Genomic DNA, 114,530 nt, shown 5'->3' with positions numbered 1-114,530 from the left:
GGCCGGCTGAGCCGATGGGTGCCGATCGCAGCTTCGCGTACGGCGCCGCCGCCGGCCTCCTGGGCGACCTGCTCCTCGGCGATCCCCGCCGCCGCCACCCCGTGGCCGCGTTCGGACGCGCCGCCGGGGCCGTCGAGCACGCGCTGTGGCACGACCACCGCGGCTGGGGCGCCCTGCACACGCTGGTGTGCGCCGGGGGCGCCGCCACGGCGGGCGCGCTGGCCGAACGCGCCGTCCGCCGCTCCCCCGCCGCGACCCTCGCGCTGACCGCGGCCGCCACCTGGGCCGTCGTCGGCGGCACCTCGCTGGCCCGGGAGGCGCGCGCCGTCGGCCGCGCCCTGGCCGACGGGGACGTGCCCGCCGCCCGCGCCCGCCTTCCGCACCTGTGCGGCCGCGACCCACAGGCGCTGGACGCCGACGGGATCGCCCGCGCCGTGGTGGAGTCGGTCGCCGAGAACACCTCCGACGCGGTCGTGGGCGCCCTGCTGTGGGGCGCGGTGGCCGGGGTCCCCGGGCTGCTCGGCTTCCGGGCCGTCAACACGCTGGACGCCATGGTGGGCCACAAGTCGCCCCGGCTGCGCCGCTTCGGCTGGGCGTCCGCCCGCCTGGACGACGTCATGGGCTGGCCGGGGGCCCGGCTGACCGCTGCCCTCGCGACGCTGGCCGGACCCGACCCGCGCGGCGCCGTCCGCGCCTGGCGCGCCGACGCCCACCGGCACCCGAGCCCCAACGCGGGACCGGTGGAGGCATCCTTCGCGGGCGCCCTCGGCCTGCGCCTCGGCGGCACGCTGTCCTACGGCGGCCGGATCGAGCACCGGCCCGTGCTCAACGGCTCCGGGCGCCCGGTCCGGGTCACCGACATCGACCGGGCGGTACGGCTCTCCCGCCGCGTCGGTCTGCTCGCGCTCGGCGTGAGCGCCGGGGCGAGCCTGATCCTGAAGGGACGCGGGAAGTGAACGGTGGTCTCCTCGTCGCGGGTACGACCTCCGACGCGGGCAAGAGCGTCGTGACGGCCGGGATCTGCCGCTGGTTGGTGCGCCAGGGCGTGAAGGTGGCGCCCTTCAAGGCGCAGAACATGTCCCTCAACTCCTTCGTCACCCGCGAGGGCGCCGAGATCGGGCGCGCGCAGGCCATGCAGGCCCAGGCGTGCCGCGTCGAGCCGACCGCGCTGATGAATCCCGTGCTGCTCAAGCCCGGTGGCGAGCAGAGCAGCCAAGTGGTGCTGCTGGGAAAGCCGGTGGGCGAGATGAGCGCGCGCGGCTATCACGGCGGGCGCCAACAAAGGTTGCTCGGCACGGTGTTGGACTGTCTTGCCGAGTTGCGGGGCACGTATGACGCGGTGATCTGTGAGGGGGCCGGTTCGCCCGCGGAGATCAATCTGCGGCGCACCGACATCGTGAACATGGGGATCGCGCGCGGCGCGCGGCTGCCCGTCCTCGTCGTCGGCGACATCGACCGCGGCGGCATCTTCGCCTCCTTCTACGGCACGCTCGCGCTGCTCTCCCCCGAGGACCAGGAGCTGGTCGCCGGGTTCCTGGTGAACAAGTTCCGCGGCGATGTCTCCCTGCTGGAACCGGGGTTGGGCATGCTGCGCGGCCTGACGGGACGCGACACCTACGGCGTGCTGCCCTTCCAACACGGCCTCGGCATCGACGAGGAGGACGGACTCCGGGTCTCCCTGCGGGGCACCGTCCGCGAGTCCACCGTCGCCCCGCCGGTCGGCGAGGACGTGCTGCGGGTCGCCGTGTGCGCGGTCCCGCTGATGTCCAACTTCACCGACGTGGACGCGCTGGCCGCCGAACCCGGCGTCATCGTGCGGTTCGTGGACCGCCCCGAGGAACTGGCCGACGCCGACCTGGTGGTGGTGCCGGGCACGCGCGGGACCGTACGGGCGCTGGCCTGGCTGCGCGAGCGGGGTCTCGCCGACGCGCTGGTCCGCCGGGCCGCCGAGGGGCGCCCGGTGCTCGGCATCTGCGGCGGCTTCCAGGTGCTCGGCGAGCGCATCGAGGACGAGGTGGAGTCGCGCGCCGGGACGGTCGAGGGGCTCGGCCTGCTGCCGGTGCGGGTGCGCTTCGCCCGCGAGAAGACCCTCACCCGGCCGGCCGGCGAGGCCCTCGGCGAGCGGGTCGAGGGGTACGAGATCCATCACGGCGTCGCCCAAGTCCTGGGCGGCGAAGCCTTCCTGGGCGGCTGCCGGGCCGGCCAGGTCTGGGGCACCCACTGGCACGGCTCGCTGGAGTCGGACGGCTTCCGGCGCGCCTTCCTGCGCGAGGTCGCCGCCGCCACCGGGCGCCGCTTCGTCCCGGCCCCCGACACCTCCTTCGCCGCGCTGCGCGAGGAGCAGCTCGACCGGCTCGGCGACCTCATCGAACAGCACGCGGACACGGACGCGCTCTGGCGGCTCATCGAGTCGGGCGCGCCACGAGGACTGCCTTTCATCCCCCCGGGAGCGCCCGCATGAGCACAGTGTTGTTGTTGTCGACCGCCGACACCGATCTGCTGGCCGCCCGCGCCAGCGGTGCCGACTACCGGATCGGCAACCCCGTCCGCGTGGACGTCACCGGCGAGCTGCCGGGGCTCCTGGAGGGCGCCGACCTCGCGGTCGTACGGCTCCTGGGCGGCAAGCGCGCCTGGGAGGACGGGCTCGCCGCGCTGAAGGCGTCCGGGGTGCCGACCGTGCTCCTTGGCGGCGAGAGCGTGCCGGACGCCGAGCTGATGGCCGAGTCCTCGGTCCCGGCCGGGGTCGTGGCGGAGGCGCTGCGCTATCTGGTCGAGGGCGGACCGGAGAACCTCCTGGAGCTGTCCCGGTTCCTCTCCGACACCGTGCTGCTGACCGGCGAGGGCTTCGAACTTCCCCGTTCCATGCCGGAGTTCGGGGTGCACGGCTCCTACGCGCTGCGGGACGGCCGCCTGACGGTGGGCGTGCTCTTCTACCGCGCCCATGAACTCAGCGGCAACACCGGCTTCGTGGACACCCTGTGCGAGGCGATCGAGGCGCGTGGCGCCAACGCCCTTCCGGTGTACTGCGGTTCCCTGCGCGGCGCGGACCCGGCGCTGTACGAACTGCTAGGGCGGGCTGACGCCCTGATCGCCACCGTCCTCGCGGCGGGAGGCACGCACGCCTCGTCCGCGTCGGCGGGCGGCGACGAATCGTGGGACATCGGAGCGCTGGCCGACCTCAACGTCCCCGTGCTGCAAGGGTTGTGCCTCACCTCCTCGCGCGCCGCCTGGGACGCCTCCGACGCCGCCCTCTCCCCCATGGACGCGGCGATGCAGGTCGCCATCCCGGAGTTCGACGGCCGCCTGATCACCGTGCCGTTCTCCTTCAAGGAGCAGGGCCCCGACGAGGTCCCGGTCTACGTCGCCGACCCCGAGCGCGCCGCGCGGGTGGCCGGAATCGCCGTACGCCACGCGGCACTTGGGCACAAGCCGAACGCCGAGAAGCGGATCGCGCTCGTCTTCACCGCCTACCCGACCAAGCACTCCCGTGTCGGCAACGCGGTCGGCCTGGACACCCCCGCCTCGGCGGTCCGCGTCCTGGACGCGCTGCGGGACGCCGGGTACGGGGTGAGCGGATACCCGTCCGGGGGCGACGAGTTGATCCACCGGCTCATCGAGGCCGGCGGGCACGATGTGGAGTGGCTGACCGAGGACCAGCTCGCCGCCGCCCCCGCCCGGGTGCCGCTCGCGGACTACCGGGCGTGGTTCGCCACGCTCGAACCGTCGTTGCGTGACGCCATGGTGGAGGCGTGGGGCGAGCCGCCGGGGAACCTGTACGTGGACGGCGACGACATCGTGCTCGCCTCCCTGCGGTTCGGGAACGTCGTCGTGATGATCCAGCCGCCGCGCGGCTTCGGGGAGAACCCGATCGCGATCTACCACGACCCCGACATGCCGCCCTCGCACCACTATCTGGCCGCCTACCGCTGGCTGGAGAACAGCTTCGGCGCGGACGCCGTCGTCCACATGGGCAAGCACGGCACGCTGGAATGGCTGCCGGGCAAGGGACTTGGGCTCTCCGGGGGCTGTGCTCCGGACGCGGTGCTCGGTGAACTCCCGCTGGTCTACCCGTTCATCGTCAACGACCCCGGCGAGGGCACCCAGGCCAAGCGGCGCGGCCACGCCACGGTGGTCGACCATCTGGTCCCGCCGATGGCCCGCGCCGACACCTACGGTGACCTCGCCAAGCTGGAGCAACTCCTCGACGAGTACGCCCTCGTGTCCGACCTGGACCCGACGAAGGCGCCGGCCGTGCGCGCCCAGATCTGGACCCTGGTCAAGGCGGCCGAGCTGCATCACGACCTGCACGTGGACGAGCAGCCGGAGGACGACGACTTCGACTCGTTCGTCATGCACATCGACGGCTATCTGTGCGAGATCAAGGACGTGCAGATCCGCGACGGGCTGCACATCCTCGGCGGCGGCCCGCTCGGCGAGCCGCGCGTGAACCTCGTCCTGGCCGTGCTGCGCGCGTCCCAGGTCTGGGGCGGCCAGGCGAACGCCCTGCCCGGCCTGCGGGCCTCTCTGGCGGCCCATTTCGGGCTGGTGGAGAAGGAGTTGCTCGCCGAGCCGGGGGCGGCGGTGAAGGTGCCGGTGGAGCTGACGGCCCTGGTCGAGGGTCCGGCGCGGACCGGTGCGGACGCGATCGACCTGCTGGAGCAGCTGTGCCGCCGGATCGCGGAGGGGATGGAGGCGCGGGGCTGGGACGGGACGGCCGTGCCGGGGGTCCTCGAAGAAGTGCTGGGCTTTGAACTCGCCGAGGCGTCGGCGGTGTTGGACTTCGCCTGCACGGAGGTCGTGCCCCGGCTGGCGCGCACGAGTGACGAGATCGGGCACATTCTCCGCGCGCTGGACGGCGGTTACGTCCCGGCGGGACCCTCGGGCTCTCCCACCCGCGGTCTGGTCAACGTCCTTCCGACCGGCCGGAACTTCTACTCCGTCGACCCCAAGGCGATTCCTTCCCGGCTGAGTTGGGAGGTCGGGCAGTCGCTGGCGGACTCGCTGGTGCAGCGGTACCTCACCGACACCGGGGGCTACCCGAAGTCCGTCGGCCTCACGGTCTGGGGCACCTCAGCCATGCGCACCCAGGGCGACGACATCGCGGAGATCCTCGCGCTGCTCGGCTGCCGCCCGGTGTGGGACGACGCCTCGCGCCGGGTCACCGGCTTCGAGATCGTGCCGCTCTCGGAGCTGGGGCGCCCGCGCATCGACGTCACCGTCCGCATCTCCGGCTTCTTCCGCGACGCGTTCCCGCACGTGGTCGGGCTGATCGACGACGCGGTCCGGGCGGTGGCCGAGCTGGAGGAGCCGGCCGATGGCAACTACGTGCGGGCGCACGTGGACGAGGACACGGCCGAACACGGTGACCGGCGGCGCGCGACGGCCCGCATCTTCGGCTCCAAGCCGGGGGCGTACGGCGCGGGCCTGCTGCCGCTGATCGACGCGCGGAACTGGCGGTCGGACGCGGACCTCGCCGAGGTGTACGCCGTGTGGGGCGGTTACGCGTACGGGCGTGGGCTCGATGGGCGGGCGGCGCGCGGGGACATGGAGACGGCGTTCCGGCGGATCGCGGTGGCGGCGAAGAACGTCGATACCCGCGAGCACGACCTTGTCGACGCGGACGACTATTTCCAGTACCACGGCGGCATGGTCGCCATGGTGCGGCACCTCACGGGCGACAACCCCGAGGCGTATGTGGGGGATTCGGCGGTGCCGGATCAGGTGAAGACGCGCACGTTGGGTGAGGAGACGCACCGGGTCTTCCGGGCGCGTGTGGTCAACCCGCGCTGGATGGCGGCCATGCGGAGGCACGGGTACAAGGGCGCCTTTGAGATGGCGGCGACCGTGGATTACCTCTTCGGGTACGACGCCACGGCGGGCGTGGTGGACGACTGGATGTACGAGAAGCTCAGCGCGGAGTACGTCTTCGACGCGGAGAACCAGGACTTCATGAAGCGCTCGAATCCCTGGGCATTGCGCGGCATCACTGAGCGGCTGCTGGAGGCGGCGGACCGGGGGTTGTGGGCGGAGCCGGACCAGGAGACCCTGGACCGGCTCCGGGCGACCTACCTCGAACTTGAGGGAGATCTGGAGGGAGACGAGTGATCTCCCTGAGAACCCTCGCCTCTGCGGGGACAACGGCAACTGCGGCCGGAGCTCGCCTTCATCGGGAGGGCCACCCCCGCGTCTGTGGGGAGCAGGTTTCCAGCATGCCGGGCTCACAGATCGGACCCGCATCGTCCTGCTACACGTCATCCGAAGGAGTGATCAGCACGTGAGCGCGCCCTATCCCTTTACCGCCGTCGTCGGACAGGACGACCTGCGGTTGGCTTTGCTGCTGAACGCGGTGTCGCCCCAGGTGGGTGGCGTTCTCGTGCAAGGAGAGAAGGGGACCGCGAAGTCGACCACCGTCCGGGCATTGGCCACGCTGATGCCGGAGGTCGAGGTTGTGCCCGGTTGCCGCTTTTCCTGCGACCCCGCAGCCCCGGACCCGTCATGCCCTGATGGGCCGCATGTGCTGGGCTCCGGAGTGCAGCGCGCCACTGCCCTGGTAGAGCTTCCGGTCGGCGCCTCGGAGGACCGGCTGGTCGGCGCCCTCGATATCGAGCGAGCACTCGCAGAGGGAGTGAAGTCCTTCGAGCCGGGGCTGCTCGCCTCGGCGAACCGGGGGATTCTGTACGTCGACGAGGTCAATCTTCTCCCTGACCATCTCGTCGACGTGCTGTTGGACGCGGCGGCGATGGGCGCCTCGTACGTCGAACGTGAGGGTGTCTCCATCCGACACGCAGCACGCTTCCTTCTCGTCGGGAGCATGAATGCCGAAGAAGGCCAGCTGCGACCCCAACTGCTTGACCGATTCGGGCTGAGCGTGGAGGTCGCCGCCTCGCGGGAGACGGATCAGCGGGTGGAGGTCGTGCGGCGTCGGCTGGCGTACGACGACGATCCGGCCGGGTTCGCGGCGCAGTGGGCCGGCGAGGAGGCCGGCGTACGGCAACGGGTCGTCGCGGCACGTGAGTTGCTGCCCAAGGTGCGGCTCGGGGACGGGGCGCTCAGGCAGATCGCGGCGACGTGTGCCGCGTTCGAGGTGGACGGGATGCGGGCCGACATCGTGATGGCGCGTACCGCGACCGCGCTGGCCGCGTGGGCGGGGCGTACGGATGTGCTCGCGGAGGATGTGCGGCAGGCGGCGCTGCTGGCGCTGCCGCACCGCAGGCGGCGTAATCCCTTTGACGCGCCGGGACTTGACGAGGACAAGCTGGATCAGACCCTGGAGGAGTCCGCAGAGTCATCGGAGCCTTCCGGGGACGACGATCCCGATCCGGACGGGCCCGGTGGGGGCGGCCAGCCCTCTCCCGACGCGGGGCCGCAGGACGGTGACGGAGGTGCCGCCGCTTCCGAGAGCGGGGAGTCCGAGGCGGCCGGTGCTGGTGCGGGCGAGCAGGCTCCCGTACGGGCCGCCGAGCCGTTCCGTACCAAGGCGTTGAACGTGCCCGGGATCGGTGAGGGTGCGGCCGGGCGGCGTTCGCGGGCGCGGACGGAGCATGGGCGGACCACCGGGGCCCGGCGCCCTCAAGGCGCCCTGACCAAGCTGCACTTGGCGGCGACCGTGCAGGCGGCGGCGCCTCATCAGCGGGTGCGGGGGCGTTCCGGTGCGGGGCTTGTGCTGCGGCGGGACGATCTGCGGCAGGCGGTGCGGGAGGGGCGGGAGTCGAATCTCGTGCTGTTCGTGGTGGACGCCTCCGGTTCGATGGCGGCGCGGCAGCGGATGAGCGCGGTGAAGGGTGCCGTGCTGTCGTTGCTGCTCGACGCGTATCAACGGCGGGACAAGGTGGGCCTTGTGACCTTCCGGGGTGCGGCCGCCGAGGTCGCGCTGCCGCCGACCTCGTCCGTGGATGCCGCCGCCGCGCGGCTGGAGTCGCTGCCCACCGGCGGTCGTACGCCACTCGCGGCCGGGCTGCTGCGGGCGCACGAGGTGTTGCGGGTGGAGCGGTTGCGCGATCCGGCGCGGCGGGCGCTGCTCGTAGTCGTGACGGACGGGCGGGCGACGGGTGGTCCGGAGCCGGTGGCCCTGGCCGGGCGGGCGGCGCGGCTGTTCGCGGCCGAGGGGGTCGCGTCGGTGGTCGTGGACTGCGAGTCGGGCCCGGTGCGGTTGGGGCTCGCGGGGCGTCTCGCGGGTGAACTGGGCGGTACGGCGGTGACGTTGGACGAGCTGCGGGCGGACTCCATCGCCGGGCTCGTGCGGGATGTTCGGGGTATGCCGAGGAGGGCCGCGTAGTGCCGCAGGGACAGCCGAGTGTCGTACCGGACGACGGGATGACGACGCGTCAGCGGCGTAACCGGCCGCTGGTCGTCGTGCACACGGGCATCGGGAAGGGCAAGTCGACGGCCGCGTTCGGGCTGGCGTTGCGGGCCTGGAATCAGGGGTGGCCGATCGGGGTGTTCCAGTTCGTCAAGTCGGCGAAGTGGAAGGTCGGCGAGGAGAACGCGCTGCGGGTGCTGGGTGCTTCCGGGCAGGGCGGGTCCGTGGACTGGCACAAGATGGGCGAGGGCTGGTCCTGGGTGCAGCGGGACGCGCAGCTCGACAACGAGGAGAAGGCGCGGGAGGGGTGGGCGCAGGTCAAGCGGGATCTGGCCGCCGAGACGTACCGGCTGTACGTGCTGGACGAGTTCGCGTACCCGATGCACTGGGGGTGGGTGGACACGGAGGAGGTCGTCGAGGTGCTGCGGGGCCGGCCGGGCAACCAGCACGTGGTGATCACCGGGCGTAACGCGCCTGCTCCGCTGGTGGAGTTCGCGGATCTGGTGACCGACATGTCCAAGGTCAAGCATCCGATGGACGCGGGGCAGAAGGGGCAGAGGGGCATCGAGTGGTGATGTCCGTACCCCGGCTGGTCATCGCGGCGCCGTCCTCCGGCAGTGGGAAGACCACGGTCGCCACGGGGCTGATGGCCGCGTTCGCCGCGCGCGGGCTTGCCGTGTCTCCGCACAAGGTGGGGCCGGACTATATCGACCCCGGGTATCACGCGCTTGCCACCGGGCGGGTGGGGCGGAATCTCGACGCGTACCTGTGTGGGGCGGAGTTGGTGGCTCCGCTGTTTCTGCATGGGGCGCGGGGGTGTGATGTCGCCGTTGTCGAGGGGGTGATGGGGCTTTTCGACGGGGCGGCCGGGCAGGGGGAGCTTGCGTCCACCGCGCAGGTGGCGAAGTTGTTGCGGGCGCCGGTGGTTTTGGTGGTCGACGCGTCTTCGCAGTCGCGGTCGGTTGCCGCGCTGGTGCATGGGTTCGTCTCCTGGGACACGGGGGTGCGGATCGGGGGCGTGATCCTCAACAAGGTCGGGTCGGACCGGCATGAGGAGTTGTTGCGGGAGGCGCTGGAGTCTGTGGGGGTGCCGGTGTTGGGGGTGTTGCGGCGGGGGGCCGCCGTGGAGACGCCTTCTCGGCATCTTGGGCTGGTGCCGGTCGCCGAGCGGGGTGCTGCCGCGGTGTCGGCGGTGGGGGCGATGGCGGCTTGGGTTGCCGAGGGGTGCGATCTTGATGCGCTGATGGCGCTGGCTCGGGGGGCCGGGGCGTTGTCCGGTGCGGCCTGGTGTGCGGCTGAGGTCACAGAATTGCCCACCCACGACCACCCGTCTCGGTTGGTTGAAAAGGGGACGTCCGGTGCGGACGGGTCGGCTGAGAACAGCGCGGGCGGTCCGACTCGCCCGGCCGGGCAGGCGGCGGTCGGGTCGTCTCGGTCGGCTGACCTGGGTGCGGCCGGATCGTCTCGGTTGGCTGACCCCGGCACCGTGGGGTCCCCTTCGGCAGTCGAGAAGCGGGCCTCCTGCAAGACCCGCCCCCGTATCGCCGTCGCCGGTGGAGCCGCTTTCTCCTTTTCCTACGCCGAGCACACCGAGTTGCTGGCCGCCGCCGGGGCGGAGGTCGTCACGTTCGACCCGTTGCGGGACGAGGAACTGCCCGAGGGGTGCGCGGGGTTGGTGATCGGGGGCGGGTTTCCCGAGGTGTACGCGGGCGAGTTGTCGGCCAACGAGCGGCTGCGGAAGTCCGTCGCGGAGTTCGCGGAGCGCGGGGCGCCCATTGCCGCCGAGTGTGCCGGACTGCTGTATCTGTGCCGGGAGTTGGACGGGGCGCCGATGTGCGGGGTGCTGGACGCGGCCGCGCGGATGGGGGAGCGGCTGACGCTGGGGTACCGGGACGCGGTGGCCGTGGGAGACAGTTCGCTGGCTGCGGCCGGGACGCGGATGCGGGGGCACGAGTTTCATCGCACCGTCGTCGAGCCCGGGGCGGGGGCCGCGCCCGCCTGGGGGGTGCTCTCGCCCGCCCGGAGGGTCGAGGGCTTCGTACAGCGGGGCGTGCACGCGAGTTATCTGCACACCCACTGGGCGGCCGAGCCGTCGGTGGCCCGTCGGTTCACGGAGAGGTGCCGTACGTCATGAGCAGCAGGCTGATCGGGGTCGGGGTGGGTCCGGGCGACCCGGAACTGGTGACGGTGAAGGGGGTCAACGCGCTGCGGGCCGCCGATGTGGTCGTCGTACCGGTGATGGACACCGGGGAGCGGGGGCGCGCCGAGGCGACGGTGCTGCACTACGTGGACGCCGCGAAGGTGGTCCGGGTGGTGTTCGCGCTGAACGAGCGGACCGACCGGGCGCGCCGGGAGGCGGCGTGGGACGCGGCGGGCGCGCGGGTCGCCGGGCTGCTCCGGAAGCACGGGTGCGTGGCGTTCGCGACCATCGGCGACCCCAATGTGTACTCGACGTACACCTACCTCGCGCAGACCGTCGCCCAGCTGGTGCCGGGGGTCGTGGTGGAGACGGTGCCGGGGATCACCGCGATGCAGGATCTGGCGGCGCGGTCGGGTGCCGTGCTGACGGAGGGCACCGAGCCGCTGACCCTCGTACCGGTGACGGCGGGCGAGTCCGCGCTGAAGGAGGCGCTGGCCGGTCCCGGCACGGTGGTGGCGTACAAGTTCGGGCGCCGGGCCGCCGAGGTGGCCGAGGCGCTGCGGGAGTCGGGGCGGCTCGACGACGCGGTGTGGGGCTCGGCCCTCGGTCTGCCGGAGGAGTCGATACGCCCGGCCGCCGAGCTGGACGGCGCCGCGCTGCCGTATCTGTCGACCCTGATCGCGCCGCCGCGCCGGGACGGCGGCAGGGGCGGGAAGTTGTGAGGCGGCCGCACACGGCGGCGGCGGTCTCAGCCGCCCGACAGACCCACCACCAGCCAGATGAACGCCGCTCCCGCCACCGTGCACAGCAGGGTCGAGCGCGCGGGGTGGTCGTGGTGGGCCTCCGGGAGGATCTCCGCGGCGGCGAGGTAGAGCAGGGCGCCGCTGAAGAGGCCGAGATAGCCGCCGAGCAGGGGCTCGGGGATGTGCACGAAGACCGTGGAGAGGGCGCCCAGTATGGGGGCGCAGGCGTCGGCGACGAGCATGGCGACGGCGCGGCGGCGGGCGTTGCCGTAGAGGCTCGTGATGGTGAAGGTGTTGAAGCCGTCGGCGAAGTCGTGCGCGATGACGGCGAGGGCGACGGAGAGGCCCATGCCGCCGCCGACCTGGAAGGCCGCGCCGATCGCCACGCCGTCCATGACGCTGTGGCCGACCATCGCGGCGGCGGCCGTGAGGCCGACCTCGGGGGCCCGGTGATGGTCGTGCTCCTCCCCGCCGTGCGCGGCCTGGCGTCCGGCGAGGAGACGTTCCACCAGATGGGCCAGCAGGAAGCCGCCGACGAAGAGCAGCAGGGCGGCGGGTACGCCGAAGACCTCGCGGCCGGCCGCGTGCAGCGCCTCCGGCAGCAGGTCGAGGCCGACCACGCCCAGCATCAGGCCGCCCGCCAGGCCCAGCACCAGGTGGCGACGGTCGGTCACACGCTGTGCCGTCCAGCCGCCGGCCAGCGTCATCAAAAACGCGCCGAGCGCGACGAGGACCGCCATAACGACCTTCGTATCCGATGAAGGGGCTTCCGCGCACATCCGACGCCTGTGAAACCCCTACAGACCCTGACATTTCCCTCACTTCTTTTCGTACGAGAGGACCTCTCCCCATGGCCGAGCCGCAGACCGACCGCGTGGCCGGGTCGCCGACGGGCCGGCCGGCCGAGCGCCGCGCCGAGTCCCCGGCCGGCACCTCCCCCGCCGGCAGGGTGACCTTCGTCGGTGCCGGGCCCGGTGCCGCCGATCTGCTGACCTTCCGGGCCGCCCGCGCCATCGCCGAGGCGGACGTGGTGATCTGGGCGGCGAGCCTGGTCCGGGCGGAGGTCCTGGAGCACGCGCGCGCGGACGCGGAGATCCTGGACTCGGCCGCGCTGTCCCTGGAGGACGTGGTGGCCGTCTACCGGCGCGCCCTGGCCGAGGGGCTGAAGGTGGCCCGCGTCCATTCGGGTGATCCGTCGCTGTGGGGCGGCACCCAGGAGCAGCTGGACCGGTGCGCGGAGATCGGGATCGAGACGGAGATCGTGCCGGGGGTGTCGTCGTTCTCGGCGGTGGCCGCGCTCGCGGGGCGCGAGCTGACGATCCCCGAGGTGGCGCAGTCAGTGATCCTGACCCGGCTGGGCGGCGGCAAGACGCCGATGCCACCGGGCGAGGAGATACGGGAGTTCGCCCGGCACGGTACGACCATGGCGGTGTTCCTGTCGGCGGCGCGCAGCGGTCAGCTGGTGCGCGAGCTGCTGGAGGGCGGTTATCCGACGACCACACCGGTGGTGGTCGCCCATCAGGTGACCTGGCCGGAGGAGCTGGTGGTGCGCTGCACGATCGGCACGCTGGAGGAGACGGTCAAGGAGCACCGGCTGTGGAAGCACACGCTGTTCCTGATCGGTCCGGCCCTGGAGGCCCACGGCACCCGCTCGCACCTCTACCACCCCGGTCACTTCCACGGCTTCCGCAAGGCGGACCCTCAGGCGCGGCGGGCGCTGCGCGAGCGGGGGGCGAGCAGTTGACGACGGATGCGGGCACACCGCTGATCACCGTCGTCGGCACCGGCACCGGCGCCCCCCTCTCCGCCGACGTCCTCGCCAAGGCCGCCCTGGTCGTCGGCGGCCAACGCCACCTGGACGCCGCCGGCCTCCCCGAGGACGTACGCCGCATCGCGCTCGGCCCCCTCTCCCCCGCCCTCGACGCGATCGCCGAGACCCTGGCCAAGGACCTCCCGGTGGTCGTGCTGGCCTCCGGCGACCCCGGGTTCTTCGGGATCGTGCGGGTGCTGGCCGAGCGGTTCGGCGCGGAGCGCCTTGACGTGCGGCCCGGGGTGTCCTCGGTGGCCGGGGCGTTCGCGCGGCTCGGGCTGACCTGGGACGACGCGGTGGTGGTGAGCGCGCACGGACGTGATCCGCGTACGGCGGTGCAGCTGTGCCGGGCGTATCCGAAGGTGGCCGTGCTGACCGGGCCGGGGTCGGGTCCCGCCGAGCTGGGCGCCCGCCTGGCCGGCAGTGGCCGGACGCTGGTCGTGGTGAGCGCGCTCGGTGAGCCGGAGGACGAGCGGGTGGAGCGGGTGACGCCCGCCGAGGCCGCCCGGCGGGACTGGGGCACGGCGGTGAACGTCGTGCTGTGCCTGGACGAGTCCCGGGCGCCCCGGGGTCCGCGCACGATGGCGGGTCCGGCCCCGGGACCCGGCCGCTGGGCCCTGGAGGAGGACGCGTTCGCACACCGGGACTCGATGATCACCAAGTTCGAGGTACGGGCGCTGGCGCTGGCCCGGCTGGGTCCGCGCCCCGGTGACCTGGTGTGGGACGTGGGCGCGGGGTCGGGCTCGGTGGCGGTGGAGTGCGCGCGCCTGGGCGCGGCCGTGGTCGCGGTGGAGAAGACCGAGGACGGCTGCGCGCGGGTCCGCGCCAACGCGCGCGCCCATGACGTGGACGTGTCCGTGGTGCACGGTACGGCGCCCGGCGCGCTGGCCGGTCTGGACGACGACCCCGACGCCGTGTTCGTCGGCGGCGGGGGGCGTGAGCTGGGCGCGGTGGTCGAGGCGTGTGCCCGGCGGGCGCGGCGCACGGTGGTGGTCGCGATGGCCGCGCTGGACCGGGTGCCCGAGGCCCGCGCGGCCCTCGCGCGGGCCGGGTTCGGCTGTGACGGCGTGCTGTTGCAGTCCTCGCGGCTGGCACCCCTGCCGGGTGACGTGACCCGGCTCGCGGCCACCAACCCCGTTTTCCTGCTGTGGGGCGAGCGCGCCCCGCGGCCGAACGAAGGAGCAGTTCAGTGATCGGCCTGATTTCCGCCACCTCGGCGGGGGCGGCGGCGCGGGACCGCCTTGCGGCGGCGTGGCCGGACCGTACCCGGGTGTACGAGGGCCCGGTGGGGGACGCGGTACGGGCCGCGTTCGCGGAGTGCGAGCAGCTCGTGTGCTTCCTGGCGACGGGTGCGGTGGTACGGCTCGTCGCGCCGCTGCTCGGGGACAAGGCGGCCGATCCGGGTGTGGTGTGCGTGGACGAGGGCGGCCGGTTCGCGGTGTCGCTGCTCGGCGGGCACGCGGGGGGCGCCAATGAACTCGCCGGTGAAGTAGGTGGGTTGCTGGGTGCGGAGCCGGTGGTGACGACCGCGACGGACGCGGTGGGCGTGGCCGGGCTCGACACGCTCGGCCTGCCCGTCGAGGGTGCGGTCGCGGCGGTGTCGCGGGCCCTGCTGGACGGTGAACCGGTGTCTCTGGAAGCCGAGTTGGCGTGGCCGCTGCCTCCGCTGCCGGTCTCGGAAGGCGGGGCGTACACGGTACGGCTCACCGACCGCGCGCTCGAACCGGGCCCGCGCGAGGTGCTGTTGCGGCCGCCGTCGCTGGTGGTCGGGGTGGGGGCCTCGCGGGGCGCTCCCGTGGACGAGGTGCTGGAGCTGATCGGGTCGGCGCTCGCCGAGGCGGGGCTCTCGGCGCGGTCGGTGGCCGAACTCGCCACGGTGGACGCCAAGTCGGAGGAGCCGGGGCTCGTGGGCGCCGCCGAGCGGCTGGGCGTGCCGCTGATCATCCACCCGGCCTCGGAGTTGGCGTCCGTCGTCGTACCGAACCCGTCCGACGCGCCCCTCGCTGCGGTCGGCACACCGTCCGTGGCGGAGGCGGCGGCGCTGCTCGGTGGGGGTGAACTCCTCGTACCCAAGCGGAAGTCGGCGGGCCGTCCGGCGATGGCGACCTGTGCCGTCGTACGGCGTCCCGCGCGCGGGCGGCTCGCGGTGGTGGGGCTCGGGCCGGGCGCCCGGGACCTGGTCACGCCGCGCGCGGTGGCCGAACTGCGGCGCGCCTCGGTGCTGGTGGGGCTCGACCAGTACGTGGACCAGATCCGGGATCTGCTGCGTCCGGGCACGCGGGTGCTGGAGTCGGGGCTCGGCGCGGAGGAGGAGCGGGCGCGTACGGCCGTCGCGGAGGCCCGCGCGGGGCACGCGGTGGCGCTGATCGGCAGCGGGGACGCGGGGGTGTACGCGATGGCGTCGCCGGCGCTCGCGGAGGCGTCCGACGACATCGACGTGGTGGGCGTGCCGGGGGTGACGGCGGCGCTTGCGGCCGGGGCGCTGCTGGGCGCGCCGCTGGGCCACGACCATGTGTCGATCAGCCTGTCCGACCTGCACACGCCGTGGGAGGTCATCGAGCGGCGGGTGCGCGCGGCGGCCGAGTCGGACCTCGTGGTGACGTTCTACAACCCGCGCTCGCGCGGCCGTGACTGGCAACTCCCCAAGGCGCTGGCGGCGTTGGCCGAGCACCGGGCGCCGACGACACCGGTCGGGGTGGTCCGCAACGCCTCCCGTCCCGACGAGTCGAGCCGGGTGACCACGCTGGCCGCCCTGGACCCGGCGTCGGTGGACATGATGACCGTGGTGACCGTGGGCAACACCGCCACCCGGGAGATCGCCGGGCGCATGGTGACCCCGCGCGGCTACCGCTGGCAGGCGAGCACCGAGGAGGGTGCCCGGTGAACCGTGTGGTCCATCCCATCGAGCAGGAGTCCTTCCGGCGGCTGCGCGCCCGCCTGGACACCTCCGGACTCCCGTTGCTGACCCGGGCGGTGGTGGAGCGGGTGATCCACTCCGCCGCCGATCTCGACTACGCGAGCGATCTGGTCCTGGCCGAGGCCGACCTCGTACGCGGGCATGCCGCACTGCACGCGGGGGCGCCCGTCGTGGTGGACGTGGAGATGGTCGCGGCGGGGATCACCCGGCGCGAGACCGTCTGCCGCCTGAAGGACGCCAAGTCCGGCCCGGGGCTCACCCGTTCGGCGCATGCCGTGCGGCTCGCGTACGAGGAGGTCGGGCCGGGCGCCCTGTGGGTGATCGGCTGTGCGCCGACCGCCCTGGAGGAGCTGCTGACCCTGGACGCCGACCCGGCGCTCGTCATCGGTCTGCCCGTCGGCTTCGTCGGCGCGGCCGAGTCCAAGGAGGCGCTGCGCGCGAGCGGGCTGCCCGCCGTGAGCAACGTCTCCGAGAAGGGCGGTTCGGCGGTGGCCGCCGCCGCGCTCAACGCCCTGCTGTACCAACCGATTTCCCCCGAGGAGAAACAGTGACCACCCAGCCGCCCGCCCTGCTCGTCGCCGGACACGGCACCCGGGACGAGGCCGGAGCCGAGGCCTTCCGCGACTTCGTACGGGAGTTGGGCCGCCGGCGCCCCGAACTGCCCGTCGCCGGCGGCTTCATCGAGCTGTCCCCGCCCCCGCTCGGCGAGGCCGTCGCCGAACTGGTCGAGCGGGGCGTGCGGAAGTTCGCGGCCGTACCGCTGATGCTGGTCTCCGCCGGGCACGCCAAGGGCGACATCCCCGCCGCGCTGGCCCGCGAGAAGGAACGGCACCCGGGCCTCTCGTACACCTACGGCCGTCCCCTCGGCCCGCACCCGGCCCTGCTGCGCGTGCTGGAACGGCGCCTGGACGACACGCTCGCGGGCACCGACCGCGGTGACGTGACCGTGCTGCTCGTGGGGCGCGGCTCGACCGACCCGGATGCCAACGCCGAGGTGTGCAAGGCGGCGCGGCTGCTGTGGGAGGGGCGCGGATTCGCCGCCGTGGAGACGGCGTTCGTGTCGCTCGCGGCGCCGGACGTGCCGAGCGGGCTCGACCGGTGTGCCCGGCTGGGGGCGCGGCGGATCGTCGTCCTGCCGTACTTCCTGTTCACCGGCATCCTCCCGGACCGGGTACGCCGCCAGACCGGGGAGTGGGCCGCCGCGCACCCGGAGACCGAGGTGCGCTCGGCCGACGTCATCGGGCCGGAGCCGGAGCTGCTCGACCTGGTGCTGGAGCGGTACGAGGAGGCGGTGCGCGGGGATCTGCGGATGAACTGCGACTCCTGCGTGTACCGGATCGCGCTGCCGGGGTTCGAGGACAAGGTGGGGCTGCCGCAGCAGCCGCACTTCCATCCGGACGACGACGGACACAATGGGTCCGACGGACATGGTCACGGGCACGGACATGGGCATCACCACCATGGTGGACACACCCACAGCCATGCGCACTGAGGAGGACGGGGGCGGTCCGGACCTGCGGCACCACGGTGACGCCGAGGTCCGCGACGACGGGGCGGCCCTGGTCGACCTCGCGGTCAACGTCCGCGCGGGGACGCCCCCGTCCTGGCTCCGCGAGGAGATCGCCGCGTCGCTGTCCTCCCTCGCGGCCTACCCGGACGGGCGGGCCGCGCGGGCGGCCGTCGCCGCGCGGCACGGGCTGCCGGTGGAGCGGGTGCTGCTGACGGCAGGGGCGGCGGAGGCGTTCGTCCTGCTGGCGCGGGCGCTGAAGGTACGGCGCCCGGTGGTCGTGCACCCCCAGTTCACCGAGCCGGAGGCGGCGCTGCGGGACGCGGGGCACACCGTGGACCGGGTGCTGCTGCGCGAGCGGGACGGCTTCCGGCTGGACCCGGCGCTCGTCCCCGAGGACGCGGACCTGGTGGTCGTCGGCAACCCCACCAACCCGACGTCCGTCCTGCACCCGGCGTCCACGCTGCTGCGGCTCGCCCGGCCGGGGCGGACCCTCGTCGTGGACGAGGCGTTCATGGACGCGGTGCCGGGTGAACGGGAGTCGCTGGCCGGGCGGTGCGATGTGCCCGGGCTCGTGGTGCTGCGGAGCCTCACCAAGACGTGGGGGCTCGCGGGGCTGCGGATCGGCTATGTGCTCGCGGATCCGGAGGTCGTCTCGCGGCTGGAGCGCGCCCAGCCCTTGTGGGCGGTGTCCACACCGGCGCTGGTGGCGGCGCGGGCGTGCGTCTCGCCCCGTGCTGTCGCCGAGGCGGAGGCGGCCGCGCGGCAGATCGCCGTGGACCGGGAGTTCCTGGCCAGGGGGCTGGCGGAACGGGGCGTACAGGTCGCCGGTCCCGCCGAGGGCCCCTTCGTCCTGGCCCGGATTCCCGGCGCGGCCGAAGTACGGTCACGGCTGCGGGACTTGGGCTACGCGGTCCGCCGGGGCGACACCTTCCCCGGTCTCGGGCCGGAGTGGATACGGGTGGCGGTACGCGACGCGGCCACGACGACGGGGTTCCTGACCGCGCTCGGGACCGCTCTGGGCCGAGCCGCCTACTGAGCGGCGGCGAAGGCACCCGCATCGGCCGCCCCGGGCAGCAACTGGACCAGGCCGACCCAGGTCCCCCCGGCCGCCTCGGTGTGGGTGGCGCGCACCCGCCGGCGGCCGGCCGGCAGCGGGACCGGCGCCTGGGCGGGTACCCCGCCGCCGGGGTACCCGGTGCCCGGTTCGGAACCCGGTCGGGAGCCCGGTTCGGCGGAGTCCATGAGCACGGCCGGGCCGTCCGACACCCAGGTGCCGCACTCCTCCCACCGGGTGGCCGGGACCGCGAGCACGGTCTCGGCAGCGGCCCTCAGCCCGGCCTCCGAGTCGGCGGCCAGCCAGCGCAGAAAGGCTCGGTGTTCGGGCAGATAACAGCTGGTGGCCGGCTCGTCCGCCAGCACCAGCGCCTGCGCGCCGGCCTCGCCGACGGCGATCACACCGGCCAGGCCGTCCACCGCGCAGGCCCGGTCGTAGTCGTCCGGAGCGGTGGCGTCTCCCGCCATGGCCCCGGTCTCCGTACATCCCTGCCATGCGGCCAGCGCGGAGACGGGGACGACGATCAGCGGCCCGCCCATGGACTCCACCCAGACGGGGGCGGTACGGGGGCCATCGGCGGTGGTGGACGAAGCGGCGCTCATGCCGTCAGTGTGCCGTCGCCCACTGACAACGCCCTCGGCCACGCCCTGGCGTCCAGTACCTGGAAGCCGCCCGGTCCCGGCCAGACGGACGTGTGGCCCGGGTCCGCCCGATTCGTTCGGCGTCCCCGGGCCAACTCGCTCAGAGAGCGCGGCCGTTCCTCAGCTGCGCCGGCGTCGCGCCACGACCGCCGCTCCCCCGCCGAGCAGGAGCAGCGCCAGCGCGCCGCCCGCCAGGTACGGCGTGGACGAGCTCGCGCCCGTCTCCGCGAGGTCGCTCTTCGTGCCGCCCTGGGGCTTCACGTCGGTGGCGGGCTTGGCGGGTGCGGCGGAGCCGGAGCCGTTGGACGGCGCGGGCTTGGCGCTCGGGGCGGTGCCGTCCTCGCTCGGGGGCGTGCTGTCGGTCGGCTCGGGGCCGTCGTCGTCGCCGCCCGGCTCGTCCGTCTGCGGCGGGGGCGGGACCTGGCCGCCGTCGCCGCCGTCGTGGCCGCCGCCGTCATGCCCGCCGCCTCCGTGGCCACCGCCACCGTGACCACCGCCGCCCCAGCCGCCGCCGCGAGGCGTCTCGCAGGTCGCCTCGGCCAGCGTCACCGTGCCCTCGACCTCCGCGACGTTCAGCCTCAACGGGTTGACGGAGACCTTGAGTTCGAGCGCGGTGGCGGCGGCCGTGCGGGAGGTGGTGTGGCGCTGGGAGAGGTCGAGGCGGACCTCGCCGACGCCGGGGACCTTGACCACGGACGGGCCGCCCGCCGTGAGGTTCACGTGCTTGCCGAGGACGGTGACGCCGCCGAGGACGTTCGCCTTGGCCTCCGGCCGCTCCCCCGCCTCGCAGGTGGCGCGGGCGGTGACCGTGCCGACCTCGATGAGGGAGAGCAGCGGCAGGCCGGGGACGTGCACGCGGGCGTGGACCAGCCGTACGGAGCCCTCGGCGCCCTCGGCCGTGGCGGTGGCGTGGGCTCTGGCCACCTCGGCGCCGAGCACGGAGAAGGGCCGGCCGTCGTTCACCCCGTCCAGCCGGGCCGTGAGGGCCGTGCGGTCGGCGTCGCCGGGCGCCTCGACCTCGTTGAGGGTGACCGCGAGCGGGACGTCCACGGTCTTGTGGAGCAGGGACACATCGAGCCCGGTGCGCAGGACGACGGCGGTGGCGTGGCCGTGCCGGTCGGTGGCGTGCGCGGTGCTCGCGCCCAGGACCGCGGGACCTGCGGTGAGGGCGGTGACGGTCGCGACGGCGGCCAGACGGCGTGCGGGCATGCGGAAGTTGAGGCTGTTCAAGGCGGTGGGCTCCCGAGAAGGAACTTGCTTGGGACGCGTCAACTTTTACGCACTGTGGGTGAACGGTCAGCAATCCTGGGTTACTTCACTCGATAGTGGAGTTCCCGCACCTCTCTTCGATTCCCGTGGCACAGGAGTTCTCCCACGCCCCGGCAGGTCACTGCATGACTCGCCCGTTGAGCACCACGCGACGCGGGGCGGCCAGGACTCGTACATCGGCACGGGGATCGGACTCGTAGACGACGAGGTCGGCCGGCGCGCCCTCCTCCAGGCCGGGGCGGCCGAGCCAGGCGCGGGCACCCCAGCTGGTCGCGGAGAGCGCGTCCAGGGGCGGGATGCCGGCGGCGACCAGTTCCTCGACCTCCGCCGCGACCAGGCCGTGGGGCAGCGAGCCGCCCGCGTCGGTGCCGACGTACACCGCGATCCCGGCGTCATAGGCGTCGCGCACCGTGTCGTAGCGGCGTTCATGGAGGCGGCGCATATGTGCGGACCACCGGGGGAACTTGGTGTCGCCGCCCGCCGCCAGGCGCGGGAAGGTGGCGATGTTGACCAGGGTCGGGACGATCGCCACGCCGTGCTCGACGAAGAGCGGGATCAGGTCGGGGGTCAGGCCCGTGGCGTGCTCGACGCAGTCGATGCCGGACTCCACCAGGTCGCGCAGCGAACTCTCCGCGAAGCAGTGCGCGGTGACGCGGGCGCCCTGCCGGTGGGCCTCGGCGATGCCCGCCGCGACCGCCTCCCGGGGCCAGCAGGGGGCCAGGTCACCGAGGTCGCGGTCGATCCAGTCCCCGACCAGCTTGACCCAGCCGTCCCCGCGCCGGGCCTCCTGACGGACGTAGGCGACGAGGTCGTCCGGCTCGATCTCGTGGGCGTAGCCCCGGATGTAGCGGCGGGTACGGGCGATGTGCCGGCCGGCGCGGATGATCTTCGGCAGGTCGTCGCGGTCGTCGGTCCAGCGGGTGTCCGAGGGCGAACCGGCGTCCCGGATCAGCAGCGTCCCGGTCTCCCGGTCGGTCAGCGCCTGCTTCTCGGCGGTCTCCGCGTCCACGGGTCCCTCCGCGCCGAGCCCCACATGGCAGTGCGCGTCGACCAGCCCGGGCAGCGCCCACCCCGTGACGGTCGTCACGTCCCCCGCGCCCACGGGACGGTCGTACGTGACCCGTCCCCCGACCACCCACAGCTCGTCCCGGACGTCCTCGGGCCCGACGAGCACCCGCCCCTTGACGTGCAGCACCGCCTGATCGCTCATGTACGGCACCTTAAACCGCCTTCCCGGCGGCGCGGCAGGTCCGGTAACGTCCTCCGGCGTGAACACCGGACCGGCCCTCGCGGGCCACTCACGGACAGGCGACCCGGTGGGTAGCTGATCGCCACATGGGCGCGCCCCACACGGGTGCGCCCCACATCGGCGCGCCCCACACGGGTGCGCCCCACATCGGCGCGCCCCACACGGGTGCGCCCCACATCGGCGCGCCCCACATGTGTCCCCGCCACATGTGTCCCCGCCACACGTGTCGCCGCCACACGTGTCGCCGCCACACGTACCCCCGCCGGGCATCCCCGCCACCCGGCCCGCGCACCTCCCCGTGCCCGAGCACCGAGCGATCCCCCTACTCCGTGCCGGACCACAGCGAGGTCAGCCGTATGACAGTCACGTTCAACCACACCATCATCGCCGCCAAGGACAGAGACGAGTCCGCGCGGTTCTTCCGGGAGCTGCTGGAGCTTTCCGAAGCGCCGTCCTGGGGGCCGTTCCGCAACATCCAGCTCACCGACGGGGTGCTGCTCCAGTTCGCGGAACCGCCGGTGGAGATCCAGATGCAGCACTACGCGTTCCTGGTCGACGACGAGCTGTTCGACCGGGCGTACAAGCGCCTGTGCGAGCGGGGGGTGACGCACTGGGCCGATCCGCGGATGCGGCGCCCCGGCGAGATCAACCACGAGCACGGCGGCCGGGGCGTCTACTTCAAGGACCCCGCCGGGCACGCCATCGAGCTGATCACGCGGCCGTATCTGTAGGCGGACACCGCGGGCGGACATGGAACGGCCGGGCACCCCGCACAGGGGGTGCCCGGCCGGGCCGGTGTCACATCGCGGCCGTCAGGCGCCGGTCTTCTCCGGCCCCGCCCCCACCGGTCCGTCCGTCTCCTCCACCTCGGCCATCGCCGGGTCGAGGACGCGGGAGAGGAAGTGGCGGGTGCGCTCGTTGCGGGGGTTGCCGATGACCTGCTCGGGGGTGCCGTCCTCGACGATGACGCCGCCGTCCATGAAGACGACGCGGTCGGCGACCTCGCGGGCGAAGGTCATCTCGTGGGTGACGACCATCATCGTCATGCCCTCCTGGGCGAGCCCGCGCATGACCGCGAGCACGTCGCCGACCAGCTCGGGGTCGAGCGCGGAGGTCGGCTCGTCGAAGAGCATCACCTCGGGGCCCATGGCGAGCGCGCGGGCGATGGCCACACGCTGCTGCTGGCCGCCGGAGAGGGCGGCCGGGTGGGCGTCCGCCTTCTCCGCGAGCCCCACGCGGGCGAGGTTCTCGGCGGCGATCCGCGCCGCCGTCGCCTTGTCCCGGCCGAGGACCCGGCGCTGGGGCAGCGTGAGGTTCTCGGTGACGTTCAGGTGCGGGAAGAGGTTGAACTGCTGGAAGACCATGCCGATGCGGCGGCGCACGGCGTCGAGGTCGACGTCCGGGTCGGTCAGCTCGGTGCCGCCGACGAAGACCTTGCCCTCGCTGGGTTCTTCGAGCAGGTTGACGCAGCGCAGCAGGGTGGACTTGCCGGAGCCGGAGGGGCCGATGACGCAGACCACCTCGCCCTGGCCGATCTCCAGGTCGACGCCGCGCAGGACGTGGTTGTCGCCGAAGGACTTGTGCAGTCCCTCGATACGGATCTCGGGGGTGCTCACCGGATCGCCTCCTGGGACCTCGACTCCATGCGCCGCACGACGAAGCCGAGCGGGACGGTGACCAGCAGATAGCACAGGCCGGCCACCAGGATCGGCGTGGAGTTGGCGGTGGTGCTGGCCAAGTCGTTGCCGAACTTGGACAGTTCGCGCTCCTCCAGGGTGACGCCGAGGAACAGCACCAGCGAGGAGTCCTTGAAGAGCAGGACGAGTTCGTTGGTCAGCGGCGGCAGGATGATGCGGAACGCCTGCGGGATGATGATCGAGATCATGGCCCGCGCGGGCGAGAAGCCCAGCGAACGGGCCGCCTCCATCTGCCCCTTGGGCACCGCCTGGATGCCCGCGCGGATCGTCTCGGCCATGTAGGCGGCGGAGACGAGTCCGAGCGCGACGGCGACCTTGCCGTAAGTACCGCCGGGATACTGCACGTTCGGGAACGCCAGCGGCACGCCGACGCCGACGAAGATGAAGATCAGCAGGGCGGGCAGGCCACGGAAGATCTCGATGTAGATCCCGGCGACCCAGCGGTAGGGCGCCACCGAGGACAGCCGCATCAGGGCGATGACGATGCCGAGACCGAGTCCGACGACGAAGCCGGACAGGGTGTAGAGCACGGTGTTCTTCAGCGCCAGGGTGATGACGTCGGGGAACATCTGCGCGGCGATGGGCAGTTGCAGGAACTGGTTCTGCAGCCGCCCCCAGTCGGCCGAGAACGCGAAGGCGAGTACGGCGGCGACGAAGACGGCGTACTGCGCGCCGCGCGAGACCCGCCGGCGCTGGCGGCGGGTCAGGCCCTGCTTCTTCGGTTGGCTACGGGTGTCCGTGTCGGTCATGGAGTCAGCGGATTCAGGAGGAGGGCGTCGCGGCCGGGGAGGCGGCCGAGGCGTCGTACGGGCCGATCCACTTCTCGTAGATCTTCTTGTAGGTGCCGTCGGACTTGGCCTTGGCGAGCTGCTTGTCGACGGCGTCGAGCAGGGCGGTGTTGCCCTTCTTCACCGTGAAGCCGTACTGCTCGCCGGTGCGCAGGTTGCCGACGACCTTGAAGGCGTCGGCGTTGGCCTTGTTCTTCAGCCAGCTCTGGACCACCGGGTAGTCGACGATGATCGCCTGGACCTGGTTGGTGCGCAGGCCGTTGAGGAGCGCGTCGGAGGAGTGGAAGGAGACCGGGTCGAGGCCCTTGCTCTTCGCGTAGTCCTCGCCGGTGGTCTGCGCCTGGGCGCCGAGCGACTTGTGCTGCGCCTTGATGTCCTGGAAGGACTTCAGGCCGCTGTTCTTGCCGACCAGGACGGCCTGGGTGGCCTCGAAGTACGGGTCGGAGAAGTCGACGTTCTTCTTGCGCTCGGCGGTGATCGTCATGCCCGCCGCGGCCAGGTCGCACTGGCCGGAGTTCAGGAACGCGCCCGTCTTGAAGTTCTCGAAGGGCGTGTCGAGGATCTCCTGCTTGACGCCCAGGTCCTTGGCGACCAGGTCGACCAGGGAGACGTCGAAGCCCTGCACCTTGCCGTCGATCACCGACTGGAACGGCGGGTAGGGCAGATGGGTGCAGACGGTCAGCTGACCGGCCTTGACGAGGTGGACCCCCTTGGCGGTGGCGTTGCCGCTGCCGCTGCCGTCCGACGAGGAACAGCCCGCGACGAGCGCGACCGCGCCCGCCGCGGTGGCGGCTGCCAGAAGACGGGTCCGGCGCCCGAGGAGCGTATTCATGGGGGATCTCCCTGTGGGGGGGGACGGTGGGTTCCGATTATAAGGAGAGGTTTGGGTCTCTCAAATCAAACCGATGGCCTGGAGGCCGTCCGGCCTGAGAACTCGCCGGTCAAAGCGGCGCGGAGGCCGCGAGTTACCCTCGTCACCGTCGGCCTCCGGCCGGTTCCGTGTACCCGTGTAAGCGAAGAGAGCACCCTGTGACCCACCCCTTCCTCGACCTGCCCCCGCTGACCGCCGCACGGTTCGCCGCCATCGAGGACCAGGTGGCCGCCCTGCTGGAGACCCGGCGGGACGTGCTGATCACCCAGGGCGAGGCGCTGCTGCCGCTGGAGGGCGCGATCCGCGCGGCCGCGGGTCCCGGCACGGTCGCCCTGAACGTGATCACGGGGCCGTACGGCCAGACCTTCGGCAACTGGCTGCGCGACAGCGGGGCCACCGTGCACGACCTCGCGGTCCCCTTCCACGCGGCCGTCACCGCCGGGCAGATCCGGGAGGCGTTCGCCGAGCACCCGGAGATCGACTTCGTGTCGCTGGTGCACGCCGAGGCGGCGACCGGCAACACCAACCCGGTCGCGGAGATCGGTGAGGTGGTGCGCGAGCACGGCGCCCTCTTCTACCTGGACGCGGTCGCCTCGGTCGGCGCGGAGCCGGTGCTGCCGGACGCGTGGGGCGTGGACCTGTGCGTGATCGGGGCGCAGAAGGCGATGGGCGGCCCGGCCGGGGTGTCCGCGATCTCGGTGAGCGAGCGCGCCTGGGCCCGGATGGCGGCCAACCCGCAGGCGCCGCGCCGCTCCTACCTCTCCCTGCTGGACTGGAAGGACCGCTGGACCGACGCCGGCCGCGCGGTGCTGCCGCACGCCCCGGCCCAGCTGGAGATGCTGGCCCTGGAGGCGTGCCTGGAGCGGATCGAGGCGGACGGCCTCGACGCCGTGATGGCCCGGCACCGGGCGGCCGCGCGGGCGACGCGCGCGGGTGTGGTCGCGCTGCGCGGCGGTCTGGAGCCGTACGTCCGCGAGGCGCGCGACGCGGCGCCGGTGGCGACGACGCTGCGGGTGCCGGAGCGGGTGGTGGCCTCCGAGCTGGTGGCCGAGGCGCTGCGCACGGACCCGGGGCTGCCGCTGGCGGCCGGGGGCGGCGCGCTGGCCAAGGAGATGATCCGGGTCAACCACTACGGGCCCGACGCGACCCTGGACGCGGTGCGCCGCTCGCTGACGGCGCTGGGCGCGGCCCTCGCCGCGCAGGGGCTCGCGGTGGACCCGGAGGGCGCGCTGCGGGCGGCGGGGGAAGCCTGGAACTGACCGGCGTTCCCTTTCATCGGCGGCCTGCGCGAATTCGCGCAGGCCGCCTTTTTCATGACCGCCCAATTGTCTCTCATACTCCCCGAATTGAATGGGACAGACTCCGGTCTTTCGTCTTCCCGCTTTTTGCAAGGCTAAACAAGATGAAACACGGGTGGATTTTCGCGCTGTGACACACCACACAGCGAGCCCCGTTTTGCACCGTTTTACCCCAGGTCAAACCCGGCATATGGTCGACCCAGTCGTACACAACCGATTCCGCGCCCGTGCATTTACGCATTCGCCTCGCTAAATTCGTGCCGCATGACCGCAGCACCCGCAGACCTGATCGTCGACAGACCGGCGGTGACCGACGGAGCCGCTCTCTGGCGTCTCGCCAAGGAATCGAAAACCCTCGACCTGAACTCCTCGTACAGCTATCTGCTGTGGTGCCGGGACTTCGCCGGCACCTCGGCGGTGGCGCGCGGCGCGGACGGCGAGCCGGTCGGTTTCGTGACCGGTTATGTACGGCCCGACCGTCCGCACACCCTGCTCGTCTGGCAGGTGGCCGTCGGCGACGCCCACCGGGGGCGCGGGATCGCCGCCGCGCTGCTGGACGGGCTGACCGCCCGGCTGGCAGCCGAGCGGGGGATCACCGGCCTGGAGACCACGATCACCCCCGGGAACACCGCCTCCGAGCGGCTGTTCACCTCGTTCGCCGCCCGGCACGGGGTGGAGCCGGAGCGTGCGGTCCTCTTCCCCGCCGAGCTGTTCCCGGACGGTCCGCACGACCCCGAAGTCCTGTACCGCATAGGCCCGTTGACGCACACCCCGGCCCACTGAACGCCGTACCGAGGAGCGAATCACCGTGACCATCACCCAGCCCGACCTGAGCGTGTTCGAGACCGTCGAGTCCGAGGTGCGCAGCTACTGCCGCGGCTGGCCCACCGTGTTCGACACCGCGCGGGGCAGCCGGATGTACGACGAGGACGGACGCGCCTGGCTCGACTTCTTCGCCGGGGCGGGATCACTCAACTACGGCCACAACAACCCCGTCCTCAAACGGGCGTTGATCGACTATCTGGCCCGGGACGGTGTGACCCACGGACTGGACATGTCGACCACGGCCAAGCGGTCGTTCCTGCGGACCTTCCAGGAACTGGTGCTGGCCCCGCGCGAGTTGCCGTACAAGGTCATGTTCCCGGGGCCGACCGGCACCAACGCGGTGGAGTCGGCGCTGAAGCTGGCCCGGAAGGTGAAGGGGCGCGAGGCGATCGTGTCGTTCACCAACGCCTTCCACGGCATGTCGCTCGGCTCGCTCGCGGTGACCGGCAACGCCTTCAAGCGGGCCGGGGCGGGCATCCCGCTGGTGCACGGCACGCCGATGCCGTTCGACAACTACTTCGACGGGCAGGTCCCGGACTTCCTGTGGTTCGAACGGCTCCTGGAGGACCAGGGGTCGGGGCTGAACAAGCCCGCCGCCGTGATCGTGGAGACCGTGCAGGGCGAGGGCGGCATCAACGTCGCCCGGCCCGAATGGCTGCGCGCGCTCAAGGAGTTGTGCGAGCGGCAGGACATGCTGCTCATCGTCGACGACATCCAGATGGGCTGCGGGCGCACGGGCGCGTTCTTCTCCTTCGAGGAGGCGGGCATCGTCCCCGACATCGTCACCGTCTCCAAGTCGATCAGCGGTTACGGGCTGCCGATGTCGCTGTGCCTGTTCCGGCCGGAGCTGGACATCTGGGAGCCGGGCGAGCACAACGGCACCTTCCGCGGCAACAACCCGGCGTTCGTCACCGCGACCGCCGCGCTGGAGACGTACTGGGCCGACGGCGCCGCCATGGAGAAGCAGACCCGCGCCCGGGGCGAGCGGATCGAGCGGGAGCTGGTCTCCATAGCCGAGGAGAACCCCGCCGCCGTGAAGGACTACCGGGGGCGCGGTCTGGTGTGGGGCCTGGAGTTCCACGACAAGGCACGGGCCGGCCGCATCGCCGCCCGCGCCTTCGAACTCGGGCTGCTCATCGAGACGTCGGGCCCCGAGAGCGAGGTCGTCAAGCTGCTGCCCGCGCTCACGATCACCGCGGAGGAGCTGGACGAGGGCATGAGCATCCTCGCCCGGGCCGTACGCGAGACCGCCTGAGCACAAGACCACGAGACCGTCGCCGACAAGGATCGACAGGAGGCAACCACCCGTGATCGTCCGATCGTTCAAGGACATCGAGGACACCGACCGCCATGTCCGGGCGAAGTCCGGCACCTGGGAGAGCAAGCGGATCGTGCTCGCCAAGGAGCGCGTCGGCTTCTCCCTGCACGAGACGGTCCTGTACGCCGGGACCGAGACGTCGATGTGGTACGCGAACCACATCGAGGCCGTCGTCTGCACCGAGGGCGAGGCCGAACTGACCGACCACGAGACCGGGGAGAGCCACACGATCACCCCCGGCACGATGTACCTCCTCGACGGCCACGAGCGGCACACGCTGCGCGTCAAGGAGGACTTCCGCTGCCTCTGCGTGTTCAACCCGCCGGTGACCGGACGGGAGGACCACGACGAGAACGGCGTCTACCCCCTGCTCACCGAACCCGAGGAGGTGTGATCCCCATGACCCAGGCCCCCATCGCCCCCGTCACCGATCTCTACCCCAGCCGCGGCACCGCCGAGGTGGCCGTCCCGCGCAAGGACCCGGTCGTCTGGAGCGCCCCCGGCGCGTACGGCCCGATCCCCACGGCCGAGCTGGAGGGGTACGAGCGCGACGGCTTCCTGAGCGTGGAGCAGCTGATCACCCCGGCCGAGGTCGAGGTGTACCGGCGTGAGCTGGAGCGGCTGGTCGCCGACCCGGTGATCCGGGCCGACGGCCGGGCGATCGTGGAGCCCCGCTCCCAGGAGATCCGCTCGGTTTTCGAGGTCCACCGGCTCAGCGAGCTGTTCGCGAACCTGGTGAGCGACGAGCGCGTGGCCGGCCGGGCCCGGCAGATCCTCGGCTCGGACGTGTACGTCCACCAGTCCCGGATCAACGTCAAGCCCGGGTTCGGCGCGAGCGGCTTCTACTGGCACTCGGACTTCGAGACCTGGCACGCCGAGGACGGGCTGCCCCGGATGCGCACGGTGTCCGTCTCGATCGCGCTGACCGAGAACCACGACACCAACGGCGGCCTGATGATCATGCCGGGCTCGCACCGGACGTTCCTGGGCTGCGCGGGCGCGACGCCCGAGGACAACTACAAGAAGTCGCTCCAGATGCAGGACGCGGGCACCCCGTCCGACGAGGCGCTCACCCGGATGGCGGGCGAGCACGGTATCCGGCTGTTCACCGGCAGGCCCGGCTCGGCCACCTGGTTCGACTGCAACTGCATGCACGGCTCCGGCGACAACATCACGCCGTTCCCGCGCAGCAACGTCTTCATCGTGTTCAACAGCGTGGAGAACACGGCGGTGGAGCCGTTCGCGGCGCCGGTGCGCAGGCCGGAGTACATCGGGGCGCGGGACTTCACTCCGGTGCGGTAGTCCGCGCACCCCCTTCATCCCCGGGCCGGGGCCTCCTTGTTGTGGGACGGGAGGCCCTGGCCCGGTCATGTCCCGTACCGGTCAGCGGACTTGACCAGGCGGCCGGTCAGCCGGACAGCACGTCCAGCAGCCGGTCCACGTCCGCCTCGGTGTTGTACAGATGGAAGGCGGCGCGCAGGTTGCCCGCCCGGTCGGAGACCTCGATGCCCGCGCGGCTCAACTCCGGCTGCCGGGCGCCGAGTCCGGGCACCGAGACGATCGCGGAGCCGGAGGAGGGCAGCGGCTCGTGGCCGAGGGAGGCGAGGCCCGCGCGGTAGCGGTCGGCGAGCGCGGTGTTGTGGGCGTGGATCGCGGACACGCCCAGTTCCTCGATGAGTTCGAAGGAGCGCCGCAGTCCCGCGTAGCCGAGCAGCGCGTGGGTGAGGTCGAACCGCCGCGCGGAGTGGGCGAGTTCGGTGACCGGTCCGTAGCAGCTGTCCCAGGGGCGCTCGCCCGCGACCCAGCCGGCGAGCAGCGGGGTGAGGCCGCCGAAGTCCTCGGGCAGGACGAGGAAGGCGATGCCGTTCGGGCCGAGCAGCCACTTGTAGGCCACGGAGGCGCTGAAGTCCCACTCCCCCGCGTCCAGCGGGAGCCAGCCCGCGCCCTGGGAGAAGTCGACGTAGGTACGGGCGCCGTGCTCGCGGGCGGCCTCGCGCAGCGCGGGCAGGTCGGCGATCCGGCCGTCGGCGGACTGGACGGCGCTGACCGCGACGAGGTCGGTCTCCGGGCGGACGGAATCCGCGATCCGCTCCACCGGCACCGCGCGCACCTTGAGGTCGCCCCGGACGTGGAACGGGTTGAGCACGGAGGTGAAGTCGTCCTCGGCGGTGAGGACTTCGGCGCCCGGCGGCAGGGAGGCGGCGATCACACCGGTGTGCGCGGCGACCGAGGCGCCCGCCGCGACGCGTTCGACGGGCACCTGGACGAGCCTCGCGTAGGCGGCCCGGCATGCCTCCACGTCCTCGAAGAGCGAGTTCAGCGGGCGCCCCTGGGCCCGCAGCAGCGCCGCCTCGTTCAGGGCGGTGACGGTACGGGTGGGCAGCAGCGAGTTGCTCGCCGTGTTGAGGTAGGTGCCGGCGGGGGTGAACTCGGTGCGGACGAGGCGGTCGAACGTCTCCGTGGTCTCCATGGGTCCACTGTGCGTCCCCATGGAGTCACCGTCCATCGCTTGTTTTTACGCAGTGTCTCTCAGCAATCCTTATGGATGGCCTCCCACCTGCGGTTTCCTACTTCTGCGGCACCGCACACCCGTCCGGACCGCAGGTGTCGGCGTCGTCCTGGCCGACCAGGGTGAGCGGGGAGCGGGCGTCCCACGCCTGGGTGAGCGCCTGGGTGAAGACCTCGGCGGGCTGGGCGCCGGAGACGCCGTAGGCGCGGTCGAGGACGAAGAAGGGGACGCCGTTGGCGCCGAGCTGGGCGGCCTCGCGCTCGTCGGCGCGGACCTCGTCGGCGTAGGCGGTGGGGTCGGCGAGGACCTCGCGGGCGGCCTCGGGGTCCAGGCCCGCCTGTCCGGCCAGCTCCACCAGGCGCTCGTCGCCCTCGGTGAAGACGGAGCGCTCCTCGGCGAAGTTGGCCTGGTACAGCAGCCCGATCAGCTCGTCCTGCCTGCCCTGCTCCTTGGCGAAGTGCAGCAGGCGGTGCATGTCGAAGGTGTTGCCGTGGTCGCGGCCCCGGGTGCGGTAGGGCAGGCCCTCGGCGGCGGCCTGGGCGCCGAGGTTGTCCTCGCCGGCCTCGGCCTGGGCCTCGCTCATGCCGTACTTCTTGGTGAGCATGGTGAGCACGGGCTGGACGTCGCCCTTGGCGCGGCCGGGGTCCAGCTCGAAGGAGCGGTGCACCACCTCGACGTCGTCGCGGTGCGGGAAGGCCGCGAGCGCCTTCTCGAAGCGTGCCTTTCCTACGTAGCACCAGGGGCAGGCGATGTCGCTCCAGATCTCGACGCGCATTCTTCGGGCTCTCTTCGGCTCGTACCGGGCGGGGGCTCTCCCCACCCGATACGTGAACCTTCAAGCAGCCGGGTTCATTCCCCGGGCGGGGTCCAGCGCAGGAAGAGGTGGTGGTCGTCCTCGGCGGGCGGGTTCTCGGGGTCGGGCACCCAGCCCTGGCGGGCGTAGAAGGCCTGGGCGCGCCGGTTGTCCATGTGCACGTCCAGTACGGCGGTCCGCCTGCCGTCGGCGAGCCAGCGCTCCACGCAGGCGGCGTGCAGTTCCGTGCCGAGGCCCGCGCGCCAGTGGCCGGGGTCGACGTGGAACTGGAACAGCTTCACCTTCTCCGGGGGCGCGCCCTCGGGGGTGCGGAAGGAGGCGACGGCGACGATGCGGCCGTCCTGGAGCCCGCAGAGCACCTGTCCGTCAGGGCGTTCGATGGAGGTGCGCCAGGCCTCGGTCCAGTCGAAGTCGGAGGGCGGCAGGCCGTCCGGGTAGTAGGTGGAGCGGGCGCGTTCGTGCAACGCGGCGACGGTCTCGGCCTCGGCGGGCTCGGCCGGGCGGATCACCAGGGCACTGTTCGCTCGGTCACTGATCATGCCGGGGAGGACGTGGCCGCGGCGGGCGCGGTTGCGTACCGGCGGAACTGGGCGCGGTAGGCGCTCGGGGTCAGTCCGGTGCGGCGGACGACGTGGGCGCGCAGCGAGTCGGCGGTGCCGAGGCCGCAGGCGGTGGCGACCTGGTCCATGGGCAGGGTGGTGGTCTCCAGGAGTTCCCTGGCGCGTTCGACGCGCTGGTGCAGCAGCCATTGGAGGGGGCTGACCCCGCTCTCGGCGTGGAAGCGGCGGGTGAGGGTGCGCACGCTGACGCCGGAGTGGCGGGCGAGGTCGGTGAGGGTGAGCGGCTTGTCGAGGTTGCGCATGGCCCAGCCGCGTACGTCGGCGCAGGCGGTGCCGCGCTCGGGCGGGAGCGGGGTGTGCGTGAACTGGGTCTGCCCGCCCGGCCGTACAGGGGCGACGAGGGCGAGCCGGGCGACCTCGTTGGCGACGGCGGCGCCGTAGTCGGTGCGGACGATGTGCAGGCACAGGTCGATTCCGGCGGCGTAGCCGCTGGAGGTGAGGAACTGGCCGTCCTCGGTGTAGAGGACGTCGCCCTCGAAGGCGATGGCGGGGTGGCGGCGGCGCATCTCGTCGGCGTGCGCCCAGTAGGTGGTGGCGCGGCGGCCGTCCAGGAGTCCGGCCTTGGCGAGGGAGAAGGCGCCGGTGCAGATGGAGGCGATACGGGTGCCCGCGCCGGCGGCCTCGCGCAGCGCGGCGACCACGCGCGCATCGGGCTCGTAGGTCTCGCCGGTGCCCGCGACGAGCACGGTGTGCGCCTCGCGCAGCGCCTCCAGGCCGTGCGGCACGGTGAGTTCGAGTCCGCCGGTGGTGGCCACCGGGCCCGGGTCGGGCGCGCAGACGACGACCTCGTAGCCGCGCCGGCCCGCCACCTCGGCCTTGCCGAAGAGCAGGTCGGGGATGGCCAGGTTGAACATCGACACGGGCGGGGCGGCGATGACGACGACACGGATCATGGCCAGAACCTCCGGACGTATGGCAATCAGGCCACTACTGTACGCGCCGCGCGATCCGCAAGCTGGAGCCATGTCCCTGAACAAGACCCTCAGCCCTCCCCAACCCGCCCTCTCCGCAGGCCCGTTGGAGCAGAAGACGGCACCGGGCCTCGCCCTGGCCGCCGCCCTCCTCGGTTCCGCGCTGATCACCCTCGACGCCTCGATCGTGAACGTCGCCCTCCCCGCCATCGGCTCGGGGCTCGGCGGCGGACTGCGCGGCCTGCAGTGGGTGGTGGACGCCTACACGCTGCCCTTCGCGGCCCTGATGCTCTCCACCGGCGCCTTCGCCGACCGGGCCGGGGCGAGCCGGGCGTACGGCATCGGCATCGCGGTGTTCACCCTTGCGTCGGCGGCGTGCGGGTTCGCGCCGAACCTCGCGGTCCTGACCGCCGCCCGGGTGGCGCAGGGCGCGGCCGCCGCCGTGGTGCTGCCCGCCTCGCTGTCCCTGGTGCGGGAGGCGTACGCGGACGCGGCGCGCCGGGCCCGTGCGGTGGCCGTGTGGGCGGCCGGGGGCTCGACCGCGCTGGCCCTGGGCCCGGTGGCGGGCGGCGCGCTGACCACGGCCTGGGGCTGGCGGGGCATCTTCTTCGTCAACCTGCCGGTGGGCGCGGTGGCGCTGGTGCTGCTGCTGCGGGTGGCGCGGTCCGAGCGGCGGCCCGCACCCCTGGACCTGCCCGGACAGGCCGCGGCGGCGCTCGCCTTGACGGGCGTGACCTTCGCGGTGATCGAGGGCGGTACGACCGGCCTGGTGGCGCTCGTGGTGGCGGTGGTCGCGGCGGCGGTGTTCGTCCGGGTGGAGACGCGGCGGGCGCATCCGGTGGTCCCGCTGGGGATGTTCCGCGACCGGGCGGTGCGCGCGGCGGTCGCGGCGGGGGCGGCGTGCAGCGTGGCGTTCTACGGCGTCCTGTTCGTCTTCTCGCTCTTCTTCCAGCAGGTGCAGGGCCGTTCGGCGCTGTACGCGGGGCTGATGTTCCTGCCGATGACGGGGGTGATCGCGGTGACGAACCTGGTCTCGGGGAAGCTGACCGGGCGCTACGGCCCCCGGGTGCCGATGATCGCAGGGCTTGCGCTCTCCGTGCTGGGCCTGCTGGGGCTGCTCGGGGTCGGCACGGCGACGCCCACCGTCGCGGCCGCGCTGCTGCTGGTGCCGCTGGCCCTTGGCTGCGCGCTGGCCATCCCGGCGCTGACGGCCGTGATGCTGGACGCGGTGCCCGCCGGACGGTCCGGGCTCGCGGCGGGGGTGCTCAACGCGGCTCGGCAGGTGTCCGGCGGGCTCGGGATCGCGGTGTTCGGGGCGCTGATGGCGGGCGGCTTCGTGACCGGGCTGCGGATGGGCCTGGCCGTCTGCGTGGCCGCGCTGCTCGTGGCCCTCGCGCTCAGCTTCCGTCTCGCAGGTCGTCCGGCCACTGAGGTCTGAACTCCAGGTGGTCGTAGGTGACCACGCAGCCCGCGCCGAGCGGCGACTGGGTCATGAAGCCGACCAGGGCGTTGTCGGTCTCCTTCTCGTCGCCCAGGGTGAACAGGCGGACGAAGGTCCAGCGTTCACCGTCGCGGGAGGCGTGGAAGGCGAGGGCGCGGCCGGTGCGGCTCAGCCGGAGCCAGACGGAACTGCCGGGCACGGTGAAGGAGTTGGCGTCATCGGAGTGGCCCCGGGTGACCACCGTGCAGACGGTGGCCACGTCCGGGGAGTACTCCAGGCAGAGCTTGGCCCAGGCGCGGTCGCCGACGTGGACGTAGAGCGCCCCGGCGTCGAAGGAGGCGTTGAAGCCGACGGTGACGCGGGCGATCAGCTGGAAGTCGCCCTCGGGCGACCCGAGCAGGCGGGGCGCGTCGGAGGCGGGGTCCAGGGCCTCCCCGGTCGGGGTGACGAACCGGTCCTGGCGGGGTCCGGCCCAGCCGGTGAGCACGCCGTCCTCGTGGGACCAGTCGCCGTCCGGGCCGTACGTCCGCAAGGGGAAAGGGAGTTCGGGAAGGGCTATGTCCATCCGGGGATTCTCGCAGGGCAGCGGGGCGGGGCCGGGGGCGTTCCGGGACTCCGTTCGTGAAGAACCGGGCCGGTCCTCACTGCTCCCGCACCCCGTCGCAACGGCGGGGCAGACTCAGCGGGTTGCCGTCCCGCAGCTCCAACGGCAGCAGCGGCTCGGGGGTGTTCTGGTAGGCCACCGGGCGCAGCCATCGCTCGATCGCCGTGCCGCCGACCGAGGTCGAGGTGGAGGTGGTCGCCGGGTAGGGGCCGCCGTGATGCTGGGCCGGGGCGACCGCGACACCGGTCGGCCAGCCGTCCACCACCAGCCGGCCCGCCAGCGGGGCGAGTCGGGCGAGGAGTTCCGCGGCGTCCCCCTCGCCCGCGGCCTCGGCCGGGGACAGGTGCAGGGTCGCGGTGAGGCTGCCGGGCAACCGGGCGAGCACGGAGGCGAGTTGATCCTCGTCGTCGTAGCGCGCGACCACGGTGACCGGGCCGAAGCACTCCTCAAGCAGCAACTCGTAGGAAGGGTCGGCCAGTTCGGCCGCCGGGACGGTGAGGAAACCCGCGCTGACCGTGTGCGGGCCGCCGGCGCCCGGGGTGACCGGGGACTCGACGCCGGGCAGCGCCGCACGCTCGGCGACGCCCGCGACGAAGGCCTCCCGCATCCGGGGGTCGAGCATCACCCCGGACTCGGTGTCGCTCACCGCGTCCACGAGCGCCTTGACCACGCCGTCGCCGGAGACGCCCGAAGGCACCAGCACCAGACCGGGCTTGACGCAGAACTGGCCGACGCCGAGCGTCATGGACCCGGCCAGGCCGAGGCCGATCTCGCCGCCGCGCCCGGCGGCGGCCGCCTCGGTCACCACGACCGGGTTCAGCGAGCCGAGTTCGCCGTGGAAGGGGATCGGCACCGGGCGGGCGGCGGCCGCGTCGAACAGGGCCCGGCCGCCGCGCACCGAGCCGGTGAACCCGGCGGCGGCGAGCAGCGGATGCCGGATCAGCTCCACGCCCGCGTCGAAGCCGTGCACCAGTCCGACGACGGCCTCGGGCAGCCCGTGCGCGGCGGCGGCCCGGCGCAGCACCTTGGCGACCAGCTCGGACAGGGCCGGGTGGTCGGGGTGGGCCTTGACGACGACCGGGCAGCCCGCCGCCAGCGCGCTCGCGGTGTCGCCGCCCGCGGCGGAGAAGGCGAAGGGGAAGTTGGAGGCCGCGTAGACGGCCACGACTCCGAGCGGGATCTTCATGCGGCGCAGGTCCGGGACGGGCGGGACGGCGGCGGGGTCGGGGTGGTCGATCACCACGTCCAGGAAGGCGCCCTCGTCGACGACGCCCGCGAAGGCGCGCAACTGGTAGGCGGTGCGTGCGAGTTCGCCGGTGAGCCGGACCGGTCCGAGGGCGCTCTCGGCGTCGGCGACCTCGATGAGCAGGTCCCGTACCGTCTCCAGGCCGTCCGCCGCCGTGCGCAGGAAGGCGGCGCGGACCGCGCGGTCGGCGAGGCTCGCGCGCGCGGCGTGCGCGGCCCGGACGGCCGCGTCGACCTCCTCGGGCGTGGCCTCCACCGCCACTTGCTCCCGCCGCTTCCCGGTGCGCGGGTCGACGCTCCACACTGGTGCTGCTGCCACCGCGGATACCTCCAGACAACGCCGTACGGTCGAGGTCGCTCATCAGCCGTGTTCGCTATATTGAACGCCGTCTTCGATGGTGAACCGGCAGTCCGGAGTCTAGGACTCCAAGTCCCCGTACTTCCAGGTCACCGTCGGACGAAGTCGAACGAGATCGAACGACGCCGAACCGGACCCGGCGCGAGCACGCGGGACCGGATCAGGGCGAGCGAAGGAGCCGGGGGCGATGTCGGCAGCGGAGGCGGGCGGCGGGGCGCAGGTGAAGTCCGCGGTGCGGACGGTGGAACTCCTCGAGTACTTCGCCGGGCGCCCCGGGATGCACTCCCTCGCGGACGTCCAGGAGTCGGTCGGCTACCCCAAGTCCAGCCTGTACATGCTGCTGCGCACACTGGTGGAGCTGGGCTGGGTGGAGACGGACGCGACCGGCACCCGGTACGGCATCGGGGTGCGCGCGCTGCTGGTCGGCACCGCGTACATCGACGGCGACGAGGTGGTCGCGGCGGCCCGGCCCACCCTGGACCGCCTCGCGGACGACACCACGGAGACCATCCACCTGGCCCGGCTCGACGGCACCGACGTGGTCTACCTCGCCACCCGCCAGTCGCAGCACTATCTGCGCCCCTTCACCCGGGTCGGCCGCCGGCTGCCCGCGCACGCCACCTCGCTCGGCAAGGCGCTGCTCGCCACGCACACCGACGACCAGGTGCGGGCCTTGCTGCCCGGGGAGCTGCCCGCGCTCACCGAGCACACGCTCACCGACCGCGAGAAGCTGATCGAGGAGCTGCACCGCATCCGCGAGCAGGGCTTCGCCGTGGACCGCGAGGAGAACACGCTCGGGCTGCGCTGCTTCGGGGTCGCGGTGCCGTACCGCACCCCGGCGCGTGACGCCGTGAGCTGCTCGGTGCCGGTGGCGCGGCTGACGGACGCCCACGAGCAGACGATCAGGGACGCGCTGTTCGACGCGCGGGACCGGCTGACGCTGGCGACGCGGCGGCTGTGAGCGCGGTCACCGGCAGGGCGGGGCGCGCCTGAGCATTCCGTGAGAAACACAAACGGAAGGGAACGTTCCGCTCGGGCCGGTCGTCTGTTCGGTCGGGATGAACAAGACGATCAGACACGCCTCCGTCTTCGCACTGCTGCTCGTCCTGGGGCTGCTGCTCCGGGCGACCTGGGTGCAGTTCTACGAGGGCAAGGCGCTCGCGGACGACAACTCCAACCGCCGCAACGCGATCGCGACGTACTCGCGCCCGCTCGGCGACATCATCGTGGCCGGTAAGGCGGTCACAGGCTCGGCGCGCACCAAGGGCGACCTCGCCTACAAGCGCGTGTACAAGGACGGCGAGCTCTACGCCTCGGTGACCGGCTACGCCTCGCAGGCCTACGCCCCGACCCAGCTGGAGGGCGTCTACGCCGACCTGCTCAACGGCACCGACAAGCGGCTGACCACGATGATGGACACGGTCACCAACCGGCGTGCCGACCCCGGTGACGTGGTCACCACCATCGACCCGGCGGTGCAGAAGGCGGGGTACGCGGCGCTCGGCGGCAAGACGGGCGGTGCCGTCGCGATCGACCCGAAGACCGGCAGAATCCTGGCGATGGTCTCCACCCCGGCCTACGACCCGGGGCAGCTGACCGACGCCAACACCGCCGGACCGGCCTGGACGCGGCTCACCAAGGACAAGGCCAAGCCGCTGACCAACCGCGCGATGCGCCAGCCGCTGCCGCCGGGCTCGACCTTCAAGCTGGTCGTGGCGGCGGCCGCGCTGGAGGACGGGCTGTACTCGGACGTGGACCAGCGCACCACGAGCCCCACGCCGTACATCATGCCCGGGACGAGCCGGCCGCTGCCGAACGAGAGCGCCTCGGCACCCTGCGAGAACGCCTCGATCCGGGTCGCGCTCCAGTACTCCTGCAACAACGTCTTCGGCAAGCTGGCCGTGGACCTCGGGCAGGACAAGGTGCGGGCGATGGCCGAGAAGTTCGGCTTCAACGACGAGAAGCTGGACGTGCCGGCGCGGGCGTACACCAGCGTGTACCCGTCGAAGATGGACCCGGCGCAGACCGCGCTCTCCGGCATCGGCCAGTTCGACGTGACCGCCACCCCGCTCCAGATGGCCATGGTGTCGGCCGCCATGGCCAACAACGGCGAGCTGGTGTCGCCCCATATGGTGTCCCGGCTCACCAACGGCGACGGCGATGTGCTGAAGGACTACGACCAGAGTGCCGGGCCCCGGCGGATCGTCAGCGCCCGCACGGCCGAGCAGCTGCGCTCCGCGATGGAAACGGTCGTACGCGACGGCACCGGCCGCAACGCGCTGATCGACGGCGTGACGGTCGGCGGCAAGACCGGCACCGCGCAGCACGGCGCGAACAACAGCGGTACGCCGTACGCCTGGTTCACCTCGTTCGGGAAGTCGGACTCCACCGGCAAGGAGGTGGCCGTCGCGGTGATGGTCGAGCAGTCGGACGCGGCGCGCGGTGAGGTCAGCGGCAACGGGCTCGCGGCTCCGGTGGCGCGGGCGATGATGGCGGCGGCGCTGAAGTAGGCGTCCGCGACTCGTGGGGGCGGCCGGTGTTCCGTACACCGGCCGCCCCCTCGCGCGTACGGCTCACTTGACCCCGAGGAGCTGTTCCACCGGGTCGATCGCGAAGTACACCAGGAACAGCGCCGAGACGGCCCACAGCAGCCAGTTGACCTGCCTGGCCTTGCCCACGACCGCCTTGATGACGACGTAGGCGACGAAGCCCGCGCCGATGCCGTCGGTGATGGAGTAGGTGAAGGGCATCGCGGCGATGGTGAGGAAGGCCGGGACGGCGATCTCGTAGTCGTCCCAGTCGATGTGCTTGACGTGGGTCATCATCAGGAAGCCCACCGCGATCAGCGCGGGCGCCGCCGCCTGGAGCGGGACGATGGTGAGCAGCGGGGTGAGGAAGAGCGCGAGTCCGAAGAGACCGCCGGTGACGATGTTGGCGAAGCCGGTGCGGGCGCCCTCGCCGACTCCGGCCGCGGACTCGATGTAGGCGGTGTTGGAGGAGGCGGAGCCGACACCGCCCGCGACGGCCGCGGCGCCGTCGATGAACAGCACCCGGCCGATGCCGGGCACCTTGCCCCGCTCGTCCAGCAGTCCGGCCTCGGCGCTGATGCCGACGATGGTGCCCATGGCGTCGAAGAAGTCGGACAGGACGAGGGTGAACACCAGCAGGACGGCGGTCAGTACGCCCGCCTCGGCGAAGCCGCCGAAGACGTCGAAGTGACCCACGAGCCCGAAGTCCGGCGCGGCGAAGAGGCTGTCGGGGACCTTCGGGGTGGTCAGGCCCCAACTCTTCACGTCGGCGAGCGCGTTGACGGCGATCGCGACGACGGTCATCGTCACGATGCTGATGAGGATCGCGCCCTTCACCTTGCGGGCGAGCAGCGCGATGGTGAGCAGGACGCCGATACAGAAGACGAGCACGGGCCAGCCGGTCAGCCGGCCGGTGGCGCCGAGCTGCACGGGGACCGTGGTGTGGGCGGCGTCGGGGATGCGGCTGACGAAGCCCGAGTCCACGAGGCCGATGAAGGCGATGAACAGGCCGATGCCGACACCGATGGCCTGTTTGAGCTGCTGCGGGATGGCGTTCATGATCGCCTCGCGCAGTCCGGTGAGGACCAGGACACAGATCAGGACGCCCTCGACGACGACCAGACCCATCGCCTCGGGCCAGCTCATCAGCGGGGCGAGCTGGAAGGCGACGACGGCGTTGAGGCCGAGGCCCGCGGCGATGGCGAGCGGGAGGTTGCCGCCGACACCCATGACGATCGTCATCACACAGGCCACCAGGGCGGTGGCGGTGGCGAGTTGACCGGTGTCGAGGGTGTGCCCGAACTTGTCCTTGGCGCTGCCGAGGATGATCGGGTTGAGCACGAGGATGTAGGCCATGGTGAAGAACGTGGCGACACCGCCGCGTATCTCGCGGCCGAAGCTCGATCCGCGTTCGGATATCCGGAAGTAGCGGTCGACGCCGTTGCCGGCCGGGGGCGCGGCTCTGCCGGGCCCTGAATCCACCTTCTGTGTCTCGGACATGGGCGTACTCCTCGTCGCGCCGCCGTGGCGGGTGTGGTGTGCGGATGCTGGCTGGATTGTTCCCCTGATCAACCGGTTTCAGGTTTTCCCCGTGTAACGGAATCGGACATGACTCCGGCCCCGGCGGGAGGCCGGGGCCGGACGACAACTGCCTTACCTGTCAGCCGGGTTGGATCTCAGCTGACGAAGTACGTCGGGTTGGGCAGCTTGTAGGTGCGGTCGGCGTAGCCGCCGTCCAGGTCGGAGTACTGGTCGCCGAAGTTGGCGATGATGTCGTACCCGAGGTCCTTCTCGATGTGCTTGCGGGTACCGGCCTTGTACTGCACGGTCGTGCAGGTCCAGGTGCCCGGCGTGGCGCAACCCGACAGGTAGGCGGGCGGGTTGGCCTTGTCCTTGAGGAACATGTGGGCCGGGTCCAGGTTCACGTCGGCGCCGACCTTCTTCAGGTTCTCCACGGCACCGGCGCGCTGCGCCTCGCTGAGCCCGGAGTTGTAGAAGACGGCGACACCCTTGGACTCGGCGTAGCGCACCAGCGCCGGGCTGCCGAAGACCTCGGGCCGGTCGGCACGGTTGACGTAGTCGTTCCACGTGGCCGGGTCGTACGTGTAGTTGTACCGCTTCTCGTAATCGAGGCTCAGCAGCAGCGTGTCGTCGATGTCGAACACGACGGCCGGCTTGTGCCCCCGGTGGTGCGTCTTGCGCGCCGCCTGGTCGATCCAGCGCTTGGCGTCGGCGTCGATCCGCGCCAGGTCCTTGGCGTACGGGCTCGACGGCGACGCCTGGTACACCCCGTCGCCGTCGGCGGTCGTGCCGTAGTAGGTGTCGATGTCCTTCACCAGCAGCCCGATGTTGTAGGGCTCGTGGGTGGAGTTCGCCGTCGACTGCCCGGCGGTGGCCGCACCGGCGCCGTACAGCAGGCCCCCGGCGAGCGCACAGGCGGCGGTGGCCGCCGCGATCCGCAGTGATTTATGCATGACAGGTTTTCTACGCGCGTCATCGCCGCGGCGGGGCGGACGTTGCACGATCGATATCAAGCCACCGGTTCGACGCCGGGCGCGGGCTCCGGGCCCGCCTCGATCACGGCGTCCAACATGCCGCGCGACGCCTGGAGTTCGTCGATGGCCCGGGTGATCCGGGCCCGCTCCGCGCGCAGGTCCGCGACCAAGTCCGGGCAGATCGGCACCAGTCGGCGGTCCTGCTCGCGCAGACACGGCAGCACGCGGGCGATCGTCTCCGTGGTGAGCCCGGCCGTGAGCAGCGTCCGTACGCGGCGCACGGTGCCCACGTCCTCCTCGCGGTAGACGCGGTAGCCGCTGGGCAGCCGGTCCGGTGCCAGCAAGCCCTGCTCCTCGTAGTAGCGCAGCAGCCGTTCGCTGACACCGGTCCGCCGGACCATCTCCCCGATGCGCACGGGCCCACACTCCCGGACTTGACTCTCACACGGATGTCAGACTTTAGCGTCGCGCCATGAAGAAGAGCTCCGTGATTCTCGCGGCCCTGTGCGTGTCCGTGTTCGTGGTGGGCACGTCGGAATACCTGGTCGCCGGGCTGCTGCCCCAAGTCGCCGCGGATCTGGGGGTGTCGGTGGGCGCCGCCGGGCAGACCGTCACCGCGTACGGCCTCGGGGTGGTCGTCGGCGGCCCCCTGGTGACCCTGGCCACCACCCGGGTACCGCGCAAGGCCCTCGCGGTGGCGCTGATGCTGCTGTTCGCGGCCGGCAGCGCCGTCAGCGCGTACGCGCCGTCCTACGAAGTCCTGCTCGTGGGACGGGTGTTGTCCTCGCTCGTCCACGCGACGTTCTTCGCCCTGTGTCTGGTGGTCGCGGGGCGGATCGTGCCCGCAGAACAGGTGGGGCGGGCGACTGCGGCCGTCGTCTCCGGGCTGACCGCGGCGACCCTCCTCGGCGTTCCGCTGGGCGCACTGCTGGGCGAACGGACCGGCTGGCGTACGCCGTTCACCGTGCTCACCGTTCTCGCCCTGCTCGGCACCGCGCTGCTCGCGGCCGTCCTGCCCCCGCAGGCGGCCGAACCGGCGGGCGCGCGCGCCGAGATCGAGGTCATGGCGCGCCGGCCCGTGCTGCTCGCCCTCGCGACCACCGCCGTCGGCTTCGCGGGCGTCGCCACGGTCTTCACCTATCTGGCCCCGCTGCTCACGAACGTCACCGGGTTCCCCGCGTTCGTCGTCTCGGTCCTCCTCCTCGCGTACGGGGCCGGGAGCTTCCTCGGCAACATCGTCGCGGGACGGCTGACCGACCTGGCCCCGGCCGCCACCCTGCGCGGTGTCTTCGCGGCCCTGACCGTCCTGCTGGCCTGCACCCCCTTCGCGGTGACCCGGCGGCCGACCGCCGTCCTCGCGGTACTGCTGCTCGGCCTGCTCGCCACCGCCACCATCGCCCCGCTCCAGGGCCTGATCCTGCGGCACGCGCAGGAGGCGCCCACCCTCGCGGTCGCCGTCAACGTCGGCGCCTTCCAGCTCGCCACCGCCATGGGCTCCGCGATCGGCGGCGCGGTCGTCGCGGCGGGCGCGCTGCGCTGGACCGGGGCGGCCGGGGCGGTGCTGAGCGCGCTGGGCCTGGTCCTCTCGGTCTACGCGCTGCCGCTGAAGTCCCGGGCGGGTGACGGGTCCGGCAGCCGGACGCCGACGGCCGTCTGAACCGCGGGTCGCGGAACCGGCGGCCGTGGAGTCGTCGGTCGCGCAGCCGCGGGTCACGGAGTCGCCGGTGGCGAAGCCGTCGGCCGTGGAACCACCAGTCGCGAAGCCACCGGACGCGGAGCCGCCGGCCACGGAGTCGCTGGCCGTGGAACCACCGGCCGCGGAGCCGCCGTCACGCGGGAGCGGTCCAGCCCGGGTCGCGTCCGCTCAACCCCAGCGCCCGGTCCAGGAGGGACGCGTCCTCCGGGACCGGGACGACCGGGCCGAAGAGGCCGGCGGGGCGGTCGGGGAGTTCGGCGGCCGCCTGGAGGAAGGTGTGGGCGGAGAACAGGGCTTCGGGGTCGGGGGTGTAGGGAACGTCCAGGGCCCGGGCGAGGTCCCAGGCGTGGACGACCAGTTCGTCGGCGGCCACGGCGCCCGCGACCGCGCCGGGGAGGGCGACGCCGCCGGCGCGGGTGTCGCCGGTCCAGGCGGCGGGGTCGCGCCAGGCGTCGGCCAGGGCGTCCAGGGCCTTGGGCAGCTCTGTGCGCCAGTCCGGGAAGAGGACGGGCCGGGCGGTGGTGGGGGGCGTGTCGGTCGTGGGGCCGAAGTCCTTGCGGGCCGCCGACCGGAAGGCGAGGGACAGGCCGTGCAGGTGGGCCAGCAGATCGCCGACTGTGTAGTCCGGGCACGGGGTGGGGGCCGTGAGGTGGTCGTCGGCCACATGGTCGGCGAGCTGGGCCACGATCCGGGTCTGGGGGCCGAGGTCGGGCAGCGGGTCGGTCATGGCGGGCTCCTCACGCGCGGGGCGGGCGGGTGTCCGGGCAGGTGTACGGAGGTATGACCCTGCCGGGGGTGCGGACTCATCGGTGTCCCCGGAGGGTCGGCTCCGGACCCCGGAACCGGACCCCGGACGCGGACCCCGCCCGGCCCCGGAGCGGCCCCGGAGCGGCCCCGGACCGGCTCCGGACCGGCCCCGAATAGGGCATCCTCCCGATCCCCGCGCCCCCTCCTCAGGCCCACGATCGAGCGGTATGACGACTTTCTCGACCGTGCGGCGCGTCCTGCGGGACCGGGCCGCGGGGCTGTGTCTGGCGGCCACGGTGGTGTCCGGGTTCGGCTCGTCCGCGCTGTGGCTGGCGTCGGGTGTGTGGGTCAAGGACATCACCGGCTCGGACGGGCTGGCGGCGCTGTGTGTGTTCGCCCTGTGGGCGCCCACCCTGGCCGGACCCGCGCTGGGCACGCTCGCCGACCGGGTGCGCAGACGGCCCCTGATGATCACCATGAACCTGGCACTCGCCGCCCTCCTGCTCCCGCTGACCACCGTCGGCTCCCCCACCCGTCTGTGGCTGCTGTTCGCCGTGCTGTTCCTGTACGGCGCCGCCGACGCCGTGCACGACGCGGCCGAATCTGCGCTGGTCGGAGCCGCCGTGGACCCCGCACTGCTCGGCGCCTTCAACGGGCTGCGCATGACCGCCCGGGAGGGCGTGAAGCTGCTCGCGCCCCTGGTGGGCGCCGGGCTCTACACCGTCTACGGCGGCCCGGCCGTCGCCCTGCTCGACGCGGCCACCTTCGTCCTCGCGGCCGCGCTGTGCGCCCTGCTGCGGGTGCGGGAGGAGCGCCCGGCCCGGCACGAGCGCCCGAACCTCACCCAGGGCGTACGCCACATATGGGCCCACCCCACGCTGCGGCCGCTCCTCATGGCGGCCGGCACCACGATGCTGCTCGCCGCGCTGAACGGCGCCACGGTGTACGCCGTCGTCGACCGCCTCGGCCGCTCCCCCGCCTACGCGGGCGTGCTGTACGCGGCCCAGGGCGCCGGTTCGGTGGTGATCGGCGTGGCCGCCGGTCCGCTCCTCGCCCGGTTCGGCGGGCGCCGGTTCGCGGCGGCCGGGATCGCCCTGACGGCGGTCGCGGTGGCGGCGCGCGCGGTGCCGTACGCCCCGGTGGCGCTGGTGGCGGGCGCGGTGACCGGCATCGGTCTGCCGTGCGCGCTGATCGCGGCGTTCACGGCCGTGCAGCGCGAGACGCCCGAAGAGCTGCTGGGCCGCGCCTCGGCCGCCGCCAGCACGCTGGTGTTCGCCCCGAACGTGCTGGGCCTGGCCGCCGGCGCGGCCCTCGTCGGGATCGCGGGCCCCGCGCTGCTGCTGCCGCTCTACGCCCTCCCCCTGCTCCTGACGGCGGCCCTGCTCGCTCAGTGCCCGGACAGCGCCTCCCGCACCGCCGCGAGGTCGTCGTCCGATGCCAACCCGGCGTGATAGAGCCGCAGTTCGGTGGCCCCGGCGTCCTGCGCCCGGGCGGCGTCCGCCGCGAGGGTGCCGGGGCTGCCGCCCAGGCCGGAGACGACGGTGAGGTTGGCGGCCAGGACCGTGTCGAGCCCGGCCCGCGCGGCGAAGGGCGCCAGCGGCGCCATACCCAGCGGTGCCGTACCGCCCACACAGGGCACCACCACACCGTCCGCGCGGGAGAGTATGTGGGCGGGATCCACCCCGGCGTTGGCGCCGCAGTGGTACGACACCGGGTCCGCGTGCAGGAGCACCTGGAAGCCCTCGGGCGCGGCGGCGCGTACGGCCGAGACGGCGGCCTCCTGGAGGGTGCGGGCGGTGTGCTCGCGCCAGGCCAGCGTGGCCGCCGCCGTGTCCGCGCCGAGCAGCCGCTCCACGTCCCCCCACCCCTCGCCGTCCGCCGCCCCGCGCCACACCGGCTCCAGGGCGGCCCGTACGACGGCGGCCAGCTTGTCGGCGTCCAGGCCCTGTTCGCCGTACCCCGCCCGGCAGTCGGGGCAGAAGCACAGCGACATCAGATACTCGCCCGCGTCCCCCAGGGCGGCCCCGCCCGTCTTGTCGTGGGCGTGCAGATGCCGCAGCCCGTACCAGCCGAGGGACTCCAGTTCGGTGCCGTGCGCGCCGGGACGTACGGCGGCCTCGGCGGCCAGGTCCACCAGATAGGCGCGGACATCGGGCCGGGCGATGCAGGGCGCCCAGGGGTAGCGGTCGCCGTAGGCGTTGACGACCGACGTGTGCGGATGCTCCATGCCCAGCCGGGAATTGTGGGCGAGGACCACCCAGGTGTGCACCTCCAGGCCCGCCGCCGCGAGCGCCCCCGCGGCCTCGCCCCAGGCGTCGCCGGGAGCCCAGTCGCCCGCCACATGGGGGCGAAGCACACGCCCCGCCCACCGGTCCCCGGGCGGGTAGAGGACCGCCGCGTACTCGGCGGTGACGATCCGGTGGCGGGGATGGCGGGGGGTGAGCGCGCGGGTGGAGTGGTAGGCGGCCGCGAGGGTCGCCTGTTCCACGCCGAGCCCGGCGATCCGGTCGGCCGCGCCGGGATCGCCGGCCACGTCCCAGGGGTAGACGAACGCCGACGTCTTCACGTCTCCACCTCCGGCGGCACGGCCGGAGCAGCGTACGGGGCGTATCCCTGACCGGCGTCCAAGTCCATGAACAGCGGCACGCTACGGTCCCGCTCTCCGGGCGGTCAAGGCATCCAACAAGCCACCCGCACACGGGCGTTCCGTCCCGGGATGTCCCCTTGACCGCCCCCGGCGACGCTCCTTAGCTTGCCCATGTATGTGAATCGGGTTCGTACATACGACCGGCAGATCAGCGGTGAGGAGACCACATGTCCGCCCCCCACACAGCGCCCCGCACCATCCTGCTCACCGGCGCCTCCGGCGGAGTCGGCACCCTGATGCGCTCCCTGCTGCCGCAGTACGGCTACACACTGCGCCTGCTGGACGTCCGCCCCGTCGAGGGCGAGCCGGACGCGATCATCGCCGACCTCGCGGACCGGGAGGCCCTGCGCGAGGCGGTGCGCGGCGTGGACGGCATCCTCCACCTCGCGGGCATCTCCCTGGAGGCGCCGTTCGAGAAGATCCTCCGCGCGAACATAGAGGGCACCTACCACCTCTACGAGGCCGCCCGTCTCGAAGGCGTCCCCCGCGTGGTCTTCGCCTCCTCCAACCACGCCGTCGGCTACACCCCGGCCCCCCTGGACGGCGGCCGCCCGATCCCGGCCGGCACCCCGCACCGCCCGGACACCTTCTACGGCCTGTCCAAGTGCTTCGGCGAGGACCTGGCCCAGCTCTACTGGGACAAGCACGGCCTGGAGACCGTCTCCGTGCGCATCGGCTCCTGCTTCCCGGAGCCCACCAGCGTGCGGATGCTGTCGATCTGGCTGAGCCCCGCCGACGCCGCCCGCCTCTTCCACGCGGCCCTGAGCGCCGAGGGCGTCGGCCACACGGTCGTCTACGGCGGCTCGGCCAACACGCGCGCGTGGATGGACCTGAGCAGCGCGCGGGCGCTCGGCTACGAGCCGCAGGACGACTCCGAGCCGTACGCGGCCGCTCTGCTCGCCAAGGAGGGCGAGCTGGACCCGGCGAACCCGGCCCACCACCACCTGGGCGGCCCCTTCCTCGTCGACCCGCCGATCTGGCCGTACTGAGGCCCGTACGGCACCACGTACGAAATCCGCAGGGCACCCCTGCCGAAATCCCGCCGCCCCCTCCCGGTGCGGCCGAAAACGATCCCTCGCGGCGGCGGGCGGGCACCAAACGGGCCCGCCAGCCGCCGTTTCGGGCACCCGTCACGCCCGCTTCGATCTCCGTTCGGGCAGCCGCGCAGGTCCGGGGCGGGCATGGCACTGTGTGAACGGGCACACACGGGCAGGATCGGACTCCCAACAGACCTGGTCAGCGCCGCGCGACCGCTGTAGAACTCTCCCCAGGGCCCGAACGGGCATCTCAATGACGAGAGCGGGTGACTACATGGGCACCAACACGGCCGAAGAGCGCCAGCGCGCGATCGTGCGCGCCGCACGCGCCACCGGCGCCGTGGACGTCACCGCCCTCGCCGCCGAGCTGGGCGTGGCCAAGGAGACCATCCGGCGCGATCTGCGCGCGCTGGAGGACCACGGCCTGGTCCGCCGCACGCACGGAGGCGCCTACCCGGTCGAGAGCGCCGGCTTCGAGACGACGCTCGCCTTCCGTGCCACCAGCCACGTTCCCGAGAAGCGCAGGATCGCGGCCGCCGCGGCCGAGCTGCTCGGGGACGCCGAGTCGGTCTTCGTCGACGAGGGCTTCACCCCGCAGCTCATCGCCGAGGCGCTGCCGGCCGACCGGCAGCTCACCGTGGTCACCGCCTCCCTGCCGGTCGCGGGCGCCCTCGCGGAGGCCGAGAACGTCTCGGTCCTGCTGCTGGGCGGCCGCGTCAGAGCCGGAACGCTCGCCACGGTCGACCACTGGACGACCAAGATGCTGGCCGGGTTCGTCCTGGACCTCGCCTTCGTCGGCGCCAACGGCATCTCCCGCGAACACGGTCTGACCACGCCCGATCCCGCCGTCAGCGAGGTCAAGGCGCAGGCCGTCCGGGCCTCGCGGCGCACGGTGTTCGCGGGCGTGCACACCAAGTTCGGGGCGGTCAGCTTCTGCCGGTTCGCCGATGTCGGCGCGGTGGACGCGATCGTCACCAGCACCCAGCTACCGGCCGCCGAGGCCCACCGCTACTCACTCCTCGGGCCCCAGGTCATCAGGGTCTGACCGCAGGCCCGCAGCCGCTCCCCGGACCCACCGCACCCCCGTACCCGCACCACCCGGCCGTCCGCCGTACCCCCGGCGAGCCGCACGGCCGGTTCCGCCACACCCGGCACCACCCGCACCACGCATCACCGGCACCACCCGCACCACCCGAGAAACACCCGCACCACCCGCACCACCCACCTTCCGCTTACGGGACCGACAAGCGATCAGGAGCACCCCTTCCATGCCAACCCAGAGCCGACGTACGCCCCGCGTCCTCCTCGCCGCCGCTGCCGCCGGAACGCTCGTCAGCCCGCTGCTCACCGGCTGCGCGGGCGCGGGCGGTGCGGGAGGCGGCGGGTCCGCCGCCCACTCCATCAACGTCCTGATGGTGAACAACCCGCAGATGGTGGAGCTCCAGAAGCTCACCGCCGCCAACTTCACCAAGAAGACCGGCATCAAGGTGAACTTCACGACGCTGCCGGAAAACGATGTCAGAGACAAGATCAGCCAGGACTTCGCGAACCAGGCGGGCCAGTACGACGTCGCGACCCTGAGCAACTACGAGATCCCGATCTACGCCAAGAACGGCTGGCTGCACTCGGTCGACAGCTACGTCAAGAGCGACAAGGGCTTCGACCAGCAGGACATCCTCACCCCGATGACGCAGGCCCTGACCGGCGCCGACGGCAAGCTCTACGGCGAGCCCTTCTACGGCGAGTCCTCCTTCCTGATGTACCGCAAGGACGTCCTGGAGAAGAAGAAGCTGACGATGCCGGCCCACCCCACCTGGAAGCAGGTGGCCGACATCGCGGCCAAGGCGGACGGCGCCGAGCCCGGCATGAAGGGCATCTGTCTGCGCGGCCTGCCCGGCTGGGGCGAGGTCATCGCCCCGCTGACGACGGTGGTCAACACCTTCGGCGGCACCTGGTTCGACAAGGACTGGAACGCCCGCCTGAACTCCCCCGAGTTCAAGAAGGCCACGCAGTTCTACGTCGACCTGGTGCGCAAGCACGGTGAGGCGGGCGCCGCGCAGTCCGGCTACGCCGAGTGCCTGAACAACATGACGCAGGGCAAGACGGCCATGTGGTACGACGCCACGGCGGGCGCGGGCTCGCTGGAGGCGGCCGGTTCCCCGGTCAAGGGCAAGATCGGCTACGTGGCGGCCCCGGTCGAGAAGACCAAGAGCTCCGGCTGGCTCTACACCTGGGCGTGGGGCATCCAGAAGGCGTCCAAGCACCCCGACGACGCCTGGAAGTTCATCTCGTGGGCGTCCGGCAAGGGCTACGAGAACCTGGTCGGCGGCAAGGCCGGCTGGTCCAACGTGCCCGCGGGCAAGCGCGCCTCGACGTACGAGATCCCGCAGTACACCAAGGAGGCGGGCGCCTTCGCGGACGTCACCAGGGACGCCATCGCGAGCGCCGAGCCGAAGAACCCGGGCGTGCAGCCCCGGCCCGCGCCCGGCATCCAGTTCGTGGGCATCCCCGAGTTCACCGACCTGGGCACCAAGGTCGCCCAGGAGATCAGCTCCGCGATCGCCGGCCGTCAGTCGGTGGACAGCGCGCTGAAGAAGTCTCAGGCGTACGCCGAGGCCGTCGGCAAGAAGTACCGGAAGTAAAGAAGTACGAGGATCATGACCGTCACGACATCGGCCCCGGCCGCCGCCACCACGGCGCGGCCGGCGGTCCGGCGGCCCTCGGACCGCCTGCGCGCGTGGGCCACCCGCGCCCCGCTTCTGCCCGCTCTGGTCTTCATGATCGCGGTGACCCAGCTGCCCTTCGTGGCCACGCTGGTGATCTCGTTCTTCGACTGGAACGCCCTCTACCCGAAGGCCCGCCACTTCGCGGGCATCGACAACTACCGTCAGGTGCTGACCGACGCGGACCTGCGCCACTCGGTGTGGGTGACCGTGGTGCTCACCGTCGCGGTGGTGCTCGCCAGCCTGGTCATCGGGCTGGGTCTGGCGCTGCTGCTCGACCGGAAGTTCCCGGGCCGCGGCGCGGTGCGCACCCTGCTCATCGCGCCCTTCCTGGTGGTGCCCACGGCCGCCGCCCTGCTCTGGAAGCATGTGCTCTACAACCCGGAGTACGGTCTGTTCAATGGGTTGCTGCACTATGTGGGCGGCCCACAGCCCGACTGGATCTCGAACACCCCGCTGCTCGCGGTCGAGGCCTCGCTGGTGTGGCAGTGGACGCCGTTCATGATGCTGATCCTGCTGGCCGGACTGCAGAGCCGGGACCAGCAGCAGATCGAGGCCGCCCGGGTGGACGGGGCGAGCGACTGGCAGGTCTTCCGCCATCTCACCCTGCCGCACCTGCGCCGCTACCTGGAACTGGGCGCCCTGCTGGGTTCCATCTACATCGTGCAGAACTTCGACGCGGTGTTCACGCTGACCTCCGGCGGCCTCGGCACCGCCAACCTGCCCTACACCGTGTACCAGACCTTCTACCAGGCGCACGAGAACGGCCTGGCCTCCGCTGCGGGCGTCCTCGTCGTCATCGGCTCCATCATCATCGCGACGTTCGCCCTGCGCGTGGTGTCGTCCCTGTTCCGCGAGGAGGTGTCGCGCGGATGAGCACCCCCCTGACCGTGAAGCGGCGCGGCGGCCTCGGTCTCGGCCTGGTCGCCTGGCTGGCCGGAATCGTCTTCTTCCTGCCCATCGCCTGGATGGCGCTGACGTCCTTCCACTCCGAGGCGGACGCGGCGACCAACCCGCCGTCCTTCGCCGCCGCCCTCACCCTGGACGGCTACCGCGACTTCTTCGGCGCGAACGGCGGGGCGAGCCCGTGGCCCGCGCTGATCAACTCGGCGATGGCGTCGGTGCTCTCGACCGTCTTCGTGCTGCTGCTGTCCTTCCCGGCGGCGTACGCGCTGTCGATCCGGCCGGTGAAGAAGTGGACGGACGTCCTGTTCTTCTTCCTGTCCACCAAGATGCTGCCGGCCGTGGCGGGTCTGCTGCCGCTGTACCTGTTCGCGAAGAACACCGGGATGCTGGACAACATCTGGCTCCTGGTCATCCTCTACACCTCGATGAACCTGCCGATCGCGGTGTGGATGATGCAGTCCTTCCTCGCCGAGGTGCCGGTCGCCATCATCGAGGCGGCGAAGGTGGACGGGGCGCGGCTGCCGGTGATCCTGGCCCGCGTGGTGGCCCCGATCGCCCTGCCGGGCATCGCGGCGACGTCCCTGATCTGCTTCATCTTCAGCTGGAACGAGCTGCTGTTCGCCCGGGTCCTGACGGGTGTGGTCGCCGAGACCGCCCCCGTGTTCCTGACGAGCTTCATCACCAGCCAGGGCCTGTTCCTGGCCAAGGTGTGCGCCGCCTCGCTCGTCATCTCCCTGCCGGTGCTCGCCGCGGGGTTCGCCGCCCAGGACAAGCTGGTCCAGGGCCTGTCGCTTGGAGCCGTGAAATGAAGGCCGCCGTCATCGAGTCCGTGGGCCGCGCCGTCGTCATGGAGGTCCCCGACCCGACGCCCGGTCCCCGCGAGGTCGTCGTCGAGGTCGCGGCCTGCGGCCTGTGCGGCACCGATCTGCACATCCTCCAGGGCGAGTTCGCGCCCAAGCTGCCGATCATCCCGGGCCACGAGTTCGCGGGCGAGGTCGTCGGGATCGGCAGCCAGGTCACCGAGGTCGCGGTCGGCGACCGGGTGGCGGTGGACCCCTCCCTCTACTGTTACGAGTGCCGGTTCTGCCGCGACGGCCACAACAACATGTGCGAGCGCTGGGCCGCGATCGGCGTGACCACGGCGGGCGGCGCGGCCCAGTTCGCGGTGGCCCCGGTGGCCAACTGCGTGAAGCTGCCCGAGCACGTGCGCACCGAGGACGCGGCCCTGATCGAGCCGCTGTCCTGCGCGGTGCGCGGCTACGACATCCTCAACTCCCGCCTCGGCGCCCATGTCCTGATCTACGGCTCGGGCACCATGGGTCTGATGATGATGGAGCTGGCCAAGCGCACCGGCGCCTCCAGCGTGGACATCGTGGACATCAACCCGGCCCGTCTGGAGACCGCCAAGCTCCTCGGCGTCTCGGGCGCGGCGGCCAACGCCGACGAGCTGGACCGGCCGCAGGGCTGGGAGGTCGTGATCGACGCGACCGGCAACGCGGCGGCGATCCAGGACGGTCTGGGCCGGGTCGCGAAGGCGGGTACGTTCCTGCAGTTCGGCGTGGCCGACTACGCGACGCGGGTCACCATCGACCCGTACCGCATCTACAACCAGGAGATCACCATCACGGGCTCCATGGCCGTGCTGCACAGCTTCGAGCGGGCGGCGGAGCTGTTCGCGAACGGCGTGCTGAACCCGGAGGTGTTCATCAGCGACCGGATCGCGCTGGACAACTACCCGCAGGCGCTGGAGCAGTTCGCGGCGGGCGTCGGCCGCAAGATCGTCGTGGTGCCCTGACCCGGCGGCACCACCGCTGAGCCGGCAGCCCCGCCGCCGACCCGCCGGCACCGCCGCTGAGCCTGCCGGGCCCCGCCTGACCCGGGGCCCGGTCCGGTGCCGTGACCCGAACGGGGGTCACGGCACCGGGTAAGGGAACGGCAAAGTGACGTCGTTCGTTCACCCGGCATGACCGCTATGACCCCTGGTTCGAATGTCCCGCTGCCGGCCGCCCGTGTGTCCGTGGACGTCGCCGCGCCCGTGCGGCTCGACGTGTCGGGCCTGCTGCTCACCGCCGACGGCAAGGTGCGCTCCGACGCCGACTTCATCTTCTACAACCAGCCGTCCGGCCCGGGCGTGGCCTACCGCTCCGGCGGCGGTTCCGCGCCGGACGCGATCACGGTGGACACCGCCGCCGTGCCGCCGGACATCGAGAAGATCGTGGTGACCGCGAGCCCGGACGCGGCGGGCCAGACCTTCCAGGGCATCGAGCCGACGGCCACGATCCGCGACGCGGACGGCGACGCCGTACTGGCCACCTTCACCCCGCCCAGCCTGGGCAGCGAGACCGCGCTGGTGGTCGTGGAGATCTACCGCAGAAACGGCCAGTGGAAGGCCCGCGCGGTCGGCCAGGGCTATGCGAACGGCCTGGCGGGCATCGCCACGGACTTCGGCGTGACGGTGGAGGAACCGGCGCAGACGGCGGCCCCGGCTGCGGCGACCCCCGCGCCCCCGCAGCCGGTGTCCCAGCCGGCCGCCGCTCCCCCGATGCCGGCCGCTCCCCCGGCCCAGCCCGCTCCGCCCGCTCCCGGCGCGGGCAAGGTCAACCTGGACAAGGGCCGGGTCAGCCTGCGGAAGAACGAGACGGTGTCGCTGGTCAAGGGCGGCGCCCCGCTGCTCTCCCGGGTCCAGATGGGCCTCGGCTGGGAGCCCGCGTACCGGGGCAAGGACATCGACCTGGACGCCTCGGTCATCGCCTACGGACCACAGCGCAACGCGGTCGACGCCTGCTACTTCGGCAAGCTGTCGATCCTGAAGGGCGCGATCAAGCACTCCGGCGACAACCTCACCGGCGAGGGCGGCGGGGACGACGAGGTGATCACGGTCGACCTCGGCCGCATCCCCCAGGAGGTCACCGGCCTGGTCTTCACCGTGAACTCCTTCTCCGGCCAGAAGTTCACGGAGGTCGCCAAGGCGTACTGCCGCCTGGTCGACCCGGTGACCGGCGAGGAGCTGGTCCGCTTCGACCTGACCTCCGCCGAGCCCCAGACCGGCGTCCTCATGGCGAAGCTGATCCGCCAGTACTCCGGCGAGTGGGACATGACCGCCCTCGGCGACTTCGTGAAGGCCCGCACGGTGAAGAACATGAGGGACCCGGGGGCGCGGGCGCTGTGACGGCCCGGCCGACTCCCGCACGCTGAAGCACCGGTGGCCGGGCGTCCGTACGCCCGGCCGTCCGGGGACTACGGCCGCAGCCCCTCCGTCAGCACCGACAGATAGCGGCGGATCTCGCGGCCCTCGCCGTCGGCCAGCTCGGAGGCGGAGGCGACTCCGTGGGCCAGGCGGAGCAGGTCCACCGGGGAGAGGTCCGTACGGAGCGTGCCCTCGGTCTGGGCTGCGGACACCAGGCGGGTCACCGCGCCCTTCACCACCGCACCGCAGGTGGTCGGCGGGACCGGGCTGCCGTCGCTGACCGCCTTGCCCAGCAGGGCTTTCATGCCGCGGACCTGGATCGAGGCGACACAGAGCTCGTAGAGCCACTCCGCGAGGGCCTCGCCCGGGGGCAGCCGCTCGGCGAGGGCGTCGGCGCGATCGCCCAGCGCCTCGATCCGCTCCACGTACGCCGCCTCCAGGAGTGCCTGGCGGGTCGGGAAGTGCCGGTAGAGGGTACCGGAGCCGACCCCGGCGCGCTTGGCGATGTCGTCGAGGGAGGCGTTCTCGCCATGCTCGGCGAAGGCCTCGGCCGCCACCTCCAGCAACCGCTCGTAGTTCCGCCGAGCGTCCGCACGCATGGGCCTGACCCGCGCCATCCACTTACTCCTTGCACGCAGGAGACTGTCTCCGTATGTCACGGCGCCCCGGCACCCCGCCGGCTCCCCGGACGCCGTACCCCGGTTCAGGCAGCGGACCCCGTCGGCACCCTCAAAGGCCCTGCTGCGACCGCGCCTTGAACGCCGCCTTCCGGGCCTCCTTCGCCACCCGCTTGTCCGGGTGGAGCCGTCCCATCGCCTCCAGCACCTCGGGGGTCGCGGGGTGGTCCACGCGCCAGGCGGCCGCGAAGAATCCGCTGTGCTGGGCGGCCAACCCCTCGACCAGTGCCTGCAGTTCCTCGGAGTTCCCCTCCGCCTGGAGCTGCGCGGCGATGGTGTCGACGGTCAGCCAGAACACCAAGTCCTCGGTGGGCGGGGGCACATCGGCGGCGCCGCGCTCGCTGAGCCACACCCGGGCGAGGCCGCCCAGCTCGGCGTCGTCCAGCACCTCGCGCAGGGCGGGCTCCGCCTCCGGGCCGACCAGGGACAGCGCCTGCTGGCAGTGCAGCCGCCGCAGCGGGGCTCCCGCGTCCACGCCCCGTGCGGCCGCCAGCAACTCCCGTGCGGCGGCAAGGGGTTCGCGCTCGGCGAGCCAGTGCTCGGTCTCGGCGAGCGCGGCCTGCGGTCCGAACCCGGCGGTGCCGTCGAGGAGTACGTCGGCGCCCTTGTCCGCGAAGTCGCCGACGGCCGGCGCCGCGAACCCGGCCTCAAGGAGCCGGGCGCGCATGCCGTACACCCCGAGCGGGGTGAGGCGCACCATGCCGTAGCGGGAGATGTCGTCCTCGTCCACGGGCGCGGCGGGCTCGGCGTCGGCGTCGCCCATCAGCGCCTCGTCCACCGGCTCGTACTCCACCGCGCCGACCGGTGCCAGCAGCCGGAACTGGTCGTCGAGGCGCATCATCGCGTCGGAGACCTGCTCCAGGACGGCGTCGCTGGGCTCGTCCATGTCGCCGGGGACGATCACGGAGGCGGCGAGGGCGGGCAGCGGCACCGGGCTCTCGCCGGGGCCGTCCTCGCTGGCGGACAGCAGATAGAGGTTGCCGAGGACGTTGTCGAGGAACTCCGCCTCGGCCTCGGGGTCCCAGCCGAGCGAGGCGAAGTCGATCTCGCCGCCCTCCTCCAGGGCGTCGACCAGCCCGTCCAGGTCGGGCACGCTCGCGTCCGCGAGGACCGTCTCCAGGGCGGTCAGCCAGATGCCGAGCACGTCCTGCGGGGAGCCGGTGAGCAGCGCGAGGCCCTCGCCGGGCGCCACGGTGCCGGCCTCCTCGTCGGTGATCTCGACCAGCCCGGCGTCCACGGCGACCCGCCATGCCTCGGCGGCGTCGGCGGCCGCGTCCTCGTCGTCGAGCCCGAGCAGCGCGGCGGCGGCCGGCAGCTGGTCCTCGGCCAGGCTGCCGCCCGCGTCCACACGCGTCGCGGGGTTCGCCCAGCGGGCGAGGCGGGCGGCGCGGGAGAGCAGCGGGGTGGACAGCGCGGCGCGCGCCAGCTCCACTTCGGGGCGCAGCCGCACCGGCGGCAGGGGGGAGCTGTCTGACATCGCCTGGTTCTCCTCGGACCGTGAAAGGGCTCGACCGCTCAGCCTAGACGGGTTTCCTCGCGAGCCCCCCGGTTCATCCGCCCGCCATCACCCGTCCATGGCCGAAACCTTGACAACTCCCGTCGCCAGGCAGGAGATTGACGCGCGTAGAAGTCGGGGGAACGACTGTTCACCCGGCTCCGCACGCGTCACTGAGGGCCACCGGCCCGATACGCGACCGCGTTTCCACCCTCGTTCCGGCGTTCTCGTACGTCCCCGGAGGCATCCCTTGCCGAGCAGGTCTTCCGCGCGTCTCGCCGCGCTCACCGTCGCCGCCGTGTGCAGCGCGACGTCCGTCGTCGTCCTCACCTCGCCCGCGCACGCGGACGCGGTGCGGATCCACGACATCCAGGGCACCACCCGTCTCTCGCCGTACGCGGGCCAGAAGGTCGCGGACGTGCCGGGCATCGTCACGGCCGTGCGGGACTACGGCTCATCCAAGGGCTTCTGGCTCCAGGACCCGACGCCGGACGCCGACCCGGCCACCAGTGAGGGCGTGTTCGTCTTCACCAGCTCCGCGCCGAAGGCGGCCGTCGGCGACTCGGTCACGGTGTCGGGCACGGTCTCCGAGTACGTGCCGGGCGGCACGACCTCGGGCAACCAGTCGGTCACCGAGATCACCAAGCCGGCCGTCACCACGGTCTCCACCGGCAACCCGGTCCCGGCCCCGGTCGTCATCGGCAAGCACTCGGTGCCGGACCGCTACGCCCCCGCCGGGGACGCGAACGGCTCCGTGAACAGCGTGCGGCTGGCGCCCTCGACGTACGCCCTGGACTACTACGAGTCCCTGGAGGGCATGAACGTCCAGGTCGCGAACACCCGCGTGGTCACCGGCACGGACCCCTACGCCGAGCTGTGGGTCACCGTGAAGCCCGGCGAGCACCGCACCCCCCGGGGCGGCACGCTCTACGGCTCGTACGAGTCGCAGAACACCGGCCGGCTCCAGATCCAGTCGCTCGGCGCGACCGCCGACTTCCCGCAGGCGAACGTCGGCGACACCCTCAAGGGCGCCACGACCGGCCCGCTGGACTTCAACCAGTACGGCGGCTACACCCTCGTCGCGAGCAGCCTCGGCACGCTCAAGAGCGGCGGCCTGGAGCGGGAGACGACGCACAGGCAGTCCGCGCGGGAGCTCGCGGTGGCGACGTACAACGTCGAGAATCTGGACCCGTCCGACAACACCTTCGCGCAGCACGCGTCCGCGATCGTGAACAACCTGCGTTCGCCCGACGTCGTGTCCCTGGAGGAGATCCAGGACGACAACGGCGCCACCGACGACGGCACGGTGTCGGCGGGCGTGACCGTGCACAAGCTGATCGACGCGATTGTGGCGGCGGGCGGCCCGCGCTACGACTGGCGCTCCATCGACCCGGTCAACGACCAGGACGGCGGCGAGCCCGGCGGCAACATCCGCCAGGTGTTCCTGTTCAACCCGGAGCGGGTGTCCTTCGTGGACCGCGCGGGCGGCGACTCCACGACCGCCGTCGGCGTCACCAAGGACCACGGCAAGGCCCGTCTGACCGTCTCCCCGGGCCGGATCGCCCCGGCCGACGCGGCCTGGAACTCCAGCCGCAAGCCGCTGGCGGGCGAGTTCGTCTTCCGCGGCAGGACGGTCTTCGTGATCGCCAACCACCTCAACTCCAAGGGCGGCGACCAGGCGCTGACCGCGCAGTACCAGCCGCCGACGCGCAGCTCGGAGACCCAGCGGCACGCGCAGGCGACCCTGGTGAACGGCTTCGTCAAGGACATCCTGTCCGTCCAGAAGGACGCGGACGTCATCGCGCTCGGCGACATGAACGACTTCGAGTTCTCCGGCACGGCCAAGATCCTGGAGGGCCGCGGCGAACTCTGGTCGGCGATCAAGTCGCTGCCGAAGAAGGAGCGTTACACCTACGACTACCAGGGCAACGCGCAGGTCCTGGACCAGATCCTGATCAGCCCGGAGATCCGGCGGGACGGCTCCTTCGCGTACGACAGTGTGCACATCAACTCGGAGTTCCACGACCAGATCAGCGACCACGACCCGCAGGTGCTGCGCTTCCGCCCGTAACTCTTCAGCGCTGCTTAGCAATACCTCGCAGAAGATTTAAGTGGAGCTATACGGTCGAGGGTGCCGAGACTACGTCCATGACGCCTCGCACCGCACCCTTCGGCCGTACGCTCTGCGCGATGGTCACCCCGTTCACGCCGGCCGGCGCGCTCGACGTGGACGGGGCGGCCCGCCTCGCCGCCCATCTGATCGCCGAGGGCTGTGACGGCCTGGTCCTGAACGGCACCACGGGCGAGTCCCCCACGACGACGGACGCGGAGAAGGCCGAGCTGATCGTGGCCGTCCGCGCGGCGGTGGGCCCCGGCATCCCCCTGGTCGCGGGCGTGGGCTCGGCCGACACCCGGCACACGATCGAACTGACCCGCGCGGCCGAAAAGGCGGGCGCCGACGGCGCGTTGGTGGTCACGCCGTACTACAGCAAGCCCCCGCAGGAGTCGGTGGAGGCCCATTTCCGCCAGGTCGCGGACGCGAGCGGCCTGCCGGTCATGCTCTACGACATCCCCGGCCGCACCGGCACCCGCATCGAGCCGGAGACGATGATCCGCCTCGCCGGACACCCCGGGATCGTCGCCGTCAAGGACTGCTCCTACGACTTCCTCGGCACCCAGAAGGTCCTCGCGGCAACGGAGTTGGCGTACTACGCGGGCTGCGACGAGCACATCCTCGCGCTGTACGCGATCGGCGCGGCGGGCTGTGTGAGCACCGTGGCGAACGTCGTCCCGCGTCAAGTCGCCGCCATCCTCGACGCGTTCGAGTCCGGCGACACGGCCCGCGCCACCGAACTCCAGCTGCGGACCGTGCCGTTGATCGAGGCGGTGATGGCCGCGGGGCTCCCCGGAACCGTCACGGCCAAGGCGCTGCTGGAGCGGCTCGGCCTCCCGGCGGGACCGGTCCGGGCACCGCTGCTGCCCGCCGGCCGGGCGACGGCCGACGAACTGTGGCGGCGCTACGAGGAGTTGGCCGACAGCCACTGAACAGCGCGATGGCGAGGGGCGGTTGACCCTCACACGCCCCCGAGGGCGGGTTCGCGGTCGGGCTCGCCCTCGGGGACGCCGGGCTCGTCGCGCCGCCGGAACAGCGCGCCGGGCCACCACATCCACCGGCCGACGTCCAGGGTCAGCGCGGTCACCAGCACCGAGCGGACGATCACGGTGTCCAGGAGTACGCCGAAGGCCACCGCGAACCCGAGTTCGGCGGCGAACACCAGCGGCAGCGAGGCCATCGCGGCGAAGGTGCCGGCCAGCACCAGGCCGGCCGAGGTGATCACGCTCCCGGTGGCGGACAGCCCGGTCAGCGCGGCCCGCCGGGTGCCGTGCCGCTGCGCCTCCTCGCGTACCCGGGTGACCAGGAAGATGTTGTAGTCGATCCCCAGGGCGACCAGGAACACGAACGTCAGGAGCGGGAAGGAGGCGTCCGCGCCGGCGAAGTGGAAGACGCGGCCGAAGACCAGGGCGCTCACCCCGAGGGCCGCGCCGAACGACAGCACCACGGTCGCCATGAGCAGCAGCGGCGCGACCACCGCCCGCAGCAGCAGGGCGAGGACGAGCAGCACCGCGATCAGTACGACGGGGATGACGACCCGGTCGTCGCGGTCGGCGGCGTCCCGTACGTCGAGCACGATGGCCGTGTTGCCGCCGACCTGGGCGTTCGCGCCCTCGATCCGGTGGACGGCGGCCCTGGCGCGCTCGACGGTGCGCAGCGCGGCCGGGCCGCTGGGGTCGTCCGCCAGCTCCCCGAGCAGGAGGGCGTCGCCGCCCCGGACGACCGGCGCCGCGACGCCGGTGATCCCGGGGACGCCGGACAGCGCCGTGCGCACCCGCTCCGCCGAGGCCGCCGAGGTCACGACCTGGACGGGGTCGCCCGAACCGGCCGGGAAGTGCCGGGCTCTGATCTCCTCGCCGACGGCCATCTGCGGCTTGCCGGTGAACTGGGCCGTGTCGGCGAGACCGTCGGCCTTCAGCCCGAGCACCCCGAACGCCAGGGCGCCGAGGGCGAGGGCGGTACCGATCCACACGGTTCGCGGCCGGCGGGCGACGGCGGCGCCGACGCGGGCCCAGACACCGCCATCATCTCCCGCCTCCGCCGCCCCCGGTGCCGCCGCCACGTACGACGGCCTGACCGGCCAGAAGACCCACCGTCCGCAGATCACCAGCAGCGCCGGCATCAGCGTGACCATGGCGAGCAGTCCGACGAGGATGCCGACGGCGCAGGCGGGCCCGAGCCCCTTGGTGGAGTTGAGGGTGGCCAGCATCAGCAGCGTCAGGCTCACCGCGACGGTCGCGGCGCTGGCGATCAGCGCGGGTCCGGAGCGGCGCAGCGCCTCGGCCATCGCCTCGTGCCGGTCCTCGTGGCGCCGGAGTTCCTCCCGGTAGCGGGAGATGAGCAGGAGCGCGTAGTCGGTGGCGGCGCCGAAGACGAGGACGGTCAGGATGAAGCCGGTCTGGCTGTTGACGGTGAGCCCGGCGTGCCTGGCCAGCAGGTAGATCAGCGCTTCCGAGGTGGCCAGGGCGCCGCCCACGGTCAGCAGGGGCAGCAGGGGGAGCACCGGGCTGCGGTAGGTGAGCAGCAGGATCGCGACCACCACCAGGGCGGTGACCGTCGTCAGGTCGCCGCCTCCGCCGAAGGCGCCGATGGAGTCGGACGCGTAGCCCACGGGTCCGGTGATGTGGAGTCCGAGGCCGTTCGCGTCCCTCTCGCCGACGCGGCGCAGTTCACCGGCGACCTCGGCGAGCCCGTTCCATCCGGTCCGGTCCTTGCGGACCTGGACCACGGTCTGGATGGCCTTGCCGTCCCGTGCCTCCACCGGACCCTGCGCGGGTCCGGCGACGCGGTCGAGGCCCTGGAAGGCCCGGGCGTCGGCGCGGGCCTTGGCGAGGTCGGCGGGGGTGACGCCGCCGGGCCGGTCGTAGACGATGATCGCGGGCAGGGTGTCGGCGGGCAGGAACGCCCCCGCGCGCTCGACGACCTGCGTCGACTCCGCGTTGCCGGGCAGCCAGGCGGAGTTGTCGTTCTGCTCGACGTCCCCGAGCCGGCCCGCCAGCAGCAGGGCCGGGACCAGCAGGACCGCCCAGAGGGCGACGACGACCCACTTGCCCACCCGTCCCGCGGGCCATGAGGCCATGGTTCGCAGCATGTGGAATCCCTCCGGGTTCAGCCGACGTGGGAGAGCTTGTCGGGGTTGGAGACGGCGTAGATGCCGCGGACCCGGCCGCCGTCCGGGGTGAGGTCGAGGACGAGCACGGCGTAGGGGGTGTCGCCGACGAGGAGCAGCGCGGAGGGGTCGCCGTTGACGCTGCGGTAGGCGATGTCCAGTCCGTTGCCGGAGGCGGGGCCGAGGGCGGCGAGCAGCCGGGCGACCTTGTCGCGTCCCTGGAGCGGCTGGAGTCCTCCGGCCGCCTTGCCGCCGCCGTCGCCCCACAGCGTCACGTCGGGCGCCAGGATCTCCAGGAGGGCTTCCAGGTCGCCGCCGAGCGTGGCGGCCAGGAACCGTTCGGTCACCTGCTGCCGTACGCGCGGCGCGGCCTCGTAGCGGGGGCGCCGGGCATGGACGTGCTCGCGGGCGCGGTGGGCCAGTTGGCGGATCGCGGCGGGGGTGCGGCCGAGCATCTCGGCGATCTCGGTGTGGGCGTACCCGAACACCTCGTGCAGGACGAACACCCCCCGCTCCAGCGGGGTGAGCGTCTCCAGGACGACCAGCAGCGCCATCGACACGGACTCGGCGCGTACGGCCGCGTCGGCGGCGTCGGCTGCTTCCGGGGCGTCCGCCGAGAGGGGGCCGACGAGGGGTTCGGGCAGCCAGGGGCCGACGTACGTCTCGCGGCGGCGGGTGACGGTGGCCCGGTGGGCGAGGGCCGCGTTCATGGCGATGCGCACCAGGTACGCCCGCGGGTTTTCGATCGGCTCCGCGCCCGGCGCCCGGTTCCTGGCCGTCCACGACAGCCAGGTCTCCTGCAGCACGTCCTCGGTGTCGGCGACGCTCGCGAGCATGTTGTAGACGAGGGAGAACAGCAGCTCCCGGTGCTCGTCGAACGCCTGCGTCACGGCGTCCGCCGGCTCCCGCGCGGGTGCCTCCGGCGAGCTGGGCGGGGTCTCGGACATCGAACAGCCTCTCGTCGCGGACTCTTTCCGCACCCGAGAGAAATCGAGCCCGCCGAGGTGTGACACGGATCTTACGAAATGTGACCCAAGTCACTTACTTCTATGCCGACTTGAGCCGCGCGCCACTCACCGCACACCGCTCAGCGCGGGTCGTACAGCACGCGCCCGAACGGCCACGCGCGGGCCAGCCAGCCGCTGACGGTGCGGTACAGCTCGGCATCGAGCGCGGCCCGCGCCGCGGTGACCCACGAACGGACCTGGACGGCACCCGGCTCGGCGCGGGAGGGATAGATGTACACACAGCCGACGACCTCACCCCCCGGCACCGCCAGCACGGTGTAGGTGAACCCGGTCCGCCGCTCGAAGTCCCGCGCGTGCGCCCGCAGATCGGCGAGGTTCCCCTCCAGCGACATCCCCTCCGCCGGCGGCCACGCGCGGCCCGCGAAGCCGGGAGTGGCCCGGATGTGCTCCATGCTGGAGGTCCACGCCGCATGGTCGGCCACGTTGTGCTCCGGCCCGAGCGGCTCCAGCCGGAACCGCTCCGTCACGGGCGGGTCGGGAACGACGAACTCGGGTGCGACAAGAGGCTCTTCGGACGACGAGGTCATGTTCGGAGGCTAACTCGCCCGGCTCCGGGGCTCATTGCCTTTTCCCGGAACGCCGAACGCCCTCCCCCGGCCGTCCTGGTCCGGGAAAGGGCGCTCGAAGCGTCGCGAGAGCCGCCGTACGTCAGTTGTGGCTGTGCAGAACCTCGTTCAGGCCGCCCCACACCGCGTTGTTCGGGCGGGCCTCCACCGTGCCCGTCACCGAGTTGCGGCGGAACAGGATGTTCGAGGCGCCGGAGAGGTCGCGGGCCTTGACGATCTGGCCGTCGGGGAGGGTGACGCGGGTGCCGGCGGTGACGTAGAGGCCGGCCTCGACCACGCACTCGTCGCCCAGCGCGATGCCGACGCCCGCCTCGGCGCCGACCAGGCAGCGCTCGCCGATGGTGATGCGGACGTTGCCGCCGCCGGAGAGGGTGCCCATGGTGGAGGCGCCGCCGCCGATGTCGGAGCCGTCGCCGACGACGACACCGGCAGAGATGCGGCCCTCGACCATGGAGGTGCCGAGCGTGCCCGCGTTGAAGTTGACGAAGCCCTCGTGCATGACCGTGGTGCCCTCGGCGAGGTGCGCGCCGAGGCGGACCCGGTCGGCGTCGGCGATGCGCACGCCCTTGGGGGCCACGTAGTCCGTCATGCGCGGGAACTTGTCGATCGAGGTGACCTGGAGGTGCAGGCCCTCGGCGCGGGCGTTCAGCCGCACCGTCTCGATGTCGTCCACGGCGACCGGGCCGAGCGAGGTCCAGGCGACGTTGGCGAGGTGGCCGAAGATGCCGTCCAGGTTCACGCCGTGCGGCTTGACCAGGCGGTGGGAGAGCAGGTGCAGGCGCAGATAGGCGTCGTGCGCGTCCACCGGCTTCTCGTCCAGCGAGCCGATGACCGTACGCACCGCGACCACGTCCACACCGCGTCGGGCGTCCGGGCCGAGCGCGGAGACGACCTTGTCGCCGAGGAGCTCGGCGGCCCCGTCGGCCGACAGCCGCTCGGTGCCGGAGGGACCCGGCTCCGCGACCAGCTCGGGGGCCGGGAACCAGGTGTCGAGAACGGTGCCGTCGGCGGCGATGGTGGCGAGACCGGCGGCGACGGCGCCGGTGGTGAGGGAAGCGGTGTCGGTCATGCGGAAAACCTAACGTGGGGACGGGGCGCGTACGCACCCGCGCGGCGGGTGTGCCGAGGCGGCGGCACCCGAAGGCGCCGCCGCCTCGTTCAGGAGAAGGACCGAGGAGACCTCAGACGTTGAACCCGAGGGCCCGCAGCTGCTCGCGGCCCTCGTCGGTGATCTTGTCCGGGCCCCACGGCGGCATCCAGACCCAGTTGATGCGCAGCTCGTTGACCAGGCCGTCCGTGGCGGACTTGGCCTGCTCCTCGATGACGTCCGTGAGCGGGCAGGCCGCGGAGGTCAGGGTCATGTCCAGCGTCGCGACGTTGGAGTCGTCGATGTGGATGCCGTAGATCAGGCCGAGGTTGACGACGTCGATGCCCAGCTCGGGGTCGACGACGTCGTACAGGGCCTCGCGGAGTTCTTCCTCCGAGGCCGGCTTCATCTCAGCGGTGTCGGTCATGCCGTCTTCCTTTCGGCTTCGGCGCCACCCAGCGCCTGGGCCGTCGCGTCCTTCCACGCCATCCAGCTCAGGAGGGCGCACTTGACGCGGGCCGGGTACTTGGAGACACCGGCGAACGCGACCGCGTCCTCCAGCACCTCCTCCATCGCGTCGTCGGGCTCGATCCGGCCCTTGGACTGCATCAGCTCCAGGAAGGTCTCCTGGATCTTCTGCGCCTCGGGCAGGTCCTTGCCCACCAGCAGTTCGTTGAGCACGGAGGCGGAGGCCTGGCTGATGGAACAGCCCTGGCCCTCGTACGACACGTCGGCGATCCGGCTGCCGTCGTACTTCACCCGGAGGGTGATCTCGTCGCCGCAGGTCGGGTTCACATGGTGCACCTCGGCGTCGCCGTCCCTGAGGCCACGCCCGTGCGGATTCTTGTAGTGGTCCAGGATGACTTCCTGGTACATGGAGTCCAGCTTCATGCGATCGCTCGTCCCGTCAGCCGAAGAAGTTCCGTACGTGCTCCAGCCCCTCGACCAGTGCGTCGATCTCGGCGGGCGTGGAGTACAGGTAGAACGACGCCCGGGTGGTCGCCGGAATTCCGTACCGCAGGCAGACCGGCCGCGCGCAGTGGTGGCCGACGCGCACGGCGATGCCCTGCTCGTCGAGGACCTGGCCCACGTCGTGCGGGTGGATGTCGCCCAGCGTGAAGGAGATCGCCGCGCCGCGGTCCTCGGCGGTGGAGGGACCGATGATGCGCAGGTCCGGGACCTCGCCGAGGCGCTTCACCGCGTACTCGGTGAGGGCGTGCTCGTGGGCGAGGATCTTGTCCATGCCGATCGAGTTCAGGTAGTCGATCGCGGCACCGAGACCGACCGCCTGGGCGATCGGCGGGGTGCCCGCCTCGAACTTGTGCGGCGCCGGGGCGTACGTCGAGGAGTGCATCGAGACGGTCTCGATCATCTCGCCGCCGCCGAGGAACGGGGGCAGGTCCTCCAGGAGTTCCTGGCGGCCCCAGAGCACGCCGATGCCGGTCGGACCGCACATCTTGTGGCCGGTGAAGGCCACGAAGTCGGCGCCGAGCGCCTGTACGTCCAGCGGCATGTGCGGCGCGGCCTGCGAGGCGTCGATGCAGACCAGCGCACCGACCTCCTGCGCGCGGCGCACGATCGCCTCGACCGGGTTGACCGTGCCCAGGATGTTGGAGACCAGCACGAAGGAGACGATCTTCGTCTTCTCGGTGATGATCTCGTCGATGTTGGACAGGTCGAGCCGGCCGTCGTCGGTGAGGCCGAACCACTTCAGCTTCGCGCCGGTGCGCTGCGCGAGCAGCTGCCACGGCACGATGTTGGAGTGGTGCTCCATCTCCGTGATGACGATCTCGGTCTCGTGGTCCACCCGGTAGGGCTCGTCGGCCCAGCCGAGCATGTTGGCCACGAGGTTGAGGGACTCGGAGGCGTTCTTGGTGAAGATCACCTCGTCGCGGCTGGGCGCGTTGACGAACGACGCGACCTTGTCCCGCGCGCCCTCGTACAGCGCCGTGGCCTCCTCGGCGAGCACGTGCACGCCGCGGTGGACGTTGGCGTTGTACCGCTCGTAGTACTCGCTCAAGGCGTCCAGCACCTGGCGCGGCTTCTGCGAGGTCGCCGCGTTGTCCAGGTATACGAGCTTCTTCCCGTCGTGGACCTGGCGGTCCAGGATGGGGAAGTCCTTGCGGATCGCCTCTGTGTCGAGGAGGCCCGGCAGCTGAGTCACGCGGTTACGCCACCCTTCGTGTAAGCCTCGTAGCCCTCGTTCTCCAGCTTGTCGGCGAGCTCCGGACCGCCGGACTCGACGATGCGGCCGCCGGCGAAGACGTGGACGAAGTCGGGCTTGATGTACCGCAGGATGCGCGTGTAGTGCGTGATCAGCAGGGTGCCGGTCTCGCCGGTCTCGCGGACGCGGTTGACGCCCTCGGAGACGATGCGCAGCGCGTCCACGTCGAGACCGGAGTCGGTCTCGTCGAGGATCGCGATGTGCGGCTTGAGCAGTTCGAGCTGGAGGATCTCGTGGCGCTTCTTCTCACCGCCGGAGAAGCCCTCGTTGACGTTGCGCTCGGCGAAGGAGGGGTCCATGTGGAGGCGCTCCATGGTCTCCTTGACCTCCTTCACCCAGGTGCGCAGCTTGGGGGCCTCGCCGCGGATGGCGGTGGCGGAGGTGCGCAGGAAGTTGGAGACGGAGACGCCGGGGACCTCGACCGGGTACTGCATGGCGAGGAAGAGGCCGGCGCGGGCGCGCTCGTCGACGGACATCTCCAGGACGTCCTCGCCGTCGAGGGTGACGGTGCCGCCGGTGATCGTGTACTTCGGGTGACCCGCGAGCGAGTAGGCGAGGGTCGACTTGCCGGAGCCGTTGGGGCCCATGATGGCGTGCGTCTCGCCCTGCTTCACGGTGAGGTCGACGCCCTTGAGGATCTCCTTCGTGGCGTTGTCGGCCTCGACGGTGACGTGCAGGTCTCGGATTTCAAGCGTTGCCATGGATGCCTCAGGACTCCTGGGAGAGGGAGACGAGCACGTCGTCCCCTTCGATCTTTACGGGGTAAACGGGGACGGGGCGCGTCGCGGGCGGGCCGGACGGCTTGCCGGTGCGGAGGTCGAAGCAGGAGCCGTGCAGCCAGCACTCGATCTGGCCGTCCTCCACCTCGCCCTCCGAGAGGGAGACGTTCGCGTGCGAGCAGATGTCGTAGATCGCGTACACCTCGCCCTCGGTCTTCACGACCGAGACCGGCGTGCCGTCGAGCTCCACCCGCTTGGGGGTGTCCTCCGACAGCTCGCTCAGCCCACAGGCGCGTACGAAGCTGCTGGTGGTCATGCGACCGACGCCTCCAGCTCCTCCTCGATCTTGGCGAGCAGGCGCTCCTCGATGTCGGTGACACCGATCTGCTGGACCAGTTCGGCGAAGAAGCCGCGGACCACGAGACGGCGGGCGTCCTGCTCCGGGATGCCGCGGGCCATCAGGTAGAAGAGCTGCTCGTCGTCGAAGCGGCCGGTGGCGGAGGCGTGACCGGCGCCGACGATCTCGCCCGTCTCGATCTCCAGGTTCGGCACCGAGTCGACGCGCGAGCCGTCGGTGAGGACGAGGTTGCGGTTCATCTCGTAGGTGTCCGTGCCCTCGGCCTTGGCCTCGATGAGCACGTCACCGATCCACACCGCGTGCGCGTTGTCGCCCTGGAGCGCGCCCTTGTAGACGACGTTGGACTTGCAGTGCGGGGTGTTGTGGGTGACCAGGAGGCGGTGCTCCTGGTGCTGGCCCGCGTCGGTGAAGTACAGGCCGAACAGCTCGGCCTCGCCGCCGGGGCCGGTGTACTCGACGCGCGGGTGCAGCCGGACCACGTCGCCGCCGAAGGTGACGACGACCGACTTGAAGGAGGCGTCGCGGCCGATCAGCGCGTTGTGCTGGGAGACGTGCACGGCCTTGTCGTCCCAGTCCTGCACGGAGACGACGGTCAGCTTGGCGCCGTCACCGAGGACGAAGTCCACGTTGGCGGCGAGCACCGCGTCACCGGTGTGGTCGATGACCACGACGGCCTCGGCGAAGGCACCCAGCTCGATCACCTGGTGGCCGAAGGCGGTGCCGCCCTCGCCGTGCACCGCGATGCGGATCGGCTCGGTGAGGACGGTGTCCTTCGCGACGGTGACGACCGACGCCTGCTCGAAGGCGGAGTACGCCTGGGCGGCGACGCGGTCCACCGGGGTGCCCGCCTTGCCGAGCCGGGCGTCGTCGCGGCCGACGGTCTCCACCGTGACGCCCTCGGGCGCCTCGACGGCGACCTTCACGCCCTCGCCGGTGGCGACGGCGGTGCCGTCGTGCAGACCGCGCAGGCGCTCCAGCGGGGTGAACCGCCACTCCTCCTCGCGGCCGTGCGGGACGGGGAAGTCCGCCACGTCGAAGGAGGGGGGCGCGCTCATGCGCGAGACGACGGTCGACTCCGCGGCGACCGCGATCGAGCCCGCGGTGGTGGAACCCACGGGGATGTTCTGGGGCTCAGCCATGGCTGTCGTAATGCTCTCTTTCCTGAGTTGGGGCGGCTGCCGGGCGGGGCGGTCTTAACCGACCGCGCCCTCCATCTGCAGCTCGATCAGCCGGTTGAGCTCCAGCGCGTACTCCATCGGCAGCTCCTTGGCGATGGGCTCGACGAAGCCGCGCACGATCATCGCCATCGCCTCGAACTCGGAGAGACCGCGGCTCATCAGGTAGAAGAGCTGGTCCTCGGAGACCTTGGAGACGGTGGCCTCGTGGCCCATGGACACGTCGTCCTCGCGGACGTCCACGTAGGGGTAGGTGTCCGAGCGGGAGATGGTGTCGACCAGCAGCGCGTCGCACAGCACGTTGGACTTGGAGCCGGCCGCGCCCTCGCCGATCTCGATGAGACCGCGGTAGGAGGTACGGCCGCCGCCGCGCGCCACCGACTTGGAGACGATGTTGGACGACGTGTTCGGCGCCATGTGCACCATCTTGGCGCCCGCGTCCTGGTGCTGGCCCTCGCCCGCGAAGGCGATGGAGAGGGTCTCGCCCTTGGCGTGCTCGCCCATCAGGTAGACGGCCGGGTACTTCATCGTCACCTTGGAGCCGATGTTGCCGTCGATCCACTCCATGGTCGCGCCCTCGTACGCCACGGCGCGCTTGGTGACCAGGTTGTAGACGTTGTTCGACCAGTTCTGGATGGTCGTGTAGCGGCAGCGGGCGTTCTTCTTGACGATGATCTCGACGACGGCGCTGTGCAGCGAGTCCGACTTGTAGATCGGGGCCGTACAGCCCTCGACGTAGTGCACGTAGGCACCCTCGTCGACGATGATCAGGGTCCGCTCGAACTGGCCCATGTTCTCCGTGTTGATACGGAAGTAGGCCTGGAGCGGGATCTCCACGTGGACGCCCGGCGGGACGTAGATGAAGGAGCCGCCCGACCACACGGCGGTGTTCAGCGACGCGAACTTGTTGTCGCCGACCGGGATGACCGTGCCGAAGTACTCCTTGAAGAGCTCGGGGTGCTCCTTCAGGGCGGTGTCGGTGTCCAGGAAGATGACACCCTGCTCCTCCAGGTCCTCGCGGATCTGGTGGTAGACGACCTCCGACTCGTACTGCGCGGCGACACCGGCGACGAGGCGCTGCTTCTCCGCCTCGGGGATGCCGAGCTTGTCGTAGGTGTTCTTGATGTCCTCGGGCAGGTCCTCCCAGGACTCCGCCTGCTTCTCCGTGGAGCGCACGAAGTACTTGATGTTGTCGAAGTCGATGCCCGAGAGGTCCGAGCCCCAGTTGGGCATGGGCTTCTTCTCGAACAGCTTCAGGCCCTTGAGCCGCAGCTTCGTCATCCACTCCGGCTCGGACTTCTTGTCCGAGATGTCACGGACGACGGCCTCGTTCAGGCCACGCTTCGCTGCGGCACCGGCCACGTCGGAGTCGGCCCAGCCGTATTCGTACTTGCCCAGACCCTCGAGTTCGGGGTGGGCAGTCTCCGTGGGGAGAGTCATGCGGGGTTCCTCCCGGCCGTGCTTGCAGGTGCGTCGGTGATGGTCTTGGGGATGAACGTCGTGCAGACGCCGTCGCCGTGCGCGATGGTCGCCAGCCGCTGGACGTGGGTTCCCAGCAGCTCGGCGAAGAACTCCGTCTCCGCCTCGCACAGCTGGGGGAAGCGTTCGGCGACGTGGGCGACCGGGCAGTGGTGCTGACAGAGCTGCTCGCCGACCGGTGCGCTGCGCGCTGTAGCAGCGTACCCGTCCGCGGTCAAGGCCTTGGCCAGCGCTTCGGCGCGATGCTCGGGGGCGACACCCTCGACGGCCTTGCGGTAGCCGTCCGCCTGGGCGGCGATCCGGGCGCGGGCGAAGGCGGCGACCGCCTCGTCCCCGCCCTCGCGCTCGGCGATCCAGCGCAGGGCGTCCACGGCGAGCTGGTCGTAGGACTGGTCGAAGGCGTCCCGGCCACAGGGGGTCAGGGCGAACACCTTGGCGGGACGGCCGCGCGTACGGGCGCCGTACACCCGCTGCTCGCGTGCCTCCACGACGTCGTCGGCGGCCAGCGCGTCGAGGTGCCGGCGGACGGCGGCCTGGGTCAGCCCCAGCCGGCCCGCCAGTTCGGCGACGGTGGACGGGCCGTGATCCAGGATGGACCGCGCGACCCGGTTGCGCGTCGAACGCTCACCGGTCGCTAGCTCCTCCTGCGGGGTACCCACCGGGGTCTCCCGAGCCTCGCCGACGTTTTTCACAACGCCATTGTTGCGTAATTCTTTGGAGCCTGACAAGCCGGGCCCCGCCGGACGAACGGTGCCCTGCGTCACTTAGGCATACCTAATCTGACCTGCGGAAACGATCTCCGGATCATCATCGCCGACCCCCCTCACCAGGCAAAAGCGGTGGCCCCGGCCGGCCCCGGCGGGCACACTCCGGCCATGCCGAAACCCCTCCCGAACGGCCCGCTGATCACCCGCGAAACGATCTCCGCCCGACTGCGCGAACTGGGTGTCGCGGCCGGCGAGACCCTCCTCGTCCACTCCTCGCTGAGTTCCCTCGGCTGGGTGAACGGCGGCGCCGTCACCGTCGTCCAGGGCCTCCTCGACGCCCTCGGCCCGGCGGGCACCCTGACCGTCCCGGCCCACTCCGCCGACCTCTCCGACCCCGCCCTGTGGCGCGATCCCCCGGTGCCTGAGGAGTGGTGGGAGCGCATCCGGGCCACCATGCCCGGCTACGACCCCCGGACCACCCCCTCGCGCGGGGTCGGCGTGATCCCGGAGACCGTGCGCACCTGGCCCGGCGCCCTGCGCAGCACCCACCCGCACACCTCCTTCGCCGCCCTCGGCCCCCGCGCCGCCGAGATCACCGGGGGCCACGCCCCCGACTGCCGGCTCGGCGAGCGCAGCCCGCTGGCCCGGCTGGAGAAGCTGGGCGCGCGGGTGCTGCTGCTCGGCGCCGGGTACAACTCCTGCACCGCCTTCCACCTGGCCGAATACCGCGTGCCCGCCCCGCTGGTCCCGGTGGGGCGGCCCGGCCCCGGAGGCTGGGAGACGGTGACCGAGGTGTCGATCACCGCGGACCGGTTCGACGAGCTGGGTCACGACTTCGAGCGGGACCGGCCGGTCGTACGGGGACGCGTCGGCGCCGCCGAGGCCCGGCTGTTCCCGCTGGCGGACGCCGTGTCGTACGCCGAGCGCTGGCTCCCGGTGCACCGGCCCCGGGAGGAGGAGTTCCCGGACCCCCGCGCCTGAGTGTCCGCGCGGCTCCCTAGACTCTGGGGTCATGCGAAGTGAGCCCGCCCGCCCGTCTCCCGACCACCACCCCTCAAGGAGACGCTTCGCGTCACACCCGCTCATCCAGGTCCAGGCCTTGGTGAAGCGGTACGGACAGAAGACCGCGGTGGACGGCCTCGACCTGGAGGCGCGGGCGGGCGTGACCGCCGTACTCGGCCCCAACGGCGCCGGCAAGACGACCACCGTCGAGACCTGCGAGGGGTATCTGAAGCCGGACTCCGGCACGGTACGCGTCCTGGGGCTCGACCCCGTGCGGCAGTCCGCCGAGCTGCGGCCCCGGATCGGGGTGATGCTCCAGTCCGGCGGCGTCTACTCCGGCGCCCGCGCCGACGAGATGCTGCGCCATGTCGCCAGGCTGCACGCCCACCCGCTGGACGTGGACGCGCTGATCGAACGGCTCGGCCTCGGCTCCTGCGGCCGCACCGGCTACCGGCGGCTCTCCGGCGGCCAGCAGCAGCGGCTCGCGCTCGCCATGGCCGTCGTCGGCCGCCCCGAGCTGGTGTTCCTGGACGAGCCCACCGCCGGACTCGACCCGCAGGCCCGCCGCGCCACCTGGGACCTGGTGCGCGACCTGCGCGCCGACGGCGTCTCGGTCATCCTCACCACCCACCACATGGACGAGGCCGAACAGCTCGCCGACGACGTCGCGATCATCGACGGCGGCCGGGTCATCGCCCAGGGCTCCCCCGAGGAGCTGTGCCGCGGCGGCGCCGAGAACACCCTGCGCTTCACCGGCCGCCCCGGACTCGACCTCGTCGCGCTGCTCAAGGCCCTCCCGGCCGACTGCACGGCCGCCGAGCTGACCCCGGGCACCTACCGGGTGACCGGCAAGATAGACCCCCAGCTGCTCGCAACCGTCACCTCGTGGTGCGCGCAGCACGGCGTGATGCCGGACCGGATCTCGGTCGAGCGGCACACGCTGGAAGACGTATTCCTGGAGCTGACCGGCAAGGAGCTGCGCTCGTGACCACTCCCTCCGGTACGGCCGCCCCGGGCACGACCTCCTCGGGCACCTACGCCCCGAAGCCCGGCGCCGCACCGCTCCCCCGCATGATCGCCGCGCAGGCCGCGCTGGAGACGCGGATGCTGCTGCGCAACGGCGAACAGCTGCTGCTCACCGTGATCATCCCGACCCTGCTGCTCGTGCTCTTCAGCTCGGTCGACATCGTGGACACCGGCTCCGGCAAGGCCGTGGACTTCCTGGCCCCGGGCATCCTGGCGCTGGCCGTCATGTCCACGGCGTTCACCGGCCAGGCCATCGCGACCGGCTTCGAGCGCCGCTACGGCGTCCTGAAGCGGCTCGCCGCCTCGCCGCTGCCCCGCTGGGCCCTGATGACCGCGAAGACCGCGTCCGTGCTGGTCACCGAGGTGCTCCAGGTGATCCTGCTGACCGTCATCGCCCTCGCGCTCGGCTGGTCCCCGCACGGCGACCCGGCCGCCGTCCTGCTGCTGCTGGTCCTCGGCACGGCCGCCTTCTCCGGGCTCGGCCTGCTGATGGCGGGCACGCTCAAGGCGGAGGCCACGCTCGCCGCCGCCAACCTGGTCTTCCTGCTGCTGCTCGTCGGCGGCGGGGTGATCGTGCCGCTGGAGAAGTTCGGTTCCGCCGGACAGCACGTGCTCGGCCTGCTGCCGATCTCCGCGCTCTCCGACGGCCTGCGGGACGTGCTCCAGCACGGCGCCGGGATGCCCTGGGGCGATCTGGGCATCCTCGCGGTGTGGGCGGTCGTGGGGCTCGCCGCGGCGGGGAAGTTCTTCCGCTGGGAGTAGTGGGAGCGGCCACACGGCGCTGACCTGGGGAAACCGGACTAGCGCAGACCCTAGTGAAAGCGTGCACAAGCGGGCATCTACTATTACGCGCGTGCCCAAGCTGACCCCCGCCGACACCGCAGCGGCCCTGCGCAACCCGCTCGCCTTCATCGCCGAGCGCTGGACCCCGGACCCCCGTACGGTCCGCCGGGCCGCGCTCGCCGCACTCGTGATGGCGGTGGTCATCGTGGTCACCGGCGGCGCGGTGCGGCTGACCAGCTCGGGCCTCGGCTGCCCGACCTGGCCCACCTGCACCGCCGACTCGCTGACCACGACCCGCGCGATGGGCTTCCACGGCGCGATCGAGTTCGGCAACCGGATGCTGACGTACGTGCTGTGCGCCGCCATCGGCTGGGCGATCATCGCCGCGCGTGCGGCCACGCCCTGGCGGCGGAGCCTGACCCGGCTGGGCTGGGCCCAGTTCTGGGTGGTCATGGGCAACGCGGTGCTCGGCGGCATCGTCGTCCTCGTCGGTCTGAACCCGTACACCGTCGCCGCGCACTTCCTGCTCACCACCGCGCTGATCACCGTCGCGACCGTGATGTGGCAGCGCACCCGGGAGGGCGACGGCGCGCCGCGTCCGCTGGTCGGCGGGGCGGTACGGCAGCTGGTGTGGTCCCTGGTCGTCGCGTCCGGGCTGCTGATCGCGGTCGGCACGATCGTGACCGGCGCGGGTCCGCACGCGGGCGACTCCAGCGAGGTCGCGCGCATCCCGCTCGACTGGGAGATGATCGCCAAGCTGCACGCGGTGCTCGCCTGGATCGTGGTGACGCTGACCTTCGCGCTGTGGTTCGTCCTGAAGGCGGTCGACGCCCCGAAGGGCCCGCTGCACCGGACCCGCGAGCTCTTCATCGTGCTCCTCGCACAGGGCGTCATCGGCTACGTCCAGTACTTCACGCACCTGCCCGAAGGCCTGGTCGCCCTGCACATGCTGGGCTCCTCGGTGATGTGGATCTGGGTGCTGCGCGTGCTGCTCTCGCTGCGGGAGCGCCCGGCGGACGCGGTGTCGGTGCCCGGCCCCTCGGCCGAGGTCACGGTCGGCACCTCCGCCTGACGCGGGACCGGCTCACTCCAGTCCGTACAGACCGGCTCACTCCAGCCCGTACACCCTGAGCGCGTTCTCCGCCGCCACCATGCGGGCCACCCGGCGCGCGTCCGTCAGGGACCAGGCGCCGTCGGTGACCCAGGTGCCGAGGACGCGGTTCAGGGACTCGCGGAAGAGCTGGGCGGCGACGACGTGCAGCTCCGGCAGGGAACGCGCCCCGCTGGAGAAGAGGATCTTGCCGAAGGGCGCCAGCTCCAGGATCTCCGCGAGCACGGTGGCCGCGCGGGCGCCGGTACGGACGAGCGCGGCGCCGGAGTCGGCGTAGACGTGCGGGTGGGCGGCGGCCAGATGCGCCGCGTACCGGTGGTGCGGGTAGCCGTGCAGCAGGACCAGGTCCGTGCCGAGGCCGGCCGTGGCCCGTACGAAGCCGGTGAGCGGGCCGGGGTCGGCAGGGACGCCCGGTGCGCCGAGCCCCGCGTGCAGCTGGAGCGGCCGGCCCGAGGCGACGGCGGTCCACAGCAGCTGGCGCAGCAGCACCGGATCGCTCGGCGCCTCCCCCACCCGCCGCACCGCCAGCCAGCGCGAGGCCGCGCCCCGTACCTCACCGGGTCCGGGCGGCTCGGGCGAGAGGGCGGCACCGTCCGCGAGTCCGGCGCCGGTGGTGAAGGCGACGGCATGGGCCGCCGCGCCGTGCACCGACTCGGCCAGGTTGGCGAGGAAGGACCCGACGCTGCCCGAGGTGTCCGCGACCTGCGCGGCCAGCGGCTCGAGCCGGACGATCTCCCGCGCCTCGGCGGCTCCGGCGGCGGCCATCTCCTCGGGCCCGGTGAGGTCCCCGGGCAGGCCGGTGTCGACCAGATACGTCGTGATCCCGCTCCCGCGCAGCAGCCTGCGCCCCGCCTCCAGGACGCCCAGCTCCCGCCGCCGCGCCAGATACCGCGCGGGCGCGCAGTGCGGTTCGAGCCCGAGCAGCGGCGGACACCACCGCCGCACGGCGAACCCCGTCTGCGTGTCGAACAACGTGGTCCCCGCCGCGGGCGGCCCCTCCGTACGCCCGAGTTGGGCCTCGAACGTCCCGAGCCCCAACTCGGTCCGCAACACCCCGTGGCAGTACTGGTCCACGAGCGACGCCGTTTCGATCATCCCGAGCTCCCGTGAGGACGGTGCACTGCCTTAACTGTCCTAACGGCGCGAAGGAGACTCAGGTGGCGCTGCCCCACCTAAAGGGGCGCGGGGAACTGCGCGACAAGCCACAACGCACCCCGCGCCCTGCAACGCACAGAACCCCCCGAGCTGGATTCAGATCTGAATCCCAGCCATCCGCTTCCACTCGTACGCACTCGTACGCATGCTCGCCGCGAACTCCCCGTCGAACTCCTCGTGCACCGTGACCCCCGCCCTCTCCAGCGCCCGCAGCCCGATCTCCACGCTGGGGGCGACCAGGTTCCCCCACTCCCCGTCCTCGCCGACGAGGGCGATCCGGGCGCCCCGCTCGCCGATGTACGCCACGTTGCCCCCGGCCCCGCCGTGGGCCTTGGCGAAGGCGCCGATCTCGTGGGCGAGGCGCTTCACCTTGCGCTCGGTCTTCGCGTCAACCTGCTCCGTGTCTGCCATGGTCAGGATGCTACCGACGGGTAGACGCAACGGCGAAGGGAGGGGCGCGTGGCCTTGACCACGCGCCCCTCCCTTACGGAAGAAACAAACGGACTACCTGAGGAACGGGTCCACAGCGACCGCCACGAAGAGGATCGACACGTACGTGATCGACCAGTGGAACAGCCGCATCTCCTTGAGCTTGACGCCCGTCACCTCGGCCCTCGCCCGGTTCTGCAGCCCGTGCGCCTCCCACAGCCAGAAGCCGCCGGAGGCCAGCGCGACCGCCGTGTAGAACCAGCCGGTGTAGCCGAGCGGCTGGAGCAGCAGGGAGACGGCGACCATCACCCAGCTGTAGATCACGATCTGCCGGGCGACCACCTTGTTGGAGGCGATGACCGGAAGCATGGGCACGCCCACGCGCGCGTAGTCCTCCCTGACCTTCATGGAGAGCGGCCAGTAGTGCGGCGGCGTCCAGAAGAACATGACGAGGAAGAGGATGACCGGCGCCCACGACATGGAGTCCGTGACCGAGGACCAGCCGATCAGCACCGGCAGGCAGCCGGCGATGCCGCCCCACACGATGTTCTGCGACGTACGCCGTTTGAGGATCATCGTGTAGACGACGACGTAGAAGAGGAGCGCTCCGAGCGACAGCCAGGCGGACAGCCAGTTGACGGTGAATCCGAACAACAGGGTGGAGACGACCGCCAGGGTGATGCCGAAGGCGAGGCACTCGCGCGGGCTGACCATGCCGGTGACCAGCGGCCGCTGCGAGGTGCGGTCCATCAGGGCGTCGATGTCCCGGTCGATGTACATGTTCAGCGCGTTGGCGCCGCCCGCGGACAGATAGCCGCCCAGGCAGGTCAGCAGCACCAGCTTGAGGTCGGGCACACCCTGCTGGGCCAGGAACATGACCGGCACCGTGGTGATGAGCAGCAGCTCGATGATCCGCGGCTTGGTCAGCGCCACGAAGCCCTTGACCCGGGCGCCGAACGGCCGGTGGACCGGGCTGCGGCTCACACCGAGCGCACCAGCAGGACGGGATTCGACGGCCGTCACGCACACCCCTGACAGAGACATCCCAGCGGGCCACCCGTGTGAAACCGGTGTAAAGACCCGCGCGTACCACGCCACTTTAGACGTTGCCCATACCTCGCCTTTCGCCGGGGTCCGCTCGTGTTGGCACGGTGCCCGCCGGACCCCGTTTGAGCAGGACGGCGAGCCGCTCCGTATTGATGTGCCAAGCCGTCTTCCGGCCGGTCGGGAGGCGGATCGAGGCGAGTCCCGGCAGTCTGGAATGACTCGAAAAAACGCACGTCCTCACGGGGGTAGGCTCGACAACGGCCGGTGGACACGCTGTCCACCGGCGGCCGGACGGGCCCTGTCCCGACGACCGGCCGACAACATGTGGAGAGGAGCCCTGACCCAGGGTGAGCACCAAGCCGACCACCACAGACCTTGAGTGGACCGAGCTGGACCAGCGGGCCGTGGACACCGCCCGTGTCCTGGCCGCCGACGCCGTACAGAAGGTCGGCAACGGCCATCCCGGCACGGCGATGAGCCTGGCCCCCGCCGCCTACACCCTCTTCCAGAAGGTGATGCGGCACGACCCGGCCGACCCGGAGTGGGTGGGGCGCGACCGCTTCGTGCTGTCCGCCGGCCACTCGTCCCTGACCCTCTACACACAGCTCTACCTGGCCGGCTTCGGCCTGGAGCTGGACGACCTGAAGTCCTTCCGCACCTGGGGCTCGAAGACCCCGGGCCACCCGGAGTACGGACACACCAAGGGCGTCGAGACCACCACCGGCCCGCTGGGCCAGGGTGTGGCCAACGCGGTGGGCATGGCCATGGCCTCCCGCTTCGAGCGCGGCCTGTTCGACCCGGAGGCGCCGGAGGGCTCGTCCCCCTTCGACCACTACATCTACTGCATCGCCGGTGACGGCTGCCTCCAGGAGGGCATCTCCGCCGAGGCGTCCTCGCTCGCGGGCCACCAGAAGCTCGGCAACCTGATCCTGCTGTGGGACGACAACCACATCTCGATCGAGGGCGACACCGAGACGGCCGTGTCCGAGGACACGATGAAGCGGTACGAGGCGTACGGCTGGCACGTCCAGCGCGTGGAGCCCAAGCCCGACGGCGACCTGGACCCCGAGGCGATCTACGCGGCGATCGAGGCGGCCAAGGCCGTCACCGACCGCCCGTCCTTCATCGCGATGCGCTCGATCATCGCCTGGCCCGCCCCGAACGCCCAGGACACCGAGGCCGCGCACGGCTCGGCCCTCGGTGACGACGAGGTCGCGGCCACCAAGCGGGTCCTCGGCTTCGACGACAAGCAGACCTTCGCCGTCGCCGACGAGGTGCTCACCCACACGCGCGGCGCCCTGGAGCGCGGCCGCGAGGCCAAGGCCGAGTGGGAGAAGTCCTTCCAGGAGTGGCGGGACAACAACGCCGAGCGCGCCGCCGAGTTCGACCGCATCGCCGCGGGCGAGCTGCCGGCCGGCTGGGCGGAGAAGATCCCGGTCTTCGAGACCGGCAAGAGCATCGCCACCCGCGCCGCCTCCGGCAAGGTCCTCCAGGACCTCGGCGCGGTCGTGCCCGAGCTGTGGGGCGGCTCCGCCGACCTCGCGGGTTCGAACAACACGACCATCGACAAGGACAGCTCCTTCCTCCCGGCGGGCAACCCGCTGCCCGAGGCGGACCCGTACGGCCGGACGATCCACTTCGGCATCCGCGAGTTCGCGATGGCCGCCGAGATGAACGGCATCACCCTGCACGGGAACACCCGTGTCTACGGCGGTACGTTCCTCGTCTTCTCCGACTACATGCGCAACGCCGTGCGCCTGTCGGCCCTGATGCACCTGCCGGTGACGTACGTGTGGACGCACGACTCCATCGGTCTGGGCGAGGACGGCCCGACCCACCAGCCGGTCGAGCACCTGGCCGCGCTGCGCGCGATCCCCGGTCTGAACGTGGTCCGCCCGGCGGACGCCAACGAGACGGCGATCGCCTGGCGCGAGATCCAGCAGCGCTGGACGAAGGAGTTCGGCAAGGGCGCCCCGCACGGTCTGGTCCTCACCCGCCAGGGTGTGCCGGTCTACGAGCCCAACGACGACGCCGCCCGTGGCGGTTACGTCCTGCTGGAGGCCGAGGGCGGTGAGCCCCAGGTCATCCTGATCGCCACCGGTTCCGAGGTGCACGTGGCCGTCGAGGCGCGTGAGCAGCTCCAGGCCGAGGGCGTGCCGACCCGCGTCGTCTCGATGCCGTCGGTGGAGTGGTTCGAGGAGCAGGACCGGGGGTACCGGGAGTCCGTGCTGCCCCCGTCGGTCCGGGCCCGGGTCGCCGTGGAGGCCGGTATCGGTCTGACCTGGCACAAGTACGTGGGCGATGCCGGCCGCATCGTTTCCCTGGAGCACTTCGGCGCGTCCGCGGACGGCAAGGTCCTGTTCCGCGAGTACGGCTTCACTCCGGAGAACGTGGCCGCGAAGGCGCGGGAATCCCTCGCCGACGCCCAGCGCTGACGCCCGTAAACGACACGTAGGAGATGCAATTTCCATGACAGACGCACTCAAGCGCCTCTCCGAGGAAGGCGTCGCGATCTGGCTGGACGACCTGTCGCGCAAGCGGATCACGTCCGGCAATCTCGCCGAGCTGATCGACCAGCAGCACGTCGTGGGCGTCACCACCAACCCGACGATCTTCCAGAAGGCGATCTCCCAGGGCGACGGCTACGACCAGCAGCTCGCCGACCTCGCCGCCCGCGAGGTCACCGTGGAAGAGGCCATCCGCATGATCACGACGGCGGACGTCCGCGACGCCGCCGACATCCTGCGCCCGGTCTTCGACGCGACCGGCGGCCAGGACGGCCGGGTCTCCATCGAGGTCGACCCGCGCCTGGCGCACAACACCCGCGCGACCGTCGCCGAGGCCAAGCAGCTGGCCTGGCTGGTGGACCGGCCCAACGCGCTGATCAAGATCCCGGCCACCGAGGCGGGCCTGCCGGCCATCGCGGAGACGATCGGCAACGGCATCAGCGTCAACGTCACGCTGATCTTCTCCCTCGACCGGTACCGCAAGGTCATGGACGCGTACCTGACCGGCCTGGAGAAGGCCAAGGAGCGCGGCCTCGACCTGTCCCTGATCTACTCCGTGGCGTCCTTCTTCGTGTCCCGCGTGGACTCCGAGATCGACAAGCGGCTGGCGACGCTCGGCACCGACGAGGCCAAGGCGCTGCGCGGCAAGGCCGCCATCGCCAACGCGCGCCTCGCCTACCAGGCGTACGAGGAGGTCTTCTCGTCCGACCGCTGGAAGGCGCTGGAGAAGGCGGGCGCGAACAAGCAGCGTCCGCTGTGGGCGTCGACCGGTGTGAAGGACCCGGCCTACTCGGACACGATGTACGTCACCGAGCTGGTCGCGCCGAACACGGTCAACACCATGCCGGAGGCCACCCTTGAGGCCACCGAGGACCACGGGCAGATCACCGGCGACACGGTGTCGGGCACGTACGAGCAGGCCCGTGCCGACCTCGACGCGCTGGAGGCCCTGGGCATCTCGTACGACGACGTCGTCAAGGTCCTGGAGGACGAGGGCGTCGACAAGTTCGAGGCGTCCTGGAACGACCTGCTCAAGTCGACCGAGGCGGAGCTCAAGCGGCTCGCCCCTTCGGAGGGCTGATTTGTCACCCCTCAACGGTTCCGGAGCCAACCCGCTTCGTGATCCCGCAGACCGACGGCTCCCGCGCATCGCGGGGCCGTCGGGCCTGGTGATCTTCGGTGTCACCGGTGACCTGTCCCGCAAGAAGCTGATGCCGGCGGTCTACGACCTCGCCAACCGCGGTCTGCTGCCGCCGGGCTTCTCCCTGGTGGGCTTCGCCCGCCGCGACTGGGAGCACGAGGACTTCGCGCAGGTCGTGCACGACGCCGTGAAGGAACACGCCCGTACGCCGTTCCGCGAGGAGGTCTGGCAGCAGCTCCTCCAGGGGATGCGCTTCGTCCAGGGCACCTTCGACGACGACGAGGCCTTCGAGCGGCTGCGCGCGACCATCGACGAGCTGGACAAGGCGCAGGGCACGAGCGGCAACTTCGCCTTCTATCTGTCGGTGCCGCCGCGTGCGTTCCCGGTGGTCATCCAGCAGCTGAAGAAGCACGGCCTGGCCGACCAGTCGGGCGGCTCCTGGCGGCGCGCGGTCATCGAGAAGCCCTTCGGCCACGACCTGAAGTCGGCCGAGGAGCTGAACAAGGTCGTGCACGAGGTGTTCGAGCCGGACCAGGTGTTCCGGATCGACCACTACCTCGGCAAGGAGACCGTCCAGAACCTGCTGGCGCTGCGCTTCGCCAACACGATGTTCGAGCCGATCTGGAACCGGTCCTACGTGGACCACGTGCAGATCACCATGGCCGAGGACATCGGCATCGGCGGCCGCGCCGGGTACTACGACGGCATCGGCGCCGCCCGCGACGTCATCCAGAACCACCTCCTCCAGCTGCTCGCGCTCACCGCGATGGAGGAGCCGTCCTCCTTCGACGCGGACGCGCTCGCGGCGGAGAAGACCAAGGTGCTGGGCGCCGTACGGCTGCCGGACGAGCTGGGCCTGCACACGGTGCGCGGTCAGTACGCGGCCGGGTGGCAGGGCGGCCAGAAGGTCATCGGCTACCTCGAAGAGGACGGGATCAACCCCGAGTCGAAGACCGACACGTACGCGGCCGTGAAGCTGGAGATCGACAACCGCCGCTGGGCGGGTGTCCCCTTCTATCTGCGCACCGGCAAGCGGCTGGGCCGCCGGGTCACCGAGATCGCGGTCGTCTTCCAGCGCGCCCCGCACTCCCCGTTCGACCACACGGCGACCGAGGAGCTGGGCGAGAACGCGATCGTCATCCGCGTCCAGCCGGACGAGGGCATCACGGTCCGCTTCGGCTCCAAGGTGCCCGGCACCTCGATGGAGATCCGGGACGTCTCGATGGACTTCGCCTACGGCGAGTCCTTCACCGAGTCCAGCCCCGAGGCGTACGAGCGGCTGATCCTCGACGTGCTGCTCGGCGACGCCAACCTCTTCCCGCGCACGGAGGAGGTCGAGCTGTCCTGGGAGATCCTCGACCCGGTCGAGGAGTACTGGGACACCCACGGCAAGCCGGCGCAGTACAAGTCGGGTACGTGGGGTCCGGCCGAGGCGGACGAGATGCTCGCACGAGACGGACGGAGCTGGCGCCGGCCATGAAGATAGATCTGACCGGAACCACCGCCGGAGACATCAACAAGGCGCTGGTGGAGGGCCGCCGGGCGATCGGCACCCCCGCCGTCGGCATGGTGCTCACCCTCGTCATCGTCACCGACGAGGAGAACGCCTACGACGCGCTGCGCGCCGCGAACGACGCCTCGCGCGAGCACCCCTCGCGCACCCTGGTCGTCATCAAGCGGCACGCGCGCACCCTGCGCGACCGCACCTCCTCCCGGCTCGACGCCGAGGTCAGGGTGGGCGCGGACGCGGGCACCGGGGAGACCGTGGTGGTGCGGCTGCACGGCGAGGTCTCCGACCACGCCGACTCGGTCGTGCTGCCGCTGCTGCTGCCCGACGCCCCCGTGGTCGTCTGGTGGCCGGTGGCCGCGCCGCTGGACCCGGCCAAGGACCCGCTGGGCGCGCTCGCGCAGCGCCGGGTCACCGACACCTACGCCGCCGAGCAGCCGGTGCGGGAACTGGCCGCGCGTGCCGAGACCTACGCTCCCGGTGACACCGACCTCGCCTGGACCCGGATCACGCCGTGGCGCTCGATGCTGGCGGCGGCCCTGGACCAGGTGAGCTGCGAGGTCACCGGTGTCGAGGTGGAGGGCGAGGAGTTCAACCCGAGCTGCGAGCTGCTCGCGATGTGGCTGGCGGACCGGCTCGCGGTGCCCGTGAAGCGGACGCTGTCGGCGGGCCCGGGGCTCACCGCCGTGCGCATGGACACCACGTGCGGGCCGATCGTGCTCGACCGGGCGGACGGTTCGCTGGCCACCCTGTCCATCTCGGGCCAGCCGGCCCGCGCGGTCGCGCTCAAGCGGCGGGACACCGCCGAGCTGATCGCGGAGGAGCTGCGCCGGCTCGACCCGGACGACACCTACGCGGCGGCGCTGCGCTACGGCGTGGAGCGGCTGGCGAAGGCGGAGGACGCGGTGACGGCGCTGGCGTCGGTGGCCGAGGACGTCGCGGCGGAGGAGGCGGCGGCCGAGCGGGCCGTGGCCGAGAACGCGGTGGCCGAGGAGGCTGCGGCGGAGGACGCGGTGGCGGAGGTCGTGGCCGAGGAGGCCGCCGTCGGGAGGGCTTCCGAGTCGTCCGACGGTCAGGCGGGTGCGGCGGACAAGCCGACCCCCAACTCCCTCGCGAGGAAGGCGGCGTCGAAGTGAGCACTCCGCAGCTGGTCGTGCATCGCGACAAGGAACTGATGGCCGAGGCCGCCGCGGCCCGTCTGATCACGAAAATCGTGGACGCGCAGGCTTCGCGCGGTCACGCCTCCGTGGTCCTCACGGGCGGCCGCAACGGCAACGGTCTGCTGGCCGCGCTGGCCTCCGCGCCCGCGCGGGACGCCGTCGACTGGAGCCGCCTGGATCTGTGGTGGGGCGACGAGCGCTACCTCCCCGAGGGCGACCCGGACCGCAACTACACGCAGGCCCGCGAGGCCCTGCTCGACGCCGTACCGCTGGACCCGGCGCGGGTGCACCCGATGCCCGCGTCCGACGGTCCGTACGGCGCGGACGTGGACGCGGCGGCCGAGGCGTACGCGGCGGAGCTCGCCAAGGCGGCGGGGCCCGAGGACCACGCCGAGGTGCCGGAGTTCGACGTGCTGCTGCTCGGCGTCGGCCCGGACACCCATGTGGCCTCCCTGTTCCCGGAGTTTCCGGCCGTACGGGAGACCGAGCGCACGGTGGTGGGCGTGCACGGCGCGCCCAAGCCGCCGCCGACCCGCGTCTCGCTGACGCTGCCCGCGATCCGCGCGGCGCGTGAGGTGTGGCTGCTCGCGGCGGGCGAGGACAAGGCCGAGGCGGTGGCCATCGCGCTGTCCGGCGCGGGCGAGATCCAGGCCCCGGCGGCCGGTGCCCAGGGCCGGGCGCGGACGCTGTGGCTGCTGGACTCGGCGGCGGCGAAGGACCTGCCGAGGTCGCTGTACCCTCCGGCCTCTCCGTGAGCTGAACCGCCAAGGGGCGGCGGGAACTTCACGTTCCCGCCGCCCCTTTCGCGTGCCCGGCGTCAGATCCGCGCGCCCGGCGTCAGCGGACGGCGCCGACCTGGTCGGGTCCGCCCTGGAGGCGTCCGGCGCGGTGGAGTTCGGCGATGTCGGCGGCGAGCCGGTCGCGGATGTCCTTGCCGGTGCGCCGCCAGCCGAAGAACTCGCAGGCCAGCTTGACGAGTTCGTCCTCGGACACGCCCGGGCATTCGACGGCCAGTTCGTACAGGGCGACGTGCCGCTCCGCCGGCGCTATGTGCACGACCTTGCGGGGCGTGTCGCCGTCCTGCGGGTAACGGGCCTTGGGCGGACCGGGCTTGGCGAGTGCGTAGAAGCCGTCGTCCGAGGTGAGCTTCCTGGCGCGCACGAGGGCGTCGGCCACCGCGCTGACGTTGTCGCGGATACGGCTGCCCGCGCGGGTGACGCCCCACGCCTCGCGCGCCCGCTGCACCAACAGGTCCTCGTGGATGGGGCCTTCGGCTTCGACGATGCGGGTGAGCGCGTCGCGCAGGGCGGGCCGGGCCTCCTGGGTGTGGAGTTCGTGGCGGGGGCGCACCGTGACGGCGGCGGGCGTGTAGGGGGCGCTCCACTCGCGCTGGGCGGCGATGTCGACGGGTACGCGCTCGACGACCGGTTCGCGGTGCGCGTCGGCGGCGGGTGCGGTGGCCTCGTCCGGCGCGGGCGTGGTCGGCCCGGGTCCGGTCGCGGTGAGCAACGGTCCACTGGCGACGGCCTGTTCGACGGCTTCGCGCAGCCGGAGTTCGGCGCTCGCGCGGCCCCGGTACCAGTCGGTGCCCCAGATGCGGTGCAGCCGCCAGCCGAGTCCGTTCAGCACCTGCTCGCGCAGCCGGTCGCGGTCGCGGGCGGCCTTGGAGGAGTGGTACATCGCGCCGTCGCACTCGATGCCGAGGGCGTAGGCGCCGGGCAGCTCCGGGTGGCGTACGCCGATGTCGATGCGGTACCCGGCCACGCCGACCTGCGGCTGGACCCGGTAGCCCCAGCCGCGCAGGACGGCGAGGACGGACTCCTCGAAGGGGCTGTCGGGTTCGGCGTCGGACTGGACGACGTCGCGGGCGAGGACGGAGGGGCCGTTCTCAGCGTATTCGAGGTAGCGCTTGAGGTACTGCACGCTTTCATTGGCGCTGTCGGCGAGCGCGCCGCCCCGGAAGGAGGAGACGACCTCCATGCGGTAACGGGCGCGGGTGACCGCGACGTTGAGCCGCCGCCAGCCGCCGCCTCTGTTGATGGGGCCGAAGTTGAGGCCGACGCGGCCGTGTTCGTCGGGGCCGTAGCCGATGGACATGATCATCACGTCGCGCTCGTCGCCTTGTACGGATTCGAGGTTCTTCACGAAGAACCCGTCGAGCCGGTCCTCGGTGAAGCAGTGGTCGAGGTCGGGGCGGGTGAGCCGGGCCTGCTGGACGGCGAGGTCGATGGCGGACGCCTGGGCCTGCGAGAGGGCGACGACGCCGAGGGTCTTGCCGGGGCGGGTGTCGAAGTGGTGCAGCACCCGCCGGGCGACGAACTCGGCCTCGGTGCGGTTGTCGCGGCGGCCGCCCCGGTCGTAGACGCCCCCGGCGTCGAGGAAGGCCACGCCGACGTCGTCGCCCTCGGCGACGGCACCGGGGAAGGTGATCATCGAGTTGTCGTAGAACTCGCGGTTGCTGAAGGTGATCAGGTTCTCGTGGCGGCTGCGGTAGTGCCAGCGCAGCGGGAGTTCGCGCATGGCGCCGGCCTTGCAGGCGTGCAGCAGGGACTCGAAGGAGTCGGGCAGGTCGTCGGCGTACTCGTCGGAGTCGTCGTCCACGGCGGAGTCGAAGAACGAGGTCGGCGGCAGCTGCTTGTCGTCACCGGCGACGATCAAGGTGCGGCCCCGGTAGATGCAGTTGACGGCGTCGCTGGGCCGTACCTGGGACGCCTCGTCGAAGACCACCACGTCGAAGTGGAAGTCCGGCGGCAGGAACTGACTGACCGTCAGCGGGCTCATCATGAAGCAGGGCTTGACCGCGCGCACCACCTCGCGGGTGCGGCCGAGCAGTTCGCGCACCGGCATGTGGCGGGTCTTCTTCTCCGCCTCGCGGACGATGACGGCACCGGCGCCGCCCGCGAAGTTGCGCGGCCGCCGCTTGTTGCACGCCTCGGTCACCGCGCCGCCCGCCGCCGCGATCAGCCGCAGGTCGGCCGCGCGGAAGTCCGCGACGCGGGTGTCCAGGTCCTCGGAGCGGGTGCTGCGCAGGCGCGGGTCGGTGGCGAGGAGGTCGTCCGCCCAGGCGCGCAGCACCGCCTGTTCGGCCACCTCGGGCAGCCGGGCGGGGTCGAGGCCGCGTTCGGCGGCGCCGGTGACGAGGGCGTCGGCGCCGTGCCGGGCGAGCACGGCGACGCCGCCGAGGTGGGCGTGCCAGACCTCGGGGCCCTGCGGGTCGTTCCGCAGCGCCTCGACGGCCTGCCCGGCCTCGGCGAGGGTGCCGAGCAGGGCGGGCGAGAGCTGGGTGCGGCGGGCGGTGTCGAACTGGTCGAGCAGGCCGGTGACGGCCCGGTTCCAGCGCTCGGCGCGTGCGTCGGCGGCCGCGCACCAGGCGCCGAGCGCGCTCTGGACGTGGTCGACCAGCAGGGCGGGCAGCGGGTCGGGCTCGGCGTCGGCGGCGAGCCGGTCGACGAGCGCGCCGGGGCGTTCGGCGGGGGCGCCGAGCACGGCGATCCGGTCGGCGGTGGCCAGGGCGCCGTCGAGCGCGGCGCGGGCGTCGAGGGTGCGCGGGGTGTACGGCCCGAGGAGGTCGGCGTGGGTGTCGGCGAGGCGGGTCACCTCGGCCGCCGCCGCGTGCCAGGCGAGGGCGTCGTCCAGCCGGGCGGGCAGGGTCTTGTCCCAGGTGCCGGTGCGGGAAAGGCCGGTCACCGTGGCGCGGTCGGCCTTGTACTGCGCGGAGAAGCGGGCCATCAGACCCCGGTGCTGTTCGGCGAAGCGCCGTACCAGGGCGGGCAGTTCACCCTCGGTGAGCACCTTCTCCGCCCACACGTCGGCAGCGGCCGCGCGGGCCTGCTCCTCGGCGTCGAGGGCGGTCCGCAGCTCGCGCGCGGCCTCGTGGGCGCGGCGCAGGGTGCCGGCGTCGAACCAGCCGCGCGGCGGCCGGTGCCCGGCGGCGGTGAGCCCGGCCAGCTCGCACAGGGCGAAGGCGTCGGCCGGGCGGTCGGGCTTGGGCATCCCGAACAGGTCGGCGAGCTGGGCGGTGCGGTCGGTGACGTCGTCGGGGAGGATGCCGTCGGCCGGGGCGGGGGCGTCCGGCAGGCCCGCGCGCAGGGTGCGCACGAGCTGCTGGAGTTCGCGCACGGTACGGGGTTCGGGCTCGGCGGCGGCGAAGGGGCGGCGCCCGGCGGCCGTGACCAGGGCGCCGAGGGCGTCGGCGGCCTCGGAGACGGCCTGGTGCGGGGCGGTGCCGACGAGGCCGCGCCAGGGGAAGGCGTCGCCCTCGGCGGCGGGGCGCCAGGCGCGGGCGACGGCACCGGCGGCGGTGACGAGTTCGCGCAGGGCGCCGGCGCTCAGCGTGCGCACGGCCTTCGCGCTCTCCGCGCCGAGCGGGAGCTGCGGGGTCTCGGCCTGTTCCAGCAGGACGAGCCGGCCGAGCACATCGTGCAGGGTCCGCCCGAGCGGGTCGCGGGTCTCGTTCATGGCGGCGGCGTAGGCGGACAGCTCCTCGCGCAGCCGGCGGGCGTGCTCCAGCTCGTGTGCGGCGGCCCCGGTGACGCGGGCCTCGGTGGTGAGGACGCGGGCGAGTTCGGTGGCGACGGCCTTCTTGCTCGTGTCACCGCTGTGCAGGGCCATGACGAAGTCGCCGAGGCCGACCCCGCGCAGCCGGTTGCGCACCACGTCGAGCGCGGCGGCCTTCTCACTGACGAACAGCACGCTGCGGCCCGCGTGCATGAGGGCGGCGATCAGATTGGTGATGGTCTGGCTCTTGCCGGTGCCGGGCGGTCCGCTCATCACGAAGGACCGCCCGTCGAGCGCGGCCGCGACGCACTGGCGCTGGGAGGCGTCGGCGTCGAGCACCAGCGGGGTGCGCTCGGGCAGCTGGACCTCGTCGATGCGGTCGAGTCCGGCGGGCTCGAAGTCGATGAGATCGCCCGGGAGTTCGGCGTCGGGTCCGAGGGCGACGGCGCGCACCAGCGGGTGGTCGAGGATCTGCTCCTCGTTCTGCTGGAGGTCCTGGTACATCGCCTCGCGGTGGGAGGCGAACAGACCGAGCACCACGCGCTCGGCCACCGCCCAGTCCTTCAGGGCGCCGGTGGCCCCGCAGGCGGCGGCGAGGACGCCGGGCAGGTCGGCGGGGTCGGTGGCGGTGACGGCGCTCCAGTCGACGCCGAGCCGGTCCAGCTTCACGGCGAGCGCGGGGTTGTGGATGCGGTCCTGGCCCTCGGCCGGGTGGAGCCGGTAGCGGCGGCTGCCGTCCCGGCGCAGCTCCACGGGGACGAGGAGGAGGGGCGCGGCGCTGCTCTCGTGGGCGCCGGGCTCGCGCCAGTCGACGATGCCGACGCCGAGCCACAGCACCCACAGGCCGTAGTCGTTGTACATCTGGCCGGACTTCTGGCGCAGTTGGTAGAGCGAGGTGTCCAGGGACGCCTGGGTGGTCTTCTGGGTGACCAGCCCGGGCCGGGAGCGGCGGCCGGTGTCGGTGCGCCCTGCTCCGGTTTCGTCGCCGTCCTTGGTGAGCGCCACGCCCTCCGGCCGCTCGGCGACCGGCGCGAACTCCCAGCCCTTGGCCAGCTCCGCGAGGAGGGCCGCCGCGTCGGGCGTGGTGATCTCCAGCGTGGCGGTCCTGGTGTGCCGGAAGTTGAGCAGCCGGTTGCGGCCGCCCATGTCCAGCAGGGAGTTCCGCCATCCGTCGAGCACGGCCTTCAACAGATTCTGCGGCTGGTGGGCCATGGGGTGGGTACCTCCCGGAGCTGGGCAGGGGAAGCCACCCTCACCGGCCCCCCTGGAGATACCTCCCTATCAGGTGTTTTTGTACGCCACGCCGAAGATCGCCGATCTGAAATGAACTTGTTGTGAACAAAGCGAGGATGTCCTGTGCCCTGACGCCGCCGTCACTTGACGGACCCCGCCATCACCCCCTGCACGAAATGCCGCTGGAAGGCGAAGAAGACGACCACCGGCACGATCAGCGAGAGGAAGGCCCCCGGCGCCAGCACGTCGATGTTGCTGCCGAACTGGCGGATCTGCGACTGGAGTTGAACGGTCAGCGGCTGGGCCGAGCTGTCCGCGAAGAGCAGGGCGACCAGCATGTCGTTCCACACCCACAGGAATTGGAAGATGGCGAGGCTGGCGAGTGCGGGGCGCCCCACGGGCAGCACCAGTTGGGTGAAGATCCGCCACTCGCCCCCGCCGTCCATGCGGGCCGCCTCCAGCATCTCCTTCGGGATCTCCGCGAAGTAGTTGCGCAGCAGGAACACCGCGAACGGCAGCCCGTAGGCCACATGGAAGAGGACCACGCCCGGGATCGTGCCGAACAGGCCCAGCTGCCCGAAGAGTTTGGCGACGGGCAGCAGACCGATCTGCACCGGCACCACCAACAGGGCGACGACCAGCAGGAAGAGCGGCTCCCTGAGCGGGAACTCCAGCCAGGCGAAGGCGTATCCGGCGAGCGCCGCGAGGACGACGACCAGGGTGGTGGCCGGCACCGAGATCAGCACGGTGTTCCAGAACGCCTGCGTCATACCGGAGTTCTTCAGCAGGGCCGTGTAGTTGTCGAAGGACAGCTGGCCGGGGCTCGTGAGCGCCGTCCACCAGCCGCCCTTGGCGGTGTCCTCGGGGGTGCGCATCGAGGAGACGAACAGCCCCGCGAGCGGAGTCAGCCACACCAGCCCGATGACCACCAGGAACGCCTGGACCAGACCGTTGCCGAGGCCGCGCCGGACCGCGTTCATCGCTGACTCCTTCGAAAACGCCGGACGTTGAAGACCATCGCGGGGATCACCAGGAGCAGCAGGAGCACGCCGAGCGCGCTGCCGAGGCCCTGGTTGTTGCCGCCGCCGAAGGAGACCAGCCACATCTGGGTGGCGAGCACGGTGGCGTCCTCCTGCACCGGGCCCGGCGCGATGATGTAGACGAGGTCGAAGACCTTCATCACGTTGATCACCAGGGTGACGAAGACGACCGTGAGCACGGGCGCGAGCAGCGGCACGGTGATGCGGCGGAAGATCTGCCACTCGTTCGCGCCGTCCACCCGCGCCGCCTCCAGGGTCTCCCGGGGCAGCGTGGACAGGCCCGCGCCGATGAGCACCATGGCGAACCCGGTCCAGATCCACAGGTACGCGCCGATGATCGCGGGCGTGACCAGCGCCGGGCCGAGCCAGGAGACGCCCTGGTAGGGCGGGGCGAAGTTGGCGCCGGGCAGCCGCAGCGCGTACGACCCGGCGGCGAGGTGGGTGAAGCGGAAGGAGCCGTCGGCGGCGGTGGTCGCGGTGGCGGCGGTGTGCCCGTCGCGCACGGCCTCGACCTTCATGCCGGGCAGCCCGCTCTCCTGGGGATCGACCTGCCCCTGCTTCCCTCCTCCGCCGGGGGTGAAGTCGAGGTAGACGACACCGCGCACCTCGCCGGCGGGGGCGTTGCCCGCCGGCTGTCGTGCGGGTTCGGCGCCCTTGGGCAGGTCCTTGGGCAGCACGCCGACCATCGGGAGGACCGTGGGCGCGCCGCCCGGTGAGAAGCGGGCGGCCGTGGTGTACGCGCCGCCGGCGGCCGGGGTGAGCCCGTGGCCGTCGCGGGCGCGGGCGGTCGGATAGGTGGAGGTCCCGGCGAAGGCGTCGTGGACGGAGACGACGGCCGCGTTGAGGACGCCCTTGTCCGGGTCCTCGTCGTAGGCGAGCCGGAAGATGATCCCGGCGGCGAGGAAGGAGACCGCCATCGGCATGAACAGCAGCAGCTTGAAGGCGGTGGCCCAGCGGACCTTCTCCACCAGGACGGCGAGGATCAGGCCGAGCCCGGTGAGCAGGGCGGGGGCGACGACGACCCAGATGGCGGTGTTCCGGATGGCCTTCACGGTGGCCGGGTCCTGGAACATCTCGGCGTAGTTGCCGCCGCCGACGAACCGGGTGCCGGAGGCGTCGAAGAAGCTGCGGCCGACGGAGAAGAGCACCGGGTAGACGACGAGGGCGCCAAGCAGGAGCAGCGCGGGGAAGACGAAGAGGAGGGCGACCGCCCGGCCGCGCCGCCGGGTGCGGCGCTGGCGCGCCGGCCCGGCGGCGGACGGGGCCGCCTGTTCCTTGACGGGGACGGTGGCGGTCATCGGGCCACTCAGTTCCGGTAGGCCTTGGCCGCCGCGGACTCCAGCTCGGCCGCGGTGCCCTTGGGGTCGGACGGGTCGCGCAGGAAGTCCTGGAGGAGCTTCCACTCGCCGGCGCCCTTCGTGCCGCCGAACGCGGCCGGGGCCTGGTCGGACATGTCGAAGCGGACCGAATCCCCGGCACCGACCAGGGACTTGGCGGTGGCGCGGGTGACGTCGTCACCGTAGGCGGCGAGGTCGAGGTTCTTGTTCGGGGAGAGGAAACCGCCCGCCTTGGCCCACACGGCGGCGGCCTCGGGCGTCGCCAGGAACTCCAGGAGCTTCATGCCGGCCTTGGCGTTCTTGCCGTCCTTGAGGACGACCGCCGCGTCACCGCCGCTGACCACGGGCGCGGTGCCGCCGTCGACCGCCGGGAAGGGGAAGAAGTCCGCGTCCTTGCCGATCGTGCGGTGGAACTGGTCGTGGGCGACACCGGCCACGAAGTCGCCCTCGTAGACCATGCCCGCCTGCGGCTTGGGGCCGAAGACCTTCTCGACCGAGCCGGGGAAGTCGGTGTTCAGCGCCCCCTTGCTGCCGCCCGCGACCAGCTGCTTGTCCTTGAACAGCTTGCCGAGGGTGGTGAGCGCCTTGACCACGCTGGCATCGGTCCACTTGAGCTTGTGGGCGGCGAGCGCGTCGTACTTCTCGGGGCCCGCCTGGGAGAGGTAGATGTTCTCGAACCAGTCGGTGAGGGTCCAGCCGTCCTGTCCGGCGACGGCGAACGCGGCGAGCCCGGAGTCGGAGACGGTGTGCCCGGCCTTGAGCAGGTCGGCGTACGTCTTCGGGGGCTTGACGCCGGCCTGGGTGAGGGCGTCGGGGCTGTACCAGACGGTGGACTTGTGGGCGGCCTTGAAGTAGAGGCCGTAGAGGGTGCCGTCGACGCTGCCGTACTTCTTCCAGACCGGGGCGAAGCCCGCGTCGACCGACTTCTGGGTGGTGGCGGACAGCGGGGTCAGCCAGCCCTTCTTCGCGAACTGCTGGAGCACGCCGACCTGCGGGACCATCACCACGTCGGGGGCGTTGCCGCCCTCGATCTTGCTGCCGACGACGGTGGAGACGTTGTCGCCGGTGGAGGTGAACTGGGTCTTGGCGCCGGTCTTGGCGGTGAAGGCGTCGAGCACCTTCTGGAAGTTCTTCTGCTCGCTGCCGGACCACACACCGGCGACGGTGACGGTCTGGCCGGTGAGCGCCTTGTCGCCGCCCCCGGCGGAGACGGGCTTGTCGCCGCCGCACGCGGTCGCGCCGAGCGCGAGGACGAGGGCGGTGCAGCCGGTGAGCAGGGTGGTACGTCGTCGCATCATCGTTGATGCCCCTTCGAGGAGGTGGGAGTTGACGGCGGATCGGGCTGTTGACGGCGGATCAGAGGTCGGCGAGCCACCAGGCGGCGGTGGAGCCGGGGAGTTCCCCGGCCGGGCAGGGGCCGCTGGCGAGCAGGGGGGTGCCGGGGACGGGCGCGGTCGTGGGCGCGGTACCGAAGTTGACGGCGCAGACCAGGCCGTCGCCGCGCGTGAAGGCGAGGACGCCGGGCTCAGTGTCGAGCCAGCGCAGCGTGCCGTCGCCGTCGCCCAACTGGGGCAGCGAGGCGCGCAGTTGGAGTCCGTCGCGGTAGAGGTGCCAGAAGGAGCGGGTGTCGGCGAGGGCGCGCTCGGTGGCGTACTCGGCGAAGTAGTCGGGCTGCGGCAGCCAGGTCTTGACGCCCTCGACGCCGGTGGTGAAGCCGAACGGGGAGGCCTGCCCCGACCAGGGCAGCGGCACCCGGCAGCCGTCGCGGACCCGGGCACGGCTGCCGGTGCGGTGGAAGACGGGGTCGGTGAGGACGTCGTCGGGCAGGTCGACGACCTCGGGCAGGCCCAGTTCCTCGCCCTGGTAGATGTACGCGGCGCCGGGCAGCGCGAGCATCAGCAGGGCGGCGGCGCGGGCACGGGCGGCACCGAGGCCGCTGCCGCCGGGGGCGGGTTCGCCGTAGCGGGTGACGGTGCGGACCTGGTCGTGGTTGTTGAGGACCCAGGTGAGCGTGGAGCCGGTGCCGGCGATGTCCCGCATGGCCTCGGAGATGACCTTGCGGAAGGCGTCGGCGTCCCAGGGGGCGCCGAGCAGGTCGAAGAAGAAGGCCTGGTGGAGTTCGTCGGAGCGGACGTAGGCGGCGTGCTCGCGGGCGGAGGGGACGGAGACCTCGCCGACCAGGAGCCGTTCGCGGCCGTCGCGGGCGGTGTACTCCTCGCAGACCGCGCGCCAGCGGCGCCACACGTCGTGCACCTCGGGCTGGTTCCAGGCGAGCGGGTTGACCGAGTCGCGGGTGCGGGCGTCGGCCTCCGGGTCGTCGGAGTCGGGCAGCTCGGGGTGCTTGTAGAGTCCGGCGGCCACGTCGATGCGGAAGCCGTCCACGCCCCGGTCGAGCCAGAAGCGCAGCACGTCCTCGAACTCGGCGGGGATCTCGGGGTGGCGCCAGTTCCAGTCGGGCTGTTCGGGCGTGAACATGTGCAGGTACCACTGGCCGTCGTCGGTCCGGGTCCAGGCGGGACCGCCGAACATGGCGTGCCAGTTGTTGGGCGGCTCGGCGCCGTCCGGACCCCTGCCCTCGGCGAAGTGGAAACGGGCGCGCTCCTCGCCGCCCGCCCCCGCGGCCAGGGCGGCGCGGAACCAGGGGTGCTCGCTGGAGCAGTGGTTGGGGACGATGTCGAGCAGGATGCGCAGCCCGAGCCGCCGGGCGTCGGCCATCAGCAGGTCGAACTCGGCGAGGTCGCCGAAGAGCGGGTCGACGTCGCGGTAGTTCGCCACGTCGTAGCCGTGGTCGTGCTGGGGCGACGGGTAGAACGGGCTCAGCCAGACGCCGTCCACGCCGAGCTTCTTCAGGTACGGCAGTCCCGCGCGGACTCCGGCGAGATCGCCGACGCCGTCACCGGTGCTGTCCAGGAAGCTGCGGACGTACACCTGGTAGATCACCGCGTCGCGCCACCAGTGGTGCCTTTTCATGCATGCATGTTAGGTAGCTGTTTCTCAGGGGTGTCAATGAGAAGAACGCATGGTGTCGCCAAGTGGGGCATACAAAAAGGGACTTACCCGGGCAGGATGAAGCGCTTCGATATGAGCGCGTTACTTAACAAGTAACTAGCCGAGAGTTAGCGACTCGCGACGGCGTCGAGTTCCCTGGCCAGTCTGCGCACGGCGGCGGCCGGGGTCTGCCGGCCGGTCAGCGCGTCGTGCACGACCGCCTGGACCACCAGGCTCACCTGGTCGTAACGCGGGCTCTTGGGGCGCGGGGCGGCCGTGAGCACGGCGGTGCGCAGGGTCGGCAGATAGGGGTAGCGCCGGATCAGGTCCGGGTCCTGGTAGAGCGCGGCGCGCACGGGGGGCAGCGCGCCCCGGGTGAGGACCTGGCGCTGGACGCCCTCGCTGGTGAGGTACGCGATCAGCCGGGCCGCCGAATCGGGGTGCCGGGCATGGGTGTTGACGGCCAGGTTGGAGCCGCCGAGCACGCTGGTGCCGGGGCCGTGCGGTCCGGGCAGGGTGACGGCGCCAACCTTCCCGGCCACCTTGGAGCCCTTGGCGGAGGCGACGGCGTAGGGCCAGTTCCGCAGGAAGAGCAGCCGGCCGTCCTGGAACGCCCGCTTGGACTCCTCCTCCTTGTAGGTGAGGGCCGCCTTCGGTATCCAGCCCTCGCGCACGCCCCGGGCCAGGAAGCCGATGCCCTCGCGGGCGGCGTCGGAGTTCACGGTGACGCGGGTGCCCTCGCCGCCGAGGATGGAGCCGCCGGCCGAGTACACCGCCTCGGCCGCGTTGACGGTCAGGCCCTCGTAGGGGAGGAACTGGCCCGCGTAGCCGTCGAGTCCGTACTTCGGCGCGATGGTCCGGGCATCGTGCTCCAGCTCGGCCCAGGTGCGCGGGGGCGGTACGCCCTCCTTGTCGAGGACGTCCTTGCGGTAGAGCAGCAGCCCGGCGTTGGTCACGTACGGGACCGCGTAGAGCCGTCCCTCGTAGGTGGCCGTGTCCACGACCGGGGGCAGGAAGGTCTTCAGCGGGAAGCGGTCCGGCGGCAGCGGGCGTATCCAGCCCGCCGCGGCGAACTCGGAGGTCCAGTTGACGTCGATGTTGAGGACGTCGAAGCGGCCCCGGTCGCCGCCGCGCAGATCCGTGGTCATCTGCGCGTGGGTCTCGTCGGCGGAGTCCGGGAGTTCGACCAGGGTGACGCGCTCGGCGGGGTGGGCGCGGTTCCAGCCCGCGAGCAGCGGGCCGAGATAGCCGGTGAGGTCGCCCGCGGTGGCCAGGGTGAGCGGCCCGCGCCCGTCACCGCCGTCGGCGCGGGCCCCGGAGGACACACATCCGGCCAGCACCACGGCGAGAACGAGAAGCCCCCTACCGGCGGCGTGCGTCCACCGCATAGGTTCCTCCCCGTGCACCCCACGCGCCCTGGGCATCATCGCCCGGACCGAGCCATGTATACCCGTTAGGTATGCGCGATACTAGGGGGCGGAGCACATTCGGCGGACAGGAGGACAGCACGAGTGCGCCTGCCCCTCCTGGCACTCCTCGCGCGCGGCCCCGCCCACGGCTACGAGCTGAAACAGGACCTTGAGCAACTGCTGGGCTCCGCGTACCCTCAGCCGAACGTCGGGCAGATCTATGTGACCCTCGGGCGCCTGGAGAAGTCGGGGCTGATCGCGGGCGAGGACGTCGAGCAGTCCGGCCGTCCCAACAAGAAGGTCTACCACCTCACCGACGCCGGGCGTGAGGCGCTGCACGTCTGGTTCGAGGAGACCGAGGGCGAGCCCCGGGTGCGGGACGAGTTCTTCATGAAGCTCGCGCTGGCCCCGAGGACCGGTCTCGCCGACCAGATCGACCTCATCAACAAGCAGCGGCGCCGCTATCTGAACACCATGCGGGACCTGTCACGCCTCGCGGCGGCCGAGGACCGCGACAACCGCGTCGCCCAGCTGCTCATCGAGGGCGCGATGCTGCATCTCCAGGCCGACCTCGACTGGCTGGAGCGCTGCCAGGAGGAACTGGAGGGGCCTCAGTGAGCGAGAAGCCGCCGCCCGTGCTGCGGGCCGAGGGCCTGGAGAAGACCCACCACGGCGAGGGCGCCCCGGTACGGGCCGTGCGCGGGGTCGATCTGACCGTGGCGCGCGGCGAGTTCGTGGCCGTCACCGGGCCCTCCGGCGCGGGCAAGTCCACGCTGCTGCATCTGCTCGGCGGCCTCCAGCGGCCCGACGCGGGCAGCATCCGGCTCGACGGCCGCCCGACGGACTCCTTCAGCGAGGCGCGCTGGGCGGTGGAGCGCCGCAAGTCGATCGGCATCGTCTTCCAGTTCTTCAACCTGGTCTCCAACCTGTCCGTCGCGGACAACGTGGAGCTGCCCGCCCTGCTCGCGGGCGTCCCCCCGAAGCGCGCCCGCGCCGAACGCGAGGCGCTGCTCGCCGAGCTGGGCCTCACCGGCAAGGAGCGCGCGATGCCCCGCGAGCTGTCCGGCGGCGAGCAGCAACGGGTCGCGCTGGCCCGCGCGCTGGTCAACCACCCCCCGCTGCTGCTCGCCGACGAGCCCGCCGGCAGCCTCGACAGCAAGGGCACCCGCGAGGTGATGCGGCTGCTGACCCGCTTCCACGCGCGCGGCCAGAGCATCGTCCTGGTCACGCACGACGCCCGGCTGGCGAGCGCGGCGGACCGCGTGATCAGCTTCTTCGACGGCCGCATCGCCGACGACGCGAGGCTCGACGGCACCCCGTCCCCGAGGTCCGGCACCTCGGGCGTGCTCGAACTGAGGGACTGACCGCCATGCGCAACCGCCCCGCTGTCACTGTCACTGTCACTGTCACTGTCGCTGTCGCTGTCGCTGTCACGAGGAGCTGAGCCCGTGCGTGCCACCCTGCGCTGGGCCCACTCCGATCTGCGCGCGCACCGCGGCGAGGCGCTGTTCCTGACCCTGGCCACCGCCGGGATCGTCGCCTCCCTGCTCCTGGCCGCCGCCCTGTTCGGCTACGCCACCAACCCCTGGCAGCGGATCTTCACCCAGGCGCACGGCGCGCACGTCTGGCTGCACACCGCGCCCTCGGCCGGCGCCGGCCGGCTCGCCGGTCTGGACGGGGTGCGCGCGGTCGCCGGGCCCTACGACACCGAGGCCGCCACCGTGTCCTGCCGGGGCACCCGGGCCGCCGTGGAACTGCGCGCCACCCCTCACCTCCCTTCCGTGGGGCGCCCGTTGCTCACCGCCGGGCACTGGCTCGACGCCGCCCGGCCGGACGGCGTGGTCCTGGAGAGCGGTCTGGCCCGCGCCCTGCTGGCGGAGCCCGGCGACACCCTCACGCTGCCCGGCACCGCCCGCACCCTGACCGTGGAGGGCATCGCCGACAGCGCCGAGCCCCGCTACAGCGCGGGCGAACAGCCGGGGCTCGTCTGGGCGTTGCCGTCCACCGTGCGCGCTCCGGGCTACCAGGTGACCGGGCTGCGCCTGGCCGACCCCGCCGACACCGACTACGCCGTCCAGCGCGCCGTGACCCGGCTGGGCGCGGGCGCGGTCGGGGAGGTCTCCACCTGGCAGCAGGCCCGGGCGCAGGCACAGGGCGACAACCGGCTGCTCGGCCAGGTGCTCGGGGCGTTCGGGCTCGGCGCGCTGGCCGCCGCCGGGTTCGCGGTGCACGGGGCGATCGGCACCCGCATCCGGGGACATCTGCGGGACATCTCGGTGCTGAAGGCCATCGGGTTCACACCCGCGCAGGTCGTCCGGGTCTTCCTGCTCCAGCATCTGGCGTACGCCGTGCTCGGCGCGGTGGCCTCGGCCGCGCTGATCGAGGGGCTCGGAGGCCGGGTGCCGGGGCGGCTCGGCGACGCGGTGGGCGTGTGGCAGGGGCTGCCGGGGCACACCCTGGCGCTGTCCGCCGTGCCCGTCGGAACGGTGCTGCTCATCGGCCTGACCACCGGACTCGCCGCCTGGCGCGCGGGGCGCGTGCCGCCGGTGCCGGTACCCCGTCCCGCGGGGCCCTCGGGCGCCGGGCTGACCGAGGTGGCCCGCCGGGCGCTGGGGCTGCGGCTGCCCGCCGCGCTGGTCCTCGGCTGCCACCGCGCCTTCGCCGGGCGCGGCCGCTCGGCCGCCGCGCTGGCCCGGCTGACGCTTCCGCTGCTGCTCATGGTGGTCGCGCTGAGCGCCTGGACCACCATCGACCGCTTCCACACCGAGCCCGCCCGCGTGGGGCTGCCCGCCGCGCTCACCGTCCGCGCGGACGACGGCCTGCGCGATGAGCGGGTACGGCAGCTGCTGGCCGCCGACCCCCAGGTCGCCGAGGCGTACCCGGGCGTGGAGCTGGCCGCGCTGGTTCCCGGACAGACCGGCACCATCGCCCTGCGCGGGCTCGGCACCCGCGCGCGGCCCTACCCCTACGCCCTCGTCGAGGGGCGGCGCGCGCACGGCCCCGACGAGGCGGTGGCGGGCCAGGGTCTGCTCGATCTGCTGCACGTCCGGGTGGGCGACTGGGTACGGATGACGGTCGGCGACCAGCCGCAGATCCTGCACATCGTGGGCCGCGCCCTGGAACCGCAGAACGGCGGCCGTACCGTCACCACCTCCCTGGACACCCTCCGCGAGAACGACCCCACCCTCTCCCCCGCCTTCTACCAGCTCCGGCTGCGCCCCGGCGCCGACCCCGCGAAGGTCGCCGCCGCGCTGACCTCTTCGGGCGGCGGCCACCTCGACGTGCACGCCGTCACCAACCCGGCCGACGGCCTCTCCCCGCTGCGCGCGGTGGTCGCCGGCCTGATCGCCGTCCTCGCCCTCGTCGGCCTGGTCGAACTCCTCACCGCCATCGGCGGCACCGTCCGCGAGGGCGAACGGGACGTCCTCGCCCTGCGCGCCATCGGCATGTCCCCACGCCACATCACCGCGATCACCGTCACCTCGATCAGCTGCACAGCCCTGGCAGCGGCCCTCGCCGCCACAGCCCTCGGCCTGCCCCTGGCCCACCACCTGATCGACGCCCAGGCCGCCTCCACCGGAACCGGCACCGGCCTCGCCCGCTCCCCCTCCCCCACCCTCCTCCTCCTGACCGGCACCGGCGCCGTACTCGGAGCAGCAGCCCTGTCCGCCCTACCCGCCACCCGCTCAGCCCACGGCCGCCCGGCGGACACGATGAGCGCGGCGGGATGACTTTTCGACCCGGGGTGGGCCTTGCGGGGCCGGCCTACGAGGTCGGCTTTACGGGGTCGGCCTTGCGGAGCCGGCTTTACGGGGTCGACATCGCGGGGGCGGCCTTGCGGGGGCGGCCTTGCGGGGGCGGCCTTGCGGGGGCGGCCTTGCGAGGTCGGCCTTGCGAGGTCGGCCTTGCGGGGGCGGCCTTGCGAGGTCGGCCTTGCGAGGTCGGCTTTACGGGGTCGACATCGCGGGGACGGCCTTGCGGGGGCGGCCTAAGGGGTCGGCGTCGCGGGGTCGAGGCCGAGGAGGCGGATCCGGGAGAGCGAGCCCTGGGGTCCGGCGAGGGGAGACCCAACGGGCCCGACGAGGGGAACGCCCAGGACACGGGCTCGGAGGCCCCGGGCCCGGGAACCCCAAGCCACGCGACAGACCGGGCAGACCCGGAAGGCAGGCGCGGGGCACAGACCCGGACTGACCTCGCGGGGCCGGGGCCCAGGGGCCAAGCCCGAGGACACGGATCCGGGGCGACCCCTGAGGACCCGGCAAGGGAAGACCCACGGCCCCGACGAGGGGCACGCCCAGGGCACAGACCCGCAGGCCCCGGGGCCCGGGACCACCAGGCCGGGCGATAGACCCGACGGGCCCTGGGGAGGCTGGCCGGGGACACGGCCCGGAGGGCAGGGCGCGGGATCGAAAGGGCAGGTCCGAGGTGCTGACCTGGGCGGCAGGCCCAGCGCCCCGGGGAAGGCGGCCCGGAAGGCCTGGGGACACCAGGCCGGGCGACAGACCCGGCGGGCCCGTAAGGCAGACGCGGGGCACAGACCCGGACTGACCTCACGGGGCCGGGGCCCGGGGACCGGGCCTGAGGACACGGACCCGGCAAGGGGAGACCCAACGGGCCCGACGAGGAGAACGCCCAGGACACAGGCTCGGAGGCCCCCGGGTCCGGGAACACCAAGCCACGCGACAGACCGGGCAGACCCGGAAGGCAGGCGCGGGGCACAGCCCCGGACTGACCTCACGGGGCCGGGGCCCAGGGACCAGGTCCGAGGACGCGGATCCGGGGCGAGCCCTGGGGACCCGGCAAGGGAAGACCCACGGCCCCGACGAGGGGAACGCCCAGGGCACAGACCCGAAGGTCCCGAGGCCCGGGAACACCAAGCCGGGCGACAGACCCGGCGGGCCCCGGGAGGCTGGCCCGGGGCCCGGACCCGGCAGGCTCGGGCGCGGCCCGGAGGGCAGGGCGCGGGATCGAAAAGGCAGGTCCGAGGTGCTGACCTGGGCGGCAGGCCCAGCGCCCCGGGGGTGAGCAGCCCGGGGGCCCGGGGACGCCGATCCGGGTGACGGACCCGGCAGGCCCCGGGGCTGGCCCGAGGCACAGACCCGTGAGCCGGCGGCGACCCCGGCGCACAGCTCCGACCGACAGCCCCGGGCCTCGGGAAGGGGAGACCAGGCAGCCCCGAGGTTCCGAGGAAGGAGAGCAAGGGGAGGGCCGAAGGCCCCGTGGGCAGACCCGGGGACCCGGCGGAGGCAGGTCTGGAGACCTGGGCGGGAGGCCCGGGGCAGGCCCGGCGAGGCAAGCCCCGGGGTGGCCCCCTGCGTCAGCCCCGGGCGCGCAGTTCCCGGTACTCGGTCACCAGCGCCTTGGTCGACGGGTCGAGGCCCGGTACCTCGGCACCCTCGGTCAGGGCGGGCTCGATCCGCTTGGCGAGGACCTTGCCGAGTTCGACGCCCCACTGGTCGAAGGAGTCGATGTTCCAGACGGCGCCCTGGACGAAGACCTTCTGTTCGTAGAGGGCGATGAGCTGGCCGAGTACGGAGGGGGTCAGTTCGGGGGCCAGGATGGTGGTCGTCGGCCGGTCGCCCTGGAAGGTCTTGGCCGCGACGAGTTCCTCCGGCACCCCTTCCGCCCGTACTTCCTCCGCCGTCTTGCCGAAGGCGAGGGCCTGGGTCTGGGCGAAGAAGTTGGCCATCAGCAGGTCGTGCTGGCCCTTGAGCGCGTCGCTCAACTCCTCGGCCGGGCGCGCGAATCCGATGAAGTCCGCCGGGATCAGCTTCGTGCCCTGGTGGATCAACTGGTAGTACGCGTGCTGCCCGTTGGTGCCCGGGGTGCCCCAGACGACGGGGCCGGTCTGCCACTCCACCGGCGCCCCGTCCCGCTGCACCGACTTGCCGTTGGACTCCATGTCCAGCTGCTGCAAGTACGCGGTGAACTTGGACAGATAGTGGCTGTACGGCAGCACCGCCAGCGACTGCGCGTCGAAGAAGTTGTTGTACCAGATCCCCAACAGCCCCAGCAGCAAAGGCGCGTTGGCCTCCGCCGGAGCCGTGCGGAAGTGCTCGTCCACGATCCGGAAGCCGTCCAGCAGCTCACGGAACCGCTCCGGACCGATCGCGATCATCAGCGACAGACCGATCGCCGAGTCGAACGAGTACCGCCCGCCGACCCAGTCCCAGAACTCGAACATGTTGTCCACGTCGATCCCGAACCCGGAGACCTTCTCGGCGTTCGTGGACAGCGCCACGAAGTGCCGCGCCACAGCCTTCTCGTCACCCAGCGACTCAAGAAGCCACTGCCGCGCGGACGTCGCGTTCGTGATGGTCTCGATCGTCGTGAACGTCTTCGACGCCACGATGAACAGCGTCTCCGCCGGGTCCAGATCCCGGATCGCCTCATGCAGGTCCGCGCCGTCCACGTTGGACACGAACCGCACGGTCAGCTCGTGGTCCGTGAACGCCCGCAACGCCTCGTACGCCATGGCGGGACCGAGGTCGGAGCCGCCGATGCCGATGTTCACGACGTTCTTGATGCGCTTGCCGGTGTGGCCGGTCCACTCGCCCGAGCGGACGCGGTCGGCGAAGCCGGCCATCTTGTCGAGCACGGCATGCACGGCCGGGACGACGTTCTCGCCGTCGACCTCGACGACCGCCTCGCGCGGCGCCCGCAGCGCGGTGTGCAGCACCGCCCGGTCCTCGGTCACATTGATCCGCTCACCACGGAACATCGCGTCCCGCAGCCCGAACACGTCCGTGGCGGTGGCGAGTTCCCGCAGCAGCGCGAGCGTCTCGTCCGTGACCAGGTTCTTGCTGTAGTCGATGTAGAGGTCACCGACCTGGACGGTGTAGCGGGTACCGCGTGCGGGATCGGCGGCGAACATCTCCCGCAGACCGGTGCCGGCGACATCCTCGCGGTGCCGGGCGAGGGCGTTCCACTCGGGCAACTGGTTGAGCCTGGTACGGCCGTCTGCGTTCATCTCCGACTTCAGCCTTCCTTCCTGGGCCTGTCCTGCCGCGACCTTGCCCGGCGGCGGAACCAACCTAGTTGATCAGTGGGCGGGAGAGACGGTGGCGGTGTCCTCCCGCGTCGTGCCCACTGATACGTCCGCGCGCCGCGCCGGTATCAGTGCGACGACGGCCAGGGCGAAGAGGGCGCCCGCGAGCAGGGCCGGGGCCTGGAGGCCGAGGAGACGGGCGGCGCCCCCGGCGAGGAGCGCGCCGAGCGGGGCCCCGGCGACGGAGGCGGTGCGGAACGCGGCGGAAACCCGCCCGGTCATGGACGCGGGGGCGCGCTGCTGCATCAGCGTCGTCTGGTTGACGTTCCACACCATGCCCATGGCGCCGAGCAGGGCAAGTGCGACGAGGAGCGCGGACAGGTGGCGTACCGAGCCCATGAGGAGGAGCGCACCGGTCTGCACGGTGCCGCCGAGGACCAGGGCCCGCACGCGTCCGGTGCGGCGGGCCATCCGCTGGGCCAGGAAGCCCCCGGCGATGCTTCCGGCCGCGTACAGCGACATGGCGGCCGCGTAGCCGGAGTCGCCCGCGTGCAGCCAGCCGGTGATGTGCAGGACCAGGGTGGCGATGAGGCCGCCCATGCCGATGTTGCACAGCAGGGTGGCCACGCAGACGGCGCGCAACGCGGGGTCCCGCCACAGCGCGCGCAGTCCCTCGGCGGTCTCGGCGCGCAGGGTGCCGCCCTGCGGCCGGGGCGCGCGCTCCGGGGGCGTGACGCGCAGGGAGGCCACGAGCGCGGCGGCGGCCACGAAGGTGCCCGCGTCGGCGGCGAAGGGCACCGCGGCCCCGGCGGCGAACAGCAGCGGCACGAACGGTCCGGTGAGCAGCCCGCCGGCGATCTGCTGACCTGTCATCAGCCGGGCGTTGGCGGAGCCGAGTTCGCCGGGCCCGACCAGGGAGGGCAGCAGGGCCGTGGCGGCGTTGTCGAAGAGTGTCTGAAGGGCGGTCAGGCCGAAGGCCAGGGCGATGAGCAGCGGAAGCGAGGCGTGCCCCAGACCGACGGCGAGGGCGAAGGCGGCGACCAGCAGGGCCCGTACGAGATCGACCGACCACATGGCCCGGCGCTGGTCCACCCGGTCGGCGACCGCCCCGCCGAGCAGTCCGAACAGCAGCCAGGGCACATAGCCGCAGGCGCTGACGGCGGCGACCGCGAGCGGATCGTCCGTCAGGCGCACCGCGAGCAGCGGCAGCGCGACCGTGCGCAGCGCGTCGCCGACGCGGGAGACGATCGCGGCCGTCCACAGCCTCCCGAACCCCCCGCGCCACGCGGGCGCCCGCTCCTCAGCCGCCACCGCCCCGGCCATCCGTCCCCCCTGATCCCCGTCGGCACACGCCTCATCGACACACGTTCCATCGATGCGTGAACCGTAGCGGGCACCACTGACAACGGGTCATGGAGCGCCGGACGGCACGGCTCCGGCCGGGCGCCCCAGGGCACCCGGCCGGGTGTGAACTGCTAGATCTCGCCCCGCAGTTTGGCGAGCGCCTCGGCAAGGATCGCCTCGCCGTCCGCGTCGCTGCGCCGCTCCCGGACGTAGGCCAGGTGCGTCTTGTAGGGCTCGGTGCGCGGCGGGTCCGGCGGGTTGTCCCGGTCCTGACCGGCCGGGAAGCCGCAGCGCGGGCAGTCCCAGGTGTCGGGGACCTGCGCGTCGCTGGCGAAGCTCGGCTGGGTCTCGTGCCCGTTGGAGCACCAGAAGGAGATGCGCAGCCGCGGAGCGGACTCCCCGCGCTCTGCCTCGCCCATCGGCCCCGCCCCGACCCGGCTTCCTCGGATCGCGTTGCCACTTGCCACGGTCGTAACTCCCTGCGTGATGGTGCCGCGAAGCAGGTCGGCCTTTCGCTTCGCCGCGAGCGCCTCAGTCTACGTAAGGCCCAACGCGCGTCCAGTGATGGGAGGTACGGTCCCCGCCCAGACGCAAGCCCCATGATAGGCCGCGCCGTGGAGCGCGTACCGAACATGGGGCTTTACGTACGGGATGTATGGAGTTGTGCGGTGCGGACGTGCGCGTCAGGCGTTCGACTTCATCAGGATGCCGAGGACGATGATGCACGCGAACCACAGCAGACCGATCACGATGGTGATGCGGTCGAGGTTGCGCTCGGCGACCGAGGAGCCGCCGACGGAGGACTGCATGCCGCCGCCGAACATGTCGGAGAGACCGCCGCCCTTGCCCTTGTGCATCAGCACCAGCAGCATCAGCAGCAGGCTGAAGACGATCAGGGCGATCGAGAACCCCAAAACCACGGCTGGACCAACTTCCTCGGATTCGGATGGACGACGGGGCACGGCACCCTGGCCATGCCCCTCGCAAGGGTACGACGTATCGCCGCTACCGCCTACTCACGGTCTTGATCACGGCTGATGATCGCAGCCGATCACTGGTCGCGGAAGCGCACGATCCTGACGAACTCGTCCGTGTCCAGCGAGGCACCGCCGACCAGGGCGCCGTCGATGTCGGGCTTGGCCATGATCTCGGCCACGTTGGCCGCCTTCACGGAGCCGCCGTACTGGATGCGGATCTTGTCGGCCACCTCCTGCGAGTACAGCTCCGCCAGCTTGCCGCGGATCGCGCCGCAGACCTCCTGGGCGTCGTCGGAGCCGCAGACCTTGCCGGTGCCGATGGCCCACACGGGCTCGTAGGCGATCACGACGTTCTCGGCCTGGTCGGCCGGGACGTCCTTCAGGCCGCCCTCGACCTGGCGGAGGGTGTGGGCGACGTGGTCGCCGGCCTCGCGGACGTCCAGCTCCTCGCCGACGCACAGGATCGGGGTGAGGCCGTGCTTGAAGGCGGCCTTGACCTTGGCATTGACGATGTCGTCGGTCTCGTGGTGGTACTGGCGGCGCTCGGAGTGGCCGACGACCACGTAGGAGCACTTGAGCTTGGCCAGCATCGGGCCGGAGATCTCACCGGTGTAGGCGCCGGAGTCGTGCTCGGAGATGTCCTGGGCGCCGTACTTGATCTTGAGCTTGTCCCCGTCGACCAGGGTCTGCACCGAGCGCAGGTCGGTGAAGGGCGGCAGGACGGCCACCTCGACCGCGTCGTAGTCCTTGTCGGCCAGGGCGAAGGCGAGCTTCTGGACGTGGGCGATGGCCTCCAGGTGGTTGAGGTTCATCTTCCAGTTGCCCGCCATGATCGGCGTGCGGCCGGCGGAAGTGGATACAGCCATCGAGGTCAGTCCTCCAGTGCGGCGAGGCCGGGGAGCGTCTTGCCCTCGAGGTATTCGAGGGAGGCGCCGCCACCGGTCGAGATGTGGCCGAATGCGTTCTCGTCGAAACCGAGCGTACGCACGGCCGCGGCGGAATCACCGCCGCCGACGACGGTGAAGCCGTCCGAGTCGACGAGAGCCTGGGCGACCGCCTTGGTGCCCTCGGCGTAGTCGGGGTGCTCGAAGACGCCCATGGGACCGTTCCAGAAGACGGTCTCGGCGTCGGCGAGCTTCGAGGCGTACAGCTCCCGGGTCTTCGGGCCGATGTCCAGGCCCTCCTGGTCGGCGGGGATCTTGTCCGCGTCGACCACGGTGTACCGGGAGGGCGCCTTGGTCTTCAGGTCCGGGAAGTCCGGGGAGACCAGGACGTCGACGGGGAGCACCAGCTCCACGCCGTTCTTCTCGGCGCGCTCCATGTACTCCTTGACGGTCGGGATCTGGTCCTCCTGGAGGAGGGAGATGCCGACCTCGTGGCCCTGGGCCTTGAGGAAGGTGTAGGCCATGCCGCCGCCGATGAGCAGCCGGTCGGCCTTGCCGAGGAGCTGGTCGATGACGGCGAGCTTGTCGGAGACCTTGGCGCCGCCGAGCACGACGACGTACGGACGCTTGACGTCGTCGGTGAGCTTCTTCAGGACACCGACCTCCTGGGCGATCAGGTAGCCGGCGTAGTGCGGCAGCCGGGCCGGGAGGTCGTAGACGGAGGCGTGCTTGCGGTGCACGGCGCCGAAGCCGTCGCCCACATAGACGTCCGCCAGCGCGGCGAGCCGGTCCGCGAACTCGGCGCGCTCCGCGTCGTCCTTGGAGGTCTCACCGGGGTTGAAGCGCAGGTTCTCGATGACCGCGACCTGGCCGGGCTCCAGGCCGTCGACGGCGGCGTGGGCGGCGGGGCCGACGGTGTCCTGGGCGAAGGCGACCGGGGCGCCGAGGAGTTCACCGAGGCGCTCGGCGGCGGGCAGCAGCGAGAAGGCCGGGTCCGGGGCGCCCTTGGGGCGGCCCAGGTGGGAGGCGACGACCACCTTGGCGCCCGCGTCCGCGAGGGCCTTGACGGTGGGCAGGACGGCACGGATGCGGCCGTCGTCGGTGATGGTCCCGTCGGCCAGCGGCACGTTGAGGTCGGCGCGGACGAAGACCCGCTTGCCGCTCACGCCGTCGGCGAGAAGTTCGTCGATCGTCTTCATTGAGTGGACTCCTGAGGAGGGCTCGTGATGCCCCCGATCGTAAGAGGGCGTGGTCCATGCGTGAGAGCAGGGCCCGGTCAGCGCGGCCGTGCGCTGCCCGGGCCCTGCTCTCACTTCAAGGTCCTGCTGGGGTCGTTCAGAGCTGCTCGCCGACGAAGACCGTGAGGTCCACGAGGCGGTTGGAGTAGCCCCACTCGTTGTCGTACCAGCCGAGGATCTTCACCGTCTTGCCGTCCTGGACCATGGTCAGGGACGAGTCGAAGGTGCAGGAGGAGGGGTCGCCGACGATGTCGGAGGAGACGATCTCGTCCTCGGTGTAGGACAGGAAGCCCTTGAGGGAGCCGTCCTCGGAGGCCTTCTTGAACGCGGCGTTGACCTCGTCCTTGGTGACCTCGCGCTGCAGCTCCACGACCAGGTCGGTGGCCGAGCCGGTCGGGACCGGGACGCGCATCGCGATGCCGTCCAGCTTGCCCTTGAGCTGCGGCAGGACCAGCGCGGTGGCCTTGGCGGCACCGGTGGTGGTCGGGATGATGTTCTCGGCGGCGGCGCGGGCGCGACGCAGGTCCTTGTGCGGGAAGTCAAGGATGCGCTGGTCGTTGGTGTACGCGTGCACCGTCGTCATCAGGCCGCTGACGATGCCGAAGTTCTCGTCCAGGACCTTGGCCATCGGCGCCACGCAGTTGGTGGTACACGAGGCGTTGGAGATGACGTGGTCCTTCGCCGGGTCGTACTTGTCCTGGTTGACGCCCATGACGATGGTGATGTCCTCGTCCTTGGCCGGAGCCGAGATGAGGACCTTCTTGGCGCCGCCGGCCAGGTGCTTGGCGGCGTCGTCGCGCTTGGTGAAGATGCCGGTCGACTCGATGACGATGTCGACGCCCAGCTCGCCCCACGGAATGTCGGCGGGGTTGCGCTCGGAGAGCACCTTGATGGTGTGGCCGTCGACCGTGATGGTGTCGGCGGTGTGCGTGACCTCGGCCTTGAGGCGGCCCAGGATCGTGTCGTACTTCAGCAGGTGCGCCGTGGTCGCGGTGTCACCCAGGTCGTTGACAGCCACAATCTCGATGTCCGCACCCTGCTCCAGCAGTGCGCGGAAGTAGTTACGCCCGATGCGGCCGAAGCCGTTGATGCCTACGCGGATCGTCACGAACCGATCTCCTCGTTGGTACGCCGGCTTATGCGGTGCCGGCGAGCTGTATTTGGGATGTCCCCGACCACCCCCGACCCTACCTCTCCGCAGCCCCCGGGGTGACATCGAGATGGCGCATACACGGGCAGGCCTTCCTTACCCGTCAGTAGGGTACGGACCGGCCCGGAACGGCGGTCGTTTCACTCCTTTTTGTCAGGGACTGACCGTCGTTCCGGGCGGGTATTTCACTCGTTCGTGAGGGTGTCGGCTCACCTGATGTCGGGTGCTCCCGCGCACCGTTGAGAGGGGGTCTCGCTCACCTGTGAGAGGCGGCCTCCGTCATCTGCCGAGCGCGGTCAGCGCCTTGCGCATCAGGGCGGTCCGGGCGGCCGGCGAGGACACCTGGTCCAGGCCGAATCCGAGCAGCACCGTGTCGCGGGTGGTGACCGCTCCGTAGGTACGGAACAGGGCGCCGGTGCGCGTCCAGTCCTTCAGCACACCGGGGCTGCCGGGCGGGGGTCCGGCCGCGCGCCAGGGGCCCAGCGAGGTCTCGAAGCCCTCGGTGTCCCGCGCGCTGCCGCCGACGACGAGGGAGGCGTCGTCCACGAGGACGCCGTGGCCGCCGCTGCCGGGGTCGGTGACATAGGAGACGGACACCTCGACGGTCCGGCCCGCGTACGCGCTCAGGTCGAACTCCGTGTGCTGCCAGCCCGCGGAGGCACCGGTGAGGCTGTGCCAGGCACCGGTGGTGCCGGTCGCGGTGCAGGCGCCGCCGAAGAGCGTCAGATAGTGGCGCAGCCAGGGGTGCTCGCCGATCAGGAACCCGGCCCCGCACTCCTCGGGCACGGTCGTGCGGGTCGCGCCGCCCGCCTCGGGCAGGGTCGTCCAGTCGTCGGCGCCCACGGTGTGGACCTCGACGACGGCGTGGTCGTAGCCGGGCTCGGTGTCCCACAGCAGCCGGGTGCTCAGCGCGGGTTTGTCGGCGGCGGTGACACCGGTGAGGTCGACGGTGCGGGTGAGGCGCTTGTAGGCGTCGTCGGTGTGGACCGCGGCGGCCATGTAGGAGCCGGAGTACGGGCCGTACGGGGTGGGGGCTCCGGCGAAGGCGCCCGCGCCCGCGCTCCTGAACTGCGGGTAGCCGGCGACGGGAAGCTCGTCGGAGGTGACCCCATAGGCACCGGCCGCGTCGAGCGGGTCACCGGGTGCGTCGCCGAGGGCGGCGGAGACCCCGGAGAGGGCGCCGGAGCCGGTGAGCGCGGTGACGCCCTTGACGGGGGTGCGGCTGTACGCGCCCAGCCAGTACTGGCTGAAGTCGTCCGAGCGGTTGCCGCCGCCGAGATCGACGCTGCCTCCGGCCGTCTCCCCGGCCTCGATCAGCCGGCCGCCCTCGTTGAGGTACGCGCGCAGCTGGAGCTGGACGGCGTTGCCGGGGCCGCCGGGGCCCGCGTAGTGCACGACGGTGCGGAAGTGGTCCAGCACGCCGAGCGCGTCCGGGGCGCCCCGGGTCGCGGTGTCCCACACGAGGGCGTGGCGTCCGGCCGCCCGCAGCGCGTCCGTGTACGCCGTGGCCCGCGCGGCCTTGGCGCCCTCCTCCGCGACGACGAGGGTGTCGGCGGCGGAGCGCTTCTCGACGGTGTAGGTGAAGTGGGTACTGGCGGTCTTCGCGCCGTTCCTCCCCTTGCCGCTGAACCACACCTCGACCCGGTCACCGGGCCTGCCGGCGGGCACCTCCGCGCGGTACTCGTCGAAGTAGAGGTGGTCGGCGCCGCCGTAGCGCTCGCCGCCCTTCCAGGCGCGCAGGCTCCGCTGCTGTGTACGGCCGCCGTTGACGCGGTAGTCGAGCCGCTTGTCGCGGACCGCCTTGCGCGCGGTGACGGAGACCTCCTGTGCCGTCCCGCGCGCGTACGAGGTGGTGAAGGCGGCCGGGGTGAAGTCGGCCGTGCTCAGACCGATGGAGGAGGCGGGCCGGTCGGGATGGGCGGCGCTCTCGGCGACGGACAGCGCGAAGGGGACGTTCTTCTCGAACTCCCGCTGGATCAGCCGCTCGTCGTCGGGGAAGCTGAACACCGACCGGCAGTCGCCCGGGTTCCAGGCGTCGTCCGGGTCGGACCTGGCGGCCGTCTGGCAGGTGGACATCTCGGGGGTGAACATCGCCAGGCCGTTGACGTTGGCGGCGTGCCCGTCCGCCTCACCGTTGGTGGTGTACAGCTCCGAGGAGATCTGCGGGCGGTAGCCGGGGATCGCGGAGTGCTCCGGGGTACCGGCCAGCGCCTTGTAGAGCACGTCGTCCGGGCTGGGCGTGGCGACCTGCCAGCCGATGCCGTAGAGGAGGAGTTCGGCGGCGGAGTGGTAGTTGACGGCGTACGTGAAGCGGATCCGCTTCTCGAAGGCGTCCAGCGCCTTCGTCTCGGGCTCGGAGGCGGGGGCGGGGCCCCGGTAGGTCTCGGAGGCGGGGCTCGGGGACGAACCCTCGTCGTCGTAGCCCCACTTGTAGGGGAAGTTCCGGTTGAGGTCGACGCCGTCGCCCGCGCCGATCGTGCCGTCGCCGTTGAGGTCGCGCAGGTTCTTGCGCCACAGACGGGTGTCGTCGCCCTGGAAGGTGTAGTCGTAGCCGTCGGGGTTGGCGGAGAGGACGAACCACAGCTCGGTGGTGTCGACGATCTTTCTGATTCTTCTGTCCGAGCGGTAGTTGTCCAGGTAGTGGTGCATCAGACGCCGGGTCATCTCCGGGGTGATCCACTCGCGCGCGTGCTGGTTGGAGAGGTACAGCACGGCGGGTTTCGCGCCGTCCTTCGAACGCCGGGCGTCCTTGGTCAGCTTGAGCGCGAGGATGTCCTTGCCCCGGACGGTACGGCCGATGGACTCGACCTTGGCGAGATCGGGGTGCTCGCGCGCGGTGCGCCGCAGCTCCTCCTCAAGGCCGCCGCTGCCGCTGTACGGGCGGAAGACGCCTTGCGCGGCGGCCGCGACCCGCTTGTCCGCGGCCTTCGGCAGCTCGTGCTCGGTGAGGCGGACGCCCTGCGCGCGCAGCTGTCCGGCCTGGCGGTCGGTGAGGTAGACCTCGACGGTGCTGCGGCCCGCTCCGGCCGTCTGCGCGTCCAGCTCGTGGCCGTCCTGTCCCGCCTTCAGCAGCAGGGGCAGCTGGGCCCGGGTCACCTCGGCGCGGAAGACCTTGACCGCGTCGGCGCGGTCCGCCTGGACGGGGCTCGCGGCGCGGGCCTGCGCCTGGGCCGGTACGGGCCCGAGGGCCGCCGTGCCCGCCAGGAGTACTCCGGCGGCGAGGACAGATCTCACTGGGTGTCTCATGAACCCCCCTCGTGGTGGTCCGCCACAGCGGCGACCAGATTGCCAGGCTCATGTCACACCAGGGAGGCGTCAAGGGCGCCTCACGGACACGCGAAAGCCGGTGCCGACCACCCGAACGGGCGCGCGACACCGGCTCTCACCGCGTGAACCGGCCGATGGACCGGCCGAGGACCAGCCGGTGGACCGGCTGGTGGATCGCCTGGTGGATCAGCCGACCAGGTTGTCCGCCAGGTCCTCCGAGAGGTTGGCCTCCGTGCCCGGGATGCCCAGGTCGGAGGCGCGCTTGTCGGCCATCGCGAGGAGACGGCGGATACGGCCCGCGACCGCGTCCTTGGTCAGCGGCGGGTCCGCGAGCGCGCCCAGCTCCTCCAGGGAGGCCTGCTTGTGCTCCATCCGCAGCCGGCCGGCGGCCGCGAGGTGCTCGGGCACCTCGTCGGCGAGGATCTCCAGCGCGCGCTGCACCCGGGCCCCGGCGGCCACGGCGGCACGGGCCGAGCGGCGCAGGTTGGCGTCGTCGAAGTTGGCGAGCCGGTTGGCAGTGGCCCGCACCTCGCGGCGCATCCGCCGCTCCTCCCAGGCCAGCACCGATTCGTGCGCGCCGAGCCGGGTGAGCAGGGCGCCGATCGCGTCGCCGTCGCGGACGACGACCCGGTCCACCCCGCGCACCTCGCGGGCCTTCGCGGCGATGGACAGCCTGCGGGCGGCGCCGACCAGCGCGAGCGCCGCCTCGGGCCCGGGGCAGGTCACCTCCAGCGAGGAGGACCGGCCGGGCTCGGTGAGCGAGCCGTGCGCGAGGAACGCGCCGCGCCAGGCCGCCTCGGCGTCACAGGTCGCGCCGGAGACCACCTGGGGCGGCAGGCCGCGGATCGGGCGGCCCCGGCCGTCCACCAGGCCCGTCTGCCGGGCCAGCTGATCACCCCCGGCGACCACGCGCACCACGTAACGCGAGCCCCGGCGCAGACCGCCGGGCGCCATCACGATCAGCTCGGAGCTGTGGCCGAAGATCTCCAGGATGTCCCGCTTGAGCCGGCGGGCCGCCATCGCGGTGTCCAGCTCCGCCTCGATCACAATGCGCCCGCTCACCAGGTGGAGGCCGCCGGCGAACCGCAGAAGGGCGGAGACCTCCGCCTTCCTGCAGCAGGTCCGGGTGACGGGGAGCCGGGAGATCTCATCCTTCACCGCTGCCGTCATCGCCATGGGCCGATCCTTCCATGCATCCGAAAAATACGGTCGTACGCGGCGGCCAACAGCTCCGGATCGTGCCGGGGAGTTCCGTCGGTCCGGGCCACCGGCGCCAGCTCGACCGCGGCTCCCAGCCGCTTGGCGGCCTCGGTGAGCGAATCGCGGTCGGGCACGGCCGCCTCGTCGGCCAGCACCACGTCCAGGGCGAGTTTAGGGGCGTGTCGCCCCAAAACCTCCAAATGACGCTGCGGGGAGAAGCCCTCGGTTTCGCCCGGCTGCGGGGCCAGGTTCAGCGGGAGCACCTTGCGCGCCTTGGTCTCGGTGAGCGCGTCGAGCAGCTCCGGGACCAGCAGATGCGGGATGACCGAGGAGAACCAGGACCCGGGTCCGAGCACCACCCAGTCCGCGTCGAGGACCGCCTCGACGGCCTCGGGCACGGCGGGCGGGTCCGACGGCACGACGTGCACCGACTGCACCTCGCCCGGGGTGAGGGCGACGGTGGCCTGGCCGCGCAC

Annotated in this window: 96 protein-coding genes (1 of these 96 cut by a window edge); 45 read left to right on the top strand and 51 right to left on the bottom strand. The window is 72.1% G+C overall.

All coding sequences use genetic code 11. From position 1 onward, the window contains the following. Positions 1-14 precede the first annotated feature (14 nt). The 7 genes from AB0898_RS18690 to cobI all read left to right on the top strand — a co-directional run bounded on the left by AB0898_RS18690 (position 15) and on the right by cobI (position 11,161). A complete protein-coding gene (locus AB0898_RS18690) occupies positions 15-956 on the top strand; it encodes a cobalamin biosynthesis protein (RefSeq protein ID WP_366804021.1) in 942 nt (313 codons plus the stop codon). Continuing rightward, positions 953-2,461 (top strand): cobyric acid synthase, encoded by a 1,509-nt coding sequence (locus tag AB0898_RS18685; protein ID WP_366804020.1) that lies wholly within the window; start codon positions 953-955, stop codon positions 2,459-2,461. The genes AB0898_RS18690 and AB0898_RS18685 overlap by 4 nt, the downstream gene beginning before the upstream one ends. After that, positions 2,458-6,105 carry a cobaltochelatase subunit CobN gene (gene cobN / locus AB0898_RS18680; protein ID WP_366804019.1) on the top strand — a complete coding sequence of 1,216 codons (3,648 nt, stop codon included), beginning with the start codon at positions 2,458-2,460 and terminating at the stop codon, positions 6,103-6,105. The genes AB0898_RS18685 and cobN overlap by 4 nt, the downstream gene beginning before the upstream one ends. Positions 6,106-6,274: 169 nt before the next feature. Next, positions 6,275-8,275 (top strand): putative cobaltochelatase, encoded by a 2,001-nt coding sequence (locus tag AB0898_RS18675; RefSeq protein WP_366804018.1) that lies wholly within the window; start codon positions 6,275-6,277, stop codon positions 8,273-8,275. Beyond that, positions 8,275-8,874 (top strand): cob(I)yrinic acid a,c-diamide adenosyltransferase, encoded by a 600-nt coding sequence (gene cobO / locus AB0898_RS18670; RefSeq protein WP_366804017.1) that lies wholly within the window; start codon positions 8,275-8,277, stop codon positions 8,872-8,874. The genes AB0898_RS18675 and cobO overlap by 1 nt, the downstream gene beginning before the upstream one ends. Next, on the top strand, positions 8,874-10,433 hold the full coding sequence (locus AB0898_RS18665) for a cobyrinate a,c-diamide synthase (protein ID WP_366804092.1): 1,560 nt from the start codon (positions 8,874-8,876) through the stop codon (positions 10,431-10,433). The genes cobO and AB0898_RS18665 overlap by 1 nt, the downstream gene beginning before the upstream one ends. After that, positions 10,430-11,161: a precorrin-2 C(20)-methyltransferase gene (cobI, locus tag AB0898_RS18660; protein WP_366804016.1), complete on the top strand. Its 732-nt coding sequence runs from the start codon at positions 10,430-10,432 to the stop codon at positions 11,159-11,161. The genes AB0898_RS18665 and cobI overlap by 4 nt, the downstream gene beginning before the upstream one ends. 26 nt (positions 11,162-11,187) lie before the next feature. Here cobI and AB0898_RS18655 read toward each other — a convergent pair whose 3' ends face one another. Continuing rightward, positions 11,188-11,922, bottom strand: a complete 735-nt coding sequence (locus AB0898_RS18655) for a ZIP family metal transporter (protein WP_366804015.1) — start codon at positions 11,920-11,922, stop codon at positions 11,188-11,190. A 110-nt stretch (positions 11,923-12,032) separates the two neighbouring features. On the opposite strand from AB0898_RS18655, the gene cobM reads away from it, so the two are divergent. Genes cobM through cobC form a run of 6 tightly spaced genes read left to right on the top strand, consistent with a single transcriptional unit; the run spans position 12,033 to position 18,455 of the window. After that, positions 12,033-12,926 carry a precorrin-4 C(11)-methyltransferase gene (gene cobM / locus AB0898_RS18650; protein WP_366804014.1) on the top strand — a complete coding sequence of 298 codons (894 nt, stop codon included), beginning with the start codon at positions 12,033-12,035 and terminating at the stop codon, positions 12,924-12,926. 20 nt (positions 12,927-12,946) lie between these two features. Further along, on the top strand, positions 12,947-14,185 hold the full coding sequence (gene cbiE / locus AB0898_RS18645) for a precorrin-6y C5,15-methyltransferase (decarboxylating) subunit CbiE (RefSeq protein ID WP_366804091.1): 1,239 nt from the start codon (positions 12,947-12,949) through the stop codon (positions 14,183-14,185). Further along, on the top strand, positions 14,182-15,876 hold the full coding sequence (gene cobJ, locus AB0898_RS18640; protein ID WP_366804013.1) for a precorrin-3B C(17)-methyltransferase: 1,695 nt from the start codon (positions 14,182-14,184) through the stop codon (positions 15,874-15,876). Before cbiE ends, cobJ begins: the two co-directional genes overlap by 4 nt. Further along, positions 15,873-16,460, top strand: coding sequence for a precorrin-8X methylmutase (locus tag AB0898_RS18635; RefSeq protein WP_366804012.1), 588 nt, complete (start codon positions 15,873-15,875; stop codon positions 16,458-16,460). The genes cobJ and AB0898_RS18635 overlap by 4 nt, the downstream gene beginning before the upstream one ends. Next, a complete protein-coding gene (locus AB0898_RS18630) occupies positions 16,457-17,401 on the top strand; it encodes a sirohydrochlorin chelatase (protein ID WP_366804011.1) in 945 nt (314 codons plus the stop codon). Before AB0898_RS18635 ends, AB0898_RS18630 begins: the two co-directional genes overlap by 4 nt. Next, complete coding sequence (gene cobC / locus AB0898_RS18625) at positions 17,391-18,455, top strand: Rv2231c family pyridoxal phosphate-dependent protein CobC (RefSeq protein WP_366804010.1); 1,065 nt, start codon at positions 17,391-17,393, stop codon at positions 18,453-18,455. The genes AB0898_RS18630 and cobC overlap by 11 nt, the downstream gene beginning before the upstream one ends. On the opposite strand, the gene AB0898_RS18620 is transcribed toward cobC, so the two are convergent. The 3 genes from AB0898_RS18620 to AB0898_RS18610 all read right to left on the bottom strand — a co-directional run bounded on the left by AB0898_RS18620 (position 18,449) and on the right by AB0898_RS18610 (position 21,593). Then, the gene (locus tag AB0898_RS18620; protein WP_366804009.1) at positions 18,449-19,075 is read right to left on the bottom strand and encodes an Imm21 family immunity protein; all 627 of its coding nucleotides are present in this window, start codon (positions 19,073-19,075) and stop codon (positions 18,449-18,451) included. The genes cobC and AB0898_RS18620 overlap by 7 nt on opposite strands. 159 nt (positions 19,076-19,234) lie before the next feature. Next, complete coding sequence (locus AB0898_RS18615; RefSeq protein ID WP_366804008.1) at positions 19,235-20,344, bottom strand: SCO1860 family LAETG-anchored protein; 1,110 nt, start codon at positions 20,342-20,344, stop codon at positions 19,235-19,237. Positions 20,345-20,501: 157 nt separating this feature from the next. Beyond that, positions 20,502-21,593 (bottom strand): amidohydrolase family protein, encoded by a 1,092-nt coding sequence (locus AB0898_RS18610; protein ID WP_366804007.1) that lies wholly within the window; start codon positions 21,591-21,593, stop codon positions 20,502-20,504. A gap of 395 nt (positions 21,594-21,988) precedes the next feature. Here AB0898_RS18610 and AB0898_RS18605 point away from each other — a divergent pair, with 395 nt between their 5' ends. After that, the gene (locus tag AB0898_RS18605; RefSeq protein WP_366804006.1) at positions 21,989-22,363 is read left to right on the top strand and encodes a VOC family protein; all 375 of its coding nucleotides are present in this window, start codon (positions 21,989-21,991) and stop codon (positions 22,361-22,363) included. 81 nt (positions 22,364-22,444) lie between these two features. On the opposite strand, the gene AB0898_RS18600 is transcribed toward AB0898_RS18605, so the two are convergent. Genes AB0898_RS18600 through AB0898_RS18590 form a run of 3 tightly spaced genes read right to left on the bottom strand, consistent with a single transcriptional unit; the run spans position 22,445 to position 24,949 of the window. Next, entirely contained in the window at positions 22,445-23,248 is an 804-nt protein-coding gene (locus AB0898_RS18600; RefSeq protein WP_366804005.1) for an amino acid ABC transporter ATP-binding protein, read from the bottom strand. After that, complete coding sequence (locus AB0898_RS18595) at positions 23,245-24,078, bottom strand: amino acid ABC transporter permease (RefSeq protein WP_366804004.1); 834 nt, start codon at positions 24,076-24,078, stop codon at positions 23,245-23,247. The genes AB0898_RS18600 and AB0898_RS18595 overlap by 4 nt, the downstream gene beginning before the upstream one ends. Before the next feature lie 13 nt (positions 24,079-24,091). Next, positions 24,092-24,949 (bottom strand): transporter substrate-binding domain-containing protein, encoded by an 858-nt coding sequence (locus AB0898_RS18590; RefSeq protein ID WP_366804003.1) that lies wholly within the window; start codon positions 24,947-24,949, stop codon positions 24,092-24,094. 197 nt (positions 24,950-25,146) lie between these two features. Between AB0898_RS18590 and AB0898_RS18585 the strand changes: the two genes are divergently transcribed. The 5 genes from AB0898_RS18585 (at position 25,147) to thpD (ending at position 29,731) form a co-directional block, all read left to right on the top strand. Then, complete coding sequence (locus tag AB0898_RS18585; RefSeq protein ID WP_366804001.1) at positions 25,147-26,247, top strand: aminotransferase class V-fold PLP-dependent enzyme; 1,101 nt, start codon at positions 25,147-25,149, stop codon at positions 26,245-26,247. A 303-nt stretch (positions 26,248-26,550) separates the two neighbouring features. Then, positions 26,551-27,069 carry a diaminobutyrate acetyltransferase gene (gene ectA / locus AB0898_RS18580; protein ID WP_366804000.1) on the top strand — a complete coding sequence of 173 codons (519 nt, stop codon included), beginning with the start codon at positions 26,551-26,553 and terminating at the stop codon, positions 27,067-27,069. A 25-nt stretch (positions 27,070-27,094) separates the two neighbouring features. Beyond that, positions 27,095-28,366: a diaminobutyrate--2-oxoglutarate transaminase gene (gene ectB, locus AB0898_RS18575; protein ID WP_366803999.1), complete on the top strand. Its 1,272-nt coding sequence runs from the start codon at positions 27,095-27,097 to the stop codon at positions 28,364-28,366. A 52-nt stretch (positions 28,367-28,418) separates the two neighbouring features. Beyond that, positions 28,419-28,823, top strand: coding sequence for an ectoine synthase (locus tag AB0898_RS18570; RefSeq protein ID WP_366803998.1), 405 nt, complete (start codon positions 28,419-28,421; stop codon positions 28,821-28,823). Positions 28,824-28,828: 5 nt separating this feature from the next. After that, positions 28,829-29,731 (top strand): ectoine hydroxylase, encoded by a 903-nt coding sequence (gene thpD, locus AB0898_RS18565; protein WP_366803997.1) that lies wholly within the window; start codon positions 28,829-28,831, stop codon positions 29,729-29,731. A gap of 106 nt (positions 29,732-29,837) precedes the next feature. On the opposite strand, the gene AB0898_RS18560 is transcribed toward thpD, so the two are convergent. The 4 genes from AB0898_RS18560 to AB0898_RS18545 form a co-directional block, all read right to left on the bottom strand. Then, entirely contained in the window at positions 29,838-30,899 is a 1,062-nt protein-coding gene (locus AB0898_RS18560; RefSeq protein ID WP_366803996.1) for an aminotransferase class V-fold PLP-dependent enzyme, read from the bottom strand. 97 nt (positions 30,900-30,996) lie between these two features. Further along, positions 30,997-31,713: a DsbA family oxidoreductase gene (locus tag AB0898_RS18555; protein WP_366803995.1), complete on the bottom strand. Its 717-nt coding sequence runs from the start codon at positions 31,711-31,713 to the stop codon at positions 30,997-30,999. 74 nt (positions 31,714-31,787) lie between these two features. Continuing rightward, positions 31,788-32,291 carry a GNAT family N-acetyltransferase gene (locus tag AB0898_RS18550; protein ID WP_366803994.1) on the bottom strand — a complete coding sequence of 168 codons (504 nt, stop codon included), beginning with the start codon at positions 32,289-32,291 and terminating at the stop codon, positions 31,788-31,790. Continuing rightward, positions 32,288-33,265 (bottom strand): helix-turn-helix domain-containing protein, encoded by a 978-nt coding sequence (locus tag AB0898_RS18545; protein WP_366803993.1) that lies wholly within the window; start codon positions 33,263-33,265, stop codon positions 32,288-32,290. Before AB0898_RS18545 ends, AB0898_RS18550 begins: the two co-directional genes overlap by 4 nt. Positions 33,266-33,335: 70 nt before the next feature. Between AB0898_RS18545 and AB0898_RS18540 the strand changes: the two genes are divergently transcribed. Then, positions 33,336-34,721, top strand: a complete 1,386-nt coding sequence (locus AB0898_RS18540; RefSeq protein WP_366803992.1) for an MFS transporter — start codon at positions 33,336-33,338, stop codon at positions 34,719-34,721. Here the strand turns inward: AB0898_RS18540 and AB0898_RS18535 are convergent. Together AB0898_RS18535 and AB0898_RS18530 are read right to left on the bottom strand one after the other, a co-directional pair. Beyond that, a complete protein-coding gene (locus AB0898_RS18535; RefSeq protein WP_366803991.1) occupies positions 34,681-35,289 on the bottom strand; it encodes a DUF1349 domain-containing protein in 609 nt (202 codons plus the stop codon). The two genes, AB0898_RS18540 and AB0898_RS18535, sit on opposite strands and share 41 nt — an antisense overlap. Before the next feature lie 76 nt (positions 35,290-35,365). Further along, the gene (locus AB0898_RS18530) at positions 35,366-36,892 is read right to left on the bottom strand and encodes an aldehyde dehydrogenase (NADP(+)) (protein ID WP_366803990.1); all 1,527 of its coding nucleotides are present in this window, start codon (positions 36,890-36,892) and stop codon (positions 35,366-35,368) included. 226 nt (positions 36,893-37,118) lie between these two features. Between AB0898_RS18530 and AB0898_RS18525 the strand changes: the two genes are divergently transcribed. Together AB0898_RS18525 and AB0898_RS18520 are read left to right on the top strand one after the other, a co-directional pair. Beyond that, complete coding sequence (locus tag AB0898_RS18525; RefSeq protein WP_366803989.1) at positions 37,119-37,892, top strand: IclR family transcriptional regulator; 774 nt, start codon at positions 37,119-37,121, stop codon at positions 37,890-37,892. 97 nt (positions 37,893-37,989) lie between these two features. Then, positions 37,990-39,441: a penicillin-binding transpeptidase domain-containing protein gene (locus tag AB0898_RS18520; protein WP_366803988.1), complete on the top strand. Its 1,452-nt coding sequence runs from the start codon at positions 37,990-37,992 to the stop codon at positions 39,439-39,441. A 63-nt stretch (positions 39,442-39,504) separates the two neighbouring features. Here AB0898_RS18520 and AB0898_RS18515 read toward each other — a convergent pair whose 3' ends face one another. From AB0898_RS18515 to AB0898_RS18505, 3 genes are all read right to left on the bottom strand, one after another. Continuing rightward, complete coding sequence (locus tag AB0898_RS18515) at positions 39,505-40,959, bottom strand: NCS2 family permease (protein ID WP_366803987.1); 1,455 nt, start codon at positions 40,957-40,959, stop codon at positions 39,505-39,507. Between the two features lie 176 nt (positions 40,960-41,135). Continuing rightward, positions 41,136-41,933: an HAD family acid phosphatase gene (locus AB0898_RS18510; RefSeq protein WP_366803986.1), complete on the bottom strand. Its 798-nt coding sequence runs from the start codon at positions 41,931-41,933 to the stop codon at positions 41,136-41,138. A gap of 56 nt (positions 41,934-41,989) precedes the next feature. After that, positions 41,990-42,370, bottom strand: coding sequence for a MerR family transcriptional regulator (locus AB0898_RS18505; protein ID WP_366803984.1), 381 nt, complete (start codon positions 42,368-42,370; stop codon positions 41,990-41,992). 56 nt (positions 42,371-42,426) lie between these two features. On the opposite strand from AB0898_RS18505, the gene AB0898_RS18500 reads away from it, so the two are divergent. Beyond that, positions 42,427-43,611, top strand: a complete 1,185-nt coding sequence (locus tag AB0898_RS18500) for an MFS transporter (protein ID WP_366803983.1) — start codon at positions 42,427-42,429, stop codon at positions 43,609-43,611. A 172-nt stretch (positions 43,612-43,783) separates the two neighbouring features. Here the strand turns inward: AB0898_RS18500 and AB0898_RS18495 are convergent, their stop codons facing one another. After that, entirely contained in the window at positions 43,784-44,377 is a 594-nt protein-coding gene (locus tag AB0898_RS18495) for a TIGR03086 family metal-binding protein (RefSeq protein ID WP_366803982.1), read from the bottom strand. Between the two features lie 247 nt (positions 44,378-44,624). On the opposite strand from AB0898_RS18495, the gene AB0898_RS18490 reads away from it, so the two are divergent. Next, positions 44,625-45,848, top strand: a complete 1,224-nt coding sequence (locus tag AB0898_RS18490; RefSeq protein ID WP_366803981.1) for an MFS transporter — start codon at positions 44,625-44,627, stop codon at positions 45,846-45,848. On the opposite strand, the gene AB0898_RS18485 is transcribed toward AB0898_RS18490, so the two are convergent. Then, positions 45,785-46,963 carry a hypothetical protein gene (locus tag AB0898_RS18485; RefSeq protein ID WP_366803980.1) on the bottom strand — a complete coding sequence of 393 codons (1,179 nt, stop codon included), beginning with the start codon at positions 46,961-46,963 and terminating at the stop codon, positions 45,785-45,787. The genes AB0898_RS18490 and AB0898_RS18485 overlap by 64 nt on opposite strands. A gap of 248 nt (positions 46,964-47,211) precedes the next feature. On the opposite strand from AB0898_RS18485, the gene AB0898_RS18480 reads away from it, so the two are divergent. The 7 genes from AB0898_RS18480 (at position 47,212) to AB0898_RS18450 (ending at position 54,879) form a co-directional block, all read left to right on the top strand. Then, a complete protein-coding gene (locus AB0898_RS18480) occupies positions 47,212-48,033 on the top strand; it encodes an NAD(P)-dependent oxidoreductase (RefSeq protein ID WP_366803979.1) in 822 nt (273 codons plus the stop codon). A 322-nt stretch (positions 48,034-48,355) separates the two neighbouring features. After that, a complete protein-coding gene (locus AB0898_RS18475; RefSeq protein ID WP_366803978.1) occupies positions 48,356-49,126 on the top strand; it encodes a DeoR/GlpR family DNA-binding transcription regulator in 771 nt (256 codons plus the stop codon). Positions 49,127-49,349: 223 nt separating this feature from the next. Further along, positions 49,350-50,723, top strand: a complete 1,374-nt coding sequence (locus tag AB0898_RS18470; RefSeq protein ID WP_366803977.1) for a sugar ABC transporter substrate-binding protein — start codon at positions 49,350-49,352, stop codon at positions 50,721-50,723. A gap of 15 nt (positions 50,724-50,738) precedes the next feature. After that, entirely contained in the window at positions 50,739-51,680 is a 942-nt protein-coding gene (locus tag AB0898_RS18465) for a sugar ABC transporter permease (RefSeq protein WP_366803976.1), read from the top strand. Continuing rightward, the gene (locus AB0898_RS18460; protein WP_366803975.1) at positions 51,677-52,519 is read left to right on the top strand and encodes a carbohydrate ABC transporter permease; all 843 of its coding nucleotides are present in this window, start codon (positions 51,677-51,679) and stop codon (positions 52,517-52,519) included. The genes AB0898_RS18465 and AB0898_RS18460 overlap by 4 nt, the downstream gene beginning before the upstream one ends. Beyond that, positions 52,516-53,505, top strand: coding sequence for a zinc-dependent alcohol dehydrogenase family protein (locus AB0898_RS18455; RefSeq protein WP_199586554.1), 990 nt, complete (start codon positions 52,516-52,518; stop codon positions 53,503-53,505). The genes AB0898_RS18460 and AB0898_RS18455 overlap by 4 nt, the downstream gene beginning before the upstream one ends. Before the next feature lie 177 nt (positions 53,506-53,682). Then, positions 53,683-54,879 carry a TerD family protein gene (locus AB0898_RS18450; protein WP_366804090.1) on the top strand — a complete coding sequence of 399 codons (1,197 nt, stop codon included), beginning with the start codon at positions 53,683-53,685 and terminating at the stop codon, positions 54,877-54,879. 68 nt (positions 54,880-54,947) lie between these two features. On the opposite strand, the gene AB0898_RS18445 is transcribed toward AB0898_RS18450, so the two are convergent. After that, a complete protein-coding gene (locus AB0898_RS18445; protein WP_366803974.1) occupies positions 54,948-55,514 on the bottom strand; it encodes a helix-turn-helix domain-containing protein in 567 nt (188 codons plus the stop codon). Between the two features lie 112 nt (positions 55,515-55,626). Next, positions 55,627-57,051 (bottom strand): hypothetical protein, encoded by a 1,425-nt coding sequence (locus tag AB0898_RS18440; protein WP_366803973.1) that lies wholly within the window; start codon positions 57,049-57,051, stop codon positions 55,627-55,629. A gap of 268 nt (positions 57,052-57,319) precedes the next feature. Between AB0898_RS18440 and AB0898_RS18435 the strand changes: the two genes are divergently transcribed. Further along, a complete protein-coding gene (locus tag AB0898_RS18435; protein ID WP_366803972.1) occupies positions 57,320-59,140 on the top strand; it encodes an endonuclease/exonuclease/phosphatase family protein in 1,821 nt (606 codons plus the stop codon). A gap of 77 nt (positions 59,141-59,217) precedes the next feature. After that, complete coding sequence (dapA, locus tag AB0898_RS18430; protein ID WP_366803971.1) at positions 59,218-60,114, top strand: 4-hydroxy-tetrahydrodipicolinate synthase; 897 nt, start codon at positions 59,218-59,220, stop codon at positions 60,112-60,114. Positions 60,115-60,143: 29 nt separating this feature from the next. Here dapA and AB0898_RS18425 read toward each other — a convergent pair whose 3' ends face one another. The 12 genes from AB0898_RS18425 to AB0898_RS18370 all read right to left on the bottom strand — a co-directional run bounded on the left by AB0898_RS18425 (position 60,144) and on the right by AB0898_RS18370 (position 71,619). Continuing rightward, complete coding sequence (locus AB0898_RS18425; protein ID WP_366803970.1) at positions 60,144-62,273, bottom strand: MMPL family transporter; 2,130 nt, start codon at positions 62,271-62,273, stop codon at positions 60,144-60,146. 17 nt (positions 62,274-62,290) lie between these two features. Then, positions 62,291-63,238: an RNA polymerase sigma factor SigJ gene (sigJ, locus tag AB0898_RS18420; protein ID WP_366803969.1), complete on the bottom strand. Its 948-nt coding sequence runs from the start codon at positions 63,236-63,238 to the stop codon at positions 62,291-62,293. A gap of 140 nt (positions 63,239-63,378) precedes the next feature. Further along, positions 63,379-63,846, bottom strand: coding sequence for an N-acetyltransferase (locus AB0898_RS18415; protein WP_366803968.1), 468 nt, complete (start codon positions 63,844-63,846; stop codon positions 63,379-63,381). 121 nt (positions 63,847-63,967) lie between these two features. Further along, the gene (gene dapD, locus AB0898_RS18410) at positions 63,968-64,954 is read right to left on the bottom strand and encodes a 2,3,4,5-tetrahydropyridine-2,6-dicarboxylate N-succinyltransferase (RefSeq protein ID WP_366803967.1); all 987 of its coding nucleotides are present in this window, start codon (positions 64,952-64,954) and stop codon (positions 63,968-63,970) included. 112 nt (positions 64,955-65,066) lie between these two features. Further along, complete coding sequence (locus tag AB0898_RS18405; RefSeq protein ID WP_161182276.1) at positions 65,067-65,399, bottom strand: metal-sulfur cluster assembly factor; 333 nt, start codon at positions 65,397-65,399, stop codon at positions 65,067-65,069. Then, a complete protein-coding gene (gene sufU / locus AB0898_RS18400; RefSeq protein ID WP_199586545.1) occupies positions 65,396-65,863 on the bottom strand; it encodes a Fe-S cluster assembly sulfur transfer protein SufU in 468 nt (155 codons plus the stop codon). Before sufU ends, AB0898_RS18405 begins: the two co-directional genes overlap by 4 nt. A 16-nt stretch (positions 65,864-65,879) precedes the next feature. Further along, entirely contained in the window at positions 65,880-67,136 is a 1,257-nt protein-coding gene (locus AB0898_RS18395; protein WP_366803966.1) for a cysteine desulfurase, read from the bottom strand. Further along, positions 67,133-67,897 carry a Fe-S cluster assembly ATPase SufC gene (gene sufC, locus AB0898_RS18390; protein WP_018545776.1) on the bottom strand — a complete coding sequence of 255 codons (765 nt, stop codon included), beginning with the start codon at positions 67,895-67,897 and terminating at the stop codon, positions 67,133-67,135. Before sufC ends, AB0898_RS18395 begins: the two co-directional genes overlap by 4 nt. A gap of 7 nt (positions 67,898-67,904) precedes the next feature. Next, on the bottom strand, positions 67,905-68,231 hold the full coding sequence (locus tag AB0898_RS18385; RefSeq protein WP_018545775.1) for a non-heme iron oxygenase ferredoxin subunit: 327 nt from the start codon (positions 68,229-68,231) through the stop codon (positions 67,905-67,907). Further along, positions 68,228-69,412 (bottom strand): Fe-S cluster assembly protein SufD, encoded by a 1,185-nt coding sequence (gene sufD / locus AB0898_RS18380; protein ID WP_366803965.1) that lies wholly within the window; start codon positions 69,410-69,412, stop codon positions 68,228-68,230. The genes AB0898_RS18385 and sufD overlap by 4 nt, the downstream gene beginning before the upstream one ends. A gap of 54 nt (positions 69,413-69,466) precedes the next feature. Next, positions 69,467-70,888 (bottom strand): Fe-S cluster assembly protein SufB, encoded by a 1,422-nt coding sequence (gene sufB, locus AB0898_RS18375; protein WP_161182271.1) that lies wholly within the window; start codon positions 70,886-70,888, stop codon positions 69,467-69,469. Next, on the bottom strand, positions 70,885-71,619 hold the full coding sequence (locus AB0898_RS18370) for an ArsR family transcriptional regulator (protein ID WP_366803964.1): 735 nt from the start codon (positions 71,617-71,619) through the stop codon (positions 70,885-70,887). Before AB0898_RS18370 ends, sufB begins: the two co-directional genes overlap by 4 nt. A gap of 183 nt (positions 71,620-71,802) precedes the next feature. Here AB0898_RS18370 and AB0898_RS18365 point away from each other — a divergent pair, with 183 nt between their 5' ends. From AB0898_RS18365 to AB0898_RS18350, 4 genes are all read left to right on the top strand, one after another. Beyond that, positions 71,803-72,615, top strand: coding sequence for an AAC(3) family N-acetyltransferase (locus AB0898_RS18365; protein WP_366803963.1), 813 nt, complete (start codon positions 71,803-71,805; stop codon positions 72,613-72,615). Positions 72,616-72,646: 31 nt separating this feature from the next. Continuing rightward, positions 72,647-73,624: an ABC transporter ATP-binding protein gene (locus AB0898_RS18360; RefSeq protein WP_366803962.1), complete on the top strand. Its 978-nt coding sequence runs from the start codon at positions 72,647-72,649 to the stop codon at positions 73,622-73,624. Between the two features lie 83 nt (positions 73,625-73,707). Continuing rightward, positions 73,708-74,424: an ABC transporter permease gene (locus tag AB0898_RS18355; RefSeq protein ID WP_407078365.1), complete on the top strand. Its 717-nt coding sequence runs from the start codon at positions 73,708-73,710 to the stop codon at positions 74,422-74,424. 82 nt (positions 74,425-74,506) lie between these two features. After that, a complete protein-coding gene (locus tag AB0898_RS18350; RefSeq protein WP_366804088.1) occupies positions 74,507-75,517 on the top strand; it encodes a COX15/CtaA family protein in 1,011 nt (336 codons plus the stop codon). A gap of 36 nt (positions 75,518-75,553) precedes the next feature. Here AB0898_RS18350 and AB0898_RS18345 read toward each other — a convergent pair whose 3' ends face one another. The 3 genes from AB0898_RS18345 to AB0898_RS18335 all read right to left on the bottom strand — a co-directional run bounded on the left by AB0898_RS18345 (position 75,554) and on the right by AB0898_RS18335 (position 78,169). Beyond that, positions 75,554-76,651 carry an amidohydrolase family protein gene (locus tag AB0898_RS18345; RefSeq protein WP_366803960.1) on the bottom strand — a complete coding sequence of 366 codons (1,098 nt, stop codon included), beginning with the start codon at positions 76,649-76,651 and terminating at the stop codon, positions 75,554-75,556. Positions 76,652-76,807: 156 nt separating this feature from the next. Further along, entirely contained in the window at positions 76,808-77,122 is a 315-nt protein-coding gene (locus AB0898_RS18340) for a hypothetical protein (protein ID WP_366803959.1), read from the bottom strand. A 93-nt stretch (positions 77,123-77,215) separates the two neighbouring features. After that, a complete protein-coding gene (locus AB0898_RS18335) occupies positions 77,216-78,169 on the bottom strand; it encodes a heme o synthase (protein WP_366804087.1) in 954 nt (317 codons plus the stop codon). A 365-nt stretch (positions 78,170-78,534) separates the two neighbouring features. Here AB0898_RS18335 and tkt point away from each other — a divergent pair, with 365 nt between their 5' ends. From tkt to pgl, 5 genes are read left to right on the top strand one after another with little or no spacing between them, the layout of a single operon-like run. Next, the gene (tkt, locus tag AB0898_RS18330; RefSeq protein ID WP_366803958.1) at positions 78,535-80,622 is read left to right on the top strand and encodes a transketolase; all 2,088 of its coding nucleotides are present in this window, start codon (positions 78,535-78,537) and stop codon (positions 80,620-80,622) included. Between the two features lie 34 nt (positions 80,623-80,656). Continuing rightward, positions 80,657-81,775: a transaldolase gene (gene tal, locus AB0898_RS18325; protein ID WP_366803956.1), complete on the top strand. Its 1,119-nt coding sequence runs from the start codon at positions 80,657-80,659 to the stop codon at positions 81,773-81,775. 1 nt (position 81,776) lies between these two features. Further along, positions 81,777-83,315 (top strand): glucose-6-phosphate dehydrogenase, encoded by a 1,539-nt coding sequence (gene zwf, locus AB0898_RS18320; protein ID WP_366803955.1) that lies wholly within the window; start codon positions 81,777-81,779, stop codon positions 83,313-83,315. After that, positions 83,312-84,478, top strand: a complete 1,167-nt coding sequence (gene opcA, locus AB0898_RS18315) for a glucose-6-phosphate dehydrogenase assembly protein OpcA (protein ID WP_366803954.1) — start codon at positions 83,312-83,314, stop codon at positions 84,476-84,478. The genes zwf and opcA overlap by 4 nt, the downstream gene beginning before the upstream one ends. Next, entirely contained in the window at positions 84,475-85,257 is a 783-nt protein-coding gene (gene pgl, locus AB0898_RS18310) for a 6-phosphogluconolactonase (protein ID WP_366803953.1), read from the top strand. The genes opcA and pgl overlap by 4 nt, the downstream gene beginning before the upstream one ends. A gap of 82 nt (positions 85,258-85,339) precedes the next feature. On the opposite strand, the gene AB0898_RS18305 is transcribed toward pgl, so the two are convergent. The 6 genes from AB0898_RS18305 to AB0898_RS18280 form a co-directional block, all read right to left on the bottom strand. Then, positions 85,340-90,211, bottom strand: a complete 4,872-nt coding sequence (locus AB0898_RS18305) for a DUF3320 domain-containing protein (protein ID WP_366803951.1) — start codon at positions 90,209-90,211, stop codon at positions 85,340-85,342. 161 nt (positions 90,212-90,372) lie between these two features. Continuing rightward, positions 90,373-91,212 (bottom strand): carbohydrate ABC transporter permease, encoded by an 840-nt coding sequence (locus AB0898_RS18300; protein ID WP_366803950.1) that lies wholly within the window; start codon positions 91,210-91,212, stop codon positions 90,373-90,375. Further along, on the bottom strand, positions 91,209-92,570 hold the full coding sequence (locus AB0898_RS18295) for a sugar ABC transporter permease (RefSeq protein ID WP_366803949.1): 1,362 nt from the start codon (positions 92,568-92,570) through the stop codon (positions 91,209-91,211). The genes AB0898_RS18300 and AB0898_RS18295 overlap by 4 nt, the downstream gene beginning before the upstream one ends. A gap of 8 nt (positions 92,571-92,578) precedes the next feature. After that, entirely contained in the window at positions 92,579-93,907 is a 1,329-nt protein-coding gene (locus tag AB0898_RS18290; RefSeq protein ID WP_366803948.1) for an ABC transporter substrate-binding protein, read from the bottom strand. Positions 93,908-93,965: 58 nt separating this feature from the next. Then, positions 93,966-95,579 carry a glycoside hydrolase family 13 protein gene (locus tag AB0898_RS18285; protein WP_366803947.1) on the bottom strand — a complete coding sequence of 538 codons (1,614 nt, stop codon included), beginning with the start codon at positions 95,577-95,579 and terminating at the stop codon, positions 93,966-93,968. 146 nt (positions 95,580-95,725) lie between these two features. After that, entirely contained in the window at positions 95,726-96,985 is a 1,260-nt protein-coding gene (locus AB0898_RS18280; protein WP_366803946.1) for an ABC transporter substrate-binding protein, read from the bottom strand. 123 nt (positions 96,986-97,108) lie between these two features. Here AB0898_RS18280 and AB0898_RS18275 point away from each other — a divergent pair, with 123 nt between their 5' ends. The 3 genes from AB0898_RS18275 to AB0898_RS18265 all read left to right on the top strand — a co-directional run bounded on the left by AB0898_RS18275 (position 97,109) and on the right by AB0898_RS18265 (position 100,737). After that, a complete protein-coding gene (locus AB0898_RS18275; protein WP_161178249.1) occupies positions 97,109-97,624 on the top strand; it encodes a PadR family transcriptional regulator in 516 nt (171 codons plus the stop codon). After that, entirely contained in the window at positions 97,621-98,370 is a 750-nt protein-coding gene (locus tag AB0898_RS18270) for an ABC transporter ATP-binding protein (protein WP_366803945.1), read from the top strand. The genes AB0898_RS18275 and AB0898_RS18270 overlap by 4 nt, the downstream gene beginning before the upstream one ends. 84 nt (positions 98,371-98,454) lie before the next feature. Then, complete coding sequence (locus AB0898_RS18265) at positions 98,455-100,737, top strand: FtsX-like permease family protein (RefSeq protein WP_366803944.1); 2,283 nt, start codon at positions 98,455-98,457, stop codon at positions 100,735-100,737. A 1,586-nt stretch (positions 100,738-102,323) separates the two neighbouring features. Here the strand turns inward: AB0898_RS18265 and pgi are convergent. The 10 genes from pgi to yvcK form a co-directional block, all read right to left on the bottom strand. Further along, complete coding sequence (gene pgi / locus AB0898_RS18260; RefSeq protein WP_366803943.1) at positions 102,324-103,976, bottom strand: glucose-6-phosphate isomerase; 1,653 nt, start codon at positions 103,974-103,976, stop codon at positions 102,324-102,326. 72 nt (positions 103,977-104,048) lie between these two features. Then, positions 104,049-105,317 (bottom strand): MFS transporter, encoded by a 1,269-nt coding sequence (locus tag AB0898_RS18255; protein WP_366803942.1) that lies wholly within the window; start codon positions 105,315-105,317, stop codon positions 104,049-104,051. Positions 105,318-105,469: 152 nt separating this feature from the next. Further along, positions 105,470-105,805 carry an RNA polymerase-binding protein RbpA gene (locus tag AB0898_RS18250; protein WP_003957010.1) on the bottom strand — a complete coding sequence of 112 codons (336 nt, stop codon included), beginning with the start codon at positions 105,803-105,805 and terminating at the stop codon, positions 105,470-105,472. 216 nt (positions 105,806-106,021) lie between these two features. Beyond that, positions 106,022-106,258: a preprotein translocase subunit SecG gene (secG, locus tag AB0898_RS18245; protein ID WP_161178236.1), complete on the bottom strand. Its 237-nt coding sequence runs from the start codon at positions 106,256-106,258 to the stop codon at positions 106,022-106,024. Positions 106,259-106,389: 131 nt separating this feature from the next. Then, positions 106,390-107,145 (bottom strand): triose-phosphate isomerase, encoded by a 756-nt coding sequence (gene tpiA, locus AB0898_RS18240; RefSeq protein WP_366804086.1) that lies wholly within the window; start codon positions 107,143-107,145, stop codon positions 106,390-106,392. Positions 107,146-107,186: 41 nt separating this feature from the next. Continuing rightward, entirely contained in the window at positions 107,187-108,398 is a 1,212-nt protein-coding gene (locus AB0898_RS18235; protein WP_366803941.1) for a phosphoglycerate kinase, read from the bottom strand. Positions 108,399-108,534: 136 nt separating this feature from the next. Next, positions 108,535-109,545, bottom strand: a complete 1,011-nt coding sequence (gene gap / locus AB0898_RS18230) for a type I glyceraldehyde-3-phosphate dehydrogenase (RefSeq protein WP_366803940.1) — start codon at positions 109,543-109,545, stop codon at positions 108,535-108,537. A 321-nt stretch (positions 109,546-109,866) separates the two neighbouring features. Further along, positions 109,867-112,833 carry a M14 family zinc carboxypeptidase gene (locus tag AB0898_RS18225; RefSeq protein WP_366803939.1) on the bottom strand — a complete coding sequence of 989 codons (2,967 nt, stop codon included), beginning with the start codon at positions 112,831-112,833 and terminating at the stop codon, positions 109,867-109,869. A gap of 207 nt (positions 112,834-113,040) precedes the next feature. Next, positions 113,041-114,030, bottom strand: coding sequence for a DNA-binding protein WhiA (gene whiA, locus AB0898_RS18220; RefSeq protein WP_366803938.1), 990 nt, complete (start codon positions 114,028-114,030; stop codon positions 113,041-113,043). Beyond that, positions 114,021-114,530 carry the 3' portion of a uridine diphosphate-N-acetylglucosamine-binding protein YvcK gene (gene yvcK, locus AB0898_RS18215; protein WP_366803937.1) on the bottom strand. 582 nt of this gene lie beyond the right edge of the window, so only the last 510 of its 1,092 coding nucleotides appear in the window; the start codon falls outside the window, past its right edge; it ends in the stop codon at positions 114,021-114,023. The genes whiA and yvcK overlap by 10 nt, the downstream gene beginning before the upstream one ends.

This window comes from Streptomyces sp. NPDC005435 (genome assembly GCF_040703155.1).
In the GTDB taxonomy this organism is placed as follows: Bacteria; Actinomycetota; Actinomycetes; order Streptomycetales; family Streptomycetaceae; genus Streptomyces.
This window is presented reverse-complemented; position numbering and strand designations above follow the sequence as displayed.

Excerpts from the sequence above, each read along its gene's own strand:
- AB0898_RS18590 (WP_366804003.1), bottom strand. The coding sequence starts at position 24,949 with ATGAATACGCTCCTCGGGCGCCGGACCCGTCTTCTGGCAGCCGCCACC.
- sufC (WP_018545776.1), bottom strand. The coding sequence starts at position 67,897 with ATGGCAACGCTTGAAATCCGAGACCTGCACGTCACCGTCGAGGCCGAC.
- AB0898_RS18525 (WP_366803989.1), top strand. The coding sequence starts at position 37,119 with ATGTCGGCAGCGGAGGCGGGCGGCGGGGCGCAGGTGAAGTCCGCGGTG.
- AB0898_RS18610 (WP_366804007.1), bottom strand. The coding sequence starts at position 21,593 with ATGAGCGATCAGGCGGTGCTGCACGTCAAGGGGCGGGTGCTCGTCGGG.
- AB0898_RS18295 (WP_366803949.1), bottom strand. The coding sequence starts at position 92,570 with ATGACCGCCACCGTCCCCGTCAAGGAACAGGCGGCCCCGTCCGCCGCC.
- pgi (WP_366803943.1), bottom strand. The coding sequence starts at position 103,976 with ATGAACGCAGACGGCCGTACCAGGCTCAACCAGTTGCCCGAGTGGAAC.
- AB0898_RS18655 (WP_366804015.1), bottom strand. The coding sequence starts at position 11,922 with ATGGCGGTCCTCGTCGCGCTCGGCGCGTTTTTGATGACGCTGGCCGGC.
- AB0898_RS18305 (WP_366803951.1), bottom strand. The coding sequence starts at position 90,211 with ATGGCCCACCAGCCGCAGAATCTGTTGAAGGCCGTGCTCGACGGATGG.
- AB0898_RS18665 (WP_366804092.1), top strand. The coding sequence starts at position 8,874 with ATGTCCGTACCCCGGCTGGTCATCGCGGCGCCGTCCTCCGGCAGTGGG.
- AB0898_RS18605 (WP_366804006.1), top strand. The coding sequence starts at position 21,989 with ATGACAGTCACGTTCAACCACACCATCATCGCCGCCAAGGACAGAGAC.
- AB0898_RS18360 (WP_366803962.1), top strand. The coding sequence starts at position 72,647 with ATGCGAAGTGAGCCCGCCCGCCCGTCTCCCGACCACCACCCCTCAAGG.
- AB0898_RS18550 (WP_366803994.1), bottom strand. The coding sequence starts at position 32,291 with ATGATCAGTGACCGAGCGAACAGTGCCCTGGTGATCCGCCCGGCCGAG.
- sufU (WP_199586545.1), bottom strand. The coding sequence starts at position 65,863 with ATGAAGCTGGACTCCATGTACCAGGAAGTCATCCTGGACCACTACAAG.
- AB0898_RS18490 (WP_366803981.1), top strand. The coding sequence starts at position 44,625 with ATGACGACTTTCTCGACCGTGCGGCGCGTCCTGCGGGACCGGGCCGCG.
- dapD (WP_366803967.1), bottom strand. The coding sequence starts at position 64,954 with ATGACCGACACCGCTTCCCTCACCACCGGCGCCGTCGCCGCCGGTCTC.
- AB0898_RS18355 (WP_407078365.1), top strand. The coding sequence starts at position 73,708 with ATGATCGCCGCGCAGGCCGCGCTGGAGACGCGGATGCTGCTGCGCAAC.
- tpiA (WP_366804086.1), bottom strand. The coding sequence starts at position 107,145 with ATGGCGGGCAACTGGAAGATGAACCTCAACCACCTGGAGGCCATCGCC.
- AB0898_RS18405 (WP_161182276.1), bottom strand. The coding sequence starts at position 65,399 with ATGACCGACACCGCTGAGATGAAGCCGGCCTCGGAGGAAGAACTCCGC.
- AB0898_RS18690 (WP_366804021.1), top strand. The coding sequence starts at position 15 with ATGGGTGCCGATCGCAGCTTCGCGTACGGCGCCGCCGCCGGCCTCCTG.
- AB0898_RS18545 (WP_366803993.1), bottom strand. The coding sequence starts at position 33,265 with ATGATCCGTGTCGTCGTCATCGCCGCCCCGCCCGTGTCGATGTTCAAC.
- AB0898_RS18365 (WP_366803963.1), top strand. The coding sequence starts at position 71,803 with ATGCCGAAACCCCTCCCGAACGGCCCGCTGATCACCCGCGAAACGATC.
- AB0898_RS18290 (WP_366803948.1), bottom strand. The coding sequence starts at position 93,907 with ATGATGCGACGACGTACCACCCTGCTCACCGGCTGCACCGCCCTCGTC.
- AB0898_RS18255 (WP_366803942.1), bottom strand. The coding sequence starts at position 105,317 with ATGGCCGGGGCGGTGGCGGCTGAGGAGCGGGCGCCCGCGTGGCGCGGG.
- AB0898_RS18510 (WP_366803986.1), bottom strand. The coding sequence starts at position 41,933 with ATGCATAAATCACTGCGGATCGCGGCGGCCACCGCCGCCTGTGCGCTC.
- AB0898_RS18300 (WP_366803950.1), bottom strand. The coding sequence starts at position 91,212 with ATGAACGCGGTCCGGCGCGGCCTCGGCAACGGTCTGGTCCAGGCGTTC.
- AB0898_RS18555 (WP_366803995.1), bottom strand. The coding sequence starts at position 31,713 with ATGCGCGTCGAGATCTGGAGCGACATCGCCTGCCCCTGGTGCTACGTA.
- AB0898_RS18535 (WP_366803991.1), bottom strand. The coding sequence starts at position 35,289 with ATGGACATAGCCCTTCCCGAACTCCCTTTCCCCTTGCGGACGTACGGC.
- AB0898_RS18285 (WP_366803947.1), bottom strand. The coding sequence starts at position 95,579 with ATGAAAAGGCACCACTGGTGGCGCGACGCGGTGATCTACCAGGTGTAC.
- AB0898_RS18340 (WP_366803959.1), bottom strand. The coding sequence starts at position 77,122 with ATGGCAGACACGGAGCAGGTTGACGCGAAGACCGAGCGCAAGGTGAAG.
- AB0898_RS18425 (WP_366803970.1), bottom strand. The coding sequence starts at position 62,273 with ATGCTGCGAACCATGGCCTCATGGCCCGCGGGACGGGTGGGCAAGTGG.
- AB0898_RS18560 (WP_366803996.1), bottom strand. The coding sequence starts at position 30,899 with ATGGAGACCACGGAGACGTTCGACCGCCTCGTCCGCACCGAGTTCACC.
- AB0898_RS18500 (WP_366803983.1), top strand. The coding sequence starts at position 42,427 with ATGAAGAAGAGCTCCGTGATTCTCGCGGCCCTGTGCGTGTCCGTGTTC.
- AB0898_RS18235 (WP_366803941.1), bottom strand. The coding sequence starts at position 108,398 with ATGAAGACGATCGACGAACTTCTCGCCGACGGCGTGAGCGGCAAGCGG.
- dapA (WP_366803971.1), top strand. The coding sequence starts at position 59,218 with ATGACGCCTCGCACCGCACCCTTCGGCCGTACGCTCTGCGCGATGGTC.
- AB0898_RS18280 (WP_366803946.1), bottom strand. The coding sequence starts at position 96,985 with ATGCGGTGGACGCACGCCGCCGGTAGGGGGCTTCTCGTTCTCGCCGTG.
- AB0898_RS18495 (WP_366803982.1), bottom strand. The coding sequence starts at position 44,377 with ATGACCGACCCGCTGCCCGACCTCGGCCCCCAGACCCGGATCGTGGCC.
- opcA (WP_366803954.1), top strand. The coding sequence starts at position 83,312 with ATGAAGATAGATCTGACCGGAACCACCGCCGGAGACATCAACAAGGCG.
- thpD (WP_366803997.1), top strand. The coding sequence starts at position 28,829 with ATGACCCAGGCCCCCATCGCCCCCGTCACCGATCTCTACCCCAGCCGC.
- AB0898_RS18515 (WP_366803987.1), bottom strand. The coding sequence starts at position 40,959 with ATGTCCGAGACACAGAAGGTGGATTCAGGGCCCGGCAGAGCCGCGCCC.
- AB0898_RS18225 (WP_366803939.1), bottom strand. The coding sequence starts at position 112,833 with ATGAGACACCCAGTGAGATCTGTCCTCGCCGCCGGAGTACTCCTGGCG.
- cobC (WP_366804010.1), top strand. The coding sequence starts at position 17,391 with ATGCGCACTGAGGAGGACGGGGGCGGTCCGGACCTGCGGCACCACGGT.
- AB0898_RS18480 (WP_366803979.1), top strand. The coding sequence starts at position 47,212 with ATGTCCGCCCCCCACACAGCGCCCCGCACCATCCTGCTCACCGGCGCC.
- AB0898_RS18475 (WP_366803978.1), top strand. The coding sequence starts at position 48,356 with ATGGGCACCAACACGGCCGAAGAGCGCCAGCGCGCGATCGTGCGCGCC.
- AB0898_RS18470 (WP_366803977.1), top strand. The coding sequence starts at position 49,350 with ATGCCAACCCAGAGCCGACGTACGCCCCGCGTCCTCCTCGCCGCCGCT.
- AB0898_RS18445 (WP_366803974.1), bottom strand. The coding sequence starts at position 55,514 with ATGGCGCGGGTCAGGCCCATGCGTGCGGACGCTCGGCGGAACTACGAG.
- cobN (WP_366804019.1), top strand. The coding sequence starts at position 2,458 with ATGAGCACAGTGTTGTTGTTGTCGACCGCCGACACCGATCTGCTGGCC.
- cobM (WP_366804014.1), top strand. The coding sequence starts at position 12,033 with ATGGCCGAGCCGCAGACCGACCGCGTGGCCGGGTCGCCGACGGGCCGG.
- AB0898_RS18455 (WP_199586554.1), top strand. The coding sequence starts at position 52,516 with ATGAAGGCCGCCGTCATCGAGTCCGTGGGCCGCGCCGTCGTCATGGAG.
- sufB (WP_161182271.1), bottom strand. The coding sequence starts at position 70,888 with ATGACTCTCCCCACGGAGACTGCCCACCCCGAACTCGAGGGTCTGGGC.
- whiA (WP_366803938.1), bottom strand. The coding sequence starts at position 114,030 with ATGGCGATGACGGCAGCGGTGAAGGATGAGATCTCCCGGCTCCCCGTC.
- AB0898_RS18440 (WP_366803973.1), bottom strand. The coding sequence starts at position 57,051 with ATGTCAGACAGCTCCCCCCTGCCGCCGGTGCGGCTGCGCCCCGAAGTG.
- tal (WP_366803956.1), top strand. The coding sequence starts at position 80,657 with ATGACAGACGCACTCAAGCGCCTCTCCGAGGAAGGCGTCGCGATCTGG.
- AB0898_RS18345 (WP_366803960.1), bottom strand. The coding sequence starts at position 76,651 with ATGATCGAAACGGCGTCGCTCGTGGACCAGTACTGCCACGGGGTGTTG.
- AB0898_RS18450 (WP_366804090.1), top strand. The coding sequence starts at position 53,683 with ATGACCCCTGGTTCGAATGTCCCGCTGCCGGCCGCCCGTGTGTCCGTG.
- ectA (WP_366804000.1), top strand. The coding sequence starts at position 26,551 with ATGACCGCAGCACCCGCAGACCTGATCGTCGACAGACCGGCGGTGACC.
- AB0898_RS18620 (WP_366804009.1), bottom strand. The coding sequence starts at position 19,075 with ATGAGCGCCGCTTCGTCCACCACCGCCGATGGCCCCCGTACCGCCCCC.
- AB0898_RS18465 (WP_366803976.1), top strand. The coding sequence starts at position 50,739 with ATGACCGTCACGACATCGGCCCCGGCCGCCGCCACCACGGCGCGGCCG.
- AB0898_RS18385 (WP_018545775.1), bottom strand. The coding sequence starts at position 68,231 with ATGACCACCAGCAGCTTCGTACGCGCCTGTGGGCTGAGCGAGCTGTCG.
- AB0898_RS18460 (WP_366803975.1), top strand. The coding sequence starts at position 51,677 with ATGAGCACCCCCCTGACCGTGAAGCGGCGCGGCGGCCTCGGTCTCGGC.
- AB0898_RS18595 (WP_366804004.1), bottom strand. The coding sequence starts at position 24,078 with ATGACCGACACGGACACCCGTAGCCAACCGAAGAAGCAGGGCCTGACC.
- cobI (WP_366804016.1), top strand. The coding sequence starts at position 10,430 with ATGAGCAGCAGGCTGATCGGGGTCGGGGTGGGTCCGGGCGACCCGGAA.
- sigJ (WP_366803969.1), bottom strand. The coding sequence starts at position 63,238 with ATGTCCGAGACCCCGCCCAGCTCGCCGGAGGCACCCGCGCGGGAGCCG.
- sufD (WP_366803965.1), bottom strand. The coding sequence starts at position 69,412 with ATGGCTGAGCCCCAGAACATCCCCGTGGGTTCCACCACCGCGGGCTCG.
- AB0898_RS18415 (WP_366803968.1), bottom strand. The coding sequence starts at position 63,846 with ATGACCTCGTCGTCCGAAGAGCCTCTTGTCGCACCCGAGTTCGTCGTT.
- AB0898_RS18520 (WP_366803988.1), top strand. The coding sequence starts at position 37,990 with ATGAACAAGACGATCAGACACGCCTCCGTCTTCGCACTGCTGCTCGTC.
- AB0898_RS18540 (WP_366803992.1), top strand. The coding sequence starts at position 33,336 with ATGTCCCTGAACAAGACCCTCAGCCCTCCCCAACCCGCCCTCTCCGCA.